Below are 115,343 nucleotides of genomic sequence, written 5' to 3' on the forward strand. Positions count from 1 at the left end.
ATCAAGATATTCAAAGGCCATTTGTCGTAAAGTAAGATTTAAATTAGAAGCCTGACCAATTACTCGTTTACCGATCTTCGATGCAAGTTCTTCCTGAGTATTAGGTTGAAAAGGAGCAAAGCGATCTTGCCCTTTCAATATATAATTAGGATCATAACTCCTAGCTGATCTAGAATCTTTATTTATCTGCTTTTCATAAGCTTTTTGTCTTCTTGCTTCTTGCTCATTGTATCTGGATTCCCATTCTTTTTGAACCTCTTTGTCCTTCATAACTACAATATTATCATAGTCACCATCTGAATCAGCTTTCATTAAATCAGACATCCATGAAGTTGTTCGGAATTCTCCTGATTTAACATCATCACTCATTCTTAATTTTGCTATCTGCATGGCATTGCTGTGGAATGTTGGATAACGTGTGTTCATTACGAATAAGTCACCATCAATCTCCCCGGAAGCACGTTTAGCCAGATCCTCATAAACACCCATTGCTTTTGCATCGTCGGGAGATATAAATGTAAACTCCCCATCTAAATCCATCGAAACTTTAGGATCCATCAATTTAAAAAGTCCATTTCCAGAAGTATTCATCCCAGCACGTAATACTTCTTTTCCTGTTTGTCCTTTAGAAGAAGTAACATCTTTTGTAGCTTGTCTAAAATAATCATCTACCGATGCTTGAAGGCTATCCATAGCTGTGTTTCTTGCTTCTATACTTCCAGCCCGCTGTACATCGTCTGCTCGCTTATAAATATCCCCAATCTTCTTCTGTAAATCACGTAAGAAGACTTTTCCATTCGTTTCTTCTCTATTTGTAAAAGGTATAAATATATTATCAATAGCTACTCGTTCACTTGTATTTCCATTCAAATTCAAGGCTACTTTTCTACTATTCCCATTTGGAGCTTCTACACTTGGCAACTTCAACCAATACCCATGTGCATTATCTCCACCTGTTAATGCATGTATATAATCTTTGTCAAACACCGTTTTCTTGTAGGTGTTCATATCAGCATCAATACTAGGTAAAGAACGAAAGTTTTCAACTTCTAACTCGGGTGCATTGTTAAGTAATTGGTTCTGATTGTCCACCGCCCCAGTTATTGAAGCAATGATATTTTTAGTTTCTTGTAGTCTAGTTTTATTTGAAGCTTGTGACATCATCGTTTCATACACTTTATTATACGTATTATCTAATTTAAGGTCTTTTAGTACTCCCATTTCACGATGACCCCAATTTACTCCACCATGTTCGAAACCAATGTCTGTTCTAGCATATCTTTTTATCACATTGCCATTTTTATCATGCTCTAACCGTAATACTTTTCGGCCCTGCTCATCTGTCATCGTACTATAATTACTTACTTTACTTGCACGTGCTTCTAATATTGCTGTGTCAAATTCCAATTCCGTTTTATCATTAATTCCTAATGAGTTGAAGATTCGATTGAAACGTTGAGCAGGTATCGGTTTATTTCCTTCTTGGATAAACATTTGGGTTTCATCGTCCCATTTTAAGTTAACTTTGGAAGCCATTCGAATAGTTCTATCAAATTGTTTTTGTAGTTCCATTCTTTCCAATGCTCGACTGCTTGCCTTATCATTAGGGTGTGTTTCTGTATTGGCTTTAATAAGCTCGCTACTTATTTCTTGAGCGTGGTTAGCTAATAACTTAGCTTTACCAGATAGATACATACCAAAGTCTCTGTGTTTTTGTATATTAGCATTTAAAACCATACTTACAGAATCATCTCCAGTAATGGCTGACATCAAGTCCCTGCTAATTGAAACATCAGTTGCTTTTTCACCCTCTACGATATATTTAAATACATCCTCTTCCCAAGACACACCGATCCTTCCATTCTGCTGTATGACAGTAGCATCGTGTTTACCGTTGTACGTTATGGGTCTTTCATTTCCTTCTACTATTTCAGTTCCTAATGTCTGACCAGGTTTAACAGTTGCGCCTGGCTGCATATTTCGAAACAAGTTCACATTATCCGTTTCAGATAAGACTTTTTGTTCAGTAGCTCTCATTTTAGACTGAATATCACTAGCTACAAGCCCTTGCTGTTCGTATATCGTTGGGATATTTGTGTGATTCCAAGACCCATCTTCATTGATAACACCTTCTCTTTTTAATAGATCAGGATTTGTTTCCTTTATAGATTCAAGGCGTTCAAGCAGTTGCTGATCATTCATAAAAGCTGTTTTCAGATTCACTCCCATATGATTTCCACCAGCTTGTTTTCTCCACTCATTACTCCATTCTCGCTGTGCTTCTGTAGTTACAAGGTCATCAAAACGAAGAAAAGCATTTGTATCCCTTGTAGCTTCTTGTATATCACTTGCGACTTTTGGAGATATGAGATGTGCATTCATAAATTGAACGGAATTATCTCTTCCCTGGAATGTGAAATGCCCATAAGGAAGATAATCTCTAACATCTAATTTATTAAAGCTGCCTAATGCTACATTATCAGCTTTGTTTGTTCCTGCGTATAAATCTAAATTCTTCTGACTCAGCCATTCACCTGATGCCAGCAACATTTCATAAGATTTCCGAGGCTTAATATTATCAAAAGTTACGTTTTTCTTTAAATAACCATTTTCAAATGCGTTGGAGAATATGTCTTCCTGTCTTAGCTTTCCTGTTTGATACCAGTCCTGAATCATAGCATTTTCTATATCTACATTCCCTTGTTTGAAGAAATCAGATTGATTATTGTTATAATTGAAAGTATCATTATTAGTCAAGTTCCTCTGTATACCAGAAAGTTGATTTACACTCTCATTCAGAACTCTTCTTGAACGAGTATTTGCAAGTTCAGCGTTTCCGTCTAGCATTGGATTCATAATATAGTTTATTTTATCAGTATAGTTATCTGCTAATACTTCAGCCGAAGATTTAATACCGATATTTCCATTATTGTACGTCGCAAAGCTTCGAGCATTCAATCGACGATTTCCTATCGTGTGTATCCCGTTTTGACCTATCAAAGGCATATTAATTGTCACAGCATTTGGATGATTCATTCCTTGCGAAAGATGATCAATGACACTTGTACTTTGACTTGGGTTATATATAGAAATTCTTGCGTTCTTTGTATGTTCATCCATTGAAACAGCAAAATGGTATTTGTTATAAGCATCATTTTCAATTAAATTTGATACAACTTTTTCTAACGCATTTCGGTTATTTGGCTGTAGACCAGACAAATGTGTTTCATCTAACCTTGATAATGCCTTTTCTACTGTTGAACTAAAAGTAACCCGTGTACCAGGAGCATCATTTGGATTAAACCTAGTAGCATTTACCTCTTTTACAGTATTAACTGCTTCACGAAACATTAATTCATTTGTTTCATTATTCAATTGTTGAACAGCCGAGTTATAACCCAATGATGTTTGTTTAACCGATTGATCAAACTTAATATTACTATGCTGAAGAATATCTGATATCTGTACAATAGCGTTATGAACCGTGGAACTTTCATTGTTTATGTCTGTAAGATTTCCAGCAATATTATTATTTATTACCTTATTGTTATTTAAGTTCTTTATAAATCGGTTCATTCGCTCACGATATCGGTCTTCTTTCAAATCTTTATCTAAGTCTGATCCAGAGATGTCTCGTGAATAAACATAGTTTTTAATACTTTGCTCTACTGATTCAGTATTTGTCATATTTAAAGTGTGACTTGTATTAGAGAAATAGTCCGTAAAGGAAATCCTTTTTCTCTCAAAATCTTGAAGACTGATATCTTCTTGCTGCATTGGAAATGCTTCATTTACTTTATTCGAATATAATCTCCATGCCATATCACGTTGAGCTGGATCTTTTAAATTCTCACCAATATATTTTAATGCAGTTTCATATACTGGTCTTTCTGATATTAGTCTCATTCCCATACGGAAGAATTCCTCTTGTTCGACTGGATTATGAACCCAACTCTTTGAGTTTGAATCCCAAAGACTATTAAATTTTCCTTCCATTTGATTCATTAACTCTTCATGAGTTATTCGGTTACGAATAAGTTCCTGATAATTAGAACCAGAAATGTGTTTATGTTTACCTAATAATCTCTTTTCAAGAATTTCTGCGTTACCATAAAGTCTCCTTGCCGCTTCGTAGCCACCTGTTTTTCCGGAACCAGCCTTTTCCAAACTAAACATGCGCTCATATCTTCTTCTAGCACTATCTGTTAGCTTAGCATCATTAATTTCCCTTCTTTGGTTACTCGTTAAACCATCCCAGTTATAAAAACGATTTTGGACAAAGCCGGCCAGCTCATCAAATGCTTCATTTCCCTCACGCACAATAAAGCTGTGCATATCTTTTTCTTTATTATATAGTCTTAGACCATATCTCTTCATTTCATTATCAGATAGGTCCATAAGACCTTCTACTTCATAAAAGCTTTTTGCATTAATAATGGTTGTATTAAATGAGTCATTTATTGGATTATAAGATCCTGTTTCAGGGTCAAATTTAGCAGAAAATGATAGATCCCCATCTCTTTTAGCTCTAACTCCTCCAACAGCAAATAATGTTTGCCCTGTTTCCAATGACTGATTTGACCAGCTGAAACCAGGTTCATGATAATTAAATCCCGCTTGAATATTTGTTTTCGATGCATTTATTTTATTCTTGATTGTACCAATACTATGATTAATTACTCCTCCTAATCCTTCTGTTCCAATATCATGGGAAGCACTATGAGCAGATTCTAGATCAAATCCTAAGGTGCTTCTAAACTCTTGAAGTTTTGTCATACCAGTTTTTAGTGGATTACTAGAAAAATCACGACCTAATGATTTATGAAGATCAATAGGATTGCTATAAGCAGTTTGAACAACTTGATAATAGTCAAGGTGTTTTTTGGGTTGATTAACAGGGCTATTCCCTTTTATTTGACCCCAGGACTGTAAGACAGGTAAATCAAAAGAATCTCCATTGTAAGATACAAAATAATTATCTTTATTCGCATTTATAAAATCATTATAAGAAGATATAGCTTGATTAGCTTTTATACCGTATTTCTCACTTATATTAATTAGTCCTGATTCTGCATGTCTAAGTACAGATTGCATATTATCGATAACCCTAGAATTAATCATTTTCTCATCTTGAAACAGCTTATTTGCTAGTGTGTTATGAGAGAAATCAATAAGGTCATTATTCTCCAATTTAAAATTTGCGGGACTTATTCCTTTTTCTGATAATGTTGAGTATCTTGTTATATCAACCAGTGTTCGTTTTTCTGAATCAGAAAGAAGATTAAATTGATAAGGGTCGATTTTTAATCTATCCATTAACGTTACAATATTATTTTGAACATCAACAGATGGAGCAATTACTTGTGTTAGACTTTTATTAGAAGGAACAAACGTATTACCACTTCTTCTAAACCCTTGAATCGCAATTTCAGAAACACTAAAATTTTTTCTATTCATTGCATCCCCAAGTGTCTCAATATCATAAGTAAAGTATTCATTGGCTTTCGCTAATTCATTAAATTTTTGGACTTGAAGCTGCCCTGTTTTATTATAAGGTGTACTAAAGTGGCGAGATATAGATTGTCCATTTGGCCCAGCTATATCTTGATCAAATTGACTTTTATGGGAGTTATTAACCAATGATGCCATTTTAGTAACATTAGTAGCATAGTTGTCATTATACTGGTAACTCCTTTTATTAACAGGGTTAAATTGAGCCACAAGGTTATAATTGCCTTGTGGCGGAGACATATATTGTATCCCTGCATCTTCCATTTTTTTAATCAGATCTTCATTCACTAGTCTTCACTTCCTCTACAAATAAGCGTCCATGTTATAACGAAATTCATCTTCAATTTCCTTTGATCGGTCTTGTTGATAATTAATTCGTGTATGTGTTTCATTACCATTACTTGGCTTTACAATAACTTGTACATTATGAAGGCCTTGCCCTTGTAACACATCTCTTAAATTCTTTTCAACACTTTGATAACCAAGAAACTCGGGTTCATTGTAATCATTTGGAAGATCTGGAGTTAACGCTGCAGCTTCAATATCATCATTCCAATAATTGAAATCTGTTAAATCAATTCCCTCTTCCATTACAGTTTTTACCTTAATATCATCTAAACTATACTCCGGAGACCAACCTTCCCAATCTGCGTCTGGTATTGCATATTTATTAGCATAGTAAGAAAGAGGTTTCTTCTCTTCTGCTTCCATTCCCCATATTGTTTTATAAATTCTTCTTTGGTTTTCAGGAACCAGTTCTAATATCTTTTTCCTATCCGCTGCATTTGCATCAACAAATTCATTAAAGAACCATTTATCTTTATAAGGAAGTGACTGCATTACCTTCATTCGGTCTTCGTGAGGATCAATTCCATAAAGCGTTGTATCTCGTTGTTCTTTATAATATAACGCTTGAGCAACAGGTGTAGGTAGTTGAATTTCATCCCATTGTTCTTCTATCTTCTTTAACTCAATATTTATCTTTTTCTTTTTTTCTTCCCAATTCCTAGGTTGCTCGATATACAGCTGCTTCTTTTGTTCTTCTAGTTCTCGTCTAGCTTCCTTTGTACGTTGTTCTTTTTCTTCAACATTTCTCAAAAATTCATCAGCGTCATAACCCAAATGATCTAGCTCTTCTTTTGCCTTTTCATATAGACCTGCATATTTCATGTATTTCAAGATATCGAAATACTCATTTATGTCCTGTTCAGTTCTTCTTCTTTCTGGTATCCATCGCTCATCATTTCTATATTGATATAACTTTGCAAAGGCATTAGCGGTTAAACCAGTTATACCACCAATAATAGCTCCGGCCTTTGTTCTATTTCCCCCACCTAGAAAAATACGACCTACTACTCCACCAAACATCGCTCCACTTAAACCTGCAAGCAGTGGGTTGTCTTTACCAGCCATCTTATGAATTGCAGGTATCCCATAATCAGTAATACCAAAGTTTTCCCATGTAGACCAATCTTGACCATAAATCTGATCTCTTTCATATTCTTCTAATGCTGTTCTAACTTGTAAGAATTTCGTATTAAGCGCAGAATCAAAATGAGCAATACTTTCCCACCTTGAACCTTTTGCTATTTCTTCCGGGGAAAATCTAGCCCATACTCCAGGTGATGAAAAATCAGATTCTAATTCTTTCATTTGTCCAGCATCAATGATTTGTTTATTTAGACTGTTAATGCCTTGAAAGACTACTGCTCGCATTGTTCCATACGTATCACTAGAAATTCGCTTATTTTCATCTGCGTCAATACCAATAGTTATTCTATCACCTACATCAATGTACTCCTCAAGCACTCCTTCTGCATTAGCTCTAGAGTCCACACCTGCTAAACGAATTGGTTGATCCCCGTATTCTTCTGTTAAAAATGTGTAGTCATCTAAAAAGCGTGTAACTGTCACTTTCTCTTTTTCAAGCTCAGCGTCTTTATAGAGATATTCTTGAAACTCATATTTTTGTTTTCTTCTAGATACTTGTCTTTTTATTTGGGCTGCTTGCTTTCTCAACTGATCATCTTCAACGTACTCTGTTACGTAGTCTTTCCAAAATTTATATTCATCTGACCAAGGAGCAACATCAGCAAGAATCTTAAACTTATCAAAAGCACCATAAGTTCCTGTTTCATCTGGATGCAATCGATTTAGTTTTTCATATGCTTCTCCTGGTAATCTATACTCTCCATGCGGTATAAGACTATATGGATCACCTGTTTGAAAGTTAATAAAATAGTTCCCACCTGGCAACCAATCAGGCATTGTATTTGGAATAGGATTATACTTATCTAATTGACCACTATCTCTACGAATAAATCGCCTACCAATTTCTGATAAGCTACCACCTAGCGAACCAAGTTCTGATTCCCAAAAAGCATCAGAAGCATTATAAGCCTCGTCTGATTTGGCAACTACTGTTTTTCCTACATATGGATCTCTCCCTAATATTTCATCCATGAAGATCCAGTTATAAACACCATGTGGCTCTAACCAGTTACTAGCAAGCTCTTGTCCCCTCCATTCAAAGCTTCTAGGGTCTTGTAGTTCATTAATTTTATTTTTATCTACTTGTTGTTGATATTCATATGAAGGAGCAAACATGCCTCTAGGTTCTGTCTCAACGCTTCTTTGATCATTTTGTTCTGCAGCAATAAATGCACTATTTAAATCTACATATTTATCATTTAACCGTCGAGGTAGATAAATTGTTTTGCCTGTTGTAGGATCACCAATGATCATATCTCCTGTAGGATCACTGTCTTCATCATATCGCCTTCTTGCAATGTAATAAGATGAACGTGCGCCATAATCTTCTGGTGAAGCATCAACATTATATTCAATTCGACCTGAAGGGGATATCCGTGTTGTAACAGGTTCAACTGGTCTTTCTCCTAATAAATCGAATTCCTCTTGTACTACTTCAGGATCTCCCCAATATTCTTTGTGCATTTCTCTTGTTGGTTTAATTAATTGTCCTATTGTCATATTTCCGATATCACCTAGAAAAGGTGTATTACTATTAAATAAATCACCTGTTAACATATATGGTCGATCATAATAATGCTTTTTCTCCCACCAGTAAGGATCTCTTGTACCTATGAGAAATGATAATGCACCTAATGGATTTTCAAATGTAGGAAACAGGGAATGTGCGTATTTTTCTTCCGCACTTGAAGTTACTTCAGAATACTCCCAATCGCTATGCGCTTTACGATAACTATTAGGAGCAAATTCGATAATACGATCTCCTCGATAAGCTGTTCGAGAACCAATTGCCCACCATCGACCTTTACGGATTTCTTCTGTACCGTGAAGAAGATCATCATAGGTTTCTTCTACGGTCATAGTGTCTTCTTCGCTTAATGGTGCAGCACCAGTCAATCCATTTAACAGATGGCCAGGTCCAACTTCCCCTATTCCTGGTATATGAATTTCCGGCATAGCTTCAAAATGCTCTATTCCTGGCTTTAACATTCTTTCTCTACGCAACTCATCAGTGGATCCAAAAGTCTCTCGTAATTCAGCATCTTCGATTCGTTGATTAGCTTTATAATTTTCCCAACGTTCTTCGATACCAGCCCCAGTGTGTTTATCTAATAAATAATCTGTGTACTGATACCCTTCCGCTGCTCCAACAATTGGAAGCCCTCTTTTCAGCAACAGAGAACTCCAGATTTGTAACGGGCTTCCCATAGAAGCATCTGACAAACCTAAACCTAAACTACCTAAAGCTTCTTGAATACGATATACAGGATAATACGACCCAAATATGGATAGAGTAGTTACATCTTCTGGATTTCTTCTTCCTGTTCGAAAGCTACTTTGTTTTAATAAGTCAGCAATTCCTTCACCGCTACCTAGGTTTTTAAATATATTTGCTTTGTTTACTGCAATATATTCATTTGCAATTTGATTTGTATGTTGAGCATTTGTATTCTTATGAAGAAGTGGATTTATTTTCTTCGCCATTTGACTTAAACTACTTTGAAAGCTTTTACTTGCATCGTCATTTTCAAGCAAAAGTCCATTAACATCCTCAAAGATTCGTTCATAATTCCCATTAACATGTCTACCAGCTTGCTCAAACATTTGCTGGTTAATTAGCCATTCGGCTTCTTGTAGATCCTTTTTTAAAATTGCTCCAGATTTTTGACTATCTTTTAACTTTTTCCTTAATTGATGTTGAACTTCTTTTGACCTCAATAGTCCATTTGGTTTCACTTCGGTTATTTGCCTGATTAATTCTTTACCAACTTCTTGGTTTATTTCATCCATTCCTGTTTTAATTTGTATCGTACCACCCATAATCATACTTGTTTGACCATGAGGAATGGTTTTGCCAAGTACTTCATCTGGGTTTCTTTCAAAGTTCCGATACAATTGATTAAATGCAAAACTTGTATCAATATTTTCGTCTTGGCCTAAATGTTTAAATAGACGAATCATGTCATCGTCTCTGGAGAAATTAATATTCATTTCATTAATTTTATTAAGCAGAGAAGTAGGTAGATCACTTTTAATCTCATTAAAAACTCTTGATGATAAGCCTTTTGAATTTTGATCAAGAAAACGTTGCATGTCATGATATTGACTTGGCGAATCAATACCATGTTGCAGTGCTTTGTTTATTTTTCTTCGATCCCAATCCTTATCCCAAAATTTTGAGAATACACTAAAACCTTCAACAGCTATTGGATCTTTTTCCTGACCACCGATATCTAATAATTTAGCTAACTTGCTATTGGATGCATCCATACCCATAATAGATCTAGATCCATCTGTCATGGTTCCACTCATTTGTCTGGAAATTGTTGATATTGTTCCAAATCGGGCTGATGTCAAATACATATCTCTTTCAGGATTTAGAACTTCAAGTGGTTTATTACTCGTAATAGCCTGGTGATCAAATAAACGCATAAATTTTCCGTTTGAAAAAATAACATCTTCAGTTAGTGGCTCATTTGCTTTCAAACCTAGATGACCATTTAGCATAGGTTGAACGGTACCACGTTTAAAAATCCTAAAGCTAGATTGCTCTCTGGCTGATCGAATATTTATGATATCCCTTAAGTGCATTAATCCACCTGGAAGAGTGTGAGACCACCATTCCATTGCGTCCCGTTTCACTTGATCTAACGGCTTATAATCTGTTAATCCAGTTGCTTTTCCATCTTTCAAATTGACATATAAATTATTATCGAATATAGCGTCCTTGAAATCCTTATTGTATCCTAATACACTATCAATTTGTGATTTTACATCCTCTGGCAAGATTGCTTTTTGACTCTTGTGTAGATCTAATACATCCTGGATGGTTGCCTGTTTAAGGTTAGATCCAATAATCGTTTGTTTTATTGTACCATTAGCTTTAGTAATACTTTCTATGTCTTTGGAAGTAGCAGCTCTTAACTTTTCTTGTATTCCCTCTATCCATTCTTTTCCCTGTTGAGACGTTTTAGAGAAATCTTTACTTTTGTTTTTTAACCGAATATCGTTAACTAAATCAATAACACCTTTATCTTGAATTCCTTCTTGGTTTAATAAATGTCGGATATCAGAGTTACTTCCTTTTCGGAGAACACCATTATATCCACGGCCAATGCCTCTTTCAATTTGATCTGCTGTATCTTTCGTTATATTATTTGATTTTCGTACCTCTTGCATTACCGATTGAAGTCGAAGTCCTTCACTCATATATTCAGGTACATCATTTTCAATCAATTGTTGTCGTTGTCTAAGATAACGAGTCATATCAAATTCTCTACTAGACAGTAGGCTCTTCTCTTGCTTGTCTTTGAGAGACAAAAGATCCTCTTTTTTGTTTTGATATGTATCTCTTGACTTCTTTAAACGATCTAAGCTAAAGTTTTTCGCAAACGACCCTTCTTCATTCATCGTCTCTCTAAAGGCTTGTCGGGAAGCGGATACTTCTCTATTTAAGAATCTAGAAAGTTGGCGCATTGCTCCTGATCTATGCCCAATCGCTAATGCACCAACTGCTGCAACAGCACCTAAACCAGCCTTTTGATATAAAGGCATCTCTTCATTTTCAGAAGTCAAATAACGGCGGTATTCATGATTAGAATTTTGGTAATCTTCTACTCTTAACTCTTCCATAGCATTCCCACCTATTCAAAATCCCCTTTAAGTTCTTCTTCTGCTTTAAACCAAGAAAGTTCAGGAATTATATCTAATTCCTCATTAGGATTATAATTTATATATCTTCCGTTCTTTGCTTCATTTTCTTCTAGCATAGCTATCACTTCAGCTTCACTTAACTCTCCATTTTCTCCCTTCTCCTTTGAAAGTGATTGGCTAGTATCAGTTTCATTAGTGAAGTTATATTGATAATTCTGCTGAGCAGGATTTTGTTCTTCTTGAGTAAACTGAAGTGGTACTCCTTTTAACTCTTTTAAAATGTACTCTGCTCTTGAAAGATAATACATACTCTTATTAATTGGCCAATTCGATATTTCTTCAATAGACAAAGAAGGGAAGGCTTCATGAATAATACAATCTACCTGAAAATCAAAATGAAGCATCTCTTCACGATAGTGTTGCAGAAGCACTTCTGCCTGTCCTTCCATTAAATTAGATGTCTGGATAATATTGTTTGATAAGGATTCAGCTACTCCGGCAGGTCCTGAAGAAAAGTCATATTTAGGATGTAATACACAAAGATTACACACATGCTCTTGAAGTTTAGTAATATCGTCTTGAAAATTTATTAGAGCTTGATTATACTCTTGACGACCTATTTCTCTATATATAAAATTTAAATCCAATTCTTTTTCTTCATCACCGATATTAATCTCATAAATATTAGCGTATTTTTCTTTCCACTCATGTACTAGACTTTCTTTTACTTGCAATCTCATTATTATCATCCCAATTTTTACAATTGTATTGGAGCACTTTGTGCAAAGAAGCCAGATTTACTCATAATCATTTCATTCAAAACTGTAGGTAAACCAGCGTTTCCTTTTGTTAGCTTGGAAACGGAAAAGTTTCTAGGAAATATAACACATTTGTCAGTTATAATCTCTTCTTTATCAAAGGCAGTATAATCTTGGTTTAATGCTACTTCTCGATATTCAGCTCTATTTAATTGTCTAAACATATATATGTCAGAATCAAAAGGAACAAAATAAATATTTCCATACTTATCCTTCCACTCTTCAACTTCTTGTCTGGTAGGCCCTTTTGGAACTACTTCTTGCGCCCACTCTTCTTTTGAAAATTCTTCACCACGCTCGGTGATAATTACATCTTCTTTCTTCTTTTGTACTGCTTCCTCTAAATTTTCTTGTTCTTCTTTATCTTCTGAGAACATCTCTAGTTGTTTATCCTGATTTTCCATTATAATCGCTCCTCATTTTAATATTGTAATGCATTACATAATACTATTATATTAGTTTTTAAAGTGTATTGGAAGACCCATTTAAGTCCTGTGCCATAAAAGAATAAACTTCTTGAATAGGAGCACCTTGATCTGCTGTAGCTACTCTCTTTTGCACTCCAGTTATCTGAACCCCATTGACAGTTTCAACTGTTAAATTAGGCTTTATTGATTGATCTTTAGAAGAATAAAATTGATTATTTCTATAAGACTCTTCAACTGCTCCATAGTTAATTCTTAGATTAAATCCATAGGGATTATTTCGTTGAAAATATGGCGCATAAGCATCTGTCAATAGGTGGTCTTCACCTTCTGTTTCTTCTCCCCAAATTGCACGTTCATATTCTTCTGCAATTTGCTCAAAGCTTTCTTTTCCATATAGACGAAGAATCTCATCTAGTTTATATTTTTCATAATGTTCTATATTAATTCCTTTAGAATTTGACACAGAAGTTAATGTATGTTGAATAGCTTCTGCATGCTGTAATACTTGCTGTAAATAGCTAACAGATTTAAAGTTCATGCTAAAAGCTCCCATAATCTGTCTTCTCCCTCTTACCACTTCATCGTAAGTGTAGCTATTATATCCATAGATAGGCAAAATTTCTTCTTTTAAAGAGAACTCTAGGCTTGTTATTTCGTCTACCCATATATCTCCGAAATAAATGTGCATATCTGCTCCGGAAAAATATTCTTGACTATATAGTTGATATTCAACTCTAGTGTCCTTTCTGTTGTAATTATCACGCTGTGGCATTAAAGTTCTTTTACTCAACCCGCTTCCTTGAATAATCATAATTTAGACTCCTCTATATTTGTTTTGTCATTGGATCAATATCCAATGCATAGAATTCATATACATTTTGTGTCATCATATCATTTATACTCATAACCATTCCTTCGGTATATGTACTAACACCATAAATAGTTAGTGTAGATCTACTTCCGAATTCATTTGCCATGGTTAAATTAATATCGAATAATGGCATTTCATCCATAAGCATTTTGTGTCCTTGTTCTTTTAGCTCCTCTATACATCGATAAACTGCACTTTGATCAAATACAACAAATGTTAGGATTCCAGTAATTGTACGCATTCCTCTTGTGTATCCTTTAGAAGTGACTCTACCTAAACCTCTAACTGGTACCTTTTCTCTTAAAATAGAATATGAAACATTAGACAACTCTCCAAATACAACTGGACTTCTTCCTGGTATTGTTATGCTAGCTACCATGTCAGAACCAGAGTAACTATTGTTTGAATAATTATCTTGAAATTGGCTTCTTTGATTATTTGAATTAGATGGAAACTTGCTTTCTACCGTTCCCTTATTATTATTTTGATGAAGCGGACTATCATCAATTATAATTCCATCTTTATCTAATTCATTTTTTAAATTGTCTAATTGTCTACCATACTCAAAAGACTCATTATCTGTCATTTCATTTCCATAGTTATTCTGAAGGTAATTTAATACTTTATAAGACCTTGCTTTTCCCATTGTATAACTTATAGAAGCAAATACTTCTGATATCGTCCACTTCCAACCTTGTTTCTTCATCTCTCGAAGGATGTAGTTTAATCTAAGTTCTAGTTGATGTTTAGCTATACCACTTTCTATATATATGCTATTTTCTTTTATCAGTTTTAACATAGCTTGGATAAGTAGCTCCATTTGCAATACCCCTTTTAAAAAAAGGAACAGCTGATTATGCTGTTCCTCTTCTGTTTTATTCTTTTATGCTAAAAGATCTCCACCAGATGTTCGAGCACTTGAGCGCCCTTCATATCTTAAGTTATCTTTTCTTTTAATTCCTTTAATCTTCCGAGCAACAAAGGAATAAGCTTTTGCTGTTACGACATCATCAATGGAGAACCCAGACCCTTCATTTAATAACTGAATCCCATGAATTTCCATTCCTGATCTATTACCAAATTCGTTTGCCATTGTAATTGTAATATTGAAAGGCATTAACTGATCTGCATATTCAGGTTCATAAAATCCTGTTAAATTATCTGGATTAAAATCTCCAGCTGAACCATAACCTAAGTTTGTCATTTGTTCATCCCAAGTTGTAATTCCATAGGTATCTGCACCATCAGCACTTCTTGATTTCAAGCCACTTAGAATTTGATCTTGAATACTGCCAGCATTTGCACGAAATGTTTGGTACTTCATAAGTGCTGGTGCATTTCCACCATAGTCTTTTCGCATTTCTTCTAATAAGGCATCTCGGTCAAATGTTACAAATACTAATGATCCAGAAATTCCTCGTTTACCTCTCGAGAAAGATCGAGGGTCTGCGCTACTCATTGTATATATTGGAGCAACTTCTCTAGAAATACTGTAATTAAGTGCTTGAAGTTCTCCAATTACACGTCCATTGAAAGTAGCTGCAATATCTGCTCCACTGTAGGAACTAAATGTTTTAGTATATTCTTCAGTATTCATTTCCACTTCACTCCTCAATTGGATTAAAAATCATATAAATAGGGGAGGGATATCCCTCCTCCTAGCTGTTTACAAGCTTTGGCGTAATGCTACAGAAGTGTGGATTCGTCTAGTTTCAAATTCAGGAACTAATTCTAATGTTATAAATGCATTACCAAGTACTTTTTCTCTTGAGCTAGTATAGATAGAGAATTTAAAGTCTTGTAATACTCCTCTTTCTTTTAGAGTATCTAAACCAGCTTGAATTTCTGTTGCAAGAGAATTTCGCTGTGCTAATCCATTCGGAAGTCCAATAAACGGTTCTGACTTCGTTCTAATTAACTGAACAGTTGCATGTGTAATGTTTACTGTTGAAAGTCTTTCATAATCAGAATTCGGCTGTCCTGCAGTTACACCGTCTTTTACTTTAAATTGTCTAGATCCATTAGGTGTGACTCTTTCTTCAAATGTTACAAATCTAGCACCGGCAAGTTGATTATGCTGCGCTTCTGAGAGGTTGTAACGCATTCCTTGAATAGAGATCTCTTTATTTGTGGTAGACACTTCTGGATTTAGCAATGAGTTCAAGGCTGCATAAATCACTGCTCCACTTGCTACATAACTTCCTAGTTTCTCATTTACCAAACCAACTTCAGGACCAAACACTACGTTAACGTAATGACCGATATCAATAGGTTCATTTTCTTCATTCAAGACAACATCATGTGTTCCTTCGTTGTACATGAAGTGATTATTTATATCAGAAGCCATTAGCTGGTCTATATGGTCTTGAATCCCTAGTAAACTAGCATTTTTCACAGGAGTCATTCCAATAAAACCAATTGTTTCCCAAACTTTTGCTGTTGCAACAGCACAGTGTTGAGCTAATTGAGTTGCAAAGTTTTTATCTGGATCTTCTACCATAATAATAGATCCGTTTGGCTCGTAAGTTTCACGGCCAATTAGAGTATCTGCATTCGCCTCTACTAAAACAATGGAATCTACAGGATAGTTTTCAAGCTTACTATATATGCCTTGAACCACTAGCTTTACTTCATCCAGAGTTCCTGGTACAATCTCATAAATTCCACCTAAAACATCATACAATTCTTTCATGCTCTTCAAATCATCTACATTAAAGAATCCATTAGAGCCCAACCATAGATATCTTGCAGGATCATCAGGAAGTTTATTCTCATCAATGTGTAAGTCATACTCTTCAGTTACTTCATTAAACTTCTGGCCAAGGAATACTTGCCCATCTGTTGGAACTAAACCTTTAACAGAAGCACTTCCTCCTTCAGGTACACTTAACCGAACAATATTATTATTCGCATCATTGTTTACATAATTAGCAAATTCATTAATTGTACGAATACCCTTCAAGTCTCTGGTTCTATATTCAAGAACTTCATCTCTTATAGACAAACGTTTATCAGTTGGTTTTATAATATAAATGATCTTTTCATTACCTGATGGATCATTGGCTGTTACATCACTACGGATATCAATTGAAACGCCTTGCAATGAGTCTGGATCTAGAATGTCTTTAAGACCACCATATGTTTCACCTGCATACAAACCTTCAACTACCAATTTAGGATTAACATCCGTTGATTCTGTCGTTTTATAAGAAGATTTTAATTTAATTCCTACAGGAACTGCACCAGCAGTAATGACTACTTTCGCTTTATCTGAAGGAGATTCTGGGTAAACCATTGAAAAATCCCCATTAGGGTTTTCAGTAGATTTTGGAGTTAATTCGTATTGGTTGTCTCCAATCTCATAAAATACTTTAAAATCCTCTTGTTTAGGCAAATAATTTAAAACATAAGTTTTATCTTCACCTGGTACTGTATGTTCATTTGTTGCAGTTATTGCTGCCTCATCATAGTAGAAATAATCTGCTGATACTTCAGCTGAAGAGTTAAGAGGATCATAAGTACCATTTTCTACTTCTGTTTGATAAGCGTCAGTAAACCGAATACCACCCTGTTCATATTCTAGAGAAGTGTACTCATCCTTTAATGGATCAACTATGGAGTCATCTTCCCTACCTGGTCTCCACAACCATTCACCTTTAGAATTCAACTGAGGAACACCTACTCCATTAACATACACATTAATTGTATGTCCTGCTGCTACATCATCTGAAAAGAATCGATGTTGACTTGAGAAGTAATTCGTTTTTGTAGGATCTTGAGTCAATGAACCACTTGGATCTGAACGTAATACTTCATAATAGGTTCTCTTATTAAAATTGAACGCAACTTCTATTTTATGTCCAGGTCGAAATACATTTGGTTTAAAAAATATAGTTTCTTCACCGATTGTGTCATCAACATTTAAGACTGTATTTCCAATAGCAGTTGCTCCAGTGTATTCTTTAACAAGTGTTCCATCTTGCTTTTTCTCTCTAATATAAGAAACTGGAGTACTGGATAATCTTCCAGCATCCTCTACTTCAATTGCTTTTGAAAAGGCAATATTACCTGCACTAACGCCAAGTACTTGTTCTAATGCTCGCTCAATATCTTGCACGGATAATTCAGTTTTTGCTCGGCTGCCACTAATTCGCATTAAACGAACATCCTCATTACCTGCTGCTAGAGCTTCATACATTGAACGAATTAAGTTTCCTTGATGAGGAACCTTTACAGTTTTAGTGATTTTCTCACCAGTGTTAGGATTTAAATCGCCAGTTTCAATTTCTTCTTTCTTTTGCATCCCACCAAATAATCTTTCAGCGGCTTTCGGACCACCAATAGCTTGCACAGATACAGGCTCACCAACTGGCCCATCAATAGCAGTACCTAAAATCAGCAATGATTTAGTACTTGCATTAATATTTTGCTGACCAGAGTATAAGTTTCCGTTTTCATATTCAACTTTAACTCCAGGCAAATTTTCATACTTGTCAAATTGGCTTGGCATTAGGATTCCTCCTCATTATTTTCATTGTTATATATACCAGCTTGAATAGCTAGTTGTTCAATTTGATTTAGGAAATGATAAGTAATATTCTCGAAATGCATTTCATAAATTAATGGTCGTTTAGCATAAGAAGCATTAAATTCTGTATAATTCTCATCTTCTTCTTGTTTAAAAAAGAATATTTGCTGAATTCCTTTCTTCTTAAAGAAACTACTATATTGAAGAATAAAGGATTCAAATTCTTCCATTATACGATCTGCTTCTTCATCACTCTTAGAGTAAATATCAAAACCTACCATCACTCTCTGTACTTGTCCCTTAGTTTCTATAAATTCATTAGAGCGTAAATCATGTCTAGTCAATGACCTGTGCCTTGGTCCAAACTTTTCTTTAAATTCTTCGAGAGGCATTCTCTCTTTAGTTCTATAAGTAATAATACTTCGACTGTTCTCTGCGTCATCTTTCACAAAGTTGCGCTTAATTACGCTGTCCTTGCCAGCAGCTTCCCAAAGCTTTTTTAACACATCAATAAATCCAAGAAAGTTAATGCCACTTTCTGATCTTAATCGATCCGATTCATAAGGATCTGACTTATTGCTAAAACTAGAATATTCCAAAATACCACCTACCTCATAACTCTTATTTGTGAGTGTGCAGTAATTCGATTTACAGAAAAAATCGGTACGACATCCAAATTGATATAAATTCTTCCCTCAAATCCATTTTCCATGATGGCATACTCACCGTTCTTAAGCCTTCCAAGAGTTATATATTCTTCAATCTTAGCCTCAATTATTTCTTGTATCTTTCTAATTTGGGATTCAGATTGTATGTTTCCAATAAAATATTGAAAGGTATTACTTAACTCCTGTATTAAATATTGAACGATCCTAAAATTTGATATATGCTTATGAACACTTCCAGAAGTACTAACAGCACATGTTGCATTGGAGCAAATGATACCGTTCTTTATACTTTCTCGAAATGTAACTACACCAATATTCTGAAATAAAATCAACTCTTCCTTATTCCAAACTTTTTCTAGTTTAATATTTAAGGTTTTATTCACCGGGCTTACACCTGGTTCAATTGACACAATCAAAGCTGCGTAAATTACTGCTGACGAATGATTTAAAGCCTGATCAGAAACTAACGAAATATATTTCCCCATTTCATGTATGTCAGTTATATCCTCGAAAGTAAGGTGTTGGATTACTTCTCTCAAAAATTGAATATCTTCGGCAGTGTCTATATCTAAGAATCCATGGATTAAATCACCCTGCAATTCTTTATCAGTCGCAAATTCGATAAAGGCGTCAATTTCCGATTGATCTTTATAATTAAATTCGTCTAGATAAATAAGATCAAAGGAATACGACTGCAAACATCTATAAACTGTTGAATAATCATTATCACGCATTCTCACAAAGATAACTGCAATAGAATCATCTACTTTCATTGCATCTTTATATCGCTCTATTAAAGGACCAGAACGGAATATACTCTCGGCTAATTTTAAATTATATATCAAGGTAGGTTCATATAATGGTCCTTCATATGATTCTGCAGCTATAATTAATCGTTTACCAACATCTATCCCATGATAATTATCAATTAATGGTAATCGATTATACTCAATTGTAGGAGATAGCATTTTGATCACTCTCTCTAACAGGTTCAAAATATGAATATATTTGATAGAACTCTGTTCTTCCTTTGTTTCCTCTTTGCGGGTCCGCTATGCTAATTACGTTTTTCTCTAGTATGGATAAAGGTACACCATTTTTCCATTCAGCTTCTATTAGGAGATCGCCTTCTTTTGGATTGATATCATGTTCTAAATAATAAACATAAGCTTTTGCAGATAGGTTGCCAATCTCAAAATTCTTTCTAGCTCTTACCAGAGATTCCGGAACCGATGATATTGTCCGCCTTGTTCTAACTTTTTCAATGTTTGTTACAAACCCCGTTCCAAAGCAATTCGGACAATCAGTTCTGGATTGCCCTCCACTTCGTTCAGAGTAACATTCGCAGCGAAATCGTTTGTCTCTGCGAATATAGATAGCATCATATCCATATTTATCTAATACATTCCTTAAATCTTTACGAATATCCATTAGATGTCCCTACTTTCAGGAGCTTGTACGCCTCCTCTGCTAGTTGCAGAAATAGGGTTACTATAGCCTCTTGCATTACGACCCATCAAAGCATCTTTCCAGAATTTTAATTCTTGCTCATTCTCTTTTATTAATCGTTGTAACACAATTACTTCTGGAGGTTCATCACTACCACTTGAAGAGCCAGTTGATTCTGTGCTTTTCTTCGTTACCTCAAAATCACCTAATACAAAACTGTCATTAGAACCCTCGACTGAGGTAATAGTTGTACTATCATCATCTTCTTCTCTTGTATAAATCATTTTAATAATCAATTGATTTAGAAGTTGATTTGCAGCCTGGTAAACTGAATATTTAGAAGCAGGAAAAAAAGTGTTATCTCTTTCAGTTAATAGTTGAAAACCTGTAAGATTTGCACTGGCTGTCATACGTAAGAGTTGATGAACTTTCTGTCCAGCATTGCGTAATGCTATATAAATGTCTTCCATTTTGAAGTAAAAAAATATATCTTTTAATATCGATTTTACTTCTAATGGACTTGCATATAATGGTGAATAAGAGGAGCTAAAATTTAAAGCGTAATTACCTCCTAGCTTTTCGCCAGTATTTACCGATTGAATTTGATTTGTAACATAAATGATATATGTGTGATTTGGTTTTAATCCCTCGTCTAAAGTTATGTGTACTTTATTTTCTTCTACCTTTAATGTTGTTGATATTTGGAAATCGAAAGGCAATACATATTTTGTGTTTTTAGCATATGGCTCCGTTTGATCCGTTTCAGAACTTTCCATATTAGCACTAGATTCAAATGTATTTACAATAATATTGTTTTTAACTGAAAACATTTCTGTTTCTTCATAAGAATTTCCATTTACCAATACTTTATAAATAATGAAATACACATCTTCTGAAAGGCCATTCAACTTATACTCATATTGATACGAATATCCATTATTCAATGTATTAAGTGTAACACTATCAACTACTACTGCGCTATCTCCGATTCCACGCTGTATGATAGCTGTAACTGGTTGATCTACACTCAGCACATTATCTCCTGTATCTTTTGTTACTATTTCTAATAATATTGTGGAATTGCTCGCTATTTCACCAATATTCTTCAACACCATCACCTACCTTAAATTCATTCCATTTAATTTTTTTCTTCGATGACATAAATACTTTTTGAAGAAACTGTATTTGGGTCGATTGACTGATTAAATTCAACTATAATATCTTCTATTTCTTGAATGTTCCTTGAGTCATTCGCTGGTGTACTGTTTATTATTTCAAGATTATCGATTGAAGCATTTTTAGTTTCGAATGCAAAATGTTGTTGAAGTGCTTCTATAGCGGAAGATTTACTTACCAATTTACTTTTCGTGCTTAATTTAACACCTTGATTATCTTTAGTTATCTTTTCTGTTACTTGTTTTTGACCATTATAATAGTATCGTATAGTAGGGCTATAATGACTTTTTCTACCATCTGCATCTACTGATCTAATACGTGCATAGTATCTTCCTTTATTATAATTTATATGAGGAGTAACACTCGTTTCATATATTGGAGTAGTAGAATTTGGCCAAATTAAGTTTTGAAAGTTGGTTGTATTAGATATTTCTAATTCATAATAAGCAGCATCTATTGAAGGTTTCCAATTAAAAGTTATATCATCACTGATTTCTACTAAATCACTTGGTGCCGTTAATATCGGTGGATTAATCTTTTCAGTCTGATTAGTATAAAATTCACAAATATACGTTTCTGCTAACTTAATTCCAGTAATATCCTCAATTCCATTGGTACCACCTAATAATTGAACTTGATAATGGGAATTTGGTTTCATATTTTGTAATGGTTTGATGGTTAAACGTTTGTTATTATATTTAAATTCAATACCTTCACTAACCTCTTCTGTGGAATTAAAAAGAATAATCTTTTCAGATGTTAGTCTCTTTTTGTTTATATCTAAAAAGAAGAAGATATCAATCTGTTGATCCAATGAAACATTATCGGATAAATGATATGGAAACGTCCTACTAACAAAATTCATTTTTCCACCTCCTCCTTTGCTCAATAATGCTTATAATTAGCACTTATAACAGATTTTTCTTGTGGAATTTGCTCAGACGAAAATATAATGTTTTTGTTAGAGATGTTAAGCGTATAGTCTATATTTTTACGCATGAACATGCCATCTTTAAATATCTGTAAGCTTTCAGGTAATGGTTGATGTAGCAGTGTGAAGACTTTATTAGTTCCATTTAATTCTCCTGCTGGTGTTTCATCGTAAGAAAACTTAGCACCAGAGAAGTCAGGCATTACACCTAACTTCTTTCTAAATGCAGGATAACCAGGATAAGATCGAACGATGGCCATATAGTACTCCCCCTTTATTTGAACAGAACAGCAAAATCATAAACTTCTGGCCGAGTAGTTCCTGAATATCGACAATCTACTTGTAGCTGAAAATATTTTGTTAAAGGCATATAAACTGGTGCATCTACATCTATTTTTATCCAACTATTTGTAGGACTTGTTCTATAATAAAAATCAACATAACTATTGCTATCAGGATTATTTTCATATTCAGACAAGATATAAAATTCTTCTGTAGCAACTGGAAGCTCCATAAAATTCGTTATCCATTGATCTTGATTGATTGAAAATCTTAATGAGTTTAATTCTGCTGTACTCGAAGAATCTCTATGGTTATTGTTAATGAAAGGTTCTGCAAAATAATAATTGTAGGGAGATACAAGCATAAGCATGTCGTATCTCTCTTTAGTTGTTTTTGTTTTTACAAACTCAGCAATGTTTCGTTGCATATTATTTAAATGAAAATCATGAAGTATTTGCCCATCTAAAAAAGTAATGCGTTCCATATGTTTTGGTACATCCATAATAGTAACCCCCTTTTAGAATGTGACCGACCAAGTAATTCGCATACCAGTATTTGCATCTTTTGTAACAGGACCTATACCTGATATGTTAAACATTTTACTAGTTGAAGCCTCTTTCTCATCAAACATGGCTACTTGGTATATTTCATGAGCTTCTTTGTTAAAGAAGTAAGTGATTACAACATTATCGCCACTTACAACACTATCTACATCGACTCTTTTTCCGTCTGCTTGTACATTAAATATTTCAGCATTTCCGTTTCTAGTTACTGAACTAACCTCAAATGATCCTTCTTTCGTTTTTGAAATAGCATTACTCAAAATAAAAGTTGATTCACCAGAAGATGTGAACGTTTCTGTTTTTTCTGTTCTTACAGCTCCTGGAACTCCTTTTGGAAAGTCAGCTATAAATTTTACTACGGTACCAGAATTTACTTTATACTCAATTGTTAATTGCCCTGGCGTATGCACTGGGACACCATTACTTGGGTTTGAACTAAATTGCATAATTCCTGCATTTGCGTTCATCATCCAAACATCACCAGATCCAATTCTCATACCACGATCTTGGATATTATAGGATACCACTTCATTTGTATTAGCATCTTCATGAACAACTCGAACTAACTCAACAATCGGAGCTGTACTCAACTGATAATTAAGATGCAAGTTATTATCTTGAACTTTTACTTCAACCTGATATTCATTACCATCCATAGGAATTTCAGTAAATTCAACTGTTGCAGCATTGGCATCTTTGATTGCAATATCATCCCCTACAACAAGGTCTTGATCTACTTCTTCACCTTCACCAGCTAATTTTTTTGCTGATATGATTTCTAAGAGTTTCTTTCCATTAACATCCAATGGATACACAACATCAATATTTGTGTCTCCATCCTTATCTCCAGATACAAAATTAGCAGTAATATTCTTAGTGGCCATTGGTATTGTAGGCAATACCTCCAATTCTGGCTTACCTTCTTCAATAACAGAAGGATATAATACAGGCATTCTTGCATTTTCAAACTCATTATCCATTCTAATTAAGGCCTTGTCCATTTGAGAGAATGAAACTGGCTGGTGCTCAGGATGGCTCTCCGGTTTACCGCCTAGCCCCATAAATCCAAGACCATACTGCTTCAAGTAGCTATAAGAAACCTCTACATTGGATTTAGATGTTTGAAAGCTAATTTCTCCAGTTGAATAGTTTATTGCATATTGTTTATTAGTATCGTTAGGTACATTTGCTCTAGTCCATTTTTCTCCATTTATAGAGACACTTTCTGTTCCTTCAATTAATTTACTCTGTTTACCCTGGAGTCCTTGATATTTTACCGTAAGAGCAGCTTTTGGAGCTTCTCTAAACTCAATAACCCCAACTTCAGCGTCTTTAATAAATACATCCTCATTTATAACTAAACTATTATCTCCAACTTGAACTGACAGTAATTCTGTAACGTCTTTCATATCAGTTATATTAAATGTTTTTTCCGTATTCGTTGATAATATGTCTTGACTGGCACTTTTTATTGATTCAGGTTGTATCTTCATATTATAAACAAAATAGCCTTCTTCGTTTGAGATACTATTTGTTTCACCTTTTTCAGTTTCTAAAACTCGACTTGTCTTAGCTGGGTTTGACATCATATTTGCAACTATTTCATTAGCACTCGTAACAACCAAATTCTTTTTTTCTTTAGTAAAAAAGATACCTTCTTCATTATATAATTCAAGTTTTACATTTCCTTTGGGATTCATTGCACTGACATCATTTAGCATGTGAACACCTCATAACCTTTTTAATTATTTGCCACCTTGAAATGGATCTCCGTTCTCATTAGTTAGTGTTATTGTCCAAGTAACACGTAAACCAGTTGCAAGATCTTTTCGTGCTTCTCCTACTCGAACTAGAGAAAATGCTTTAACAGGATAACCTGTAAATCCCTTAATATGATCATCCATTCTAGGACCATCAAACAGTCCCATTTCACGAATAGTTACACTACTATTTGGAACATTTTCTTCAAATTCAGCTACAAACTGAACACTACCTTTATCTAAAGCGTACCAAGGATACTCATTCACATCTTTTGGTTTTAATACAACTTGTCTTGAATAATTTGTGGGAACTCCTGGCTTTTCATCAGAGTAATAATATAACTCCAAGTTCGTTAAGATTTCATTGTTCATTAATTCCTGACTTATTAATACTGTTTTATTTGATGTGTCCTCAGGATCTAATACATAAACGTTATTAGTTCGAAGTTCTTGTATGTCTTCTTTAAATTTAAGAATAGATTTATTTTGATCTAACAATAGTAATTCTTTGGAAGGGTTAATAGTATAATCTGTCTCTAGAACATTCACTGTTTTTGTAATGTCATAATCTACAGTGATTACACTTCCCTCAGCTGGGGCAGATCCAAAATAAATGTAAGCATAATCGTCATATGAATTTAATTTATATTCATCACTACGGATTCCTTCGCTAATTACATTTCCGTCTACTTTCACAGTAATTGTTTCAATTCTTCCAAACGAAAGATCAAATCTTCTATTGGAACCATTTAAATCTCCAGATGGTGTCTCTCCTATAACCTGTAGTTCAATATCTTTTGTTATTAGGTTAGACACTTTTTCATCTTGCATAATTTGACCTGTAGTTTCGAATGATACCATCAACCCAGTCAATGCTCGATTGAAATATGCTTTTCCATAACGCTCGTCCATGTAATATTTACCTTCGGCAACTTCATCTAATGTCTCCACTTTTTCTAGTTTTACACTATTATAAGAGATTGCAACTGAACCTGGTTTAACAGGAGCATGTTCCAATTGAATAGTATAAGGGGCAACTGAAGTTGTGTTATAAGCAGTTGGCGTTATAAATTTATTAGTGAAGTTTTCAAATTCATGAATCAGACCATTCATATCTTTACTAAATGCATCCCATTTTAATCCGTTAATCGAAACAACAGGATTTGTTACAGTTGCATCTGCACCAGTGAATTTAATACTCACGTTTGACTGCTCTTCCTGATTTAAATTTTCGATCAAGAGATGATTTTCAGATACTTCTCCATCCGCTAAATCAGTGTCTAATGTCTCTATCGTTGTCTCTAATACATCATTTATAAAAACACCAATTTGTCCTCCATTATTGCTCGTTTGATACAATAATTCGAAATTGCTTATTTTCTGAGTAAATGTAATCTCATCGTTAACCTGAGTAGTTTGTTTTATCTCATCACCAGTGAATGAACCAGTATAAGTTAACCTTTCGTCTGCTAGTGATACATCATAATTTACACCATCACCTAAACCGATAAACAAGTTTGAAAAAGTAGAGTAGATTTCTGCAGATAATGGTGCAGTTGATGCATTAGCAGCAGAGTGCAAACTAAAAGCCTTTTGGTTCGGTTCTACTGATGGCTCCTCTTTCAAATACAATGTATTTGGATAATATGAATATTCAATATTAAATTCTTCATCATCAACTACATTCCATATATCGTTAGGGTGACTTACAATAATATTTGTATCATTTTCAACTTCAGTTATTTTATCAACCGACAAATGATACACCTTGCTTGAATCTGACCTAAGAGTTCTATTCTTATATAAAACTCGTGATGGATCTCCGCTAAATGCACGAAGTAAAATTTCTTCTGCACCATCCACCACCAAGTTAGGCTGATCGGCAAGGACTCCTACAACCTCTCCATTTGAGTTAATTTCTTCTATTTGAATATGACCTTTAGGTTTCATTGAAAATTCATCATGTAAACCTTCACGGCCTTTGTTGTTAGTTCTTTTTTGAAGAAGATTTAACTTATTTACAACACTATTTTTCTTAGGACCATCGGGTAAAGATGCAATTAATTTTTTAATACGTTCAAAATTCAAAACCAACACCTCGCATTATTTTTAAAGGAATCATGTTTATTGCCCTTTTAGGGTATTTGTTCCTAATATAAAATCTCCTAATGTTATATCTCCATTTAAATCACCTAGAAAATAAACTACGGACTCTTCTTCAGTCAGCGTGTATATATCATATGGCATTGGCAGCACTTCAGACTCTAAATGATCTTTTATCTTTCTAATACTTTGATCATAAATATTTGTTTTATAAGTATTTATAAAATCTCCATCAACGGATAACAGCATAGAATGATTAAGTTTAGAATAATCTACAGTTATATCTAAAGTGCTATGATCATATAGCATAATCTTTTGTAATGCTTTTCTTATAAAATCATATCTAGATGATTCTATATCTAAATTTTCTTCCAATTGAAGTTCCTTGATTTCTACTTCATTATTCTTATTTGTTATTGAAGACACTAAAATTGAATCAATCACTTCTAAAAGAAAAGATTCTTGATATTGTTTATAATTATTGGTAGAAATAATTGAAGATCTATCTTTGAAAGAACTAATATATGAACTCTCTAAACTGTTGCAAACGTTATTGTGCTCTAATACAGTAACTTCATAGGTCGTTGTTTCTTTATCCAATTGTACAGCCGTATTGAGTTTTTTTCTTTTAATTGTTAAATTCTCGTGAATATTAGAAAGGACTTCAATAAATTCAGTCGGAGCATAATCTATCCATAGCCCGATTTTACTTTCAATTAATGGCGTAAGGATCAAATCAGAAAAATCGACATGGTATTCAACATCTCTTTTTTTACAGTCATCTAAGAGTAAATCAATAATATCTTTTATTAAAATGTGCCTTTCATTCTCTTTTTCTTTTATAAGTTCGTATTGGCCTATTTGTTCTACAGTATCTACATTGTTTATATCATGCATCTCATGATTTAACTGAAGTTCCTGCTGATCAACAATCAAGAACGGTAAGTAAATGTCACTCAAAACGCTTTTAAACAAGTTATAGAATTGCTCATTTTTTTTGTATACAATTTCCTCATAGACGATAGGCTCTGATATTAATTTTACAGCATCATTTATACAAGACACAAAGCTATCATTAAGCTCAGAGTTATATAAGCTGGTAATTATAGCGTTTTTTATCTCTAGTTCATATATGCCTTGTAAAAGAATAGTTATTTCTTCTTCATTTCTCAAGATTGCTTCATATTCCGTCTCCTGAATAATGCGATCTAACTGATCATCCAGGAAAGACTCTAAAAGGATAGCAACGAAATCCTCTTGGTCCTCATTAAAACGATCTAATAATTTGTAACTTCTAACTAATTCAGCAAAGTAATTAACCGAACCAATTAAATCCTCATGTAAACCTTTTTTAATCGAAGATGATATAAGAGAGTTGACCTCTTCAATTACTGTTGATTTATTATACTTTTTATCATAATTCCTATTTAATAAAGGAGTTTTATCTTTAAATAATACTTGAATAGCATCTTCAACTGTTGAATTAATCGTATACTCTAAATTTGAATCATTTGCTGTTAAAAGCACATCAATGATGTCATGAAGTAACTCAAATAGTATCGTTTCATTATCGATTCCTTTAATGTTTGAATAGACCCAATCGCTTACTTTCGTATTAGATACTCCTCTAATACGAAAATGATTAAAGTCGTTAGCATCAACTTCATTAAAATGTTTATGAGTAACCCAATGGGATTCCTTCACTCCATGTGTGGCCATTGATAATTTGGAGCGAAGGCGGAATATATCCTTGTTTGGGTTATAATTTTCTTCTGAAATGCCTGTATCTATAATCTTCCTGTGTAGTGTAAAAAGTTCTTGATTATTTAAATCGATAGCCTTAAGACGGAGATATTGATTGTTGAACTCAGGTTGAAAAGTGAACGTTTTAAATAATCGATCAATATGTGAGTCCTTTACAGGTTGATTTCTCACCTTGCTCACCTCTGTTCATTACTTAGATTCTTTAGATTCACTTTTCTTTTTGGTTTGCTTTTTCGTATTTTTCTTTGGAGCTTGTTTTTCTTCTGTTTTCTTTTCTTCCTCTTTTTCCTGATTAGTGTCTTCTACTACGATCTCATTATTTTCTTCTACATCTAATGCAGTTGCTTCTACCTGTTGAGCACCTGGTTCTCCGCTACCTTCACCTGTTCCTGGTTCCGGATCTGGTTCCGGATCTGGCTCCGGATCTGGCTCCTGAGGTACTTCTGGAATTGCTACACTATTATTTTGCACAGAGTCAATTCGTTCTTGTGCTTTTCTACGTAAGATATCATACTTGGACATCCATTTATTTAAAGTGGCATCTGGAAATTTACCTTCATACAAAATCAATGCGGGAACATGTGCGCAGCAAGCATTACAAATACCTGTTAAATCTGTTGAGTCGTTATAGAATATTTTTTGTACAGGATTATCTAGAGTAATATATGTGTTTGTTTTTTCATCATAAAACCCACTCTTATTTCGTGCTAAACCAACTTTTAGATATTTCATGTTTTGTAATATCCTCCTTTAAATTAAAAGGACGAGCAACCTCTTATCGCTCGCCCTTCGGGTGTTTGTGGTTTCTATATATTTTTAATTAAACTACTTTAACTCTTTCTGGAATTGGATATGATTTTTCAAAGTTAATGTTTCTTGCAGCTGCTACTGCTTTACCTTCATTTAGGACACCAACACCATAACGTTCTTTAACTTTAATGGTTTGAATATCACGCATTGGATCATCGAATTGTTCTGTCGATAACGGGTCTTTTTCAAGTAAGATTCCGATATTGTTACGATCCACCACATACATATCGAACTTCTTCTGTTCATGATTAAATGGAGCAAACGGTGTAAAGTTTAGATTAATTGCAAATGGTATACGACCTTGTACTTGATCTGGTTTAATTGCAAGGTTAGTTACTTGAGAACCACCTAATGCAGCATGTGTAAGACTGTTCATAATATCATTTTTGAAGAATACAGACCACGTTAATGGATGCATAATAATATCCGTTGGATTGTATCCATTAGCCATGACAGCAATAAACATATCAATTAAATCTTCTGTAGATAATGTATTATTAGGGTTTCCTTCAAAGTCTAGTCCACTTGTACCTGCTTCTTTATAATCCTGGCGGATATCGTTATTAAATACAGTATGTCCATGTGCTGAAAATTGTCTGAAGATCTTCTCTTCTTTCAAACGAGACATAGCTGATCCAGCTTGACGTAACAAAATTCCAATAACATCCCATTGCGAATCACTAATCATTTCATCAGTTACACGAACAACCATACCTGATTTACCAACTTTAACCTCTTGTGTACGGTGTAGTTGGAAATCTGGAGATTCTTCTAGGTAACTTTGAGACTCACCAATATCATGTGCTCTCATAGCTCCAATGGAAGGAAACTCAATAGAACGTCCCTCAGTTAATCGAACTTTCTGAAGCAAGTCTGAACCAATATAGTTTGGTTCAGCAGCTTCTCGCATCATGCCAGTTACTACTCGTGGAAGTAAAATCTTAGCATCTTGTGTACTTAATGCTTCTTTAACAGTAACAAGTTTTTCTTTTGGAATCTGTGTTAAATCTTCTTCTAAGTTAAGTTGAGTCTCCATGCGTTCCAAGATATTTTTAGACTCTTCGCTCAGCTCTAAGTTTTCTGTATTGTACATTCATGTTCCTCCTTAATATCTTTCATTTGCTAGTGCATTACTTTTGAAGTAAAATTCGGACTGCACCGACAGAACCTTTCCAATCCCACCCAGTAGGCACACCAGGAAGTTGGCCAGTAGCTTTAAAGCTTGCTGTAACTTCTTGTGGAGAGTTACCGGTATTATTAACTTCGAGTGTAACTAAACCAGATTCATAGTGAATGTTGGCTGGTTCTACAACTTGACCGCCAACTTTAATCTCAACAGATCCCTCTACAAGAGGAGTTTTTTCAATGCGGTAATATTGTTTTCCGCTAGATCCAGGATTAACACTTCCTAAAAGAACATCTTTGAAAGGAACTTCAATTCTAGAACCATTTGTCAATCCAGGAATACCTTGCGGATAATATTTACTTGATTTTGCATCAAAGTTACGATATGTTTTTTCATAAGGATATCCAGGGAACTTATTGTCTTGAATATCATCTGCTGTCATACCACTAGAGCTATCTATTTCTGCAAGCTGTTCATCTGTTGATCCTACCCACTGTAACCATCCTTGAGGAGGAAGATTAGTTTCAACTGCCCAAACTTGGCCAATCACTTGCTCTTGAAGTCTTGAAATCTCAGCAATTGCAGCAAATTTTTGATCCGCAGTCGCTTCTGTGCTTTTTAATACATCACGTTGAGCCTCAAAATCAGCTACAATTAATCGTCCATTTTCATCTGACATCACATAGTCACCGTGTTTTACCGGCTTATCGATGTCTTTGTCATAAAAACTTCCCCATTCAATCTCTTCTGCATTAGCTCTCGAAGGAATGTAAGGCAATTCAATATAAATTTCATTTTCTACTGTAGGCTGCATACCATTAAATCCATCTACAAATTCCTCATAGAGATTTCCATATGCAACACCAATCGCTTTGTTTGCTGTACGGGTATGATCTTGTCCACTTTTCCCAACTTCAAGTACATCTTTACCGCCATTAGCTAAAGTAAGAACTGGTCGCTGCACATTAGCATCAAAATCATTGATTGTTCCATTTTTGAATTCTCCACCATCATCAGTTGAAATCGCAACTGCACGACCCTTAGGAATTACGACCCATCCATCTCCACCAAAGTGATATCGAAACAATCCTTTTAGGCGTGGATCTACTAAGAATTTTTCCCCAGGTGAATCATGGGTGCCTGCTTGCAATTTAGTATTACTACGAAAATATTGATCTTTTGTATCAAGAACAGGGGTTGCACCTTTAAATAAAGCCATTTGCTTCACTCCTTAATTGAATTAATATTACTTACCTTTGAACATTTTGGTGAATATCTTTACACTATCATCGTAAGTCATAGGATTTTTCTTATTTTGTTCATTTACTACAGATCCAGGATTGGTAACAGTAGTATCTTTTTCAACCCTTTTTTTAGATTCATTTAGTAAATCATTTAATGTATCTTTCAATGAATCCTCTGATCGTTTCTCATGTTCAGAAACTGCTTCCTCACGATCCACCCCTATCACTTCCGATTTGCGTAGAGATAGTTTTAGATCGACTACTTTTTCTGCTAAAGCTTTATGATTGGATTCAATCAATGTTGCTTTTTCTTGTAACAAGCGTTGCACCTCAGCTTCAGCAGTTTCAAGTTTGCTCTCCAGTTTTTGATTCTTCATGACAAACTTAGATAAGCTCTCTTGTAAGGAATTTATTTTGATCTGCGCTTCTTCTAGTTCATTAACTTCCTTGTTATTCTCAGTAATATCTTCAGAAGTTGATGATTTATCATCTGTTTCTATTGTTTCATCAACATCTTTTGTATTTTGAGATGGTTGTGTATTGTTCTCTTCAGATTCATTAGTTACATCTTCATCTGAAGTTGATTTATTTTCTGTTGTAGTGTTATCTTCATTAGTATTACTGGTCTGCAGGGTGTTTTCTTCATCCTCAAGCATATTAGTTTCACTCCCTTCTTTAACATTCGTTAGAAGATCCACCATTTGTTTTACATCCTCATTGAGATGTTCATAAAGATTAACCTCTGGATTCTCAGTGTTTTGATATAAACCTTCTGCCATTTGAATCACTTCCATGTTTACTTGCTCATTGGTATTACTTCCTGATTCGTCTACTACTTCTACAGAGCGATTGCCTGCATTTTCGTCGGCAGGTGTATTTACATAACTCACTTCTCGACCAAATGTGTTTCCGATAATAAAATGGCATTGTTGTTCGTCATATGTGTCTCCTGGAAAATGCCCGCAATATTCTTGTGTGCGGTCAGTTCCACAAATATTACAAGTTACTTTATCGGTGGAGGCACCAATGGAAACGGTTTGATATCGACCATCAAGTACTTTCTCAACAGCATCTGGATCTGTAATTTCTACGGTAAACATAAGTCCACTCTTACCTGATAAGGTTTGTTCTGCATATTCTGCTTTCAAGATTCTACCTATTGCTTCACCGTTGTATTGATTGTGATGTGTTAATACTGGTTTATTATAGGGTTGAGTCCAAGATTTAAGACCACCTTTTAGGCCTTCTTCTGTGTAGTACGTTGAATTTCTTGTTTTCCCTACATGAATAGCTTCCATCTTAACAATAAGCTTTCGGTTCTTTTTATCTTTTGCAGACTCATTCAGCATTTTAACTGTGTCAGGTTGAATCTTACCTACTAACTTCGTGTTTTCTTCTAAAGCGTTTTTTGATACTAATTTTTTGTTTTGATGTTCTTCAATTGTATATAACATCACATCTCACCTCCCTTAAATTTTGTAACCTCACACTCACAATTAGGGTGCCAAGGCGGTATTTTATAAAATATAGCAACTTCATCAAGAGATGAGAGTTGTTTCAAAGGAATAGGTTCTTTATTCTTTCTTTGGCATGCCTTACAATCACCTTCATAGTAAACAGATGCGTATTCTTCATCTTCTTGCATTAATACTAAGGAATATCCATAATTGTAGCTTTTTGCAAGTAATGTTTTAGCATTACTTTTAACACTTGAACGAACAGCTTCAAACGCTGAAGCAACACTAGACATTACATCTTTCTCACTTTCAAATTTATCTAAATTAGATTGAGTTATTGATGAAATGCGTGTTTCTATTCTATCTAGCTGTTCCTCTATTTCGGTTTTAATTGTATTATGAGCTAAAGACTCATTAATTTTTCCGACACCTTTAATCTTGGAATGTGCTTCATCTACGCCTTTATTAAATAAATAAATGGTTTGTTTTTGAAACTCATTTTGGAAACGATCTCTCTCTAATCGATTAAATGAAAATAAATTAGAAGACTCCTCTAAGGGAAATGTTAGCCTTTGTATTTTTGTTTCTATTTGTTCCAGCACACTTGCCTTCATATGATTAAATGCCTGATTTAGTGTTTCTTCTGTTTCCCATAAGGAATCAATCAAAGAACGCTTAAAATTCGTTTCTGATTCATTAGTAATGCCATTCATTGTATCTTTTGTAAACTCTGTTGCTCTTTTAGGGCCATCCTTTTTTCCGTGTTGATTTTGTGGTTGATTTTTATTCTGTGTTGCATTTGCAGCTGGATCAGAATCGGTAGCACCTATCATTTGATAACGTAAACGAGATTCATCAGCTGTAGGTTCCTGTCCCATATTCGCTCTCGTTTCTTCCCAAGTCTGAATATCACTAAGGAATTTGTGAATTTCATGATTTTCTTTTGCAATCAATCTTTCTTGCTCAATTTCATTGAATACGAAATCTACGTTAAAATCTGGATTGACTAAAGGATCATATCCACCCTCAATTAATAATTCATCAATAATAAATTTATCAATGGCTGTCTGAAGTACTTTTTGCCAACCCTTTACTCGGTCTGCTTTTTGTCCAGTCATAGCATCAGCAGTGTTGCGATTTGCCGTGTTACCTCTACCAAAATCAACTTGTGATAATCCCATTCCAGCAAATACACGATTTTCAAAATAATCTAGATACGGCCTTCCGTCAATGGCATCTACATTAACTGCTTCAACATTATGACGCTCAGGTATGACAAATATACTGTCCTCTGTCATTCCGTCAACTGTTGCTTGAACCTGTTCTATTTCTTCATCGGTGGCTTCAAATCCATCTTTATTTTCGCCTACTTTATATTTTAATAAAGGGAAAATGTGTTTATACAACAGTAAAGAAGCATTCTCTTCTACTTTTCGAAGAAGTCGTATATCCTCAATTACTGGAGCTAGCCAAGGATCACCGAAAGCAGATCCTGAACGTACATTAGTAGCAATATGAATGATATCCTCAGGATTAAATTCAATTGCATCTCCACCGCCCTCAACTTCTTGTTGATACTTTGTTACCGTCCCATTCTCATCTCTTGCAATTGAGATTGTTTGAGGTGGGAGAATAAAGTAACCAACTACTGGCTCTTTTGATGGAGGCACGGGAGTTAGGCTAACTCCAGGAGGTAGACCTGCACCATTTTTTGCACGTGCCTTAGCGATAAAACAATTGGATGACCAGACAATATCTCTAGCTATACCATGGAATAAACTTTCTACAGGAGTTCCAGTAGCTACTTCCATCATTTCAAGACGTAGTTTGAGATAATCTAATGCCTGTTCATTCTTTGATTTGAAGTTCCAACCGGATTTAAATATGAGCTCTTCATATTTCATAACCCCTTGAGTAAGATACCCGTCTTTTCTAATGGCATTAGCAATGGTAGTTAGGTCAACATCATGTGTTTCAAAGTTATCCCTACCACCTCCGCCACCAGAACTATTACTAATCTGATAACCCACCCTTTTCGCTTTGGCTGTTTTAGGATCTCGATTAATCGAACTCCTTGAACCAGAAGAACTTGAAGGAGATGTCGCATTATTAAATCTAATGTTATTGAACAAGTTATAAAATAATTTTGACAATCTATCTCCTCCTTCAATAACCTATATTTCCTTATATAAAGCTATAGAGCCTATTTTATTAATTCTTCAATAATTATACATGATACACTGTCATATGAGCTAAACCGCTGATAACGAGTATCCATTGGTACGAGCATACTCAGCAATCCAATTATCCGATACGTCGTTAGTTCCTTCTAAATCCTCAACTATTCTATAAAATAGTCTTATTTCTTCCTTTTTTTGAATTGCAGATAGCTGACGACCATAAAATACACTCTCATTTTTATAAATATTGATCATGTCTGTGACACTTTCATTATAATCTTTTCTTGTCTTTTGAATTGAATTAACAAGAATATCCGCTATGCGATCCGTTGATTTTCCACTTTCTTCGGGCTGTTCATATAGCCAGTCCTTAAGATCGTTATTTGCTTTGTTTACGATTTGTTGATAGAAATAATTTCGTTGTGATGTAAATGCCTCTTTCTTATCATCAATCATCATATACTGCTGCTTAATCGAGTTGTGTACAGATTTCATTTCTTTAAAACTCAGTATTAGATGTGATTTTAATGCTTGAACATTTTTTAAATCTGCTAATTGTCTTATAAGCATTTCTACATTTCCATCTATTAATTCTTGAGGATTATGAATAATCTCCTCTGCTCCTTCAATAATCGTTTCAAATTGAATAGCCCTGTTACGATGCACATATGCTATATCTCCCAACGATGTATGAAATGTATCTAAATTTCTTCTCTGCTTTTCAAGTTCTTCTATTTCCTTCTCAATTTCATCCAATTCACCATGCATCTGATTTTCATAAGCTTCTAATAACTTGTATTCAGATAGAATCCATGTCGATATAGAGTCTTTTTCTGCTTTAATTACTTTTTCAGTTTCCGTTTCAGAAGTGATTTGTGTTCGATAATGATTGTCAATGAATGTAACTTGTTTTTCTAGAGAAGCTTTCATATAAAATAACATTGAGTAAATCTCTAAATCTGCAGTTCCATCAAAACCACAATAAGTGTCTTCTACCTGAAAAGCTTTTTCTAATTCTCGTTCTTCTAACAAGATTAAATAATCATTAAATTGCTCCTTGTTTTGTCTGTTTTTAATAACTTCTAAAAGCGAGTTCATTCGATCAATTAGTTGCTGATAATCAATGATTGCTCTAGTTATTAAAAAATCTTGAGAACGATCTATTTTGTTTACTGTATCCGATCCTAAAGGGAACTTCGATTCTTTATCTGGATATTGCATGTTCGGTCTATAACTAATTAAATGCCTTTCATAATTGGTATCAATTCCAATGTCTCCATACCATGTTTTATGTTTATTCATCTAAAAACCACCCTTTTCAATATGTAACGCAGCTGATGCTGCGCTGGGAGAAGATATCTAGAAATAGATGCAGGGTATTATCTTCCACCTGCTTAAAACAGGGACAACGCATTAGTTCAGATATTCCTAAAACGTAGATCGCTTAAATCCTTTACTTCTACTAGATCCTCTTGCTCCAAATGATGATTTCGTTCTTTTCTTTGAATATCCCATAGGCACTTTTTCCATATACCAGTTTGGATTATCCTTAGGCTCTGGAATGCGTTTCTTTTTTGTTTGGAATACATCATCATTTCTTCCGAACGCTTTCTCACGGAGACGATCTGAATTGCCATGCTCTTTAACAAAAGCCTTTCTTGCTGGATTTATTTTCTCTAAAATTTTTGCGATATCAGGAAACTCAATGGTAAATCCAAGTATAGTTAACATAAATGCATCTAATGCATGCTCATTTTCAGATGTATATTCAGGTTTACCTGTTTTTGAAATACGTAATACTTGATAATCCATCATTTGCTTCCAGACCATATCATCAAAAGGAGAAAGGATTATTTGATCCCTTTCAAGCAATATGCTAGTTTGATTAACCATAAAGTTCTTTGCATCTTTTTTGTCTATCTCTCTGGACCCTGGATCACGTATTTCAATCTTCTCTGAAAAGTGAATTCGTTTTACTTTTTGCAACATACCGCTTTCTGGGTTATCTCTACCATGTTTTCTAAGTGCCTCTATTTGATATTCACCGTGACCGGCATCGATATAAAAGAATTTTGGATTCCAAATTGTGTTTATCTCGATTAGTTTTTGTACTGCATTGTCGTATGTCCATTCTCCTCTGGTTATTTCATAACGTTTTGCTACTCTAAATTTTTTCCTTAATTCATCAAATTCCGTTACAATAATTTGAGTCGCTGCACCAAATTTATCCCAGTCAGTTCCTACGATACGCACAGCAGGAGGAGCTTGATTTTTCATCGTATATTCCGGCATATACGTTATATCATTTAAATCAATACCACTCTTTTTATATTGTGCTTTTTCATAAACATTCAGTTCACGATAAGCATATAAAAATTGAGATTTTGCCCTTTCTACGGCAGCTTTATTAAATACTCCAACAGTTTCTTCACCAAACTCGGCTTCTACTTCGTGAATGTAACCTTGTTCGGTCATGGTAGCACGCATTTCCGCTTCCATGGTTTCATCAAAGTCAGGGTTTACCATAGAAGGAAAATGATAAGCTTTATAACCTGTGTCCGGATTCGTACATACATCGTAAAAAAAGTCACGCTTACCAGTAGGTGTGGAAGATACCCATATACCAATTCGCTTTGGATCTTCCATAGCGATAGCTGTAACGGCATCAATACCATCCCTATTCATATAGTCAATCTCATCCATGAATATAAAATCAGCACGCTGACCACGTACACTAGCGCCGCTTTGTCCTTGTGTAGCTCCAACTGTAAAACCCATGATTTTTGAACCATTATTGAAAGATGTAATAAAAGGATTTTTCGTTGAACTAGAAGAATTAGCAAGTTCATCACAATCATTTATTAACTCTTGCAAACGCATAAATATTAAACGGACTTGATGTTCATAAGGAGTAGTAATTAAAAGTCGTGCATTTTTATGATGAAAGGCGTACCATAAACAGAATACAACCATTGTTTCTGTTTTACCTACACGTCTTCCCATACGAGCTGCAATTCTCCGAGTGCCATTCATGATATCTTTGATCATGTCTTCTTGATACCATCTGGCTTTCCATGGATTTCCTTTAGGATCTTTTAATTTCCAATAAGCCCACTTCACAGGATCGGAGCGAATCTCTCTTTCTACTTCCTGCATTTCTTCTTTATCTAAAATAGCTTCCTCACTCATTAGGTTGAATCACCCTTTTCTATTAGGAATCAACCATAGTATCTGTCATACCACCAATTGCTCCACCAACAGCGGCACCAACTCCATATGTTAATGCCTTTCTCCAACCAGAACCAAAACTTTTATTATATGTTCTAACTGAAGGACTATTATTAAAATTATCACGAAGTTGAGCCCTAGCATCATTTCTTGCTGTATCAGACATTGAATTATTTCTTAGCTGCACTGATTGATTTCTAAACTTGCGCATTTGACGCTTTGCACCTAAACTTACACCTGCATGAACAAATCCTGCAGATGCTGCTGTTGCCGCAGCACCAATTGCCATCCCATTAACAGCACTATCTGGATTTACTTTTTGATAGGATTCATTGCTATTCATATACATGTGTTATTCACCTCTTTTAATAAACTCGTTGAGCTCCTCTAGCATGATTTGCCATATTAGCAGTAACATGTTGGCGTGCTTGTTGAATTTGATTTAACCCTTGATATTGCATAGACTGTTGGGCTTGAGAGGATTGATAGTTGCTTCCAAACCTGTTTCGGTTTGCATGAAATTTTGCTTTTTTCTGTTCTGCGGCGTTGATTAAATCAGGTGCTACCTGTACAGCTGCCGCACCAGCAGAAATTGCCAGACCTCCAAGAAGACCACCAGGGGCCATTGACCATACTGCGTTTGTTAGTAATGCTTTACCAACTGCCACTGGTGCGGACTCGCCCTCTTTCATACGCATATAAGAGTCTAATCCTACGAATCCAACTCCAAGCCCTGTATTTATTTTATCTAACTTATTTATAGAGCCTCTGCCATTCGCAGGCTCTTGTTGAGTTGCCATACATTACCCTCCATGTCTAAGATTGTGCAAGGCAAAAGCCAGATCGCCATTTGCTTCTATTCCTGTATAATTTGGCGTATAGTCTAACCCGTCTCCTCTTGATCCAGGCAGAGATTCAGGTTCTCTCATTTGCGCTTCATTTTCTAATCTTTGATATGGAGCAGAGTATATTTGATGTCCGCCAAATCCTACAGCACTTACTCCCATAGCTATTTTTCCTTTACCACCCACGGTTCGCCCAGTCCATAAATTATTTAGATTCCTTTGATCTACCTTTTTAATAAAAGGCTCTTTGGGATTAAATTCTTTTGCAAGTCCTTTCATAAATCTTTTCATGCCTTATCCCCCTATACCATAGGAATTCCTACAATATCGCTTTGGCCTTTGCTATTTCGATATGCAGAACCGCCACTTGCTGTACGATAAGCAGCATCTCCAGCGATGTAAGCAGAACCAGCTAGTGCCGCCGCACGTTTCTTACTAATTGTTCCCGAGTTAAATTTATGAGATGTTCTTTCACTTGGACTAAGCTTATCGTAGGCTTGTCTAGCTTCTTTGTTTCGAATAGCATACGTCATTGGTCTTCCATCTCCAGTGACCGTATTTTTGACATCTCCATAAAGTGCCTTAAAACCATTTACTGCTTGATTTGAGAATAACTTTGGGTTCAAGAGAATCACTCCTCCTCGTTATAATCTATAGGTTCAACATCAATGATGTCGTCTTCTTCTGGCATTTTCATATTCATCTTCTTGTAATAGGCTTTTTTAGCTTCGTGTTCCGACTGCTTATTTTTTTCCATGTCTTGATTTACTTTAACCATTTCAGCTGCTTGTACAGATGGATCTTGTTTGATGGTTAACTTTTGACCTTCTTTATCTTTTCTTGTTGAGTTCAACAATTGGTAGGATTTATTCTTGCGGTTGATTAGTTTTTCTTTGTAGTCTGTTAGAGGATGAAGTTCTTGCCTCGTAATCGGTTCCCCATCTTCACTCATTCCTACTGTGTTATTAACGATATAATCTGCGTCCCAAGCCATCTTATTATCACAACGAAGCAAGCCAATATCTGCATCTACAAGATCTTTTACGATCATTAAGTCAATTGTGTCACTTGCTTTTCTATTCTCTAGATCTATTTCGAAATGTTCAGCATATCGTTCAAATAGGTCTTCGATTGCAGCAATTTCAATGGGGCACTTCTCGCCATATGGAGCTTTCTCCATCTCTACTAGAGGACAAGAGTGAGAATAAGGACACGCCTCCGCTTTACAAATGATCGGAACTGACGCATATAGACCATGCTTTGTATTTCTGAGTCTTTTAGCTACTTGAATAGCTTCAACAGCATCTGGATTAGAAGTCCATGCTGTATGGTCTAATTCTTTCGCACTTGCAGATATAGCAGCTAATCCAGCTTCTGTTTTAGGTCCTGTCTTGCTCATAGAAATTCCTCCTAAATATAAAAGGGCATACTCACTCGATCCCCCTTAACCTGCTGGTGCTTTGTGAGGCGGTGCAGTTGCCCGTTCTTTAATTTTACAATACCTGTATTTTTTAAGAAATTTTTCTAAGAAGGAATAAAAAAAGCAGGATGCTTCTAATGCATCCTGCTACAGTGACGGTCGTACCCATTGTTAATGTTTTGCTTTGTTATTCTTTTTTTTGCACTTTTACTGCTGTTTTTCCTTTTGCTTTAGTTCCTCAATATACGCCTTCTCTTTTGCTTCTTCAGTTATCGCTTTTTCAAGAAGTCTTCTGATTTCATATGCTCTATCATTTGGCTTGATGTCCTTAAAATGATTTCGTAGCAAGTCGTCATTCTTTCGAATTCGAGCTACAAGCATATTATTGTCTTGCGACATGCGGTTGCATCTCCTTCACAGGACTTACATACTCCTCTAATACTTTCTCTTGACCAAGCTCATCTGATAACTCAAGAACACCATACATATAAAATCCTAGAAGGTTCGTAAATTGGGAATTTTCCATTATAATAAATCCTTGGATATTTTCTTTTTCAAAGTTCTTGCCAACTTCCTTTGCGTAGACATGAGCCCCCCCACCAGTGGCAATAATCAATTGTAACCGGTTAGACTCATTTCCCCATGCTGTTGTAATTGAATCAGCAATAGGTTTAGCTCGATCAGCAATAACAGCTTGAATTTCATCTGATACATCAAAGTCAGTATTTCTATATTTAATATTTCCAGTCTGAATCGCATAGTCTAAATCCTGATCTGACGGGTGGAACATATAACCCATATCAGCGAATTTTAATTCGATAGATCTGCGAAGACGCTTATATACTTCTGTTACTCCAATTGTTGATTTATTTTTTGTGTCATCTTCTAGTACAACCCCATTACGGAATAAAGCATAATCCGTAGATACATGTCCGAAGTCAATGACTCCTAAATATTCTGCACGATGTTCAGACGGTGCTAAGAAGCTTTCTTCATCAAAGCGAAATTGATTGTATGTAACGGTACCTTCTGGTTGTCTTAACACAACTACGCTTTTGACTTTCACGTCTTTTTTAATGCTATTTTTACTGTCTAAATAGAACTCTACGGTAAAGTCTTTACTTAAGAATGATTCTAAGTCTTCTTTAATCTTCATGTCGTAATCTGTATTCGGAAGCCCCGTAACAATAGTAACTTCATATGTTCCACTTTTATCAGGAAGGCTTAACCCAATTCCTGTATGGAAAAGAACCCTACTCTTTTCATCATTGGCACGATTACGTTTTTCAGTACGCACGTTTACATTTTCTTCTACTGGCATACCTAAAGCATTATCTCCAACGAAATATGTTCCTTCTTCCGTTTTCACCACTAATTCTTGTATGTTTATTTCACTAGAGGATAGCAATGGACGGCTTGCTGGTGTCCCACTAACTACGCCACTTGGTATTACATGTGGCTCTGGCTTTGCATTTGACATATACTTTAAACCACCAAAACCTACGTCTACCCCTACTAAATATGGCACCTTCTTCTCTTTCGTCATTCCCTATTTCTCCCTCCAGTATAATATGTTTAAATTGTTAACATTTTGAACATATTCCTAGTTTACCTATAAATGCTGATAGATGCAAGTATTACCAATAAAAAAGCACCGCTTTTTGCGATGCTTTCTTTAGGAAAAGGAAGGATAATGGAATTTTAGAGCTTGCAGCTCTTTTAAAGAGCCTAGGAAAACAGGGAAACCCAAGCTCCTTAAAACAACTGCAAATCGATATGGACAGGAACTAAAGAGACATCAAATATTAATATTAACGATATATGAGATAAAATGAAAGGAGTGTAATATGAATGAAAGATAGTCTCTTTAGCCCTATTCCTATATCAAGGCAAAGGGGGTAATAGTTGTGTTCTTGACTGGACTCTCACCAGTATCTCTTGTGACAAGCGCATTAACTTATACTACAAGAACATATAAGCGCCCTCTTGGGAGTTGAACCCACCCACAACAGCATATGGCCATCTATCTGTTGACTCATCCACCGAAAGGAAAGGGCATATAATCTCGATAGCAGGACTTGAACCTACGACCTCTGCGTCCCAAACGCAGCGCTCTACGCAAACTGAGCTATATCGAGTTGTATCCTTGCAGTTGTAAACCACTCTAACAACTGCTCTGTATTCATGTTTAGCACTAACTCTTGTCAGGTGATACGCCTTAGCTAAATGTAAAATACATTTTTTTGCTCAATTTTATTCTTGCCTGTATCAGAAGGCTGAGCCGTGGAGTTGTTATAAAATAGTGACCTTCATAGGAATTGAACCTATATCCACCTCTTGCTAAGCAATAAACCAGTCATCACCTAGTAAGTGTAGTAGAATTCTCCAGTAAGATCATTATGTATACGGGTCAAGATTAATTGACCCGATTTTATAAAGCAGGCAATGGATGAAGAGTCATACTTTCGTCAGTAACCCATCCTCCTGCAGCAGGATCATCAAAATAATGATAAATATATTGTCCAACTGCTTTTTGATTAACATCTGGTAGAAGAAAACCCACATTAACTACTCTTTTATTTTCCTCATCTGTTATTACTTCTTCATGAATTAGCTCTGCGTCCATTATAGTGAAAGGTTCTCCTGTTCCAGGATAGTTCATAAAGTTATCAACGAACCGTGGTCCATGGTTAGGATACATTTCATCTGGTGGATAAAACTGTATTCTTGTGTTTTGAGTAGGTTCTACAGCAAAATGTAATATTTCTGTAAATACACCATTTTTTCCACCTGCATAGTTACACATATACACTGCTTCTGGTTCTGTGAAATCCATACCATCAGCTCCTATATTTTATTAGTTGACATTCCCTGTTGGAGTTGCACCTTACCATCTACAGTTAACTCACTATAGACTGACTACTAACTAGTAGGGAACATATGGCTGAGTAGGTAGGATTCGAACCTACGACTAACCGGTTAACAGCCGATTGCTCTACCGCTGAGCTACTACTCAATATTGCAAATGCTCTAATGAAGAACATTTGCCTTTAAAAAGAGAAGAATAAATATGCTTCTAACAAACCCTTAAATAGATAATACTACAAAATGTAATGTCTTTCAATATATTTATTATAATATTTTAAACTTTTTTTATATTCAGTTTTTAATCTAGACATCTTGTTATTCTCTTTTTATATTCATCTGTAGATTTGCATTATTGATGAAAGCTTGATAATCGTTCTCTACCCTTCCTCCAACTACATATATTGGTCCTTCAGACTTATGGAGAATTTCACGAGACAGCTTAAGTATTTTCCTGAAATAACTATTATCAATAAACTCTATATCTTCCATAATAACTGCATCTGCAGATAGTCCTGCAACCAGATGGCTATCACCATTAACACCAAAAAAGGTAATCCGTTTTCCATTATCTAAACATAGCGTGTTTGAATTAGAATAAATAACATTAACTCCCTGCTCTTCGAAAACGTCTTTATAGACCCTTGTATTCAAGGTTACAGTGCCTCCTATCAATACTACATGGTTCCATTCGGATTTGTTTATTTTTTTGGCAATATTATAGGATTTTCCACTTCCTCTGTCAGCAGTAACAGCTAATGTTTTACAGTTAGCTTCTTGAAATAAGTCCCATTTATCTTTTTTCTTAAATAGTCTTTTAAATATTTTTTTCATAATTAATTCTCCTTTTTTGTAATGCATTACTTTATTAAGGCAAAGATACTTTCAGTACAAATAACACTCCTTCTATATAAAACAACTAATTGCAATGGCAATAATAAATATCCTTACGATGTGAACAGTCTGATCAATGGAGATAATAACAAATTGGGGTACGTTCTTTATTTCAAAGTTTTTTTGTTTTGCTATTTTCTTTTCTAAGAAATTCTTCCAGACTATTATTGGTTTTCTTGAATCAACAAGATAGTGTTCGATTAATGTTATTAAAAATACGATACTTGCTACCACCCAATTAAATGGTATAAGTAACAGTAATCCAATTGTTAGTGAATATACGAAACAATGCCTGAATCTTGCCAAACGCTTTTTTGTTTTATTCTGTGCTTGCCAGTCAGTTTGAAATAAATAATCTCCTATGTTATGACCTACATACTGAAAAATAAATGCTGTGCAGAAAATAATCATATTCACTATTTTGTTTCCTCCTTTACTCCAAGCCATTCTTTTGGGGACTTACCTAAAGCTCCTTTAAACATGTTGAAACTATTTTCTGCCTTCTGTTTACGAATCCATTCAGGTGTCCTATTTTCTTTTAATAACTCTTCTCTATGTTGACGGTGTTCGATATTAAACATATTTCGATATACCTGTAGTGCATAATAGCACTCGTTATGAGTAGGTTTTCGACCTTCAATCATATCTACTGCAATCTCATACAGTGTCCGCATGTTTTATCTCCTAACTTTTAATTTACACCTATCTTAATCACAGTATCAATAACTGCCTTAAATAAATAATCCTTCGTTTTCTGTTCTACAGGTAATTCATTGTAGGGAACTAAACAAGGATGCGTCTTATCGGGTGCATCTTCCCACTTTGGTTGTGATAAATCTCCAATACTTTCACAGTATGCTTTATTTACGTTATGACATAATTCAGCTATTTGATTTTTGTTCATGTTTATTTCTCCCCTTTTTTAATTCTTTTTTTCCATAGATATTTCGGGGATAGCATAACCCCTTCTTCTATTTTCACTTTATTTTTTCTTTGAAGATACCTAGCTAGAGTAAGTAGAACAGTGTGATAGTTATATTTTAGTTTTTGATGTATATCATAGAAGATCTTCAATAAATTAACTGGTCCTGAAGCTATTAGTAATTCACCTCTAATGTAATCATCGTGCCATACTTTAAAGTCACTTCTATTCTCACATTCCCACCAATACTCAACAGATATTCTTGTTGGCCACCAAGTTCGTTTATTTTTTATTTTTTTATATTCCTGTGATTCGTACTTGTACTCAGATAACTGTAATCTCTTCACCATTTCTCCCCCTTTACTATTTGTAAATCTTACTACGATCTATTGGCACTATTTTAGAATAGCCATAACCTAAATCGATTATCTCTGAATTGTTCCTCAAGTCTACAGAACCATTTTCTACTAAGCGTTCATGCAGTGTTTTCTGTTCTGTTTTCTTTCTTCTGATGTATGTAGGCTTCTTCCCGTTTTCCATATACAAATCCTCCTTTTTATTTTCATTTATTCTTATTTAGACCTAAGTGTAATGCATTACAAATAGTTTATCTTACTCTGAATTTAAAGTCACTACCTAAACCTGGGGAAAAACCCTTATAGGGGAAAATTTCTAAAAAAAATTGCTCGGGGTACTACCTTTTATATAGGGAGTTTTCCAGGGCGTTTGTAGCCCCCACCCCTAACAAACTATTAGAAAAGGATGATGAACAATGCAAACAGTATCATTAGTAAACTTATTCAACCAATTAAAAGGATCAGGCAAATGTATCCGATTCGGTGACTTAATGAAAAGAGGATTTAATGCTGATCTAATCAAGGTAGCTGTAGAGAGATGTGAGATCGAACTAGGATTAGATGGAGAAGGATACACCATTGTTGTATTTAACTAATGAATCGAAACACCTTTCAAGAAAGGAAGGTGTATGCAGGACATGACCACCCTGTACTGATGAGATAGGTCACACTATTGTCCAGCTCATGACATGAAACCGAGCATTAGAAAGGAGTCAATATGACTACAACGAGCATGAATAAGGATGCACTAACTACTGTACTAGCAGGTGCAAAGGAAGGAGTCAATAAGATAAAGAAGTCAAAACGATTTGAATCCATAGTTGAGAAAGCAGGTGTTGCATTAGGTAAAGCATACCGTGCAACAGAAGCTTTTATTAAAGGACATTGGAAGAATGCTGCGCTTGCCACAGCTACAACAGTAGGTGCTGGTGCGATAACCACTGGGCTAGGCAGTGCGTTATGCGCAGGCGCCTTACTATATGGTGGCATAAAGACACTAGCCTACTACCTAAGCCATAAACAGGTGCGATTCAAAGATGCAACTATCAATTTGTTTATTGAAAGTAGTATTGGATTCGTATATGGCATGGGCTTACTACTTGCTTATCTAATAGGTGGCACATTGCTAATCACGCTATCTGCTGAATTGGGACATTTCCTAGCTGCTAACTGGATGTATGTGCTGTATCTACTAGTAGGTTAATAGCCTTGTAGTGTACCTCTGCCCCTCTCTATAGCGACACATCACATAGCTACTATAGAGTGTATGAACAGCTAGGTGATCGATAGGTGTTGTACATGCCCTGCTCTATCGTCAAAGAGATAATCATGTGCCTGTAGTGATTCCTGTAGAGTAACCGCTCGTCATTACAGAAGCTTTATATGTAATACCAATCAATTAGATTTAAAACAAATTAATCATTGGAGGAATTTAAAATGAAAAACTTATTAATCAAATTCGTACAACAGGACGCTACAGATAAGAAGATTCAACTTGTATTCGTTGGAATGTTAGCTTTTCTATTCTTTGCACTAACACACTAAAAAACAATTGGAGGAATGAACGATGGACGTAACTTACAAACAATTAATTCTCGAAGGAAAATATCTTGGCTACTGTGGTCATATGGGATACCTGTATTCCATCTTTGTTAGATATGACGAGAAGGAACAGGAAGTATATCAAATCTATGGTGTTCATGGAAATGCGTTACATTTTCTTATTGAATATCCAATACTACGAAAGGAGCATGATGTAGATGAACTATAATATGCCAACTGGAAGATATGTTGAATTATACGTCAAAGAAATCTTCAAAGAACTGTTTGAAACAACTTATGTTGAAGCAACAAAAGAAGATGATCTATATCGAGGGACAGACTTCTTCATTGGGTCTGTTCCTATTGATGTAACCATTAATGAAAGTAAAGATCACTGCAAGTTAATTAAGAAGTATTTATTGGATGGCGTTACAGTCTCCGTGTCCAAACGTAACCGTAACGCCAGGGTAACATTCGAAAGACCAGTATTAGTCTTTCATTTTGATCTGTACGATTTGCGAGATCGTATGCAGATCTGTGAGTTAATCGATGAATCACTCACACAAGACATTATAACAGAAATCTTAGGCCTTTATAAATAAGGCTAACCACAAAGGAGAAATGATTACTATGAAAAATCAAACTGCGACTGTATCAAATCAATCTAACCAAACTAAAGGAGATGTTATTAAAATGGAAAATCGTACAATGTTAAAAGAAAATGGTTATCTATACACTGTTCAGGACATTCTTGCTGCCCTATCTAAATCAGAAGGTTTCAAATCACGTGATTCAAAGAACTTTGCTCGTGTACTAAGAGCAATGTCAGAAGGAAAGGCATTACTTGATATCTTAGCTAATCCGTCACTAGCAGGAGTACCGAATAATCAAGTTCGGTACTTTACTGAGTTTGTAGAAAACAACAAACTAGCAAAACGTGTATATAAACCAACACGTAAAGGTGTACTTGTTCCAATTGCTGATATTAATCTAATGGAAATGCAAGAAGATAAAGTATACTCAACAATTGATTATTCTGAAGTAAATGTAGACTCTTATAAAGAGATTAGTGAATCGTTCTTGAGTGAAACACTAGCTTCTACACCAGAGATGATTGAGTTTACTCGTAATGGAAAACTTATTAAACAACGCATGATGCTTCCTATGCGTCATGTCTTCTTCGTGAGCTTAGGCTTGGAGCTCCCTGAAGAAGAAGCGGACTATGATCAGGAAGACTTTGATAATATTCATCTTCGTGAACGAGTAATGAAAGATGGATTTTATTTTACAGACGAAAATGGTGAAGAAGGACATGCTTACTTCTTCTTACGCACTCCATCTCAAGCACGTGTGTTACAAGCAGTCTTTATTGATACAGCTTTCATGTCCCCTGTTCAAGCGTTAAAACTATTAGGTCATGAATTAATTGCTTATGGCTCTCAAGATAATGAAGGCAATTATGTTGTTAAAGTAGACAAAATGATTACTCGTCCAGGTCTAGCTGGTACAAATACTGTTGCTTCTAAGACAGTTGATATTGGAAATATCGTGGAGATTAATCATAAAGGTGAACAACGCTTAGTTGGTGGTGTGCATACCCTACGTGTTGTAGAAGATAGACAAGTTGAAATTAAAACAGGTACGTATCGTGCTTGGGACAAAGAGAAACAATGCTTTAAAGAGTTTGATGCAAATGAGCATCCGATCTCACTAACAGCAGCAGATGGTGCGATCTTCTGTGATGAAGAGATTTATCATACACTTGGTGCAGAGTTCGGTCAATTTAACGATGCATGGCAAATTCGCATTACTCCATTTGTTAAAGGTCTTATGGTGTTCGTGCCAAATCTACGTGCTTACTATGATGATCATATTATTGCATTTAAGTCTGCTGTTAAAGGTGACTTTGCTAATCTAATTACAGCTAATCCTGACTTCAAACCACAACTACGTATTGCTATGTTTAACCGTAATCTTAATCAAGAAAAGACGTATACGGATATGCCTTATCAATTTGTACAAGCTTCTTCACTAAACACAAGTGACCTATGGAAAGTTATGAAACCACACTTAGAAAAAGTAGGCAATGCATTACACGATCCAAGTATCATGAAGAAATATGTAGGGCTAGATAAAGTCATTGATGCTGATCTATTCGATCAGGAAACAGAACACTACATGATTGATCAGTCTCGAGTATCAACGTTTACTTCGTTCTTAGATATGTTTGATTGGACTTATGAAGATGTGCATATGAAACGCTATGCATTAGATGTGCTCAAAGAAAAGATTGCTGATTGGAAAACCGGCAATGTGCCTGTAGAAGGACATTATCGCTATTTAATGCAAGATCCATATGCTGTACTAGAAGCTGGTACAAAGTATACCGTTCGCAATGAAAATGGAGATCTAATGATAACAAATCGTGGATCTTATCACATTCAACCAAACGAAGCATTTGTCCCATCTGCTCATGAACATAAATCAAATGTCTATGTAGCAGCTGGACGTAACCCAATGATTGCAAAAGGTGAGTGGCAAGTGGTCCGTCATCGCCCTATCGATATGTATAACCGTGCTTATAAGAAAGGTGCTTTCCGTAACATTACACTTATGAGTGTGCATGACATGAGACTATTTGCTATGGGTGGAGCTGACGTTGATGGAGATACTGCACTAACTGTAACAGATGAAACAATTGTACAAGCATTAAAGCGTAAAGAAACTTCTCCAGTAATGGATATCTCTTTTGTTGAGAAAGATGGCAATATCGAATTCTTAGGAGATGGTGTTCCTTATTCAAAAGAAATGACTGGTGTATATCGTATGCCAGAACACTTAGTAGACAAGCAAAATAATTACAAGATCACATTTACAAAAGAACAAAATACAGATGAACTCTATGAAGAGGTTCATAAGCTAGGTGTTGATTATGTCATACGTACATTAAAGCCAAACAAAATTGGTATTGCTACTAACATTGCATCTATCTTGGCAGATGCTGTTCGTGGCTTAGGCTATGACTTATATTTGAATAATGTATCTCAAGATCAAGTAATGACTACGATTAAACAGTATGAGAACTGGATTGACATCCTACGCTTAGTACAAGGTTGGGAAATTGATGCAGCTAAACATGGTGGTGCCTATCAAGAAGTCATGAAAGAAACATTAGACTTTATGGATAACCCACCTGAATCATTATCATATCTACACAAAGGTCTTGGTCGTCGTGTATGGAATAAGCCTAATTGGTTAGCAGCACGTGTTGGAAAGAAAGGTCATGATCTGGGGTCTGTGTTGTCACGTCTTATGGATCTTGTTCAACAATTCGAAGACAATATGTTAACGAATGAATTGGAAAGAATGCATCTAGAAGCAGATAGCTTTTCTCTGTTAGCTAAACTAAACAGTGCATTCCAATTAGATCCTGCTTACTTTAATGAGCTTGCTAATCATGTAAAACAATTAAAAGCTTCTTATGGTTCAGCTGTTCGTAAGACACATCAAGCAGCTCAAGATAAGAAGCAAGTTATTATTGAATCAAATACACCTGATCATATACGTGATCTCCAATTTGAAGAAATTGAAGTGAAGTTAAACAACTATATTGGAGACATCGCAGATATGGCTCGTGATAAGATTGCAGAGCTTATGAGTATGTATCCAGCTAAAGATATTGGATATGTATCTTACTATGTAACATATGTAGATCGTAAGAAAGAAGCATCTCTCTCTTTCCCATGGACTGTAGCACGTGAAGCATTTATTCAGACACTTTCTTATGTGGAGAATAAAGAGAAGCAAGATCAACTTACTGCGAATGAAGTTGTAGACAATAATATTACACTTGCTGTATGTATTCCTGATGCGATTCAAGAGCAGTTTACAATGGAGAAAGTATTAGAAGGATTGCATAAGCAACCATCATTCATTCAAGCTGTAGGTGATAAGTATAGACTAATCATTGGTCAAACTGAAGTAGGCTTTGTATTTAATTCAGCTAAGAATATTAAGTCACTTCTAGGTCATGATAAGTATGAACTTAATATCAGTACGTCTACACCTGGCCGTGGAACACGTACAGTTAACCTAGAAGTGAATGAACTAATCAAGATAGGAGCCTAACGCCTACAAGCTCCTATGCTGTTAGTATAGCATATCTAAAGTAGTACGACCATTGTTCGTGTATGGAGTCCAACATTGCTAGTTCCTCTTAGGACTAACTAGGATGTTGGTCTTCTATATACGAATGTTATCTTATATTGCAAGGATAATGTTCGGATATAGAAGAAATCCTTCGGATAGGTGTATCAGCATAGCAATGCTCCCCTCTCCTCCCTACCGTTGCATAGCGACACTGCCTTCGGCACAGCAGACCACCTCCGCCCGCTCCTTCTATTTGCCAGTTAAGCTTGCTAGCGCCCACTCTCACAGCACGTTCACCGACTACACTAGTAGTATGCGGGTTATGTTTCAGCACAGCTCACTTGTCCACTATTTGTCAGCCTGTCGGCTAGCTCATTGAGTTATAGCCCCCACTATAGCTCGCTCACGCTTTCCTATTGCCCACTAATGGGTAAACCCTCGGTAACTCTGCATTCTATCTGCACGGCTCTCATTTTGCCTCCTAGAGGGCGGGGTGGGAGCATTGCCGAGGGAAAAGTGTGTGTGCAGATGTAGCAAGCGTACCGATATAGATAGCTCTGCCGAAGAAGAAAGCTCAGCGTAGCTCTGCTTATCTATAGTCTACATACTGCAACTATAAGCTTATTAGCTAGCTCATCCTCTGCTGTATATTTCTGTTCATACCAACATAGTAAGCGTACTGTATCTTTTAGTAGCCTATCCTCTCTGCCCCCTATTTATGTGAGCATAACCCCCCATTGTATCCGATCTTTTCGTTTGCGCTACTTATAAAAGTGCAGAGCTTCCCCACGGCCGACAACTACATAAGAGCTGCGGTACTAGCTTTCTTTATTGTTGGCTTTACTGTTTATTTTGTATGCTTATTGTAGTAGTATGACTGTATCAGTTAGCTTTACTTTTACTAAGTAAGACTTACTGTTTATTTGATGAACTCTTTCTTTTATCTTCAAAACCCCCTATATAGTATGTAGTGCCTTTCATAAGTAAGTAATGCTTAAGAAAAACCCTCTCATATATTATTAACACCTGAAAAACCTTAGGAAATGCTACACTTCGATATAATTGTCACAAATTGTTCACATTATGTTCGTAATATATCGAGGTGAAAATGCGAACAAAGAGGTATCTTTATACTGACTTTATGTTATGATAGGTATTACATTGCCTGTCGGCAAGTTAGGTAGATATCACGTAATAGGGGTGCAAGAAAATGACAGAGAGAGATTTATTAAAGTTTCAGTACCGTCTGGGATACTACGAAGAATTACTACAGAAGAAGTATACTACCTTTGCTCATATAGAGAAGCTAGATCGTTTGGAAAGAAAGATAGATGAATGGTATTTTTATTCTACAGAGTTATATGAAGAACAAGAAGAACTACAGGAATGTGTAGGTTAAACTTCTATAGAGGGAGGTATACTCTTCCCTCTCTGTTATCTTACTAAGGAGGAAGTATGTCATGCATCTATTAGAGAAACTCGATCTAGCTATAAGTAATTGTGTTTCAGGAGAGTCTGTATCGGTGGAATTTACATATGATGAACTACAGACAATACGTAAGATGGTAGTACTGTCTGCTTATGAAGATAGATTATCTAATGATTAATGGAGGTGAATGATATTGTATAAGCTTACTACATATAAAGATGAGAAACTATTGCCTAATAAGCGTAGTTCATCTTATTCCCTATCTAATTATAAAGTATATGGTCTCCCCTCTCGCTATAGTTTTAGACCATTAAGAAGTGGTCCTGATTACATTTCTTCTAGTAAGTCATTTTATGTATAACGTCCCTTTTTAATTGGGGGCGATTGGAAAATTATCTGAATTTTCCGTTACATTATCAGTTCCATATATCAATTCAGACGACCCACTTAGCCCTCCATTTATCTTCTTTAAGGCGGAGGAAGCAAAGTAGATTTATTAAGCTTATTCTTCTAGCTCTATTAAAAGAGTGAGCTTAGTTTTTTTAGGAGGTGACTTTCAATATCGGTAATGACTTTAGAGTAATTATTGCTGGCGGTAGAGATTTTAATAATTATGATGTGCTTTATCAATGTGCTAAGTGGGCTTTATTAAATTATATCCACTCAGATATTCCTATAACCATAGTAAGTGGAACAGCACGTGGTGCAGATTCATTAGGAGAGAGTTTTGCAAAAGATAACTCATTCTCTATACTCCCCATCCCTGCTGATTGGAAACGCTATGGGAAGAAAGCGGGTTATCTTCGTAATGCAGAAATGGCTAAACATGCTAATGCATTAATTGCGTTTTGGGATGGCCACTCACGTGGAACTAGACATATGATTGATCTTGCTTATAAACATAATCTTGAAGTCTTAATATTTGATTATCAAGGAAACTTAAATCGAGGTGATTGATATGTGCACCGAAGGTTATGCATTCGTTAATAAATATGGAGAATATTTAACGCTTCATCATGTTTTGTATGAGAATATTGTTGTATGCTCTACTCCTACGTTAGAATCGGTTAATTTAATCCCTACGCTGCCCGAAGCAAAAAGAGCATATAATTTTATCGTAAACAACTTAGGATATTGGAACCTTATTACATTAGATGACAATGTTCCTGTAAGGATAGTTAAAGTAACTAATCGCACAGTTATTCAAGACACTAATGTAGTTTTATATTAATAGAACTTATATCGGAAGGATGATGTAAATGAAAGTTAAATGCCCTTCATGTCATAAATCAGTTAAGCTTAGATCAAATGGTCATGCTGTCTGTAAATGTGGTGCTCACCATAAAGTTATCTAATAGGAGTGTGTTATTAAATGGGATTTCTCATATTAATCATTGCCGGCATATTCACTGGCTTCGGATTCATTATTGGAATTGAATATTGGAAACGTAAGAGTATCTTAGGCTATCAGAATGGTTATGAAGATGGTATAGAAGATGCTTTTAGATTTAAACAATAGATAGGAGTTGTATTATATGAAACGGATTTTAGCTATTAGCGACATACATGGATGTCTTGATGAATTAAATGCTATATTAGATCAAGTTAATTATTGTCCAGAAAAAGATCGTCTTGTTCTAGTTGGAGACTACGTAGATCGTGGGTTAAAAAGCAGGCAAGTGATTGAACGTGTAATGGACTTACAAGAGCATGGTGCTATTGTTCTTAGAGGAAATCATGACCAAATGTTTATTAACTGGTTGATTAAGCATAACATTATAGATCAAGAACTGTATTTAAGTAATGGTGGTATTCACACAATAGAAAGTTATGTAGGTTATGATTTCTTTGAAGATGGAATCATCAATGATAAATTACAGGAAGCAAAGCAAATTATATATACGCATTACAGAGATCACATTACATTCTTATACCACCTTCCCTATTATTATGAGATAAAAGACCATGTTTTTGTACATGCTGGTATTGATCCTCTACATGTGGATTGGAAATCAACTAGTTTAGAAGATATGCTTTGGATTCGTAAAGACTTTCTAGATCAGCCTCACTTACATGACGTAACATTTGTTCATGGACACACACCTTGTTTTACAGCGCATGATAGCCATGACATATACTTTGATGATAAGAAGATTGGAATTGACGGAGCATGTGCGTATGGTGGTCAGTTAAATTGTCTTGAAATAAATGACAGCTCTTATGAAATGCATTACGTAAAAAGAAATGAAATACCCTCAAAACTTTAGGGAGAATATTTATGAAATTTGCTGGGTAAAAGGAGATTTTTAATATGTCAAATGAAATACGTTTTTATTCTCGGAGTAAAAAATACTTTGAATTTAGTAATTTTAGCAATAATGGATTTACAATTCACAATGAATTTACAGGCAACTTATTTTATCCAACTGTAGAGCATTACTTTCAATCTCTTAAGTTTCTTGATCACTCATACTCTGAAAAAGTACGTACTGCCTCTACTCCAGGAGAAGCTAAAAGACTAGGTAAATCTCGTCAATATCCTATTCGTAATGATTGGGATGATACTCGTTTATATGTAATGATGACGGCAGTTGAAGCTAAATTTTCACAAAACCCTGAGCTAGAGAAAATGTTAGTAGACACAGGCGATGCAGTACTTATTGAGGATTCTCCTTATGATTACTTTTGGGGAGCAGGAAAAAATAATACTGGTCAGAACATGCTCGGAAAATTATTAATGAATTATAGAGATAAACTGAATAGGTTATGAGCTATGAGTAGTATACGTATCAACAGTTCTGATCAATATTATAAAGGCATTTTGCTTAATTGCATTTCACGTCGCTCATATAAAATGAATAAAGCTAAACGTTTTACTATTAATCATACCAATCAAAATGTATGGATACCTAATAAGCATTTACTTAATGATGGAACTATAAAGTATGGTGAAAATATAGACTATGTATTTCGTAAGGCTCAAAGGCAATTAGAAATAGCTGGTTACACTGGACCAATAGTTGGTATTAAAAGAAGCACTTTAACAACACATGGGATTAATAAATAGTTTAAACGAACAGGAAGGATTTTTTTATGTGCTTAGTTTGTAGTGGAGTAATTAATTATTTATGATTACTACTCTAATTCAAGACTGAAATTGACGATAAATAATAAACTATAAAACTTTCATAGGAGGGTTATCCTACATGATGTTCACATCGATTAGAGCAAAAATGTTTGTAAAAGATGAGTATCAACCACTTATTGATAGATTAATGAATAACTCTGAAATTATGCAATGGAGCCAGTTACATTCAACTCTTCCTTTTGTTCAGCAATATGCGAAAGTACCACGTTCTGGACATATTCCGTTTGGAGCTCTGACATATGCCCCTTCTGAATGGGGAGTGTATGATAAGACGCATGGATTTAATGTTCATGTCATGTATGAACCCTCCTTTGAGAGACTTACTGGATTATGGACATTCCAATGCAGTTTAAGAGATAAAGCTAATACAATCGATCAATTTATGGATTTAATTGTTAATAATATTGTTGATCAGATTATTCATTTGGAAACAAAGTATGAAGGTGATAATTATAGCAATATCTATAATTTTGTAAATAATTCCGTTCGTATCACACATCATAAGGCTATTGATCAGTTATGAGAGGAGCTATGATATGTCCGATAATCGTGAGGCTGTTTTCTATGACTTATTAAATAAGTATGAAATACTTCTTGGTGCTCAAGGTTGGTCTGATCCAGAAATACAGGCAGAACTGAACAAGTTGTCTGCTGATTTTAAGGCTAATTTGTCTATGAAGGATGATTCAACATGACCAATATTTCACCTATGAATGATCTTTTAATCGGTCACCTGTATCACTCCCCTATTTGGAAAGAACTATTGGAAAATAAGAAAATTCATTTTGATTTTAGGCTTACACATATGTATGTTTATAAGCGCAGCAATCATAGCTTATATATAGCTGAATTCCATAATGCCTTTACATACTTCGGAGAATATACAAAAGAAACAATCCTGAAATTCCAACAAAGAGATCCGTTAGATCACCTTCCTATCACCTATGAGGAGTTATGTCATAGTCATGGATTCTATAAATTAGCAGAAACAAATGATTATGCAGCATTCTCAAATGATAGCCTTAGTGACTATCCTTCGGATCTCTATATATTTGAGATAGTAGATGTCCGAGAATATAGATTTTATACCAAGGATATCTCCCCTACTTGCATCCAAGAATTTTTGGATTTTGATATCAATCTAAACAAACTATCTAATATTAAATAAAAGGAGCTATACTATGAAATGTGCTGTTTGTAGTAACTATCGTGAGATTCAGTTTGAAAATGAAAACATTACATGCCCTGTGTGTGAAGATTATGTATAGGTAATTAAAGGAGGTATTCATATGCTACATGTAGTTCAAGGAGACCTATTAGAGAGTGATTGTACGGTTATCGCACATCAGTGTAACTGCTTTAATACTATGGGAGCCGGTATAGCTAAACAAATTAAGAATAAATATCCCTTGGCCTATGTCATGGATCAACAAGCCCCCTACTCACCTATGGATAGACTCGGTGAAGTAACTTTTGCTTTTTATGACTCCCCTCCCCTACTTATATTCAATCTCTATGGACAATATTCTTATGGGAAAGGACGTCATACTGATTATAATGCTTTATCTAACTCTATAAGTAAGATGATGCGTACCATACAGTCTATGCCAGAGCATGTCAGACAGGAATTTCCTTTTGTAAAGGTCGGAGTCCCCTATGGTTTAGGCTCTGGTTTAGCTGGTGGATATTGGAATAAAGTAAAACTAATCCTTGATTATTACTCTGAAGAGTTCAAGATAGATATATTTGCTTATAAACTATAGTTTTATTTCATAATTTAATTATTTTTTAAGGAAATATTTTTATATTTATTACTTTTATATGGAAATAAAACAAAATAAAAACAGTAAATTAGGAAATAATCTACTGTTTTTTAATGAAATCATTATTTATTTTTAAATGGATTCTTTGAAAAGATCTTTTTGTAAGCTGGTAGATTCATATATTCGTGCATTAATTTTCTTGTCTCTCGCTGTTCTTCCATGAATTGATCCAGCTTCTTAATACGTCTTTCCTCAATATCATCTATAGTAGCTGCCATTTCTCTAGATACATTCTCTGATATTTCAGCTGATAATTCTTTCGAAATGTCATCGGTTGCTTTATGAATAATCTGTTGCATGAAGGATTGGAATTCGGGGTTCTCTAACATGTGTTGCATATCTATCTCAGATAGCTCCATCTTATGTTTAGGTACTTCTGGAACCTGACCCTTCTGACGACACTCCAGATCTTCATTTTCTAATATTACGTATGCAAGATCCGTTGTTGTTGTCTTTCTGCCATACCTACTTTTAGCATCTCGCATAAACTCAAAGATCTTTAAGTCAGACTCATAGAATATGCGTTCATCCCTATGATTTCGCTCTAAGTAGTGTACATGTAGCTCTTCAAGCTTATCTGACCAGCCTCTTAGCGTTGGAGCTGGTACTTCAATTCGTTTCGCAGCATCGCCCAGCGTGACAAATTCAACGTCCATGGCCATAGCATCACACACTCCTCTCATATAGCTCTATTAAAACACATACCGAGCTTATATGAAAGTCGTTCTACTTCATAATTCATAGATGATTAACATATAACTCATTGTTCACTATTGAACATACTTACAATTTATCTATCAGTTAATTCGCCTTATGTAATATCTAATAGCTCAAATCCTATTTAATAATTCGTTCTATGTAAGATGTCAACCTATGAATTATTCCATAGATTATGAAGTAGTTACCTGATAGATCGAGCTATTTCATAACTAATAATTAATAGTCTATTCAATAGTTAGCTATATATCATATTTAATAACTCGAACTCTGAGATAATCTATTAATAACCTATTCCCCAAGTCGTTCTATGTCATATTTAATAGAATGTAGTCTATGAGTGATATCGCTCTATCTCATAACTGATAGTTCATTGCCTATGAAGTTGGCTGCTCTATCTAATAACTAATAGATGCCTATCGGCTAGTTATGAGAAAACTATTTATAATCTCTTAAAAACAGAGTAGGGGAGGTCAATATTTTGAGTAAAACTGATTTTGATAAATTACGTATTGATATGTGGGTATCCGGAACTGCTGATAAAGAAGGAAATGGGGGTTATAGTGCTTTATTATATTCTCAAATTAACCAAACTCCATTTAAGAAAACAATAGGGGGGTACGCTACTGATACAACGATTACTCGTATGACATTAAAAGCAATTGTAGAAGGTTTAACTTGTATTAAATCTAAATCCTTTATTCATATCTATACGTCATTGCCACAGATATCAGTTGGTTTAAATAAAAATATGTATGTATGGGAGAGAAATGACTGGAGAAGAAAAGACGGTCAATTTCTAAAGCATGCTGATCTATGGCAGCAAGTCTTTGAATTACTAGATGAGAAATCATTAAGTTATAGAGTAAAACTTGAACGTCCATTTCCTAGTCAAGACAATCATCTTTATGTAATACACATGGCAAGTAAATATACCATGCAAGCTAAAAAGCATTTGCATGAAGTTGCTGTTTCATCTTAGTAAAGGAGTGAACCTGTTATGGAATATTTGGAACATAGTAGACAGACATATTCAAAAAAGAAAAGCCTATCGGCTAGCTTTAGGGTAAATTTACTGATCTATGTCATAGCCATATTAGTTGTTCTTACATTTGCTTTATTAATACGTAATGTACTTCCAAGTGATTACAAAGTTGAATATATCGAATACACAATGTCTAAAGGTGACAATATTACACATGCCATTGAATCCATTAATCAGAAGTATGATGGTCCTTATGATATGAGAGATCTCATATATATGGTAGTGGAAAAGAACAATCTTGATTCTCATAAGGTTTATCCAGGTAAAACATACCTTATTCCAAAATTATTAGCTTCTCACTGATAGGGGAGAGTCTATAATGAAAAATGATAAGAACCATCCGTGGGATGATATTCCTTTAATAAAAGTTCTCTCTGGACTTTTCATATGTGGAGTAATATTTGGAGTGTTAATGATACCGTTCTTATAATTGCTAGTTGTAAATAGGATTATCTGTTGATGATCCTATGAAGGAGCTCGCAACTCCATTTCTCATAGTAATGATTTCTTCTTTGTGATGACTCAGTTAGAGTCTTTTTTATTAGAAAAATTTATATACAGAAAGGTGATAGCTATGTCTATAGTTTTTAATTCGAAACAGGAACTTACTAATCATCTAGAAAAATTTACATTAGAAGAACAGAAAACAGAGCTAGAATTTATGATTTCTAAAATTGAAGAAGAGGTAGAAATAGCTTTAATCCAAAACAACAATGAATTAGCAATATGGAAAATGTCAATCGAGCTTCTTATTGAAGACGTGTTGAAGGAAGTAGAAAATAAATTAATCATTAACTACTCGTTGAATGTATGATCTATGCAACATTATTTATTCTTATATGTATGTCAGGGAAATTAATTTTTTTGCCATTCCTTTTAATATTGCATGCGTTAGAAGGATGGTTTAATAAGAGAAAGGGGAGCTAAATTATGTCTAGAACTGTTCAAACAACCTGTAACAACTGTGGTACGGAAATTACATTGGATTTTGGAAATGCAACTTATGAAGAAGCTTTAGTCCTTATAGATAAAATGGATAAGTCTAATCGTGAATGCCCTGGTTGGCATGTAGAAATTGGTGGTTGGAAAAAGCGATGGAACTTAGATGCAGCCGTTAAAAGTGCTTATGCTAATGAAGAGAGAGGTAAATAATTTAAATTAAAAATCAGGAGATGATATATATGTCAGCAATTTTAAATCAAATCAAAGAATCTGTTAAAAAAGGTGTAGAAGTTAATATTCAAGGAATTGTTCAGTATGGAAAATATCCTGTATCTGTGAAAGACATTACAAATAGTGTTACAAGTGGTTGGGAACTTACGTATCGTATAGAAAAATCGCAATTTAATGGAAAAGCATTTAACAAGCATGAACGCTTCTCCGAGCTTAAAATGACTTCATTTAGTAATTTATACACCATGATTCAACAAGTTTATTCTCAATTCAAGCAAGGAGTTAATGTAGAAAAAAGAAATGACGGATCTAATTTCGCAGTTTATCAGCCTAATGATTCGCTTTGGTTTACTGTTAGGGACAAAAAGAACTCTGTAGCAATTACAGTTACTATTACTGATGATAACTCACCGTTTCATATGTTAAGTGTCACTTTTGTTATTACTGCTTCAAATCAAAACGGACAACCATATATGATAGGGTATGACTCTCAATATGACCATAACACAGATACTTATACCGAACTTTTAAATGCATCTATGCTCCCAAATAAACATGCATATGTGCCAGTTACTCGCAAAGATAACATAGGTACAATTAAGGCTGCTGGAGTAGTTAATAATGAAGGTTTAGTAGAAATCGATTATGATCAAACAGAAGTGGTATATTTACAGAAAGTATTAAATGAAAGAAGATTATTAGCTGGTATATATGAAAAAGCTATTTTAGAGATTGTTTTAGATAAATCAAATGAATATTTTACTGCAAACTCTCAAGCACAGCAACCAATGAATGGCTTTAATCAATCATCAATGCCCCATATGCAAAATGCCTTTCATGCACCACAAACAAATCAAGGTCTGAATTCGAATCCCTTTAATCCAGCTTTAAATTTAGATAATACTCCAGTATTCTAGAAAATCTAATTACAGAGGGTTTCAGCGCTCTCTGTAATGCTTTTCATGATAACCTTTAAAATAATCCTCATTTTTTCTTCATTTTTTGATTGTTTTCTATAATTATCTGTTATACTATTGTTATACATAAGTAAAATGAAGGGAGAAATCCTATGATTCAAGTTCGGAAGCAATATGGGAATATATATGTCCGTATTCTTGATACAATGGAAACTTTTGATTTCACCTTAGATAAGATACGTGATATTCCTCAACGCTCCTTTAAGCAAGATACAGGGGAGTGGATGTTTCCCCAAGAAAAAATAGAGGACTTACTTCGGCTCTTTGAAAACCAAATAGTATGGATGCAACCTTTAAAAGATATTGTTAAGGATCTTCCTGTTAAAGATACGCTAGTACAAAAACATCTTAATTGGGAAAATGATGATGATTTTAAACATTGGAAGATGAAGCCTTATGGATATCAAAAGGTAGGTGCACACTTTCTTGCGGATCGTGGTCAAGCAGCTATCTTTGATGGAGTAGGTTTGGGTAAGACATTGCAAGTATTAGGTGCCTCTCAGATTTTATTTAATAAAGGCCTTGCGAAAAGAGCACTTATCATCACACTAAATAGTATTAAACGTCAGTGGGCAAAAGAAGTAGATAAATTTATGGGTGAAGAAGCTATTGCTGTATATGGCACAGAGTCTAAACGGCAAAAGCTAATTAAAGGCTTTGCAAAAAGAGATGATATACGTTTCTTAGTAATTAATTATGAAATGCTGAGAAGTAAAAAGTATCTGAACCTAATAAAATCCATTGATTTTGATATTGTTGCATTAGATGAAGCTCAGAAGATAAAAACTGGTGTAACAGATAAGATGCTCGATATGAAGCCTTCTCAGAATGCATTAGGGACATTCGAGTTAAAAACGATTCCATATCGCTTTATTGCTACTGCAACACCAATACAATCAAAGGCGGAAGAAATATGGAGCTTATACTATTTCTTAAATGAATTTATTTTGGGCCCTTGGGAAGAATTTCGTGAACGATACTGTAAATATCACCCAAGATATGGCATTAGTGATTATTTTAACCAGGGTGAGTTATATTATCGAATTGCACCATACTTTATTAGAAGAACCAAAGAAATGCCTGAGATACAACAGCAACTACCGAAAGTAAAGCATGATCATATTTTCTTGGAGACAACCAAAGAACAAGAACAAATAGAATCTTACTTATTAGATAAGATTGAACAGTTGAAGGAGGAGTCCAAAAAGGTAGGCTTTGATGGGAAAGTTATCAATGGTCAATTGATGAATTCAGAACAGGCAAAAGAATATTATGACGGACTTATTCAAGGTTACACATCTTTCTTATTGATGTCAGCTGATGCACCTGAGCTGTTCCAAATGTCAGAATCCCAACTTGCTGCAGGATTATTAAAAGACTTAAGTATACCCGATAATAAAATAAAACGTTCGCCTAAGTTAGAACATTTAATTGGATTTTATAATCAATTAATGAATGATGAACCTAACTCAAAGATTGTAGTCTTCACTCGCTTTGAACGGATGGCACGATTAATCCACCAGAACATTCCTGGTTCATTGCTTTATACAGGGAAGCTGTCTGAGCGAGACAAAGAATACGCCAAAGAACAATTTGTAAATAATCCAAATAGCAAAGTTATAGTACTTACCGACGCAGGAAGTACAGGAATGAATTTACAAGTAGCCAATTACTTAGTAAATTATGACTTACCTTGGGATCCAACATTGATAGAACAACGGAATGGGCGTATTGATCGTACAGGTAATCCTAATGCGAATATCACAATACAGTATTACGTGATGGGCGATTCATATGAAGAGCATTTACTCGAGCTTCTTAATCGTAAAGCTGACTTAGCCAGTTCGGTATTAGAAGGCGGAAAAATGAAACGAGCCTCACAAGATTTTAACAAGCTCGCAATGGAGCGCATGCTTAAGCGAAAGCAGAAGAGAGTTAAAACTTAAAGGGGAGACAGTATATACTGTTTCCCTATATAAACTTATCATAGGGGAGAAAATAACATGGTTAAATTCGGAATTAAAGACTTTGAAACAACATTACCTAACTGGGCAAAACATCATAAAACAGTGAGTCTTCAAGTGCAAAGAAAATATAAAGACAATGATGAAATAATTAATGCTAATGATTCCGCTATTAATAAAATTATTCAAGATGAACCTTCTATTCTTAAAGAGAAACACGAAAGATTGTTTAACTTTAAAACAGGTAAAGAAAGAGAAGTTATTGATTATTATTTACCCATAGAAAATAAAGAATATATTACGCCTAACTTTGACTATTATTCTACCGGAGCTATTAATTCAAAAGAATTAGCAAAAGTACGATTAACTTTTTTGATAGAAGAACATACACTAAAATTAGAGCATCATATTCATACGGAAGGTCCTCATTCAATGAATTTTGGACAACTTCTAGCAGGTAGCTTTGGAGGAGTTTCCGACTTTATCGAAGACATTGCTGTTAAATCAGAATCATTAAAGGAAAATGGCATTGTTATTAGTGAAGACAAAAGATACTATAATGTTGTGCTTGTATCTGATAATGGCAATTTCTTCAATTCTGATATTGCACATGATGAATTAGTACAATCACTTGTTGGCATAGAAATATTTGAATTTGATCAAGAACATAAAAACAATATGTAATGCACTACATTTGGGGGAACATATAGAATATCTTTATGAAGAAGATGACTACAGTACACTATATGATCTTACTAATGGTAAGATTGTGGCTGTAAAGTAAAATTTATAGGAAGTAGTGATTTTAATGTATTATCCAACGATTGATATAATTCATAGCTTTAATATTGGATATTCCTTTCAACCATTCTTTAATATTGTTCAAGTCGGAGCAGGTGGAAACGGTGGTTATTTAGCACAACGTTTATCTAAGCTGTTATATGCATTAAATAGTAATAGAACCTTAAATTTTAGTTATAAAATTACTGATGGTGATTCAGTAGAAGAAGGGAACTTACAACGGCAACCATTTATTGAGCAGGACTTGGATAGTCCAAAGGCTGAGATACTTGCTAAACGTTATAGTAATGCCTATCAAATACCTATTTATTATAAAAACGACTATATTTTTTCCGTAGATGATGTTCATCAATTATTTGATCAGGAATACTCATTAAATCGTCAGCTTTACATTCTTGTTGGTTGCGTTGATAATAACGCTACTCGTCAGATCATGCATGAATACTTTAATAGGTGTAGAAATATTGTTTATATCGATAGTGGCATTGATGCTGTTGATGTAAATGGATCTAAGGAAAGTGGGTATTCTGGGCAAGTTGTTTGTGGAGTCCGGTTAAAAGATAAAGAATTACTTTCCCCTGTAGGAGGTATTTACCCTGATATATTAGCCGATAAAGAATCTCATCTTCCTACACAAGCATGTGGAGAACAAATGGTTTATTATCCGCAACGGATGCAAACTAATGAGATGGCCGCCATTATTATGAGTGGATATCTTAATACGATTCTATCTGATAATGAAATTGTATCGCATTACACAAACTTTAATGCAAGAAATAATTTAGTTTCTCCCAATTATATTAAGAAGGGGCAGCTTGCTATATGAATTTTAAATTAGATACTTTTATTGATCGATTAGATCAAAAGGAATCATTACCTTTTGATCAAGTAAAAATGCATGAGAGACTAATTTTAATTGATGAGCATATCGATAATCATGAAGTAATCACTGAAGATTTTTTAGATTTCTTCACCGCAGAAGAGTTAGAATGGTACTATAATTTTATTGAATATTGGCCATCTATAGAGGCAGAGATTGAACCAGAAGATTATGATCATGAAATGATGCAGTATTCCCAAACAATTGAATTAATTAATGAGATTTCAGATATGAAAGGCATTCAAAAAGAGGTGACTTTTATATGATTTCAGAAGAATATCGCATGGAATTAATGGATATAACACAAGTTATCCAAATGAGCAAACTTATGAAAGAAAGATCGTTTGAAATACCTTATATCAATTACAGAGAAGCATGTTCACCAATTATATTAGATCATTATCTTGGACAATTTTTAGACAGATATCCTGTATTTTCACTAAGCTCAGAGCAAGATGGATATTTCTATAATATTTACCTTAAACTCAATAATAAATATAAAGATACTGACTTTATTAAATCAGTTACTCATGCCATAGAAGGTGCTATGGCAGAGCATTTATCTGGTAGCTTGGACATTGATTATGACAACATAACTATCTCTTTAGAAGGTTCACTATCTTGCTTTTTCATATTAAATAACATAGTAGAAGAAATAGAAACAATGTTATAAAGGAGGGGAGAATTATAGAAACCACAATTGTTCTAAACGAGCACAAACCTGCTAAGGTAACATTCCAAAAAAATGGTGCAACTTATGAGAAATATTTAAATATGCAAGATCTTCTACAACAAATGATAGCCTCACTAAGTGTAGAAGATGATAAATTTAAGGAGAAATCTACACCAATTACTATTTCACCATCCTTACCAACGAACACAGTGAAATACTCTAAATTAAGTGATGGAACAGATATTATATTCCTTGTTCATCCAGAGTGTAATGTAGATGTTAAATATCATCAATCTACTTTTATAGAAGTTCCAATACCTAATTTGGTTTTTTGTTTCATGGTTAGAAATCACCGCTTGGTAGCTAAACACGTACTTTGCTATAAAGATCGATTCTTACGAGATGATTCTCAATTGTATTATTTTCCATTTTCTAATGTTTTTTCTGATGGGAGTATGTGTTATCACACCAATATAGAAATAAAGGATCTCGTTCAATTACAGACATTCCCTTTAACATGGTTAAGTGAACCATTTAATGATCACTTGTATTATCAAAGCAATAGCAATTTTAATTTGCCCTTACGAGAATTATTAGAAAAGACACAGGGGGGATCTTTTGACTATACAATGTTAAAGAAAAAATCAATTGATTTTAATACATGGAGTTCAAAATTAATTAATTACTAATATATCAAGGAGGAATATAAATATGTCTTCATTAGAGTTTGATAAAGAAAAAGAACAGCAGCCTACATTTGGGACTAACTTAGATCAAGAGGAACCAAAGGAGCCTGAACAAGCAGAAATTCCTGAAGAAGAGCCTGAAAAGAAACCAAAAGAAAATTTAGAAGAGAATGGGCAATTTTCATTATTTGAGGAGCCTAAGCAAGAAAAGAAAGCACCTAAGAAGCCTAGTACTGCACCTAAGAAGAAATCTAAACCATCTCAAAAAGTTGGAATGGAATACACGGTTTATTATGCTGGACATCAAGTTCCAGTACCAGAAGAAGATATGACAATGGATACTGTGCGGAGTTATTTAGAGACAGATTTTCCTGAGTTATCTAAGGATCGCACTGAAATGCTAATTGATGAGAAAAATAAACAAATAGTACCTGTTGTAAAAGGTGCCAAGAAAGGATAAATAATATGTTCGAAATACCAAAAATTCAGTTGCCGACACCAGAAGAAGCAGTTCAAATTCGAAAAGATAAATATAAATCTGCAAGTGAGTGTTTAGAAAACATGTCTTATTGGTTGCCTAAAGTGGAAGCATCATCCGCTAGAGATGTATCTTCTTTACAAATCCCTTTTACTAAGACTATCACCCTTAACTTAGAAACATATGAATGGCTATTAAGTGATAATTATACACAAGAAACTATTCAAGAATTTAATCAATCGATAATTGAAGATCTAGGTGATTTCCTAATTGATCAAAAGCTTTTTATTAAAACAGGAAACTTTAGCAATAAGTTTCAATTCAAAAATACGGTTGTATCAGATCGAGAAAAACTAGGAAAACAGTTTCTTAACATCTATTATGACGCTATGTGTTTTGGTGTTCCTGATTCGAACGAAATTGTCATTAGAGAGTACATCGAAGATAAAGAAGATAGACCTACAATTTATTCTGGTATGCCACTACATACCGAGTTCCGAGTTTTTTATGATTTCGATATTGACGAACCTATTGGTATCTCAAATTACTGGCATCCTGATGAAATGTTAGAATGGTTATCTGAACCTGACTTAACATCTTATAAAAGTATTAAAGATACAATTGTATCTGATTTTAACAAATACAAGAAGAATGTTGTTTTACAAGTATCTATTTTAATGCAAGGCGTTACAAGTCTAAAAGGAAAATGGTCAATAGACGTGATGAAAAATGGAGAAGATTTTTGGATTATTGATATGGCACGTATGGAACGAAGTGCATTAGTCAATAAAATGGAATCATTAACTTAACAGTTGTGGAATATATTTTACTAGATTTAACAGGACGTGATCAGATGGTGAAGGAAATAAAATATACCAAAAATAAGGAAATAATTGAATTAGCAAATCAAGATAGAAAAGCCTTATTAAATCAAGTTTATCAACATTATAAAGGTGCATTATATATTGTAGACAGTGTAGCTCGTCATACAGAAACTGGTGAGCAAATGGTTGTATATAGAAGTTTAGATACAGGACAACAATGGGTGCGGCCTAAGGATATGTTCTTAGATATAATACAAAAAGAAGAAGGATATACATTTAGATTTACTAAATTTCAAATAGGAGATTTTCTAAGATGAATGTTTGCGTTGAATGTCCGTATTGCGGCTATGAAAATGATATGACCGATGATCTAATTGAACTTAATGGCAATGAGTTTGACACTGAATGTGTAGAGTGCAAAGAAGAATTTGAGGTGTATGTTGAGTTTGATCCATCTTTTACAGTCTCGAAGATTGTCTTTGAAAAGTGTCAGCAATGTGGGAGTGAAACACGTGACATATGCAAAAGAGGTAGTATATTTCCTTATCCAAGTCACTTAAAAGATAAAGTATGTAGGCAGTGTTATCGTATTGCGGTTATTGAATATTTCAGAGATTACCATAAAGGAGTGGAAGATTAATAATGGAACTATTACAAGCTCAAGAATGTCCATATTGTGGTTATGAAACTGAAGATGCTTTATCAAATTGGGAGCCAGATTCTGAAGAAGAAGTAGAATGCGATAGTTGTAGAAAAACATATATATCATAACCACAATTTCGATTTGAAGGATGGTTAATAGAGAAACAATGCGATAAGTGTGGAGAATGGACAGATGATGGTATGGAACTATGTGATTGTGATGAGGAGGACTAATATTGGTTCTATCAAATATAAGGTGCGACAATTGCGGAAGGCCATACAGCGAAGCTAAAGATCATATAACTGGTGGCGAACTCTGTGAAACAGAATGGGCTTGTTGCATTGAATGTTATGACGAAATGGTCGAAAAAGGGTGCTGTTTTGAAGAGCTAGGCGATGGGAACTACAGGGAGCAAAAATATTAGGGGAGCCCAATTCACATTTTGGAGGTCTAGGAATGGATAACAGAAAGATAGATCAATTAGTAGCTGAAAAGGTTATGGGATGGAAAGTCTTTGAGTATAAGAATATTAATACTACTGTAATTGATGACGGAGAGTTCCTTGTGGAAATAGAAGAATTCAAACCATCTGAACGAATAGAAGATGCTTGGAATGTTGTTGAGAAAATAGGTAAAGATTTCACGATGAACACAGTTAATGAGTACGACATCCATGTTAAAGCTGGAAAACTAGAATTAATAGGTCAATATCACTGCAATATCAATGGATTTCATGTATACGACAAGTCAGCACCACTAGCAATATGCAAAGCAGCACTAAAAACAGTAGGTGTGGAGGTATAAGGATGGATGAACAGTTAGAAAGACTAAAAGCACAAAATGAGTACACGATAAATCAATTATGCAAAGGGCAAGCAACCATAAGCTCAATTGATCCTTCTGACTTTAAATTGCTTATTCAACAAGCAGAACGTGTGAAAAAAACAGTAAAAAGAAACAAAGAACTGGAGTATGCTTCAAAGTATAACGGAGAACTGAATGAGTTTTTGCAAAAGAGAAAGTTACCTCTAAACACACTGGGTAGGCATGTTGTTGACGTTGTTATGGACTATGTGCAGGAGTTGGAGGAAGAAAGCAAGCAAATGAATAAACATCAGTTTGAATTAAGAAAAGATGCAAAAGAGTGGTGGATCACTGCTTCTAAATTTCAAGAAGAAAATGAAGCATTAGAATCAGAAATCAAACGCTACAAAGAACGTGTAAAAGAATTAGAGCAGGAACTAGAGGACGCTACAACAGATGCACAAATAGCTGATGACAATTATTACTTTGCTAAACGCTACGAAAAGGCTTTAGAGTTTGCAGTAGACGAACTGTACTATGCCCACCTTACTGGAGATGTCGGGCATAAAGATGCTTCTATTAAAAGAGTTATGGATAGATCAGAAGAAGCATTGAAAGGAGAAACCAATGGATAAACGGTTGGAAGAGATAATTGCAGTTGTGAATTCGCAAAGTCGTTCAACAAGAGAGTTATCTCATAACGACATGAATTGGCTTATCCAACGAGCAAAACGTGAGGAGAAATTAGACAAACTATCCGAGGAACTCAATCATGATTTATTCAGTGAACGAATGGAGAAAGACAAATATCAATATAGGTCTGAAATTCAAAAAGAAAGAATTAAAGAGTTAGAACAGGCTATAGAAAAAGCAATAGGCGGATGTAGATATACCAAACCGGAAGTAGCTTACATCTTATCTCAAGCATTGAAAGGAGAAGCCAATGGATAAACGGTTGGAAGAAATAAAAAATAATGCAATTGTAGATAAGGTTCATTTCAAATATATCAATAATTCGGAAGGGTATTGGGGAATAACATACACACTAATTGATGATGATATGCGGTGGCTTGTAGATCAAGCAGAACGTGTGCAGGAATTGGAGAAAGATAATAAAAGATTAAAAGATTTAAATAGTAACAATTTACCTGTTATGAGGTCAATGCATGAGAAAACAGAACGCTACAAACAGGCTTTGGAAAACATATTAGAAATAGAAAATGATGAAGAATTTAATCCATATGCATATATGGCACTTGAAATAATGGAGGAAGTACGTAAGGCATTATACGAATGCTCTGATTGCAACGGAACGGGATATGACCATTCAAGAAATATACCCGATCACATGACACCTTGTTTTAAATGTAGAGGATACGGAACATTGAAAGGAGTAGAGGGATGAGTAAAGACATGTTCATAATCACTGGAATGATCGATGAAATTAACGAAAAAGCAAGGAAGTTAGACAGGGAATTATGGAAGGCAGAAGATGAAGATAACGTAGACTTTGAAAAATTAGAAGAATTGGCAAGTGAGATTGAAGATGCATCAAATAATTTGATTTCTGAACTAGATAGCGAATTAGTATAAACCAATCCTCCCTTAATGGGAGATAAAGGAGGAAATGGACAATGTGTAAACACGGGTCTGAAAAATACGTGTGGGTCAACGATAAGAAGAAGGCTGTCCCTATAGACGCTTGTATAGCTAATGAAATACGTATGATTAATCGTCATGGAGTAGTTACTCTAGCATGCTGTTGCGGTCATGGAAAAGCCGGGCAAATTGTTGAGTATGAAAATGCATTCGGTAAGTGGAAAGAGCATGCACAACCTCCTACAGGACTTATACGAGAGGAAAGTGTAAAAATCGCAAAGGCATTAGGGTACATTCCTTATCCGTACTATTATGCTGATGGTTTTAGTGGCGGAGTTTGGCAAATGCAACTCAAAACAGGATGTATTACAGAAGATGATGTAAATAAATACCATGAATTAACCAAGGAGGAAATGGAATGATTACATCCTCTAGCAGAGGTCATTACATTTACTTTGACGGTCTACATTGGCGCTATATGAATGGCGATCTAGATGATGGTAGTAGAAGTTGCAAGAAATGCGGAAAAATGCCAACTGCAGAAGGATTCGATGCTTGTCTTGGATATATTGAGGAAGCAACAAGCGCATGTTGTGGCCATGGGATAGAAAAGCCTTATGTAGTGTATGGAGACAAAATGAAATAAATAATTTCTATAGGTAGTGTCCCTAAAAATAAATACAAGATCGGAGGTTAAGCTCAATTGATTGATTCTGTTAAAGTAACATGTTGTACCTGTAAGAAAGAACTTATATCAGAATCACCATATGCAGATCAAAGAGAAGATAATTATTGTGATGAATGTCGTGGAGTGCGCTTGAAATTTATTAAAGAAAGAGCATTCACCGTTATACAAAATAAAGAGTACTTACCAAAAGAATATGCAAATATATTAATTGATGAAATTTTTCGTTTAGAAGAAATAAACCTAGCGTTACGAATAAACAGTGGCATTACAAAAGAAGGAGAGATTACGTTATGATAAAAGGGTTAGATACAATTAGCTTTCATGATTTAGTTAAGAGTGACCAAGAACATGTTCTTGAAGTGATAAATGCTTTTGTAAGTCGACTTGAAGATATTTCAGGTATAGATATGTCACATTTATCAAAGCAAATGCTTAATGAATATGAAGAATTTAAAAAATCTAATATTGATAATAAGGAAACAAAAAATAATATAGAACCAATAGAGAAGAAAACTACCAATGAACATCCTTTCACGATATATAATGTCTTTCATGAATTAAAAATTAATGAAACTGCTAAAGGGAAAAATAGCGGAGTTAACATTATTAAAAACTTAGATGGAGAATATGTTGATGTAAATGGCAGTCCAATACGAATGACTTCAGTCGTCATGAATGATGTGTATTATATTAAAAAAGAACCTACATTCAAGCTTGTAGAACTAGAAACAGCAATCGAAGCATTCAATCAAGGAAAAGAAATTATGATTGATTATGAACAATCGTATGTTATATCAAAAGAAGATCCTCACGTCATTATTCCATTTGCGGCATTTGTGGACGGTGCTTGGTATGTAAAGGGGGATATATAATTGAAAGTAAAACTGTTTACTCATACTGATTTGGATGGAGTTAGCTGCGCCTTACTAGCAAAACTTACTTTTGAAGCTATTGATATTGTTTATTGTGATTATCATGATGTAGATGATTCTATACAAGACTTTATCCTATCGGATAATTTACTGCAATTTGATCGAGTTTTCATTACAGATATTAATGTTAATGAAGCAACAGCAGAGATGATCGAGGCTTTAGATCTATCGAATAAATTTCAATTATTGGATCATCATTCCTCTGCAGACTGGCTTAATAAATATGAGTGGGCATTAGTTAACGAATACTATAGTGATATAACTCAAACTTGTGGAACATCTATGTTATATGACTATATTCATAATTCTAATGATTTGTTTTATCAGCTACTTGCTTCTTGTAATCAAAAGATCATTGAACAGTACATTGAACTTGTGCGAAGATATGATACATGGGAATGGCAAACTATCTTTAACGATTATGAAGCTAAATCACTAAATGATTTATTTTATATCTATGGCAGAGATCGATTTATAAGTAAATTCATGGATAAATTAAGGTTAACGAATGTCTTTGATTTTAGTGATAATGAGAAAATGATCCTGGATCTGGAACAAGATAAAATACAAAATTACATTAATAAAATGGAAGATACTATAGCTCCTTTTCCTATCGGAAAATTCAAAGGAGGATTCCTCTTTGCTGAACAATATATTTCTGAGTTAGGAAATGCATTACACCAGAGAAATCCATTTTATGACTTTATTGCAATTATTAATTTGCCTAGTAGAAAAGTGAGTTATCGAACGATCCATAATCACATTGATTTAGGGAAAGATATTGCATCACATTTTGGAGGAGGAGGTAGAGCTAAGACTGCTGGCAGTGAACTGAGTGACTCAATTATGACTCGTTTAATGGAAGCTATCTTACAAACTTCTGATTCAACTAATTAATAAAGGAATGATAATATGAAGAAAGAAAGGCTATATAATATAGAAGAATATCATTGCTTAGATATTATATCTTTATATTCCAATATTAATGCCCATGCTAAAGCAATAAACGGCTTACCACAGAATCATTCGGAAGTATTCAACAAAAGAGGTTGGATGCTTCCTTTTTTATTTTCCTATGATACTCTCCTTTGGAAAAGATGGGATTATTGGTTTGAAATTATTGAAAAGGGTACTATCGATGGTAGTGGTCCAATCCCCCAAATCAAGTGGGCAAATACAGGAAGTAATGAAGTGCAAGAAACTAGTAAAATGTTACAACACTGCTTAAACCATTATGAAGCTAATATAGATAACTTTGCAGATTGGTTGATTTGGGGATTATCAATCAATAAAGAAACAAATATAAATCACATCTCCCAAAACCTGAATGAACATTATTATAGAGCATTTGATTTATTTCTTGTTTTAAAATATCCAACTGATTACCTTAGTCACATACTCACAGAAGAGACCGGAAAAGGTTACAAGAGTGGATTAGGATATTATCCAACACCATTTAGTATTTCTGAAATGATGGTTAAGATGTCCTTTAGTGATGACAAAAGCTACAAAACAGAAACTGTTAATGATCCATGTATAGGTTGTGGTGCCATGCTATTACCTGCCTCAAACTATACATTAAGAGGGTATGGGCAAGATATTAGTAAGATAGCAATTTCTTTAGCTACTATCCAGATGTATTGGTACGCTCCTTGGTATGCATTCCATCCAAATAATTTAAAAGGATTTAATGATTTCAAAGATATCATAATGATCAATTCTAACAATAAAAAACAAAAAGAAGGTCAATATGCTTTCAATCTTTAAAAGAGGTGTTCTTGTGCAATTATTTATGACTGAATTAGATTACCATTATTTCAAATTAGGTTGTTTTTGCATAGGTTATATAAATAAACCATCAAGCGATAATCATGTACGAAAAATAAATATACTAAAAGAAGAAGTTATTCAAGATTTAGGAGAGCGCAGATTGCTACTGAAAAAGTCTTGCTAATAATTGTAATGCATTTCATTTTTATTATTGTAATGCCTTGCATAAACTTAGGGAAAGTGATAACATAAGGTAAGATGCAGGGGGAACACAAAGGAGTTTATTTAATGAAGAAATTCAGAGGAAAAACGATCATTGTATCCGCTATTGCATTCTCATTGCTTTTAGTGACTTCATATCAGTTCTATTCTTATATTTTGAACCATAATCAATTGAAAATAGAACATAAGGATATTCAAAATAAGAATAAAGAACAGAAAAAAATTATTCATCAATTACAAACTGAAAACGAAGAAAAGTCTTCCAAAATCGAACAGCATAAGTCAACGATTGAAGACAAAAATAAAGTAATTGATGAACAGGAACAAAAAATTGAAGAACTAAAAGAGAAAAGAAACAAACTACAAGAAGAGCTTCAAGTAAAGCGAGATTCAGTAGAGCAAACTAGTCAGCTAACTACACTTGTTAAAACTACTTCAACAAATGGTGGTTGGAAAGATTTTAAAGCTACCTATTATGACGCTAATTATCAATCCACTGGAAAATATCCAGGAGATACCGGATATGGTAAAACAGCGAGTGGAAGGACAGTAACTGAAGGAGTAACGATTGCTGTAGATCCTGATGTGATTCCATTAGGTTCTTGGGTTTTAGTTAAGTATCCTGATGGAAGAGTGGAAAAAAGAAGAGCTGATGATACTGGATCTGCTATTAATGGGAATAAAATAGATATCTATGTTCCTAAAGCTACACTTTCTAGTGGAAAGCATAATGTGAAAGTAAAAATATTGTAAGGGGGACGATTCTTTTGCAGGGAGAAGACAATTTTGATTTTATAAGCGAGGTTCTACCAGAAGGTAATCAACAGAAACAATTCGAAAATGAAGAAACAACTACAAAAGTAACAGAAGCCGATTATATTACTACTTCATATCTCCTTACTAATGTAATTATGAACATTCTTATTGAAAGAGGAATCACAACACAGAAAGAAATAAATGGAATATTGAAAGAGGTTCATGCCGATTTTCAAGATAAAAGGAGGGGGTTATCATAAATTTATTTGATGAAATTAGAAATAATTCTACCCATTTCTCGGAACAGATTAAGATGGAGTCTAAACATTTAGATGAGGTGACAATCGCAGGTGAAATTCTCTCTGTTATTTCACCAACTTCCGAAAATATGAAATACCTTTCATCTCATTATATATTAGAAATTGATGATAAAGTGGGATCCATATTTGTTTACGTTTCATCACTCATGAAAAATCATTATCCATTTTTAGAATCAAATCAGTTTGTTTCCTTAAAGGGATATGTAAATGTATTGTATCGGAAAATTGGTGAAGAAAATCATAAAGAATGCTCTATTGTAGCTTATGAAGCTAAAGATATTCGGCTGCAGGAGCTTTCAAGTTGAGAAATGTATTAGTCTTTCCTGATAATTATGAGTTAGACTTCACTTATCCTTCAGACAGAACTCTTGAAGAAGGAACAAGACTTTATGTACGAATGTCAGATAGCACTACCAATTTAGTTGAAATAACTAATATTTCTCAGCAAGAAAGTGCTATTTACTATTATTTAATACTAATCTAAACCGCCTGTCGGCTTATTTAGTAGAAATTATAAAAAATGAAAATTCGAGAGGAGAATGAATAATGAACAACAATTTTAACGGTGGTTTTAACCCTGGACAACAACAAGGATTCCCTCCACAACCTAACGGGAACTTCAATCCTAATCAAAACATGAACGGAGGAAATCAAGGAGGTAATTCTGGATCAAATTCCAATAAGCCTTCATATAATAAATTTGTTGTTTTAGCAAATTTAACAAAAGATCCTGAAGGTAAAACAGTGAATAATAGCAAAGTTGCTTCATCAAGCATCGCAGTTAATCATCCAAACAATCAAACTGATTTCTGGGATATTGAAGTATGGGTAAATCAAGGAAATAGTTCCGGTACACATGATTTCCTATTAGATTATTGTAAGAAAGGTCGTCAGCTGCTAATTGAAGGAGAACCTTACCTCAAACGTCGTAAAAGACAAATAAACGGTCAAGATGTATTAGATCAAAACGGAAAAGGTGTTTATGATTACTATCCAACAATTAAAGTAACTAATCTTACTGGACTTGCTGGTGGTCAGTCAAATAATAATAACAATAGTAATCAAGGTAATCAGCAACAAGGGCAGCAGAACAATTTTAATCAACAAGCACCACAGCCAAATGGTGGTTTTAATCCACAGCAACAGCAAGGAGGATTTGCTCCACAAGGGAACTTTGGTGCCCCACAAGGTGCTCCAGGAATGCAACAAGGGGCTCCAAACGGACAAGGTTTTGGTCCTCCAAGTGGACAATTCATTCAAAGATAGGATGATTAATGATGTCTCGTAAGAAGCCTAAAATTTTATATGCCTTTCATCGTTTTATGGAAGGCATATTCTCTTATTATTTAGATAAAGGTATGGCTAAAAACAATGCAAAGTTGCGCATGTACAAAGAGACATATGAAACATGTCTAGATTTTGCAAAAAAGGAAAAAGACATACCTGACCATGCTTTAATTGCAACCATGCAACACGCATCTCGTCATTTAAATCAACGTGGTATAAGTTTGTCTGAAACTCTTAAAAAAGATCCCTCCAATTCCAATAAAGAAGAGATTAGAATAGCTCTTCATTCAATCAAGAAAGTAAAAGATGCTGCTGACGAATTTATTACTACATACAGAGGTGAAAGTTAATGTCAAAATTCAAACAAACATTAAATAAAAAACTTGGTGATGGTACCGTTTTTTCATTTGGGGATAGTGAAACATTAAGAATTCAACCAGTACCTACCGGAATCCCGAGTTTAGATTATGCATTAGGTATAGGCGGTTTTCCCTTAGGTCGTATTGTAGAAATTTATGGTCCTGAGTCTTCTGGCAAAACAACAGTAGCACTTCAAACTATTGCAAAATATCAAGAGTTAGCAAAGAATCCAGATCATCCTTTCTCTAAAAAGAAAGAGGTTCTCTACATTGATGCTGAAAATGCTCTAGATCCAGTTCATGTTGAGAATATTGGAGTAGATGTTTCTGATGAAACTGGCATGCTTATTAATCAACCTGATTATGGGGAGCAAGCATTCGATACTATGGAGACCGCAATTCACTCTGGTGAAGTAGGTTTGATCGTAGTGGATTCTGTAGCTAACTTAGTCCCTAAAAAGGAATTAGAAGGAAGTAATGAGGATCAACAAATGGGATTACTAGCACGGATTATGTCTAAAGGTCTTCGTAAAATTACAGGACCTGCTAGAGAGAACAACACATTAATTATCTTTATTAATCAAATACGTGAAAAAGTTGGAGTGATGTATGGTAATCCCGAAACGACTCCTGGAGGACGATCTTTACGTTTCTATGCTTCTGTGAGGATGCATATTAATAAAAAGGAAATTAAAAAAGGTGATGTGGTTTTAGGACATACCATGAACTTTAACATTAAGAAAAATAAAGTAGCACGACCATTTACAAAGTCAGAGGTAGATTATTATTATGACACTTTATTTGATATGACCAAGGATATTATGAATGTTGCAATGGGAATGGGTATTATAAACCGAGCAGGGGCTTATTATTATTATGGACAAGATAGTAAAAAACCTTATAAAGATGATATGGGGAATGAACTCAAATGGATGGGAAAAGATTCGGTAGAACTAGCCTTAAAACAAAGCCCAGCTTTATTTAAATATACAAATGATATTGTGCAGGGTAGAATTCCAAAGGATGCACAATTCGTAGATGAAGAACCACAAGAAGAACCTCCTGAAGAATTATTAGTATAATGATGAGGGAGTGAATAGATATGAAAGATGAAATACCTTTTGACATGAATGATGTTGATCCTATTTATTTTAATCCTAAATATTATGATTATGAACCTAGCTATACGACGCTGCATAATGGCACTAGTCACTTTCATTTAAGAACATCTATCTTAACATGTGAAACTTGTGGCATGTATCTTTCAAATGAACCCTTACCATTAAATAATATGAATGCCACTTTAATGATTATTGGAGAATCACCAACTGATGTTCAATTTGAAACAAGTAACGGTGAAATACTAGCCACAGCATTGAAACAAGTACATGTGAATTTTGATGATATCTACTTAACAGCTGCGAGAAAATCAGTTGAGACTCAGAGGGTTTGTGACCATCATTTGTCTAGTGAATTAATTGTTGTTCATCCTCTTATGATCATCGCTTTAGGTTATGAAGTGGGCGCAGCGATTACAGATCATGTACAAGCACCTGGACAGGGTTTTACTCTTTCCAACGGCTCTGATTTATTGGTTACAAATAGCTTATCTGAGATATTGCAAAGTCCTTCACTTTACCAGCCATTCATCAATCATTTACAGATAGCATGCAACCAGTGGGAAATACGTAAACAACAAAGGAGCTTAAGTTATGAAAGAGTATAAGTTATCACAAGTAGCAAAAATGTTAAATGTTCATAGAGACACTATTTTGTATTGGGAAGAAAATAAAATGATTCCTAAACCTAGAAGAAATCCAAAAAATAATTATAGAACTTATAATGAAAAAGAGATAAAATTAATTAGTGACATTCGAGGAGTTAAAATAAGTTAAAATTCAAATGATCTCACGTAAGTTTAAGGCCTCTCCGTATGAATGACTCATTTGAAATTTGATATCCTTTTAACCTCTATATGAAATGCTTTTACAAATGTAAAGATGTAATGTATTATAAAACAAGATATGAGGTATTGTAATGTCATCATATAGAAAGGGGTATTTATATGGCTGAAAAAGAGGCTTTTTTAAAGAATCTAAGTAAGAGTGAATTAAAGGTTCACGATTATATTAAGGAAAAATCTGCTCAATCTGATGGACGCTTTCAACAATCTATGAGTAAAATTGGAGACGCCTTAGGGATTAGTGAAGCTACTGTACATCGTGCGGTTAGACGCTTAAAAAAAGATGGCATTATCGGTATTATTCCTTCTCAAGAAAAGGCAGAGTCTAATCATATTGTTTACTATGGTGTCCCAGATGAAGAGGAGCAAGTAAATACCATCATTTCAATGGCTAGTGATCTTTCAAGCAGTATTAATCGTTTTCAAACTTTAATGGAAGTCAAAGATCAAACGATTCGTACAATGGAAAAAGAGCGTGACAGATTAATTAAACAAGTAGAAGAGCAGCAGACAGAATTAGAAAATTACAAACAAGTTGCTGAAAAGATGACACAAATTGTTGCCTCTTACGAAAAAGGTATGCCTGTTTTTAGTGACTCTAAAATCATTGGCTATACCGAACTTGATGACGGAAGTAGTGCTTTAATTTTCAAGGAAAAATAAGAAAGGTTGTGTCTTTTAAATATGCAACTGATTGATTCAATAAATTTAAACGAGAAAGCAGAAACGATTGCAGACCAGGTTTTTTTCATGATATCAAATATGGAATATCACTCTTCAAAGAATGATATTCCTGAGTTTCTGGATCACCTTAAAGAAGAATTAAGAGAAGACCCTCTTCTTTATCCAATGATATTAACAAGTCTTGAGCGCATTTTTCAAGATAAATTAAACCAGTTGTGTGATAAAGCAATAAAACACTCGTAATGAGTCTAAATTGATTTTTCAGGGGGTGTATTGAATGGTATTACACAGATTGCTTTTAGAAGACATCAATGAATGGGAAAGAATATGCGAGAAACTCAATGAACAAAACAATAACCTTAAAGTTCCCTTAGAAAACAATACCACTACTCTACATCAATTTAATATGGATTTAAGTGATTTATTCACCGAGGTTAATTACTACTTTGGTAAAGCAAGAAGAAATAAAGATGCTATTTCAAGAATAATTGAGAATGTGCTAAAGGATCTATATAAAGGTCAAAATGATTTAGCAAGAAAGGCAGCTGGAATTCAACTAGCACAAAGATATCCTGTTCCAGATACAGCAAAACCTTATTACCCGGAGGATTTTGTGAATTTATTTGAACTTGAAGACCAAATAAATGCTTATTACTATGCATTAGATGCTGCCTTAAAATCTTTAAATCATAAGGCGAGTGCTAAAATCACCAATAACTCAATACTTAATATTGAAAGGTCATTACTCCCAAGTAGTTAAAGGAGTTACATTATGAGTGAATGTAGGTTTATAACCGAATGTGCAAATGCGAATAAATCTTGCTATAAATGCTTTGATTATAATATGTATAGTTCAAAAAAAGAAAGAGTACCTCTACGTGCAAGGTCTCTCACAAATAAACAGAAGAAAAGTGGGATTGACTTTGAAAATAGAGGAACTAAACAATATAATTCTGCAATTAAGCAATCAAAAGATGCAGCTCGTAGACAAATTGCATCTGGTGCTTTGCATTTTGCACTAGGAGATATGATAACTGAAGAAGATCTAACTGCATCTTTAGCGGAATTCAAAGAAAGGGGATCTAAAGATGCTAAGGGATCCAAACAGATTACCATCAAAAAAGAGTGGCTTGATGGTATTAAAGAAGAAGCCCACAATATGGGGAAAGATTATTATTATCTTCCTTTTAGTTTTAAAGGAAGTGATACGGATTATGTTGCAATGGAGTATGAAATGTTACTTTCTTATGTACAAACTATCCAAATGCTTGTTGAGCAAAATAAGATTCTTCAAGAAAGGGGATAGAACTGTCATGAAATCGAAAGGTACGCAAAGACGAATAACAGCCATAAGAAAACGAAAAGGTTTATCACACACTAAAACAAGTTAAAAGCCTGTCGGCTTGTTTATTGATGTATAAATAAGGGGGATTGAGAAAATGAGTGCTGCATTACAAGAAGCTTTAAATTATGAAGCAAAAGAAGCTGTTCATTCCATTCAAGATATGATGGAAGGTATGCTTCAAAACGTAAAAGATAATGATGGCTATGTTAGAGAAGAATTGGATGAAATGACAATTCGAAAAATGATGCTTGCGAAACACTATTTGAAACAAGATATTGAAAAAATGAAAGAGATGAAAAAAGCTATCGTTAAAGAGTGGGACCAACGAATTAATAAGAAGAATGACGACATTGCAGCTATTGATTCTATAATAGATAATTTCGTTAAGCACCAAAATAACGGGAAAAAATTATCGTTCGATATTGGCACAGCTTCTCTAAGAAGAAATAATCATAAGGTCACAATGGAAGACGAAAATAAAGCCAAAGCCTATTTTCAGAATAATGGAGTATTACAGGAAGTATTAAAAGAACCTTCAATTGATGTGACACGTGCTCAAAATTATTTCATGATTCAATTCGAACAGCATGTTAAATCACTTGCAGAAGCAACCATTAATCAGGAAATTCAAATGAGTGAGAAAAAGAAAATCACAAAAAAACGTGAAAAGGAAATCCTTCAGGAAACAATTGATAGAGAACTTCCTAATTTACAGCAAAACTTACCTGAAGGGTTCAAGTTAATTATGCCTGAAGAAAAAGTAACCACAAGATTTAATATTTAGTAGATAATCCCATCAACCTCGTATATAATAGTTGGTGGGATTTTTTTCCTACATATATCATAAAAGGGGGATTATTGTAATGAAATTTTTCAAGAACAAAAAAGTATGGGTGACTTTAGGCGTATTAATCGCAATCATTCTTGTTTATAGTATTGGAAATAATGGTGCTAAAGTAGCTCTGGGAGAGTCTAAGGTTAATCACGAAGAGTTAACAGCTAAAATTGATGATAGCAAGAATCAATTGGCTGATATCAAAGAAGAAATTGAGTCACAAGATGGGAGACTTTCTGAAAAGAAAAAAGAAGTCGATGAAGTACTTGAATTAGTTGAGAATAAAGAAAGGCTGCAAAAAGAGTTTGAAGATCTTGAAAATGATGTCTCCGACAAGAAAATTGAAGTTGAAACATTAGCAACTGATATTGAGAACAAGCAAAATGAATTGGATGATATTTCGAATGTAATTCAGGAGAAAGAGGAAGAGCCAATTGAACTATCTGCTGGTCAGTATTTTGTTGGTACAGATATTCCTGCAGGTCGCTACCGAGCTACAAATGTAGGTCGTGGATCAAATTTCTTTGTTTATGACGTAGATGGGAATGTATTAGTAAACACTATATTAGGAGATGGCCATGGTGATGGAGATTATGTCTTCTTCACAGAAATGACGGATGTAATTGAATCACATGCGAAGGTAAAGCTTATACCTGTTGAATAAACATAATATCTAATCTTTTTAAAGGCGTGCTCTTATTTTTTTAAGAATACGCTTTTTTTCTATTGCTTTTCCCCAAGTTTTACTTTACAATATAAAAAGAAAGGCATTACAAATATAGTAATGCATTACAAAATATTATAACTAGGGTAAAAAGGAGCTAATATAATGAATGATATCTTACGATTCATTGGTGTTACAAAAGATGCTCTGACAGCTGGTCCTGGTAAGCGATTAGAGCTATTTACAAAAGGGTGTATACGAGGAGTGGTTAGCCCATGCGAGGGATGTTTTAACAGCATTACTTGGTCATTTGAAGGGAAATATAAAACATATCGTATTCAAGAATTAGTTGATATGATATCTAAAGATGCATGGAATAGACAAGTTACTTTCTGTGGAGGTGAGCCGATACTTCAAGCTAGAACTCTAACAGAAGTAGCAAAGCAATTAAAGAAGATAGATCCAACATTTCATTTTGTCATGTATACTATGTATAAATTAGATGTCCTCATGAAGTATGGGTTGAACTTCACATGGGTGAAAGAGAAGCATGAGCAAGCAATGCTTAAACAGCTAATGGATTATTCATCTTCTTACGATATACAAGCGTTTGATGAAGATCACAATCCTACAAGAGTAAAATATACAATTTTAACTCCAGAAGATGTAAAAGAGCTTATGCGTTACATTGATATTATCGTAGATGGAGAATATAAGCATGAACTTCGCCTAACTACAGCAGAATATATGCATGATGGTGGTTTTATCGGTTCTTCGAATCAACGTGTTATCTATGGTCCAAATACCATGAGACAATATGATATTTATAAAAATTTAGGAGAAAATTATGATTTAATTTTTCATTACTCTGATGAATACATGAAAATATATGAATCCAATCATCACTGTAAGAGCTGTGGTAAGTCTATAAAAGCTGAAGATAGTTACTGCACTCAACTTTGTGAAGCAAGATATACACAAAGAAAGGAAAACATGAAATTAATTAGTAATGAGGGGGTATGAAGCATGGACATTGAAATAACAAGTTTTGATCCATCTAGAGTAAATTTATTAAATGTTTCATCGGAATATGTTTTTAATCTGCCAGCAAAAGAAGAATTACGTATTGAATTTACTTTAGAATATATTCATGATGCTATGATTCAGTTAAAAGCAGTTCAAAAAGATCTAGATGTAACATCTTGCTACAACTTTCCAGAAAAAGAATTTTATAATATATTATCGGAGTCATTTTATAGCTCCAGAAATAGTAAAAAATCACATTTGTTTTCTGATCATGCTATTTTTAAGTATGCCAAGAATAAATTGATGGATGATATTATTCTATGTATGAATCAAAATAACACTTCTGATTATCTGCTCGGATTTAGTTCCTCTATTCATATGCAAAAGGGGTTAGGATTGGTACAGAATCAAACGAAGGAAGAAATTGCAACCTTTGAGGATCTATTCCTTTCCTTAGAGGATAATGGTCATCCTAAAGTTGAATTCAATCATATTATAACTCTTAATGGATCCATTGAGTGGCTAGTTAATTCTAATCATTCGTTTATATTCTTTGATTTAGAAAGAAATCAGTTGCTAACTTTTAATAATTTTCATGATTCAAATGCTGATAATTCAAATTTAGAAGTTACTGATTTCTCTGTAACAAGAGAACCGTTTCCACAGAATCATAATAGATATCGTTTTATTAAAGAGCAGCAAGAGGAAAAGAGCATGATCCTGGGTCTAGATTTAAATAATCCACTAAACCATAGCAAATACTTAGAATTTAAGAATAAACGTATCAACATAATTTCAAATTTTAAAGACAAAATGCGAAAAGAAGAAATTTACAATGAGTTTGCTGATATTGAATTATAAAAGGGGGAACTAATATGCATACAACAAATGAATTAAGTGGTATAGACGAAATCAATATGCTAATTAGCGCAAGAAGAAAGGCCATTCTAATTGAAACTTATGAAGAGCAACGAGTTCAAAAAGATTTAAAAGAAATCATTACAAATAGACAAATGGGAGCGGTAACTTGGTCCATTACAGGTGGTGGTTTTGACTTAATAGAAGAAACTAAAAGTGAAAAATTTAACTTTTCGGACCCAATTAAGCTTATGAATGCAATTAAAAATTCTGAAGAACAGAATGTATTTATCTTGAAAGACTTTCACGATATTTGGACAAATTATCAAGCTAAGCGTGCTTTAAGGGATGTATTAGAAAAAAATGATGAAGTATATAAGCCAATTATTTTTTTGTCTCCATTCATAAGTATACCTGCAGAGTTGGAAAAATTAATTACAACAGTTCGTTATGAACTTCCAAGCAGAGCACAAGTTATCGAGCAGCTTGAAGGTTTGAATAACTTTTTAATTACTAACGACTTGCCTGTTGCTGAGGGACGAGAACGTGAGGCAATTATTCACTCACTAGTAGGTATGACAAAAACTGAAATTAATAATGTGTTGAAGAAATCTGTATCTAAGCATAAAAAAATTTCGCTCGAAGAAATTACCGCTGAAAAAGAGCAGGTTATTCGTAAAACTGGTTTGTTGGAATACATTACAAAACTAGGAGATATGAAAAATGTTGGTGGAATGGATATCTTTAAAGACTGGATATCTGACGCATACTATGCATTTGCTCCTGAAGCAAGAGAGTATAATATTGATCCTGCCAGAGGGGTTATAATGGCCGGGTTCCCTGGGTCAGGTAAGAGTCTAAGTGCAAAGTCATTAGCAAATTCATGGAACTTACCTTTACTTAAAATGAATATGAGCCAAATTATGGACTCAAAGGTTGGTCAATCTGAAAAGAATATTGATCGTGCCCTTAAACTTGCAGAAGACGTTTCTCCATGTGTTTTATGGATTGATGAGTTAGAAAAAGGCTTAAGTGGAATTAGCTCATCAGATAAAAGTGATTCAGGAACACTTTCAAGAGTGGTACAATCTCTTTTAACTTGGCTTTCAGATAAAGTAGCACCTGTATTTGTTGTAGCAACAGCAAATGACATTACAAATCTCCCTCCCGAGTTAACAAGAGCAGGACGATTTGATGAAATTTTCTTTGTTTCTATTCCTTCTCCAGAAGAGAGGAAAGATATTCTATCCATTCATTTAAAGAAGCGTGGATATGAAATTTCGGAACAAGCTGAACTTGCAATAAATGAATTTCCAGACTACACCCTAGCTGAAATAGCAGAAGAAATGGATGGTTTTACAGGAGCAGAAATTGAGCAAGTTGTTGCTGAAGCAGGAAGACGTGCTTATGCAGAATATAAAAAGGAAATTCGTGATATGCATTACATGACAAAAGATGATTTAATTTCTCAAGCAGCTAAAACAATTCCTATGAGCAGGAGAAATAATGAAGTTCTCTATAATCTTCGAGAATGGGCAAAAGAAGCTGCAAAATGCGCTTCATCTTTTGAACACGACATCATTCATCATAAAAATGGAACAAATAAAAACAAAATCATTGAATTTGATGATATTGAAATTTAAGAGGTGAGTGTCATGTCGTTTAACCCAAAAGAAGAAAAGATGAGAATATACGAAATGCTCTCAGAGGCTTCTGTAGAGAATTATAATTATTCTAAGAATGAACTGTTTTATCAGTCTATAGACTTTGCACTTAGTGAATACAAAGAATTAGCATTAGCGTTCGATAGTTTTTTTAAATCCATTGATCACTTGATCATTTTCAGAGAAATGATGGAATCAAATTTAAAAACAGACACAGCTAATCAACTAAAAAATTTAAAAATGCTCATTGAGAAGAATTACGATCAGCGTGAGTTAGAAAAGATGCCAACTTCTGTATATAATCAAGTCTTAGATGTTCAGAAGCAGCGAGCTGATTTACTTAAAAAAGTAGCTCAAACATATCTAAGTGCAAAGAAATAATTCGAAATAAGTAGCATTAAGCTCTTATTATAAATTTTATTTTAATTAAGGAGGAATACATTTATGAGTCATTTTGCAACTTATGAATGCAAGGTATCTAATTTAGATTTTATTAAGGCAGGGTTACAAGAAATGGGACTTTCTTTTAAAGAAAATACCACAATTAAAGATTGGTATGGTCAAGCACGTCATTCCAAACTAGCCGTAGTAAGTGAAGATGGGAGGTTGCTTCCTCTTGGTTGGGTAGAAAATCAAGAGACAAAAACTCTAGAATTACAAGCAGACTGGTTTAAAGTTCCTTTCTCTGAAAAAGATTTCACTAATAGAATTTCCCAACACCACTCTAAATATCAAGTATTTCAGGCATGTCAAGAAAATCGTTGGGACTATAATATGAGTGATCTTACTATGAATGAAAATGGAGAATTTGAATTAGTTGCAACCCAATTTAATTGATTGAATATTGAGCGGTGTAATGCCGCTCATACATATTCAAAACAGGGAGAGTAATAAAATGCTTTTAACGTTTATTTTATTTACCAGCATTGCATCAATAGCAACTATTGCTCCAGTGTATAAAATTCGTAAACTTTTAGCACGTCTATTTTATATTCCGATTATTGGATGGATTTTCAGTATTAGTTATGGTTTAGCAGTAAGTTGGGTTCTGTTAACAATCTTTTCATTTTCTTCAAGTACTGCTGGATTATCTAACTTAACAGCTACTTTAATTTTTTCAGGTTGGCTGTACTTTGAACATAAAAAACTAACTAATAAGCGTAGTAAATTAGCTTAATTTAAAGGAGAATAATCATGGAAGGAAGTCCGATTTTATACTATGCTTCAAAAGCATATGAGTACAATCACGGAAAAGAACAATTAGTGAAAGATAGAGGAGAAGATATTACAAATTCAAACGGAATTGTAATGCATTTTTCTCAGGAACATTTAAGTATGATCAATAAAGAACTTAAAGAACTTCATAACCTAAGAACTAATACTTTATCCATAAAGGCACCAAATCTTATTATATTTATGGAGGGTGGCGTCATTCAGGATATAAAATCTGATAAATATACAAATGTAGTTGTAGTAGATGCAGATATAGATGACATTCCTACAGAAGAACTTACTTCTATCGATAATGAAGAGTCCTATGTTTACCGTCCTTTGAGTACAGATGACATTAATCCGGAATTTGTTAATCAAATTCTTAGACAAGCAAATATCTAATTTTATGGGAGATACTACATGTTTTACATGAAATTTGAACCAAAAGTGATGTAGAAGCTATCTTAGCTTATGCCAAAGAATGGGACAAAGCTGACCGCCCAACACTATTAGAGGAAACAGACTTTTTCCAAATTAAATAAAAAAGGAGACGATTAGATGTCACAACATAAAGTGAAATTTATAATAGCACCAGGTGGAGAAATTAATATGGAAGTATTGAATGGTGAAGGTGAATCTTGTGTGGAAGCAACAAAAGATTTAGAAGTATCATTAGCTAATGCTGGTAGCAAGACAGATGAAGGTAAGAAGCCTGAGTATTATGAAGGCGGCGGGGGTATATCTGTATTTAATGATTTAAACTAGGAGGAATGAAAATGCAGCTTGATAACTTCGAAAAATCTGTAGAAGAGTTTAGAGAGAAAGTTATTCCTAAAATTTTTAAAGCAGATCTATTGCCTGGGTATACTAGAGCAACATTAACTCAGATTGAAAAACACATTGTGCGTATTTCTAAAAAAGAAGTATCTGAGAATATTACAACCCTTTTATTTGCTTATGGAGTTATTTATGCACAAACCTTATCGAAAACAATTAAAGGAGCTCGATGGGATTATAAGTCAATTAGTCTTGAAACCCTTCGGGTGCGTTTGCCCATAAAAGATAATAACGGTGACTCTATTTCTGTATTGCCTATTAAGAGAGTTATAGAGCTATACAAAACCAAAGATTTAAAATTAAAGGGTCTCGTCAAACAATATGATGAGATAAGTAATGTTAATACCTTGCAAAAATCTAAAAAGTAAAAAAGGGGAAAAGAAATGCAAAACTTAAACACACAAGAAAAAATATATGTAAATTCAGAAATTGAAAAAAGAGGTAAAAGCATCCTACTAAGTTATTTGCTACTAATATTTTTGGGACCCTTAGGTATTCATCGTTTTTACTTAGGTCGAGTAGGAACTGCAATAACATTGTTGTCGCTATTTTTAATTGGTCTAATAACTTCTTGGTTGTTAATAGGTTTTATTCCATTAGCTGTTGTAGGGGTATGGATTCTCGTTGATTTATTCTTAGTGCCTGGTATTGTCCGTACATTAAATGAAAAATTAGAACAACAAATTATAAAAGAACTAAAAGGTTAGTGAATAGGGATCCAGGCTATCTGGAGTTCCCTATTGGGTAAATAAGTTTTCTTGTTTATCCAATAGGGAATGGTTGACTTTTGCTCTTTCAAACTAACCCTACAAATAGTAAGAAAGAGTAGCAGAAACAACTGCTAGAACAAATATAGCAATAGTGACGGAATAAGTAGACGTTAGGCACTCCCTTAATGAGGCTCGCTAAGGTGAAAGGAAGAAGCTTGGGTTGGATGACCTTCACCATGTAAGGTGTAAATCCTTACCTATTGCAATTTAAAAAAGGAGGGAATAGATGGGTGGATCATTCTTTTAGCCATACATTTTATTATTGCTTTAAAAAAGAGTTGAAAATGGCTATTGATCATCAAACAGAACAGCCCTGTGACTGTTTCGGGCAAGTAACCATCAATTGTGATGAGCAAATACCTGAAGATAAGCTACAACTATGGCATAAATTTAAACTGCCACTTCACAGACTTGATTTAACAATGGAAGATCTTAAGCATGTAATACCAATCTCAAAAGAAGAGTATGAAAACAATCAGTTATTTTGACAAATAGCTCTATTTATTTAGAGCGTAGAGCTGAAAAATAATATATAAAAGGATGGTGAAACACCCCTGACACCGGTAGTTTCAGCATATTCAGCTCTACGCTGTAAGTTTAATAAGCTACATAGGAGGATGGAAATGTCTAACACAAAAGAAAAGCAAACAGAAGAAACGTCTGAAGAAGTAAAAACAAATAAGGAGAAAAGTTCAGATGGGAAAAACAAATCATCAAAGCAAACTACTATTAGTGCAAAGAAAAACTCCAAAACGAGCACTAAAGAACAGAAACAACGAGACCTATCACCTTTCATTAGCAACGTGGATGGAAACGTTTATGCCATTACGAACTTACCAGAAGAATTTATTGCAACACTATTCGCATGGGTATCCCGTTCACCTAAATCATTCAAGGAAAATTTAAGCAAGGCATTAGATGAATTTCAAATCGAGGCATCTACTCACGATATTTTTAAAGGGCTAAATAAGAAAGCGAAAGATTTCCATGAAAAATGGACAGTTGGTTATGGACACTCCTCAGTTGCAGAACACGCTGTAGCGCACGTTGGCATTGAAAAAGTATCTCGGTTAATTAGTGCGGAGTTAGAATTAAGTAACACATTCTATAGTATTACGGAATACAGTCAACGCTATCAAAAGCCACAAAGAGGGGATTGGTATAATCCATTTGAAAAAAGTTCAGAACTGCATACTGACTTCGAGGACTATATGAACGAGTCTTACGATGCATTCGAAACTCTCATTAAAGGTGTTTATAACCATTTAAAGAAGAAAGATAAAGACCTGCTATCTCCTCAATCAGGAAAACAATCTGATAATGAAAAATTAAAGTTGGCTTTTGAAGATGCAAGATATGTATTACCACTTGCTATGTATACACAGTTAGGTATGAGTGCAAATGGGAGAGCATGGAGGGATGGTCTGGCCACATTAGAAACCAGCAATTACCCCGAATCATTAAAACTGAAGAATGATCTAAAAACAGAAATTTCTAAAGTGTTGCCAGTTCTTTTAAAATATGCTGATGCATCGCCTTATCAACTTGGAGTTAAAAAACATATACAACAAACTTACCAGGATATTATTACTCCAGTATCTCATGAACCTGAAGTAAGTCTTACTGGTTTAATTGACACAGAGGATTCATTGATTAAGGAAATTCTAACTACTCACTATGTTCAACATTCCTGTGTCCCTTATTCTGTAGCAGTTGGACGTGTTCTGGAAATGACTGGTGAGCAAAGAATAAAAGCCATGAAAGGCATTTTATTTAGAATGACTCACTTTGATAATCCTCCAGAAGCATTTAAAAGAGTCAAATATAACGCTGATTTGTTAGTTTCAGAGGCGAACTGGCATCAATTGCTTCGTCATAATCGTAAATCAAATTTTATTTATAGTGATCCGACACCAATACATGGATTCATAATACCCCCCAGAATTAAGGAAGCAGGGTTATCCTATATTTTAGAGGGTATGCACAAGAAATCAATGGAGATCTTTCATAAGGTTCATGAGTCTGATATCAATAATAAGTCTCTAGCCGACTATGCTGTTTTAAACGCCCATAAAAGGCGAGTATTAGCTAATTTTGATTTATGGGAGGCTTACCACCTTATTAATCTTAGAACCTCTGAGGAAGCACAATGGGATATTAAGCGTACGTTTAATACATTATATAACTTGATTGAACAATACCATCCTACCTTAATTAGTGCTGCAAAAAGAAGAAAATAAAAAAGCCTGATTACCCCTCAGGCTTCTTAGCATAAAGGAGTTTTTTTTATGAAAAAAAGGGAAGTAAAAGTTGGCCAAATATTGTTTGTAGCTTCTAATATCGCTTTTAGCACTTCTAAGCCAAGTTTAAGCAATTATGTAGTTACAAAAGTTAACACTAGAAGTTTTTATGCCCATCCTACTGATGGAGATCACATTGTTAGATTTGATAAAAGGACAATGAGATCAACCTCTCATTCCTTTGAGGTGCATCAAGCATATTTTAGTGAAAAAGAATATAGAGATCTAGTTGATCTGTACGAAAAGAAGAATTCTTTAAGAAAAGAAATCATCGAATCAGTAAAAGACTTAGAACTAAATAAGCTAGAAGAGATTACAGCAATCATTCAAAAATAAAAGGAGCGGATATCTTGAATGAAATGAAGTTAGACCAAGTTAGTACTTATATTGATAATCTAGTCCCTAATTTACCAAGAAAAAATGGTAAGTTAGAAAGTCATATTCATTATCATTCGAATATGCGTGCAATGATTCACGATTTAATAGCAGAATCAAGAAACAACGAATATCAAAAGAAACAAATTGCTTTATATGAACTAACATTTATGAAATTAGATGCATTAGTTGATCATTGTCGGTATTCACCAGATGGGAAAGTTAATTCTGAATGGATAACAGATCAAGTATGCAATTTATTATCTGAGGCAGAACAAAATATTGATATATTAAGGGAGTATAAATATGAGTAGTAGTTCATTATGGACAATAGATAACAATTTTAATGGAAATGAATATGAAGATTTTTCTAATTCATGGTTGGTATCACCAATGGTTTGGGATGTTTTATTTGAAAAATACCTTCCTCATAAGGTTCAAGGTCCATTTGGAAGGCAACGCTATATGACAGCTATTAATTTTGATCCGTCTATATTTGAGGAACTTAATAAACTAGCTTGTAATAGTGACATTAAGGAGGATAAAATCTTATGGATATTAACAAATGAACAGGTATTCCATAGTAAAGATAAACAACTTGTATCCTCATGTTTAAAAAACTTTCTTAATGTTAATTTTGAGTTAACTTCTGATTTTGGCGATCATATTCATGATAGATTCAATGAAGTAGCTGAATCAATTCTTAGCATTGATGAAAATGATCACCCTTATTTTGTTTTCAAAGGAACGTCGGTTGATGACAATGTAGAACGATGGTTTGAGACATATGACGAAGAAAGTGATGAATATATAAATGCATCTTTTGATAAGTTTAATGAAATCGTAACTGGCTTTGTTTTTATAGAAAATGACTCTGAAATCAGGTTTTTAAATAATTTAGATTACTTTAAACAAAAGAAAGAGGAGGCTTGAAATGAATGAATGGCTCTCTTTAGGTGAGATGATAGATTGCTTAAAGTCTAATGATTATGCTGAAGATGAAGAAAAAGAGTGGGTTGTCAGATGGGTTGATGAGAAATTAGTGTTTACATTTCTTAACAATAAAGGAGGACGACAAACACTATATTTAAATGATTTAAAGAAAAAATGGAGAGTCATTAGAACCTATGTAACGTACGAAGAAGCTTTCAAAGCACATATGCAACAAAAGAAAACCATTACTTATCATCATAATGGTAACTTAAAGTACACATTCAAGCATGAGCTTGAACCAGGGCAATTTAAAGAAATCTACTATGACAGTATTAATTTACATGAGATGTTAAGCAAAAAATGGACAATTGATGATTAAAGATTAAATAAAATATTTAGGGAGGTATATAGATGAAGGATCTCACGATTTCTATCTCCGAGGAACAAGAAAAATTTCTTAAACAATTTGCTTCAAAACAGTATTCAGGGGCTGATGATAATCTTATTACTGCTGATCCTTTTCATGCGGTAGAAACGAAGCAATATAAATACATTCCATATAGCTCGGATATTACTGAATTTTATGAAGATTTACCACTTGTATTTACTTCTGATGATGAGTATGACGCATGGTTTGAAGATGAAACTGAATTAATTAGGGATTGGTATGATTCTCGTGGAGAGGATTGCCCAATAGAGATAAAATCATTCTCTGAAGTTGATGGGGAAGAAATACTTACGGCTGATGGACAGGAAAAATTGATTATAGATTATGATGATTATTTTGAAGCTTATGATATAGAACTTCGAGCAATTGCATGGAAAGATTACGAATGGAAATATGTTGCATCCTTCTTTATTTTAGATGAAGCTAAGCGTTATATGAAATACCAATCACATAACTTATGTGAACCAAGAACATATACCTGGCATCCAGGTTATCAAAATCAAGGTGACTTTGTACCTTTCAGAAACCTTCTCATGAAAATAGGAACCCAATTAAACAACGAAGAGGTGACTAATAATGAAAGCAGCAGCTGAAGGCATTAATATTTTTCAAGTGGCAGGGATGTTAGCTGAATTAAATAAAGAGCAAAGAGAAGCTGCCACTACCATTAATGGAAGGATATTAGTAATAGCTGGTGCCGGGTCTGGTAAGACCAAGACACTTACTACAAGAATAGCTAACATGATTGCAAATCAAGTGAAACCTTACAATATATTTTGTGCAACGTTTACTAATAAAGCTGCCAGAGAAATGAAAGAAAGATTAAGTAAAATTATTGGTGAAGACAATACAGATAAGGTATGGATGGGAACATTTCATAGCCTGTGTGTACGTATCCTGCGAAAGCATGCTCACCTTCTTGGTTACGAGCAGAAAGAGAATAGATGTAATTTTGTAATTTATGACTCTTACGATGTATTAAAACTTATAGAACGTATTTATAAAACGATGAATATCGATGGGAAATATAAGCCAGGACTGGCTATGAACTATATCGACAATGCTAAAAATAATTTATGGACTACCGAATATTGTTTGTATAATAATGCTGATTCTGAAACACAAGAAGCTATGGCAAGAGTTTATCATCGGTATCAAGAAATTATGAAAGAATCTAATGCTATGGATTTTGGAGACTTAATCATGAACGTCGTTACTATATTAGAAGAACATCCTGAAGCAGCAGACTATTGGCAATCAAAATTTCATTATGTCATGTCTGATGAATATCAAGACACTAATCCAGCTCAATTCGCTCTATTATGTAAGCTTGCAGAACCTCATATGAATATTTTTGCTGTTGGTGATCCTGATCAATCAATATATCGGTTTCGTGGATCAGATATAAATATTATTATGGATTTTGAAAGGCATTTCTCTCCTTGTGAGATTATTAAATTGGAAGAGAATTATCGTTCTACAAACGTTGTTGTTCAAGCTGGTAATTCACTTATCTCAAATAATCCAGCCCCTTATGACAAAGTTTTACGATCAAATAAAGAAGAAGGAGATAAGATTGAGATCATTGAACTAGCTACAGAGTTTACAGAAGCAGCCTATGTAGCTAGTAAAATTAAACATATGGTTTTAGCGGAGAACTACAATTGGAGCGATTTCGCTATTCTTTATCGGGCAGGATTTCAATCAATGCCATTTGAACAGTTGTTTGTCCATAATTTTATTCCTTTCAAAGTAATAGGTGGCACTTCATTTTTTGAAAGAGAAGAGATAAAAGATGCTTCTTCTTACTTGAGAATTATATTTAATCGTAGAGATGATGCAGCTATGTTAAGAGTTTTAAACAAGCCTACTCGTGGTATTGGAAAAACGTCTCAAGATGCAGTTGAAGATTATGCCAACAATCACTCCATAAGTATTTATAAAGCTTTAAAATCGGTTGATAATATTGATTCAATAAAAAAATCTGCAGCCGGAAAGATTAAAAGTTTCCTGTCTACACTCAATCATTTAGAAGAAAAATCACAATCCAACATGGGGCTTTCTAAATACGTGCGTTACGTACTTGAACAAACTGGAATTTTTATCATGTATCGAAAACGTGCTGAAAAAGAGAAAGATGGTCATGAGCGGTTAGAAAATCTAGAAGAGTTTATTAATCTTATTGATCATTACGAGAAGAAAAACCCAAATAAACCTTTGGATGAGTTCTTACAGGAAATGTCTTTAATTACTGATTATCAAAAAGATGGAGAAGATACAACCAATGTTGTCAAGATGATGACAATGCATGGGTCCAAAGGGTTGGAGTTCCCTGTAGTTTTTAATGTTGGTTGGAATGAAAAGATATTTCCTTCTTGGAGAAGTAGTTCAGAAGTTGAATTGGAGGAAGAAAGAAGATTAGCTTACGTTGGAATTACAAGGGCTGAAGAAAAACTATTTATATCTTATTCTAATCAGCGTTCACGTCCTGATGGTAAAGGGATTCAATCTTATGATGCTTCTCGGTTTATTGATGAAATATCAGAAGATATTAGAACAAAATCAGAAATATTGTAATGTATTAAGTCTCTTTTTGGAACATACTTGACTATATGCACTTATACGTGTGTATAATAAGTAAGAGTTTCTATTATAGAGAGGAGAATATATATGCCTAAGACAACAAACAGGGTGGATCGCTCTCAGGTATATGATGAAGTATATAAAATACTAGAATCTGCACCAGGTAATGAAAAAGAAATCTCAGCCTCTGAATTGGCCGATATCTTTGATGTGCAAGCTGCAACAATGGATTATCATCTAAAAAAACTTGTAGAAAATGGAGAATTATTGTTATCAGATAAAAGAGGGCGTTACAATCGAAAGATTTATAAACTTCCTACAGATAGTTCTAAAAACAAGTCAGATGATAGTACTAACTTTTCAAGTAAAATGGATCAATATAAAAGCATGCTTCAAAACAAGTTAAAAAATAAATCATTTACTTCTAATCTTGATAAAGAGAAGAAAGAAGATAAAACAACTGTTGAAGATGAATCAAATGATATTGAGAACCAAGTAGATTATGGTACAAATAAGGTTGTTCCAATTAGAGAAGAAGATGAAAAGCAAGAAGAATCATTAGATGAAAATTACATCGATTATTATGATAACTCGAATTATAATGATGATGTATCCTTGGATGCTAAAATCGAAAACTTTTTATATCAATCTCGAAATGTACCAACTGCTGAAAAGCTTTTAAATCAACAAGATAGAGAAGTTTTATCAGTAATGAACGAAAGTATTCAACAGCATATTATCTATTTAAAAGATCTCTCTGAACAGTTGTCTACCGTTCAAAACAAAGAGCTTATACAACAGCTTATCGATGAACGTAATGATTATTTAAAAGAAAAAGATCAAATGCAAAATGAAATTGATATACTACGCAATCAACTAGAACATCAAAAAGGAAACTTTGATTTAGATCCAAAACGTATACGTTTAATCCAGCAAAACCTATTTAATGTTTTAGATACGTATTTAGACCAACCAAATCATACACTTGCTCTAGGTAGAAAAGAGTTTAGAAAAGCAATGACTACCCAGATCAATGATGCATTCCGGTATATTCTAAACTTAGAGAAATAAAATTCATAAGCCTATCGGCTTTTTATGGGATAAAAATGGAGGTGTTTATTCTGTGAAACGACATTATCCCACGGAATTTCTAGATCAATTACAACAACAAGCAAATCTTGTAGAGATAATTTCATCTTATACGCAAGTAGAAAAGATGGGAAAAAATTACTTGGCTCAATGTCCATTTCATGATGATCACACACCGAGTCTTCAAATTAACCCAGAGACAAATACATTTTATTGCCATGCTTGTGCTGCCGGCTCAAAAAACCACAGTGAAGTTAAAGCATGTAATGCTATTGGTTTTATTCAACATATAGAAAAGATACCTTTTCCAGAGGCAGTGGAGAAATTAGCGCTTATAGTTGGTTTATCACTGCCCAACTTATCTCCCCAGCAACAAGCTGAATTAGAGAGACGTTCAGAATGGCTTGAATTAATGTCAAAAGTAGGTGAAACTTTTCACCATAACTTAAAAAACAATCAAAATTCTCTTCAGTATCTTGGAAACAGAGGAATAACTCATTTAGATATTGATATATGGAAACTAGGGTATTGCGGAGATGAAACACATCAAAATTTTGCTAATTTAAGGAATCGTATTGTCTTCCCACTTTTTGATTACAATGGTGATATTGTATCTTTTACGGGAAGAGTGCCTTTTTCCACTATATTGCTTAAACAGTTAAATGAAAAAGCAAAAGAGAAAAACCAGAAAACACAACCGAAATATAAGGATACTCATGGCGTAAATAAAGGGGATCATTTATTTGGCATGCATATTGCTAAAGAATATATACGCCAATCAAGAATTGCTATTATTGTTGAAGGTTGGACCGATGTTATTTCCCTGCACCGCCACGGTGCTAAAAATGCTGTTTCTACGATGGGGGTAGCTTTGACTCAGAATCAGATCAATTTATTAAAAAGAGCTGGTGCAAAGCAAGTAATTCTAATGAGAGATGGAGATGCTGCAGGGATACTTGCAACAGAAAGAGATCACAAATTATTACTTGATCATGATATCAAATGTTTTATTTACCCTTTAGAAAATGGAATGGATCCAGACAACTTATGTTTATCCTTTGGTTACTATAATGAGAACTTGTTAAAACAAATCTATCGTTTTATGCAACCAATCGAGCAATATAAAATAGCAAAAATATATAAAGAAACGCAAGATGATATTTTATATCATTATGGAATTATTAATCAGACACAAGAAGATCGTTTAGAAAAAGTATTAGATGTTTTGATAACCATTAATGATCCAGTAGAATTGGATATTTATATTCGTCAATTATCTAATTTACTTTTGATCTCGTATGATGCCATCAAAGATAAGATACGTTATAGAAGAGAAAAGGAATCACAACAGCAAGCAAAAAGTATAAATCCAGCTTTTACGCCTGCTTAAAGAGAGGTCAGAGATATGAGCAATTATTTACATGCAACATTATATTTTCCACTATCTAAATTAGATAAGGAAGTTAATCATTTAATATCTAAACTGAATTCAGGTCTTATTTACAAACAATTGGAACATCTTGATATCGTTAAGGTCCAAGATCCATATGCAATAAATGGTGAATTTCTAGACCTTGAATATTTGCTTGTTAAAAAAGATATTCCGTTTGACCGATACACAGAGGATATTCATCCGGAGGATCCCGAAGCAATAACAAAAATCGTTTTCTATAGATCAGAAAGTTCTTATACCTCATTTGAAGTCCTTACAAATAAAGTACCGTCAGTTTCTACAAAAGAACTGTACGATTTGATGAAATCATATGCAAACAAAAGGATTACAAATGGTGATCTTTTAATAAGAATTTCCGAACTAATTGAAAGTAATGATCCCCTATTGGTTTCAAAAATAAAACCTTTAGTAGACTACAAAAAGGAGGACATTGATCATGGGGAACTGGAATAATAACTTGGATAATTATGAAAGGGTTAAAGAAAGAAAATTACGTTTAATAAAGGATTATCCAAATAGTGTTATTATGCCTATATTTCTTTCTGATACTTCATTTGCTTTTAATTACGCTCTTATTGGTGCATTAATATGGACAGATAAAAAAGTATTTGAAGAGTTATCTGCTGAGTCTCTAAATACTATATCAGAACTTTCTAAGGCTGCTACACCTCAAAATGCTGGTATCATTATGACTAATATAGCAATTGCATCAAAAGCAAGTTCAAGTGGTTATTCTTTATCAATCGCTGGAGGAAAGGGTGCAGATAAAGCTTCATGGGTGGAAAATGCAGAGGAATCAGCCGTTGGTCGTGCCCTAGATAATTTAGGTTATCATTCCAACGCACCATCTAGAGAAGAAATGGAGAAAGTAGCTTACACAGAAGATGCCTTAAATAGTAGACAGGCTGCAGTAATGGAACTTGATAACTTAATGTCACAATTGATTAATAAAGGATACGATCCAGCTTACATTCAACAACAGTGTTCACAAATAGCCGGTCGTCAAATAAACAATTTCTCAGATCTGTCAAATGATCAAATGGCCCATGTTAAGAATATATTTCTAAACTACTTACAACAAAATGCAGGATAAATCCTTAAGAAATATTTCATCATAAAAATTGCAATCCTTCTAGAATCTATGATTAAATGGTAAATAATAAGAGGAGGAGTTAGCATGGGTGCAAAAGATCTATTAAGACAATCTCATATGACTGGTAAGGTACAAGTTCCAGAAAAGAAAGAGCCTAAAGAAGAAAATGTCGAGATGGAACTACCAACAAAAGAAGAAACTGTTGAACCTAAAAAGACAAAGCCTAAAAAACAAACACCTTCTAGTGGAATGTATCAAGTAAAAAGAGATGATGTTGATCTAGCTGAGTATGGTGTCAAACCAGATATCACTAACTTTCAATTATATAATTATGAGTTAAGCGAATTTCTTACGTCTTTTAGTAAGCAAAATAAAAAACATGGTGGTAATCCCATAACTAAATCCCAACTAATGGAGACTATTTTAGGTTTTGCTTTTTATGATATGGAATTAAAGCCAGAGGGGTTTGAAAACCCTCAAGATTTATTAGCACATTTACAAGAAAAGATTAAAAAATAAACAATATAATGCAAAAATAAGAGCGATTTGCTCAATCAATATACGCAAATCGCTTTATTCATGATATAATATGTAATGCATTACATTCAGGAGTGAATACATTATGGAACTAGTCACAGCATATCTGTATATGACTTCCCCCATACCATCTGAAAATATATCTGCAAAAAGCTTTTATAAACTAAAAGAGAACAACTGGTATCAGGACAATAGAGGATCACAGAAGTTTCAAATTTTGAATAAACGTTTCAAGATAGATCAAAACTGGTATAAAGTTGGAATACGCTTTGAAAGGAGTCAAGATAACTATGTATTAAATACACCAATTCCTTTCTTTATTACAGAGGCAGAAACAGATAATGGGCAAGTATTTACAGATAAAGTCGTGCATCATGGAAGAAAAGTAAAACACACACTTGGCTACCTGCATAAAGGTATACCAATTGAATTAATTGATGCTGTTATTCAAGATTTGAAAGAGCATCTAATCTACACTAATTAAAAAGGGGAGGATATCTATGTACAAAAGCTATTATTTGAACGATCCTATAAGTGAATATGCGATGAAAATTTTATCCATGTATCTAAACTTTCCTGAAGATCAACCAATAACAGCTGTTGATTTTAGAGCAAGAGATGGGAAATTAATTGAAAAATTAACAAGCAAACATAAGGGGCCAAAGCATCTATACGCTGTTGAAAAAGACTCTTACTTTACTTCACAAATGAGACAAAGTGAAAAGTATGAAAAAGTATCAACATCACATTATAAATCGGAAGCCCGTATATCAAAAGAAGCATTCTCGTTAGCAATTATTGATCCAATTATATCTAATGTTGTACAAAGTGAATTATTTGATGCAGTTGATACATTTGTAGAGCCTGATTTTGAAAAAGAAGAAAGAGAAAGACTCCAGAAAGCTGAATCTTATAATAATATTGGTTTTGATTTTAATACTGTAGATGTAACTGAAGAAGAACAAGAAAAGGCTAAAGAAGATTTTGAAAAGAAATTAGAAAAATCCATAAAGAATAGGCGTCTTGCTTTTAGAAGAGCACTACGTGAACAAGAGAAAAAGATTTCTCTAGAAAGAAGCGATAATTTCTTATTAGCAAAAGCAACTGAACACCTTATGCCTGGTGGTGTTCTGGTAATGATTACACCTAAAGAAATGATTGATACAGCAGTAACCTTAAGACTTGGGAATCAATTTGAAGATATTCGAATACTTCGTTTAGAAGAAGATGAGTACTTAGATAAACGAAAGTGTATTATTTTAGCTAAGAAAAAGAAAGAAAAAAGTTTACAAGACCGTACCATAGGTTATTCTCTAGCAGAAACAAAGCTAACTCCCTTTTCGCAGCTTAAAGAAATTGCACCACAAGCTGAAGGCATATATTTTGTGCCAACACAGAGCAATGATGCAGTTGAATTATTTAGAGTAGGACCATTAACTTCAGGTGAAGTATTGGAAGCCGTTCAAAAGTCTTCTTTGTTAGATACTTATAAAGAAAGTTATTCACAAGTATTAACGGACCCTAACCCTGTAGCTCCGACTCCACTTCATAAAGGTCACATTATGTTATTACTTACAAGTGGATTCCTAAATGGTTACATTGGAAAAGGCGTAAACCAACACCTTGTAAAAGGGAATGCTATTAAGATGACCAGAGAAAGTCGTGAAACGGATGATGATGGTGTCGAAACAATAAAAGAACGGGAATACTATCACATTTCAGTAAAGTACTTAAATAACAAAGGTGAATTTCACAAGTTAATGTAATCAGGGAGGAGAGGAAATAGTGAAATTAAATAAATTATTCTCAGTTCAAAAAGAATACAATGATCAAGTAAAAAAAGAGCATAGCCTACAAAATCAGAACTTATTGTCACAAGAAATTTTAGCATTACAGGTTAAGGTGGGGCAATCCGCTAATGAATGGCGTGGGTTTAAGTTTTGGAGTGAGGATAGGGCGCCAAGAACGGAATACATTTGTAAGGTATGTGAAGGTAGTGAAGAAATATCAAGAGAAACAGCAATCGGTCACCCCGAAGATGGTTATGATGTTTTCGAAGTGGATGTGAATTGTCCATTATGTGAGGATGTTGAAAAAGATAAAAACCCACTACTAGAAGAATACGTAGACTGCCTAAGTTTTATTTTGAGTATTGGGTTATACGATCCCCGTTATAAAAGAGCAGATATCACACCTAGAAAAATGGATAGTGTATTGGATCAGTTTATATATATAGGCAATAAAATAGGGGATTTTGCTTGTTATAGAACTAGAGGCAACTATCAGCAATTGATTAATTACTTCCTTGGTTTGGGTAGAATGTTACAATTCACAGACGATCAAATTGAAGAAGCTTATTTGTGTAAATTTGATACAAAAAATCATAAAAGCAATGCTGAGTTAAAAAATATATAAGGAGGTAGAGTATGGCTACATTTCATTCAGATGAGATATATAAGCTTGAAGTTTATAATGGAAGAGCTGGCGGAGACAGAGACGTATTTGTTGATCTATTAATAACTTCACAGGCTAGAAGTAAAGAAATTTACTTAGCAAGTATTAGTGGATCTGATAATGATGTGAAGCAAGTCTCTTGGCTGTTCCAAGAAGGCAAGAAAACTGGTCGTTTTAGAAGAGCAGAAGGTAATGTGTTTGAAGATGATCATATAAAAAGGAATATTTTCACACATGCAAAGAAGAATCAGTACACAGAACATAAAACAAAGCTTGGTGATGTATCACAAACACTATTAGTTTCAAAAAGCATCAATCCTAAAACGAAAGAAAGACAAGATTGGCAAATGGATGAGGATAGACGTAATCCTACTATTAATAGAATGATTCCTGATGATTTAGCTGAATTAGTCATAGCCTGGGATGGTGATGTTGAAACACAGATATATAAGGTTTTAAATGATCGTTATGGAACGCCAATGATTGAAGAATGGAAAGACTTTATTGTTGAATCATTGATTGATGAAGGGTATTACAAACCATTGGAAGTTTATACATTTGGTATAGAGAACCCTGTTGAAGCTGGATTAATTAAAGTAACCGAGAGGCAATTAGAGAGTATTATCTCAGAAGGAATTACATCATATGAGTTAGATTTTGCTTTATTAGAAGACCCCACACAGGAAGATGTTTTGTCCGGTTTAAATTCAATTGATGATTATTTAAGTCACTTTGCTGGAGATCTGGCAGAATGCATTCAAGAAAATATTGAATTGCGTTTCGATCCTAAGAAAGATAAGCACCATCCAGCATTCAAAGATGTAAACCTGACTGCTAATGAGCATGGACTGACAGGCTTGTTTCCACCACAAGCTGACACTGTTATGGGAGTAGCAAATACACTTAAAGAAGATAATTATGCTTTTGTCATAGGTGAAATGGGTGCGGGAAAAACTCCAATAGGAATGGTTTCCCCTTATTTAGCACAAGCTGTATCTAGTCGTGACGGGAGCGTTAAACCGTATCGCTCATTAGTCTTTTCTCCTAGCATTATGGTTGAGAAGTGGAAGCGAGAGATTAAAGAACGTATTCCTAATTGTGAAGTACACGAAATCTCCCATTGGCAAGATGTATTACAGCTAAAGAATAAGCCTTATCGACCAACTAAAATTGAATATTATGTAATGAACAGCGATTTACCGAAATACACGTATCCAATGGAACCAGTTAAGGATTGGCGCTACTCAAATGAAGATGCAAAGGCATATTGGTCAAGATATAAAGAAGATATGCACTTAAATGGGCAAACAAAAATGAACCGCCCTAAATTACGTTTTAAGAAAGATATTATTCATAATTATGTAACTGGTCATGATACAGCGACTTATAAATCGACTGAAACAGCCTTTCATTGCCCTAAATGTGGTGGAAAACTAGAAGAAAAGAAGGACACTTCAGCAGGACCTCATTTCTTTGAACAACGTACTGGTCGTAAATGGGCAACAAAGATTAAGAAAGATACTAATTATGTTTGTAAAAACACCGTTCAAACAAAGTACTTACCTAAAGAAGAGATAATTGATCCAAGTAAACGGGAACAAGAATGTGGTTTTGTATTATGGCAGCCAGAAAAGCTAGAGGCCGGTTCAAAGAAAAGAAAGGTTTCTCCAGCTTGGGCAATTAATAAGTTCTTACGTAGAGGCTTCTTTAAATATCTTATTGCGGATGAAGTTCATGAGTATAAATCTGGTGACTCTACAACTGCTCAAGCTTTTGGACAACTCATTAATCATACCGAGAAACAGATATTGCTAACTGGTACATTAATGGGTGGAATGGCTAGCGACATATTCTACTTACTTGCACGTCTAGATCCAAAGCGTTTATTGAAAGAAAGTATCACTTACAAAGACGAAGCTTTATTTACACAACGTTATGGTGTATTTGAAAAGAAATCAAAGAATCGTGAAAATGGCAGAAGACAAACCAGTTCTAATAAGAAGCCAGGGATATCACCACACTTATTTCCTGTTTATCTTATGAGAAACTGTGCCTTCTTAGAATTAAGCGACTTAGGTTATGCATTACCTCCTTATCAGGAGATTCCAGTATTTGTTGAAATGCATCCTCAGCAAGCAAGACATTACAAGAAATTAGAAGAAGAATTAGGAAATCAGATGAGAAGTAATGCGTTCTTGGGTGGAATGAAATATGTTTCAACATACATTAATACCATGAATCAGTATTCAGATCTTCCTTTCAACTTTAATGATATTAATAGCTATGATGAAAATGGAAATTCAGTTACTTTAGCTACACCTTATTCATTTAATCCTGATGAGTTTAACCCACCTAAGTTTGATCGAATGCTAATGGATATAGATGAAGAATTATTTAATCAAGAAAAGAAGAGAAAGTGCCTTATCTATGTAAAATATACTGGCTCTAACTCATATAATCAAGCGGATACGTATCTTTACAATAAGTTAAAACATCTTGGATACAACGTTGGTATACTTCGCTCATCAGGTTCCTATGACGGGATTAAAATGCCAAAGCGATCTAAAGATCGAGAGCAATGGCTAAAAGACCAGATGAAACAACATGATTGGGATATTCTTATTACAAATCCGAAACTAGTTAAGGTTGGTTTAGACTTATTGGATTTCCCTAATATTATGTATTATCAAATGGATTACAGTACCTATGATTACATGCAGTCATCAAGAAGATCTTGGAGGATTAAACAAACGGAAGATGTGAAAGTATTTACGTATTCTTACCGTAATTCTATTCAAGATCAAGTACTTGAGCATGTTGCAACAAAAATAGATGCAGCAATGGCAATGCAAGGGAAGTTCAGTGAAGAAGGTCTACGTTCAATGGCTGATTCTAATGATGGTGTTCATTCTCTAGCTAAGAAATTGTTGGATGAAGGAACGCTAGATAACGTTGAAACTATTCATGAACGATTCCAACGACTTAATCAATCATACGAAGAACTTCAAACTGCAAATTATGAAGATTACGACCATTATGAAGTGAATCCAATTGAAGGCGGTATGGAAACCGTTAAGCAAATTGCTCAAGGTCTGATTAAAGAATTCGAAGAAAAGGTTTCTTCTGGCACTGCTACAGTAGAAGATCTAGCTGCATATATGGAGAAATTCGATGAAATGATGCAAGTTGTAGATGATGCAAAAGCTTATAATAAAGGTAAAAAGAAGAAAGAAAAAGTAGTAGAAGGACAAGTAGCCCTAGCATTGTTCTAGGGTTACTTCCTAAAAACTACTATATAGGAGGTGTGGAAGATGATAAGCATTTCACTAAAAGAAGTTCTTAATATTATTTTTATGGTATTTATTATATATATAGTTATTTGCATTTTATGGCAAAACGCAGAATTATTGATATATGGTGAAAGAACTTATAGAGTTCTTGATGATATAGTTGCTTTAATACTATCTTTTTCATTAACCTTTAATTTTTTTGATTTATAAAGGAGTTTATTATGAAACAAATTACAGAATGTTTGGATCGAGCATTCCAGAATAAACGACCACTAAAAAAGAAATGGGTAGCATTTTTGGAATGGCAGCAAGATGTTCAGCGACCATATTTGTATCTTTATCATTATCATCATTTAATATTAATTTATGACCCAATTAGTTACTACTCGCTGTATGAATGGCATGAAAAGAAATCTGACTATAGAGGTTTATTAGCTGCCAAGAAATATTTGAATGAGAGGCATTACAATGACAAAGTCCCAAGTAAATAAAAATGTAACGAATATGTCTAATTATGAGCTGCTTAATTTTGGCTCTGAAATAAGTTCTTACAATGAGCTTATTCAAAATGAGTGGTTTAAACGACATCAAATGAATTTCCCTTATATGTTGGACGTTGATAATCGTATCGTACACGGTGTTATTAAAGAGGTAATTCCAGATGAAAATTGCGATAGATTGATTTTAGAACAAGCTAATAAAATTAGGAGTGATAAGTATGACAACAGCTGTTGAAGAAATAGTTGAGCTAAACAATGAAGTAGAAGAAAGTTTACAAACTCATGTTGAGGTTCAAATTAAAAAAGATGTAATGCAAAACATCATTAAACGTGTAGAACGCTCTAAAGAAAAGAAAGGTGTAGTGCCTATAAAGCAGGGGATATATCTTCACTTTGGAGAAGATCAAATTACAGCACGTGCTCTAAATAATGATTATTCAACTCAAGTAATTGTTAAAAAAACAAAAGATAACTATACATTTTTAGAGGGAGCTTCTGGTGGTGCCGTATTCATGGATCCCAAACTGTCATCTATGGTAAATAGCATGCCGAGAAAAAACATTAAACTATCGATTCATGCAAGTAATGCTGTAATAAGTGCTGGGCGTACATCCTTTGAACTTAAAACATTGGATTCTCTTGAATTCCCACAATTCATGGACAATATTGAAGGTCCAGAAGTCAAACTACATTCTGATGTATTAAAACGTATGTATGTTAAAACCACTTTTGCTGCATCAACCTTAGAAACTAGACCAGCATTAACAGGTGTGCAACATAAAGTTAAAGATAAACGATTTTCCCTAGCAGCTACCGATTCTTATCGTTTAGCGACAATTACCCAAGAGCTAGACGAAGAAGTTGAAGAAATTAATACCGTTATTCCTGCTCCAGCTTTAAGTGAAATTCAGAAGCAATTAGATGACAGTGTATCTCAAGTTTCCATTCGTTTCTCTAAATCATCAGTAGCTTATTCATTTGATAATGGTACTACAATCATATCTCGTGTGATCGATAGTCCTTATCCGGATATCTCAAAACTAATACCAGATCAATTTACAACTGAAATTCAATTTAGAGTAGATGAAATTCGAGAACTTGTAAAACGTGCAATGCTTGTTGATCAAGAAAATTCTGTGCAGCTTCTTGTTAAGGCAGAAGCTCTACAAGCACGTTTCATCTCTAGAGAGTCAGAGAAAGCTGGTTTTGTAGAGGATATATCACCAACTGAAGGGGAAGGAAAGGATGTAAAGTTAGGTCTTAATATTCGGTATTTGTTAGATACTTTAAATCATCATTCACCTAATTCCCTTATCAAAATGCAATTTGTAAGCAATTCAAGACCAATTATCATACGTCTAGTTGATGGTGATCAAGACAATTTAGATTTAGTACTTCCAGTAAAGTTAGCTGGTAACGATAATCCAGAAGATGTTGTAATTGAGGATTTTCGAGGGGATATTCAAATCAAAATAGAGGATGGAGAATAGTCACATAGTGAAACGTGTGATTTATGCACGTTTCACTATATATTGATGGGAGTGAATTAAGTGAACATTAATCCTGAAATCGACTGGAATTCCGAGGAATTAAAATGTGTTTGTGGAACTATAATTGATGTTTCAAATATAATTGATGAGTGTTCAGAGCGATTAGATACATTTAATCCTATTTCTTCTTTAAATAAAGAAGTGATTTGCAGTTGTGGAAGATCATATAACGTAGATTTAAGACTAAAGATTAACATTGATGTTGAATCATCCGTTAGTTTAACTCATGATATCCAATATTATGATAAAAATGACAAAGTAATAATGCCAGGATTTTTTGAAGAGTTGCAATGTGAAGATGAAGTTAATCTTTGGGACGGAGAATACATCTATGATAATAAAGTGTATCGAGTAGTAGATGGCAAGGTATTTTATATATTGTCTGCTGAAACAGATGAGAACCAAATGAATATATTTCAGTTGGAAGAGGTGCCTGTATAATGGGCATGACAATTGATAAAGCTATCTTTATTACAAACGTGTTTGCTGATTTTCATCCAAAATTACACACAGAACTTTGGCAGCAATTTGAACACGAGGTAAGCAAAAAAGAGAGATCTGGTATCTATGGAGTAGAAAATATGGCATATATTAGCTGGCTTAAAAAGAAAGAAAACCCAGAGTTTTTATCCTTTATGCATAAGCAAATAAATGTAAAATCATTTTAAGCAAGGGTGTGTTCCTACTGAAATCGAAAAAATTATCTTATCTAACTGAAATGGCAATGGAAATGATCATCGAGAGAGTAGAACAAAATATGCATAACAAATATGAAGAACATAACTTTATTATAGACATCCCTTATGAGTTTGAACAAATTAAAGATGAGTTTGTGTCTGTTTATTTGTTCGATCTAAACGTTGAAGAGTTAGGCTATGCAAATCAAGAACTTCTTATAGAGGACATACTTGATAATATTAATGAAGAACATACTAAATTTAAGATGCTTCAAACCTCCATTTATAATTATGCTGAAGAGATGGACCTTTATAGGCGTAAAGGGTATTAATTGCTTTTCGATCATTAAGGTTTTAAAATTTAATTATTAAGGAATACTTATATTGAGATAGAAATAATTCGACTTAATGTTGAAAAATTCCTATCTTAAGCATATAATAAAAGTAACAACATACAATAATAAAAGACGCTAGTGCTGTAACACTAACGTCTAAGTGGTAGCTATACCGCAAGATAGATAGCGGTGGCACATGAGAAAGAAAAGTAATCTACTTCCTACATGGGTGTGCAGGGTGGATTACTTTTTTGTGTTTGCATTGATTATCGCTACAATTAAAGTACCGAACGTGAAAATCACGATTAAATGGTCTGTAGTAATAATCATGTGATCACCCCCTTCCCTAGAGAACATGCTCTAGGAGGCGAGTGCCACATACCACCCTGCATATATAACTACCTATCAATCATTATAGCATAAATTTCCATTGTATAGAAGTTGTTATTTGGATATAATAAGAACAAACGTTCTTATTCGGAGTGATTAAAATGGATTATTCAACTTATCCTCGCAACAATATATTGTGCATTGATATGCGTTCTTTCTATGCATCAGTGGAAGCTGTTAAATTAGGTTTAGACCCAATGACAACTATGCTTGCAGTAGTTGGTGATCCTAATAGGTCCGGGAGTATAGTGTTAGCTGCGTCTCCAGCATTGAAAAAGAAGCATGGTATAAGTAATGTTAGTCGTTATTTTGAATTACCGAATGATCCAGAGATACACATAGTTAAGGCTCATATGGCTGATTATATAAATGTTTCAATGAATATAACACGTTTACTTAATAAATATGCACCACTAGAAGCCATACACCAGTATTCAGTGGATGAAGTATGGGTTACTGTTAATGGTTTAGAAAAGCTATTCGGTACTCCTTTGGAAATTGCAAACATGATTAAAGAGGATATCTTAGATAACTTTGGTATCACATGTTCAATAGGTATAGGCGATAATAAATTTTTAGCTAAAGTTGTAATGGATCTACACGCAAAGAAAGTTGGAATTGCTGAATGTAGGTATGAAGATGTTCAAGACAAATTATGGCCATTCCCGATTGAAGATATCTGGGGGATTGGAAATAGAATGAAACGCAATTTAAATCGAATGGGTATTGTAACATTAGGTCAGATTGCAAGGTATGATTTAAAAAGTTTAAAAAAAAGATTCGGAGTCATGGGAGAACAGTTGTATTGGCACTCATGGGGAATTGATTTAAGTCCTGTTATTGGAAACTTTACGCAATCGGAGCAGAAAAGTTTCGGACACGGTATAACTTTACTAAGAGATTATTCAGCAAATGAAATAGGTACGGTTATCCTAGATTTATGTGAAGAAGCATGTAGAAGAGCAAGAGAATCGAAAGTAGCAGGCAGAACAATACATCTTAGCATTGGATATGCAAGAGAAATTGGTGGAGGTTTTTCAAGATCAATTACTGTTGACTACACAAATGTCACAATAGATATGTATAAAGAGTGTATGAATTTATTCCATAAGTTTTATGATGGTCATAGCAATATAAGAAGGGTTAGTGTATCTATAACCAACTTAATGTCTGTAGACAGTATTCAATTGAATCTATTTGAGGATACTGCTAAGAAAAATGATATCGGTAATGTTATGGATCAGATTCGCAGTAAATATGGATCAACAGCTATATTGAGGGCTAGTAGTTATACAGATGCAGGGATCACTATAGATAGAAGTAAGAAAATAGGTGGTCATTATGCATAAGTAAGAGAACACTCTTTAATTAAGAGTGTTCTTTTTATTAGTCATATTTTTTTTATTACGACATAATATTTAATAAAGCAAACAAATTTCTTTAAATGAGACTTTAATAAACATTTAGAGACATATAAAACATATAAAACATTTCGGATCAGCAAATCCCTTGTCACACAAGGAGTTGATATGTCGAAATATCACAGATTGTGGTTTTAATATCACGGATTGGGTTATTATCATCACAAAAAAGGTTTTAACTATCACAGATTGAATTCCAATAATCACAGATTGGGTTATAAACTATCACAGAAAAGGTAAAAACCATCACAGATTGGGTGCATCCATCACATTTTGTGGGCTTATCTCTTAAATATAGGTAATAAATCCCATTATGAAAGCATTTTATTATCACAGATCGTGGGTAAAGGAGTAAAATCACTTCTCTTTTGTAGCTAACTATCACACATTGGGTGTTTATCTGTTAAAAATAACCCAATCTGTGATAGTTATTTATTTATCCATCACACATTGTGGGTCAAGAGTAACTCAATCTGTGATAGTTTGCCTTAATACATAGAATTTTAACCCAATGTGTGATAGTTAATCTCAAAATTTATCCTCACAAGCACCCGAAGTGTGATATTAACCTATAATTATCCATCACAACCCACAATCTGTGATGGTTTCATGTAATTTATCCCTCACATACACCCAAAGTGTGATAGTTAGAGTTGATTTTATTATCACAACCCACAAAGTGTGATAGATAGGACGAATTACTATCACAGCCCACAATCTGTGATACTTTGCTGAATCTATTGATAAGCAATTTTTATTATGAAATAATAAAAACTAATAAAATAAACGGGAACGTGATTATATGACTGAGCCAATTAAAAAAGATATAGAGAAAAAAATACAAGTCTATCAGTCGAATGATTTAGTAGAGGCAATATATGAGGATGATCTAACGGCAACGGAACACAAAATAATTCGATATGCAGCTGGTAAAATTGTTAAGTCACCGGAACACTTTCCAAATGTCTCCTTTACCGTATCCGAATTTGTTAATGCTGCAGGATTATCAGGAAATAGTTATTACTCAAGGGTAAACAAAATTGCAGGTGAGCTTACAAAGAAACGAATTATGATAAAAACGGAATCAGAAGTTGGGTGGTTCCCCTGGTTTAAAGGTATTGTCTATCGAGGTGGCATGGTACATATTCAGTTTAACGAGGTTATTGAACCCTATCTAATAAATTTAACTGAGCGTGGACGGTATACCAAATATGATTTTCCTACTATTGGAGAGATGCAAAGTCCTTATACTATTCGCTTGTTTGAACTTTTACAACAGTATGCCAAGATTGGAAGGCGAACTTTTAAATTGGACAAGTTAAAGGAGCATTTAGGAGTAGGGGATAAATATAAACAGTATGGCCATTTTAAATCAAGAGTTTTGCTAAAAGCACAGGAAGAACTCAAAGATATAAATGTACTTACATTTGAATTCGAAGAAGTTAAACATGGTCGAAAAGTAGATCAAATAGAATTTGATATAAAAATTACTGATACGATACCTATGGACGAGAATGTGAAAGAAGATGAAATTAAAAATTTCCTTAAAGAAGCTCGACCATTACTAAAAGAATATGGATACGATATTCCTAATCGAGTAATAAAAACTTGGACAATTTATGGAATAGATGAACTAAAATATGTTCTCCAAGATATTTATGCTAAAAATAGGAGTATATCACGGATAGATGCATACATAACTACAATATTAAAATCTCGAAAAAATGAATTTGAGAAATCAACAAGACATCTAAATGCTGATAATTATTTAACCAAAAAGCGTATCATGGAATTTATAGAACAACAAAAAACATCAGAAGTACTCCCTAGTTGGTGGGTTCATAAAAACTTCATTGATCAAATGGAAAGTTATGACTATACGGAAGAAGAAGCGACTACAATATGGGAGAAAAACAGTGATCATATTATGCAAGCTACAAAATTATAGCAGACAGCTTATCGGCTGTCTGCTTTATTAATGGATTGTTCTATCTGCTTGTTTGAAATATAAGTATAGATCATTGTTGTTTCCAGATTCGCATGATTTAGAATTGTTTTTAAAGTTGCTAAATCTTTATTTACTTTATAGTAATTCGTTGCAAAACTATGTCTTAGTTTATGTAAAGTTAATGAAGATTTTCCGAAAGCATCTGCATAGTGATTAATCATAAGTTGTGCAGCTCGAACAGTTAAACGATTTGCTAGACCACCATTTCCGGTTTTTCTAGATAAAAAGAAAGCTTTATTACTTCGGCTAACTTTATAACGATCGTCACGAATTTCTAAATATCTTTTCATATCTTCTGCTGCAACATTACTGAAGGAAACAACATCCCCCGAATCACCTTTACGAGTAATATCTACTTGGTTATTATTCCAGTCTATTGTATCTACATTAACACTTAATGCTTCACTGATTCGTAATCCGGATCCAAGCATAAAACTAATTAACGCTAAATCACGTTCCCTGTTATATAGGTAGGAACTGTGTTTTCTTTTCTGATTCTTTTCCAATAAATAGTTTCCATAATCCTCACGGATAAAGTTTCGAAATGCACTGATTTCATCATCTAAAAGAATTTTGTTTGCAATCTTTTCTGCTTTTTTCTTATTTGAGAGTTTCTCTTTTCTAATATTTACTTTGACCATTACGTTTCGATGTAAATATGGATAACCTTCTTCATCTTCAGCAACTTGTGACAAATAGTGAAAAAGAGAACGCAATGAGTTCAATCTTCTTGCTATAGTATCAACTCGATTATTGTTTCTCATGCAATACCTTTCAAAAGATATTATATTTTGCATTGTTAACTTTTCTAAAGTATAAATATCAATTTCTGTCATTGGGCCTGGATGTATTCCTTCATTAACTATCCAATCAAAAAATTTATAATAATCCCTAACATAATTATATAGTGTGTTCGCACTTGCATCTATTCGATAATCAATATATTCATTAATGAACCAAGGTAAGTCATTTAAATGTTTATCTACACGAGTCATAATATTTTGTTTTTGTTCTGGCGTCATTAGTTAACATCTCCTTGAACAAAATCGTATAGTATATATCTTATCACATTCATCTCTCATAAGTTTAGTGAAAAATCACAGATTGTGTGTCGATTTGAATTTTGCAATGAAATGGAGCAACACCCACAAAAAATAAATTCATTTCAACTGACAGCCCTATTTGAAAAATTCTAATAATTATTTCTTAACCTCGAACACACCTCGGACTATTTTTATAAATTACTTGTTATACATTTCTGTGAAAAATCTACTATATAACAAGTTCAAAGATAGGGAGGGGATAGATATGATGGATATAGCTGTTAACTTTAATGTAAATTTAGATGTCTTAAGTATGTTAGTTCTGTTGTTTATTTATAAGTAACAGATGAAATTAGAGATGAAAGGGGAGATGCAAATATAAAAACTACGTATAACACTAGGAAAATCATAAATTAAGAAAGACTATGCAGCTAAGAAGAGAACACATGTTCACTTAGTTGCTTATTTTTCCTTAAACTACGTATAAGATTAGTTATACGTAGTTTTCATGAGTTATATAGTATATATAAAGTATAATAAGATTTATGCCGATAAAAAAGGGGAGAGGAGAGTGATTACTATGTATTTATTTTCTGCCACTGCTACTAACTTTGTAGATACTTTTACGTGGCGAGAAATTGTAATGTTAACTTCAGTAGTAGTAACATTAATCATTGGAATTTTTAACTTGATTTTGACATCTAGAAATAAAAGAAAAGAACAGTATATAAATGCTGTTACTACTCAACGTGTAAAGTGGATGGCTAAATTGAGGGAATTATCATCCGATTATATTGCACAAACAACTATCCACGATCACAAAATTGTACTTGATTATGATTTAGAGGCAAAAACTGTGTATTTAGATCATGTAAATAAATTAAATTCAGAAATAAAGTTGCATTTAAATTATAAAGGAGAACTTGACCAAAAAATTATCTCTATTATGGATGATATAAGAGATACACTCTTCG

The 115,343-nt window shown here is 34.0% G+C and carries 135 protein-coding genes and 2 tRNA genes (2 of these 137 cut by a window edge); 94 read left to right on the forward strand and 43 right to left on the reverse strand.

Annotation, left to right across the window (positions count from 1 at the left end; genetic code table 11):
- The 41 genes from BN990_RS19830 to BN990_RS23030 form a co-directional block, all read right to left on the reverse strand.
- A protein-coding gene (locus BN990_RS19830) for a hypothetical protein (protein WP_038246642.1) crosses the window boundary here: on the reverse strand, positions 1-5,799 show its 5' portion. It extends 981 nt beyond the left edge of the window; only the first 5,799 of its 6,780 coding nucleotides appear in the window; the start codon lies at positions 5,797-5,799; the stop codon falls past the left edge of the window.
- 15 nt (positions 5,800-5,814) lie between these two features.
- The gene (locus BN990_RS19835) at positions 5,815-11,634 is read right to left on the reverse strand and encodes a glycine zipper 2TM domain-containing protein (RefSeq protein ID WP_038246643.1); all 5,820 of its coding nucleotides are present in this window, start codon (positions 11,632-11,634) and stop codon (positions 5,815-5,817) included.
- Positions 11,635-11,645: 11 nt separating this feature from the next.
- On the reverse strand, positions 11,646-12,395 hold the full coding sequence (locus tag BN990_RS19840) for a hypothetical protein (protein ID WP_038246652.1): 750 nt from the start codon (positions 12,393-12,395) through the stop codon (positions 11,646-11,648).
- Between the two features lie 17 nt (positions 12,396-12,412).
- Positions 12,413-12,877 carry a hypothetical protein gene (locus BN990_RS19845; protein WP_038246658.1) on the reverse strand — a complete coding sequence of 155 codons (465 nt, stop codon included), beginning with the start codon at positions 12,875-12,877 and terminating at the stop codon, positions 12,413-12,415.
- 58 nt (positions 12,878-12,935) lie between these two features.
- Positions 12,936-13,712 carry a hypothetical protein gene (locus tag BN990_RS19850; RefSeq protein WP_051739342.1) on the reverse strand — a complete coding sequence of 259 codons (777 nt, stop codon included), beginning with the start codon at positions 13,710-13,712 and terminating at the stop codon, positions 12,936-12,938.
- Positions 13,713-13,725: 13 nt separating this feature from the next.
- Positions 13,726-14,592 carry a hypothetical protein gene (locus BN990_RS23025; protein ID WP_051739345.1) on the reverse strand — a complete coding sequence of 289 codons (867 nt, stop codon included), beginning with the start codon at positions 14,590-14,592 and terminating at the stop codon, positions 13,726-13,728.
- A gap of 63 nt (positions 14,593-14,655) precedes the next feature.
- The gene (locus BN990_RS19860; RefSeq protein WP_038246663.1) at positions 14,656-15,369 is read right to left on the reverse strand and encodes a hypothetical protein; all 714 of its coding nucleotides are present in this window, start codon (positions 15,367-15,369) and stop codon (positions 14,656-14,658) included.
- A 69-nt stretch (positions 15,370-15,438) separates the two neighbouring features.
- Entirely contained in the window at positions 15,439-18,282 is a 2,844-nt protein-coding gene (locus BN990_RS19865) for a hypothetical protein (protein ID WP_038246665.1), read from the reverse strand.
- The gene (locus BN990_RS19870) at positions 18,282-18,899 is read right to left on the reverse strand and encodes a hypothetical protein (protein WP_051739347.1); all 618 of its coding nucleotides are present in this window, start codon (positions 18,897-18,899) and stop codon (positions 18,282-18,284) included. Before BN990_RS19870 ends, BN990_RS19865 begins: the two co-directional genes overlap by 1 nt.
- An 8-nt stretch (positions 18,900-18,907) precedes the next feature.
- A complete protein-coding gene (locus tag BN990_RS19875) occupies positions 18,908-19,936 on the reverse strand; it encodes a hypothetical protein (protein WP_038246667.1) in 1,029 nt (342 codons plus the stop codon).
- On the reverse strand, positions 19,917-20,399 hold the full coding sequence (locus tag BN990_RS19880) for a hypothetical protein (protein ID WP_038246670.1): 483 nt from the start codon (positions 20,397-20,399) through the stop codon (positions 19,917-19,919). Before BN990_RS19880 ends, BN990_RS19875 begins: the two co-directional genes overlap by 20 nt.
- A complete protein-coding gene (locus BN990_RS19885; protein WP_038246672.1) occupies positions 20,399-21,526 on the reverse strand; it encodes an Ig-like domain-containing domain in 1,128 nt (375 codons plus the stop codon). The genes BN990_RS19880 and BN990_RS19885 overlap by 1 nt, the downstream gene beginning before the upstream one ends.
- Before the next feature lie 29 nt (positions 21,527-21,555).
- Positions 21,556-22,458, reverse strand: coding sequence for an Ig-like domain-containing domain (locus BN990_RS19890; RefSeq protein WP_038246677.1), 903 nt, complete (start codon positions 22,456-22,458; stop codon positions 21,556-21,558).
- Positions 22,459-22,478: 20 nt separating this feature from the next.
- Positions 22,479-22,784 carry a hypothetical protein gene (locus tag BN990_RS19895; RefSeq protein WP_038246682.1) on the reverse strand — a complete coding sequence of 102 codons (306 nt, stop codon included), beginning with the start codon at positions 22,782-22,784 and terminating at the stop codon, positions 22,479-22,481.
- Between the two features lie 14 nt (positions 22,785-22,798).
- Positions 22,799-23,308: a hypothetical protein gene (locus BN990_RS19900; protein WP_038246687.1), complete on the reverse strand. Its 510-nt coding sequence runs from the start codon at positions 23,306-23,308 to the stop codon at positions 22,799-22,801.
- A gap of 15 nt (positions 23,309-23,323) precedes the next feature.
- Entirely contained in the window at positions 23,324-25,090 is a 1,767-nt protein-coding gene (locus BN990_RS19905; protein WP_038246689.1) for a hypothetical protein, read from the reverse strand.
- 24 nt (positions 25,091-25,114) lie between these two features.
- The gene (locus BN990_RS19910; protein ID WP_038246692.1) at positions 25,115-27,217 is read right to left on the reverse strand and encodes a hypothetical protein; all 2,103 of its coding nucleotides are present in this window, start codon (positions 27,215-27,217) and stop codon (positions 25,115-25,117) included.
- A 36-nt stretch (positions 27,218-27,253) separates the two neighbouring features.
- The gene (locus tag BN990_RS19915; protein WP_038246694.1) at positions 27,254-29,167 is read right to left on the reverse strand and encodes a hypothetical protein; all 1,914 of its coding nucleotides are present in this window, start codon (positions 29,165-29,167) and stop codon (positions 27,254-27,256) included.
- A gap of 18 nt (positions 29,168-29,185) precedes the next feature.
- Positions 29,186-29,728: a hypothetical protein gene (locus tag BN990_RS19920; protein ID WP_038246697.1), complete on the reverse strand. Its 543-nt coding sequence runs from the start codon at positions 29,726-29,728 to the stop codon at positions 29,186-29,188.
- Positions 29,729-29,816: 88 nt separating this feature from the next.
- Positions 29,817-30,899, reverse strand: a complete 1,083-nt coding sequence (locus tag BN990_RS19925; RefSeq protein WP_081856193.1) for a phage major capsid protein — start codon at positions 30,897-30,899, stop codon at positions 29,817-29,819.
- 37 nt (positions 30,900-30,936) lie between these two features.
- The gene (locus BN990_RS19930; protein WP_038246699.1) at positions 30,937-32,151 is read right to left on the reverse strand and encodes a hypothetical protein; all 1,215 of its coding nucleotides are present in this window, start codon (positions 32,149-32,151) and stop codon (positions 30,937-30,939) included.
- 27 nt (positions 32,152-32,178) lie between these two features.
- Positions 32,179-33,630, reverse strand: coding sequence for a hypothetical protein (locus tag BN990_RS21665; protein WP_051739349.1), 1,452 nt, complete (start codon positions 33,628-33,630; stop codon positions 32,179-32,181).
- Positions 33,630-35,786 (reverse strand): hypothetical protein, encoded by a 2,157-nt coding sequence (locus BN990_RS19940; protein WP_038246702.1) that lies wholly within the window; start codon positions 35,784-35,786, stop codon positions 33,630-33,632. Before BN990_RS19940 ends, BN990_RS21665 begins: the two co-directional genes overlap by 1 nt.
- A 99-nt stretch (positions 35,787-35,885) precedes the next feature.
- Positions 35,886-37,115: a hypothetical protein gene (locus BN990_RS19945; RefSeq protein ID WP_038246704.1), complete on the reverse strand. Its 1,230-nt coding sequence runs from the start codon at positions 37,113-37,115 to the stop codon at positions 35,886-35,888.
- A 126-nt stretch (positions 37,116-37,241) separates the two neighbouring features.
- On the reverse strand, positions 37,242-39,002 hold the full coding sequence (locus BN990_RS19950; RefSeq protein WP_038246707.1) for a phage terminase large subunit family protein: 1,761 nt from the start codon (positions 39,000-39,002) through the stop codon (positions 37,242-37,244).
- A gap of 22 nt (positions 39,003-39,024) precedes the next feature.
- Positions 39,025-39,390, reverse strand: a complete 366-nt coding sequence (locus BN990_RS19955) for a hypothetical protein (RefSeq protein WP_038246710.1) — start codon at positions 39,388-39,390, stop codon at positions 39,025-39,027.
- 16 nt (positions 39,391-39,406) lie between these two features.
- Positions 39,407-39,841 carry a hypothetical protein gene (locus tag BN990_RS19960; protein WP_038246712.1) on the reverse strand — a complete coding sequence of 145 codons (435 nt, stop codon included), beginning with the start codon at positions 39,839-39,841 and terminating at the stop codon, positions 39,407-39,409.
- 3 nt (positions 39,842-39,844) lie between these two features.
- Positions 39,845-40,177 carry a hypothetical protein gene (locus BN990_RS19965; RefSeq protein ID WP_038246716.1) on the reverse strand — a complete coding sequence of 111 codons (333 nt, stop codon included), beginning with the start codon at positions 40,175-40,177 and terminating at the stop codon, positions 39,845-39,847.
- An 11-nt stretch (positions 40,178-40,188) separates the two neighbouring features.
- Positions 40,189-40,512, reverse strand: a complete 324-nt coding sequence (locus tag BN990_RS19970; protein WP_038246719.1) for a hypothetical protein — start codon at positions 40,510-40,512, stop codon at positions 40,189-40,191.
- Between the two features lie 5 nt (positions 40,513-40,517).
- A complete protein-coding gene (locus tag BN990_RS19975; RefSeq protein ID WP_038246722.1) occupies positions 40,518-41,285 on the reverse strand; it encodes a hypothetical protein in 768 nt (255 codons plus the stop codon).
- A gap of 228 nt (positions 41,286-41,513) precedes the next feature.
- The gene (locus BN990_RS19980) at positions 41,514-41,705 is read right to left on the reverse strand and encodes a hypothetical protein (RefSeq protein WP_038246725.1); all 192 of its coding nucleotides are present in this window, start codon (positions 41,703-41,705) and stop codon (positions 41,514-41,516) included.
- The gene (locus tag BN990_RS19985; RefSeq protein WP_038246728.1) at positions 41,689-42,852 is read right to left on the reverse strand and encodes a ParM/StbA family protein; all 1,164 of its coding nucleotides are present in this window, start codon (positions 42,850-42,852) and stop codon (positions 41,689-41,691) included. The genes BN990_RS19980 and BN990_RS19985 overlap by 17 nt, the downstream gene beginning before the upstream one ends.
- Positions 42,853-43,369: 517 nt before the next feature.
- A tRNA-Pro gene (locus BN990_RS19990) sits at positions 43,370-43,444 on the reverse strand.
- 293 nt (positions 43,445-43,737) lie between these two features.
- A complete protein-coding gene (locus tag BN990_RS19995) occupies positions 43,738-44,142 on the reverse strand; it encodes a hypothetical protein (protein WP_038246731.1) in 405 nt (134 codons plus the stop codon).
- Between the two features lie 105 nt (positions 44,143-44,247).
- Positions 44,248-44,322 (reverse strand) — tRNA-Asn (locus BN990_RS20000).
- A 167-nt stretch (positions 44,323-44,489) separates the two neighbouring features.
- Entirely contained in the window at positions 44,490-45,005 is a 516-nt protein-coding gene (locus tag BN990_RS20005; protein WP_038246736.1) for a hypothetical protein, read from the reverse strand.
- Positions 45,006-45,077: 72 nt separating this feature from the next.
- A complete protein-coding gene (locus BN990_RS21670) occupies positions 45,078-45,512 on the reverse strand; it encodes a DUF3307 domain-containing protein (protein ID WP_081856194.1) in 435 nt (144 codons plus the stop codon).
- Positions 45,482-45,739, reverse strand: a complete 258-nt coding sequence (locus BN990_RS20015) for a hypothetical protein (RefSeq protein WP_038246739.1) — start codon at positions 45,737-45,739, stop codon at positions 45,482-45,484. Before BN990_RS20015 ends, BN990_RS21670 begins: the two co-directional genes overlap by 31 nt.
- A 17-nt stretch (positions 45,740-45,756) precedes the next feature.
- Complete coding sequence (locus BN990_RS20020) at positions 45,757-45,969, reverse strand: hypothetical protein (protein WP_038246742.1); 213 nt, start codon at positions 45,967-45,969, stop codon at positions 45,757-45,759.
- A 2-nt stretch (positions 45,970-45,971) separates the two neighbouring features.
- A complete protein-coding gene (locus tag BN990_RS20025) occupies positions 45,972-46,334 on the reverse strand; it encodes a hypothetical protein (RefSeq protein WP_038246745.1) in 363 nt (120 codons plus the stop codon).
- 16 nt (positions 46,335-46,350) lie between these two features.
- A complete protein-coding gene (locus BN990_RS23030; RefSeq protein WP_187370482.1) occupies positions 46,351-46,527 on the reverse strand; it encodes a hypothetical protein in 177 nt (58 codons plus the stop codon).
- A gap of 232 nt (positions 46,528-46,759) precedes the next feature.
- Here BN990_RS23030 and BN990_RS20030 point away from each other — a divergent pair, with 232 nt between their 5' ends.
- The 17 genes from BN990_RS20030 to BN990_RS21675 all read left to right on the forward strand — a co-directional run bounded on the left by BN990_RS20030 (position 46,760) and on the right by BN990_RS21675 (position 58,374).
- Positions 46,760-46,939, forward strand: a complete 180-nt coding sequence (locus BN990_RS20030; protein ID WP_038246750.1) for a hypothetical protein — start codon at positions 46,760-46,762, stop codon at positions 46,937-46,939.
- A 122-nt stretch (positions 46,940-47,061) separates the two neighbouring features.
- A complete protein-coding gene (locus BN990_RS20035; RefSeq protein WP_038246756.1) occupies positions 47,062-47,547 on the forward strand; it encodes a hypothetical protein in 486 nt (161 codons plus the stop codon).
- A gap of 363 nt (positions 47,548-47,910) precedes the next feature.
- Positions 47,911-48,114 carry a hypothetical protein gene (locus BN990_RS20040; RefSeq protein ID WP_038246773.1) on the forward strand — a complete coding sequence of 68 codons (204 nt, stop codon included), beginning with the start codon at positions 47,911-47,913 and terminating at the stop codon, positions 48,112-48,114.
- Positions 48,104-48,487 carry a hypothetical protein gene (locus BN990_RS20045; RefSeq protein ID WP_038246776.1) on the forward strand — a complete coding sequence of 128 codons (384 nt, stop codon included), beginning with the start codon at positions 48,104-48,106 and terminating at the stop codon, positions 48,485-48,487. Before BN990_RS20040 ends, BN990_RS20045 begins: the two co-directional genes overlap by 11 nt.
- A gap of 28 nt (positions 48,488-48,515) precedes the next feature.
- Positions 48,516-52,013, forward strand: a complete 3,498-nt coding sequence (locus BN990_RS20050; protein ID WP_038246779.1) for an RNA dependent RNA polymerase — start codon at positions 48,516-48,518, stop codon at positions 52,011-52,013.
- A 1,231-nt stretch (positions 52,014-53,244) separates the two neighbouring features.
- Positions 53,245-53,433 carry a hypothetical protein gene (locus tag BN990_RS20055; RefSeq protein ID WP_038246782.1) on the forward strand — a complete coding sequence of 63 codons (189 nt, stop codon included), beginning with the start codon at positions 53,245-53,247 and terminating at the stop codon, positions 53,431-53,433.
- A gap of 61 nt (positions 53,434-53,494) precedes the next feature.
- Positions 53,495-53,641: a hypothetical protein gene (locus tag BN990_RS22760; protein WP_158295264.1), complete on the forward strand. Its 147-nt coding sequence runs from the start codon at positions 53,495-53,497 to the stop codon at positions 53,639-53,641.
- A gap of 371 nt (positions 53,642-54,012) precedes the next feature.
- Positions 54,013-54,420 carry a DUF2493 domain-containing protein gene (locus tag BN990_RS20060; RefSeq protein ID WP_232620926.1) on the forward strand — a complete coding sequence of 136 codons (408 nt, stop codon included), beginning with the start codon at positions 54,013-54,015 and terminating at the stop codon, positions 54,418-54,420.
- 1 nt (position 54,421) lies between these two features.
- Positions 54,422-54,694 carry a hypothetical protein gene (locus BN990_RS23290; protein WP_038246785.1) on the forward strand — a complete coding sequence of 91 codons (273 nt, stop codon included), beginning with the start codon at positions 54,422-54,424 and terminating at the stop codon, positions 54,692-54,694.
- Between the two features lie 141 nt (positions 54,695-54,835).
- Positions 54,836-54,982: a hypothetical protein gene (locus BN990_RS22765; protein WP_158295265.1), complete on the forward strand. Its 147-nt coding sequence runs from the start codon at positions 54,836-54,838 to the stop codon at positions 54,980-54,982.
- Between the two features lie 16 nt (positions 54,983-54,998).
- On the forward strand, positions 54,999-55,730 hold the full coding sequence (locus BN990_RS20070; RefSeq protein WP_038246790.1) for a metallophosphoesterase family protein: 732 nt from the start codon (positions 54,999-55,001) through the stop codon (positions 55,728-55,730).
- A gap of 44 nt (positions 55,731-55,774) precedes the next feature.
- Positions 55,775-56,233, forward strand: coding sequence for an NADAR family protein (locus tag BN990_RS20075; protein ID WP_038246793.1), 459 nt, complete (start codon positions 55,775-55,777; stop codon positions 56,231-56,233).
- Positions 56,234-56,317: 84 nt separating this feature from the next.
- Positions 56,318-56,530 (forward strand): hypothetical protein, encoded by a 213-nt coding sequence (locus BN990_RS20080; protein WP_238323689.1) that lies wholly within the window; start codon positions 56,318-56,320, stop codon positions 56,528-56,530.
- 139 nt (positions 56,531-56,669) lie between these two features.
- Positions 56,670-57,134 (forward strand): hypothetical protein, encoded by a 465-nt coding sequence (locus BN990_RS20085; RefSeq protein WP_038246798.1) that lies wholly within the window; start codon positions 56,670-56,672, stop codon positions 57,132-57,134.
- A gap of 13 nt (positions 57,135-57,147) precedes the next feature.
- The gene (locus BN990_RS22770) at positions 57,148-57,306 is read left to right on the forward strand and encodes a hypothetical protein (protein WP_158295266.1); all 159 of its coding nucleotides are present in this window, start codon (positions 57,148-57,150) and stop codon (positions 57,304-57,306) included.
- Complete coding sequence (locus BN990_RS20090; protein ID WP_038246801.1) at positions 57,303-57,779, forward strand: hypothetical protein; 477 nt, start codon at positions 57,303-57,305, stop codon at positions 57,777-57,779. The genes BN990_RS22770 and BN990_RS20090 overlap by 4 nt, the downstream gene beginning before the upstream one ends.
- Before the next feature lie 121 nt (positions 57,780-57,900).
- On the forward strand, positions 57,901-58,374 hold the full coding sequence (locus BN990_RS21675) for a macro domain-containing protein (RefSeq protein WP_051739353.1): 474 nt from the start codon (positions 57,901-57,903) through the stop codon (positions 58,372-58,374).
- Between the two features lie 122 nt (positions 58,375-58,496).
- Here the strand turns inward: BN990_RS21675 and BN990_RS20100 are convergent, their stop codons facing one another.
- The gene (locus BN990_RS20100; protein WP_038246804.1) at positions 58,497-59,096 is read right to left on the reverse strand and encodes a hypothetical protein; all 600 of its coding nucleotides are present in this window, start codon (positions 59,094-59,096) and stop codon (positions 58,497-58,499) included.
- Positions 59,097-59,632: 536 nt separating this feature from the next.
- Between BN990_RS20100 and BN990_RS20105 the strand changes: the two genes are divergently transcribed.
- From BN990_RS20105 to BN990_RS20500, 76 genes are all read left to right on the forward strand, one after another.
- On the forward strand, positions 59,633-60,133 hold the full coding sequence (locus BN990_RS20105; RefSeq protein ID WP_038246807.1) for an RNase H family protein: 501 nt from the start codon (positions 59,633-59,635) through the stop codon (positions 60,131-60,133).
- A gap of 18 nt (positions 60,134-60,151) precedes the next feature.
- The gene (locus BN990_RS20110) at positions 60,152-60,499 is read left to right on the forward strand and encodes a hypothetical protein (RefSeq protein ID WP_038246810.1); all 348 of its coding nucleotides are present in this window, start codon (positions 60,152-60,154) and stop codon (positions 60,497-60,499) included.
- Between the two features lie 271 nt (positions 60,500-60,770).
- On the forward strand, positions 60,771-61,010 hold the full coding sequence (locus BN990_RS20115) for a hypothetical protein (RefSeq protein WP_038246813.1): 240 nt from the start codon (positions 60,771-60,773) through the stop codon (positions 61,008-61,010).
- Between the two features lie 116 nt (positions 61,011-61,126).
- Positions 61,127-61,348 (forward strand): hypothetical protein, encoded by a 222-nt coding sequence (locus BN990_RS20120; RefSeq protein ID WP_038246815.1) that lies wholly within the window; start codon positions 61,127-61,129, stop codon positions 61,346-61,348.
- A 29-nt stretch (positions 61,349-61,377) separates the two neighbouring features.
- A complete protein-coding gene (locus BN990_RS20125; protein WP_038246818.1) occupies positions 61,378-62,286 on the forward strand; it encodes a hypothetical protein in 909 nt (302 codons plus the stop codon).
- A gap of 152 nt (positions 62,287-62,438) precedes the next feature.
- Positions 62,439-64,292, forward strand: a complete 1,854-nt coding sequence (locus BN990_RS20130; protein WP_038246821.1) for a DEAD/DEAH box helicase — start codon at positions 62,439-62,441, stop codon at positions 64,290-64,292.
- Positions 64,293-64,349: 57 nt separating this feature from the next.
- Positions 64,350-64,994: a hypothetical protein gene (locus BN990_RS20135; RefSeq protein WP_038246824.1), complete on the forward strand. Its 645-nt coding sequence runs from the start codon at positions 64,350-64,352 to the stop codon at positions 64,992-64,994.
- Positions 64,995-65,118: 124 nt separating this feature from the next.
- On the forward strand, positions 65,119-65,937 hold the full coding sequence (locus BN990_RS20140; RefSeq protein WP_051739355.1) for a ThiF family adenylyltransferase: 819 nt from the start codon (positions 65,119-65,121) through the stop codon (positions 65,935-65,937).
- The gene (locus BN990_RS20145; RefSeq protein ID WP_038246827.1) at positions 65,934-66,257 is read left to right on the forward strand and encodes a hypothetical protein; all 324 of its coding nucleotides are present in this window, start codon (positions 65,934-65,936) and stop codon (positions 66,255-66,257) included. The genes BN990_RS20140 and BN990_RS20145 overlap by 4 nt, the downstream gene beginning before the upstream one ends.
- Complete coding sequence (locus tag BN990_RS20150) at positions 66,254-66,664, forward strand: hypothetical protein (RefSeq protein ID WP_038246830.1); 411 nt, start codon at positions 66,254-66,256, stop codon at positions 66,662-66,664. Before BN990_RS20145 ends, BN990_RS20150 begins: the two co-directional genes overlap by 4 nt.
- 101 nt (positions 66,665-66,765) lie before the next feature.
- The gene (locus tag BN990_RS20155) at positions 66,766-67,353 is read left to right on the forward strand and encodes a hypothetical protein (RefSeq protein WP_038246833.1); all 588 of its coding nucleotides are present in this window, start codon (positions 66,766-66,768) and stop codon (positions 67,351-67,353) included.
- Between the two features lie 22 nt (positions 67,354-67,375).
- Positions 67,376-67,810, forward strand: coding sequence for a hypothetical protein (locus BN990_RS21680; protein WP_051739357.1), 435 nt, complete (start codon positions 67,376-67,378; stop codon positions 67,808-67,810).
- Between the two features lie 5 nt (positions 67,811-67,815).
- Entirely contained in the window at positions 67,816-68,637 is an 822-nt protein-coding gene (locus BN990_RS20165; RefSeq protein ID WP_038246836.1) for a hypothetical protein, read from the forward strand.
- A gap of 44 nt (positions 68,638-68,681) precedes the next feature.
- Positions 68,682-68,969 carry a DUF1653 domain-containing protein gene (locus BN990_RS20170; protein WP_081856195.1) on the forward strand — a complete coding sequence of 96 codons (288 nt, stop codon included), beginning with the start codon at positions 68,682-68,684 and terminating at the stop codon, positions 68,967-68,969.
- Complete coding sequence (locus tag BN990_RS20175; protein ID WP_038246840.1) at positions 68,966-69,292, forward strand: hypothetical protein; 327 nt, start codon at positions 68,966-68,968, stop codon at positions 69,290-69,292. Before BN990_RS20170 ends, BN990_RS20175 begins: the two co-directional genes overlap by 4 nt.
- 2 nt (positions 69,293-69,294) lie before the next feature.
- Entirely contained in the window at positions 69,295-69,423 is a 129-nt protein-coding gene (locus BN990_RS23440; protein WP_269778089.1) for a hypothetical protein, read from the forward strand.
- Between the two features lie 328 nt (positions 69,424-69,751).
- A complete protein-coding gene (locus BN990_RS20190) occupies positions 69,752-70,099 on the forward strand; it encodes a BC1872 family protein (protein WP_038246849.1) in 348 nt (115 codons plus the stop codon).
- Between the two features lie 2 nt (positions 70,100-70,101).
- On the forward strand, positions 70,102-70,734 hold the full coding sequence (locus BN990_RS20195; protein WP_038246853.1) for a hypothetical protein: 633 nt from the start codon (positions 70,102-70,104) through the stop codon (positions 70,732-70,734).
- Positions 70,727-71,050, forward strand: a complete 324-nt coding sequence (locus tag BN990_RS20200; protein ID WP_038246858.1) for a hypothetical protein — start codon at positions 70,727-70,729, stop codon at positions 71,048-71,050. The genes BN990_RS20195 and BN990_RS20200 overlap by 8 nt, the downstream gene beginning before the upstream one ends.
- Positions 71,043-71,504, forward strand: coding sequence for a DnaJ-like cysteine-rich domain-containing protein (locus BN990_RS20205; RefSeq protein WP_038246862.1), 462 nt, complete (start codon positions 71,043-71,045; stop codon positions 71,502-71,504). Before BN990_RS20200 ends, BN990_RS20205 begins: the two co-directional genes overlap by 8 nt.
- Entirely contained in the window at positions 71,501-71,692 is a 192-nt protein-coding gene (locus BN990_RS20210; RefSeq protein WP_038246867.1) for a hypothetical protein, read from the forward strand. Before BN990_RS20205 ends, BN990_RS20210 begins: the two co-directional genes overlap by 4 nt.
- A gap of 41 nt (positions 71,693-71,733) precedes the next feature.
- Positions 71,734-72,120 carry a hypothetical protein gene (locus BN990_RS20215; RefSeq protein ID WP_038246872.1) on the forward strand — a complete coding sequence of 129 codons (387 nt, stop codon included), beginning with the start codon at positions 71,734-71,736 and terminating at the stop codon, positions 72,118-72,120.
- Positions 72,117-72,344, forward strand: coding sequence for a hypothetical protein (locus tag BN990_RS20220; protein WP_051739361.1), 228 nt, complete (start codon positions 72,117-72,119; stop codon positions 72,342-72,344). The genes BN990_RS20215 and BN990_RS20220 overlap by 4 nt, the downstream gene beginning before the upstream one ends.
- A gap of 57 nt (positions 72,345-72,401) precedes the next feature.
- Positions 72,402-72,680: a hypothetical protein gene (locus BN990_RS20225; protein WP_038246875.1), complete on the forward strand. Its 279-nt coding sequence runs from the start codon at positions 72,402-72,404 to the stop codon at positions 72,678-72,680.
- Positions 72,677-73,258 carry a hypothetical protein gene (locus BN990_RS20230; protein ID WP_038246878.1) on the forward strand — a complete coding sequence of 194 codons (582 nt, stop codon included), beginning with the start codon at positions 72,677-72,679 and terminating at the stop codon, positions 73,256-73,258. The genes BN990_RS20225 and BN990_RS20230 overlap by 4 nt, the downstream gene beginning before the upstream one ends.
- The gene (locus BN990_RS20235; protein WP_038246881.1) at positions 73,259-74,215 is read left to right on the forward strand and encodes a DHH family phosphoesterase; all 957 of its coding nucleotides are present in this window, start codon (positions 73,259-73,261) and stop codon (positions 74,213-74,215) included.
- A gap of 15 nt (positions 74,216-74,230) precedes the next feature.
- Positions 74,231-75,085: an N-6 DNA methylase gene (locus BN990_RS20240; RefSeq protein ID WP_038246884.1), complete on the forward strand. Its 855-nt coding sequence runs from the start codon at positions 74,231-74,233 to the stop codon at positions 75,083-75,085.
- Between the two features lie 291 nt (positions 75,086-75,376).
- Positions 75,377-76,063, forward strand: coding sequence for a 3D domain-containing protein (locus BN990_RS21685; protein WP_051739363.1), 687 nt, complete (start codon positions 75,377-75,379; stop codon positions 76,061-76,063).
- A gap of 14 nt (positions 76,064-76,077) precedes the next feature.
- Positions 76,078-76,326, forward strand: a complete 249-nt coding sequence (locus BN990_RS20255) for a hypothetical protein (RefSeq protein WP_038246890.1) — start codon at positions 76,078-76,080, stop codon at positions 76,324-76,326.
- A gap of 53 nt (positions 76,327-76,379) precedes the next feature.
- Positions 76,380-76,691 (forward strand): hypothetical protein, encoded by a 312-nt coding sequence (locus BN990_RS20260; RefSeq protein WP_038246892.1) that lies wholly within the window; start codon positions 76,380-76,382, stop codon positions 76,689-76,691.
- A 241-nt stretch (positions 76,692-76,932) separates the two neighbouring features.
- A complete protein-coding gene (locus BN990_RS20270; RefSeq protein ID WP_051739365.1) occupies positions 76,933-77,652 on the forward strand; it encodes a single-stranded DNA-binding protein in 720 nt (239 codons plus the stop codon).
- Between the two features lie 11 nt (positions 77,653-77,663).
- Entirely contained in the window at positions 77,664-78,023 is a 360-nt protein-coding gene (locus tag BN990_RS20275) for a hypothetical protein (protein ID WP_038246897.1), read from the forward strand.
- Entirely contained in the window at positions 78,023-79,114 is a 1,092-nt protein-coding gene (gene recA / locus BN990_RS20280; protein WP_051739367.1) for a recombinase RecA, read from the forward strand. The genes BN990_RS20275 and recA overlap by 1 nt, the downstream gene beginning before the upstream one ends.
- Positions 79,115-79,134: 20 nt before the next feature.
- Positions 79,135-79,758, forward strand: coding sequence for a uracil-DNA glycosylase family protein (locus BN990_RS20285; RefSeq protein WP_038246900.1), 624 nt, complete (start codon positions 79,135-79,137; stop codon positions 79,756-79,758).
- Entirely contained in the window at positions 79,745-79,927 is a 183-nt protein-coding gene (locus BN990_RS20290) for a MerR family transcriptional regulator (RefSeq protein ID WP_038246903.1), read from the forward strand. The genes BN990_RS20285 and BN990_RS20290 overlap by 14 nt, the downstream gene beginning before the upstream one ends.
- Before the next feature lie 170 nt (positions 79,928-80,097).
- A complete protein-coding gene (locus tag BN990_RS20295) occupies positions 80,098-80,658 on the forward strand; it encodes an Lrp/AsnC family transcriptional regulator (protein WP_038246906.1) in 561 nt (186 codons plus the stop codon).
- Between the two features lie 21 nt (positions 80,659-80,679).
- Positions 80,680-80,922: a hypothetical protein gene (locus BN990_RS20300; protein WP_038246909.1), complete on the forward strand. Its 243-nt coding sequence runs from the start codon at positions 80,680-80,682 to the stop codon at positions 80,920-80,922.
- Between the two features lie 34 nt (positions 80,923-80,956).
- Positions 80,957-81,439: a hypothetical protein gene (locus tag BN990_RS20305; protein WP_038246912.1), complete on the forward strand. Its 483-nt coding sequence runs from the start codon at positions 80,957-80,959 to the stop codon at positions 81,437-81,439.
- A gap of 12 nt (positions 81,440-81,451) precedes the next feature.
- The gene (locus tag BN990_RS20310) at positions 81,452-81,985 is read left to right on the forward strand and encodes a hypothetical protein (protein ID WP_038246915.1); all 534 of its coding nucleotides are present in this window, start codon (positions 81,452-81,454) and stop codon (positions 81,983-81,985) included.
- A gap of 133 nt (positions 81,986-82,118) precedes the next feature.
- Complete coding sequence (locus BN990_RS20315; RefSeq protein WP_038246918.1) at positions 82,119-82,808, forward strand: hypothetical protein; 690 nt, start codon at positions 82,119-82,121, stop codon at positions 82,806-82,808.
- A 79-nt stretch (positions 82,809-82,887) separates the two neighbouring features.
- A complete protein-coding gene (locus BN990_RS20320; protein WP_038246923.1) occupies positions 82,888-83,523 on the forward strand; it encodes a hypothetical protein in 636 nt (211 codons plus the stop codon).
- A gap of 165 nt (positions 83,524-83,688) precedes the next feature.
- Positions 83,689-84,546 carry a 4Fe-4S cluster-binding domain-containing protein gene (locus BN990_RS21690; RefSeq protein WP_051739368.1) on the forward strand — a complete coding sequence of 286 codons (858 nt, stop codon included), beginning with the start codon at positions 83,689-83,691 and terminating at the stop codon, positions 84,544-84,546.
- 3 nt (positions 84,547-84,549) lie between these two features.
- Positions 84,550-85,410 (forward strand): hypothetical protein, encoded by an 861-nt coding sequence (locus BN990_RS20330; RefSeq protein WP_038246929.1) that lies wholly within the window; start codon positions 84,550-84,552, stop codon positions 85,408-85,410.
- Between the two features lie 14 nt (positions 85,411-85,424).
- A complete protein-coding gene (locus tag BN990_RS20335) occupies positions 85,425-87,050 on the forward strand; it encodes an AAA family ATPase (RefSeq protein WP_038246934.1) in 1,626 nt (541 codons plus the stop codon).
- Between the two features lie 12 nt (positions 87,051-87,062).
- On the forward strand, positions 87,063-87,452 hold the full coding sequence (locus BN990_RS20340; RefSeq protein ID WP_038246945.1) for a hypothetical protein: 390 nt from the start codon (positions 87,063-87,065) through the stop codon (positions 87,450-87,452).
- A 63-nt stretch (positions 87,453-87,515) separates the two neighbouring features.
- On the forward strand, positions 87,516-87,908 hold the full coding sequence (locus BN990_RS20345) for a DUF1257 domain-containing protein (protein ID WP_038246949.1): 393 nt from the start codon (positions 87,516-87,518) through the stop codon (positions 87,906-87,908).
- 19 nt (positions 87,909-87,927) lie between these two features.
- On the forward strand, positions 87,928-88,248 hold the full coding sequence (locus BN990_RS20350; RefSeq protein ID WP_148530745.1) for a hypothetical protein: 321 nt from the start codon (positions 87,928-87,930) through the stop codon (positions 88,246-88,248).
- Between the two features lie 17 nt (positions 88,249-88,265).
- A complete protein-coding gene (locus BN990_RS20355) occupies positions 88,266-88,685 on the forward strand; it encodes a hypothetical protein (protein WP_038246955.1) in 420 nt (139 codons plus the stop codon).
- A gap of 156 nt (positions 88,686-88,841) precedes the next feature.
- Positions 88,842-89,048 (forward strand): DUF2997 domain-containing protein, encoded by a 207-nt coding sequence (locus BN990_RS20360; RefSeq protein WP_038246957.1) that lies wholly within the window; start codon positions 88,842-88,844, stop codon positions 89,046-89,048.
- A gap of 11 nt (positions 89,049-89,059) precedes the next feature.
- Positions 89,060-89,488: a hypothetical protein gene (locus tag BN990_RS20365; protein ID WP_038246959.1), complete on the forward strand. Its 429-nt coding sequence runs from the start codon at positions 89,060-89,062 to the stop codon at positions 89,486-89,488.
- Between the two features lie 15 nt (positions 89,489-89,503).
- Positions 89,504-89,827, forward strand: coding sequence for an NINE protein (locus tag BN990_RS20370; RefSeq protein WP_051739370.1), 324 nt, complete (start codon positions 89,504-89,506; stop codon positions 89,825-89,827).
- A gap of 293 nt (positions 89,828-90,120) precedes the next feature.
- Positions 90,121-90,378, forward strand: coding sequence for a hypothetical protein (locus BN990_RS20375; protein WP_038246962.1), 258 nt, complete (start codon positions 90,121-90,123; stop codon positions 90,376-90,378).
- A gap of 135 nt (positions 90,379-90,513) precedes the next feature.
- Entirely contained in the window at positions 90,514-92,130 is a 1,617-nt protein-coding gene (locus BN990_RS20380; RefSeq protein ID WP_038246964.1) for an FAD-dependent thymidylate synthase, read from the forward strand.
- Positions 92,131-92,178: 48 nt separating this feature from the next.
- A complete protein-coding gene (locus BN990_RS20385) occupies positions 92,179-92,526 on the forward strand; it encodes a beta barrel domain-containing protein (protein ID WP_038246966.1) in 348 nt (115 codons plus the stop codon).
- 14 nt (positions 92,527-92,540) lie between these two features.
- Complete coding sequence (locus BN990_RS20390) at positions 92,541-92,879, forward strand: hypothetical protein (RefSeq protein WP_038246968.1); 339 nt, start codon at positions 92,541-92,543, stop codon at positions 92,877-92,879.
- Positions 92,872-93,498, forward strand: coding sequence for a hypothetical protein (locus BN990_RS20395; RefSeq protein ID WP_038246970.1), 627 nt, complete (start codon positions 92,872-92,874; stop codon positions 93,496-93,498). Before BN990_RS20390 ends, BN990_RS20395 begins: the two co-directional genes overlap by 8 nt.
- Before the next feature lies 1 nt (position 93,499).
- On the forward strand, positions 93,500-93,877 hold the full coding sequence (locus tag BN990_RS20400; RefSeq protein ID WP_038246972.1) for a hypothetical protein: 378 nt from the start codon (positions 93,500-93,502) through the stop codon (positions 93,875-93,877).
- A 32-nt stretch (positions 93,878-93,909) separates the two neighbouring features.
- Positions 93,910-94,539 carry a hypothetical protein gene (locus tag BN990_RS20405; RefSeq protein ID WP_038246973.1) on the forward strand — a complete coding sequence of 210 codons (630 nt, stop codon included), beginning with the start codon at positions 93,910-93,912 and terminating at the stop codon, positions 94,537-94,539.
- Positions 94,523-96,523, forward strand: coding sequence for an ATP-dependent helicase (locus BN990_RS20410; RefSeq protein ID WP_051739372.1), 2,001 nt, complete (start codon positions 94,523-94,525; stop codon positions 96,521-96,523). The genes BN990_RS20405 and BN990_RS20410 overlap by 17 nt, the downstream gene beginning before the upstream one ends.
- A gap of 93 nt (positions 96,524-96,616) precedes the next feature.
- Positions 96,617-97,600, forward strand: a complete 984-nt coding sequence (locus tag BN990_RS20415; RefSeq protein ID WP_038246975.1) for a winged helix-turn-helix domain-containing protein — start codon at positions 96,617-96,619, stop codon at positions 97,598-97,600.
- Positions 97,601-97,652: 52 nt separating this feature from the next.
- Complete coding sequence (locus BN990_RS20420; RefSeq protein ID WP_038246977.1) at positions 97,653-99,008, forward strand: DNA primase; 1,356 nt, start codon at positions 97,653-97,655, stop codon at positions 99,006-99,008.
- A gap of 15 nt (positions 99,009-99,023) precedes the next feature.
- A complete protein-coding gene (locus BN990_RS20425) occupies positions 99,024-99,524 on the forward strand; it encodes a hypothetical protein (protein WP_038246980.1) in 501 nt (166 codons plus the stop codon).
- Positions 99,508-100,164 (forward strand): hypothetical protein, encoded by a 657-nt coding sequence (locus BN990_RS20430; RefSeq protein ID WP_038246983.1) that lies wholly within the window; start codon positions 99,508-99,510, stop codon positions 100,162-100,164. Before BN990_RS20425 ends, BN990_RS20430 begins: the two co-directional genes overlap by 17 nt.
- 84 nt (positions 100,165-100,248) lie before the next feature.
- Entirely contained in the window at positions 100,249-100,683 is a 435-nt protein-coding gene (locus BN990_RS20435) for a hypothetical protein (RefSeq protein WP_038246985.1), read from the forward strand.
- 103 nt (positions 100,684-100,786) lie between these two features.
- Positions 100,787-101,185, forward strand: coding sequence for a hypothetical protein (locus BN990_RS20440; protein ID WP_038246987.1), 399 nt, complete (start codon positions 100,787-100,789; stop codon positions 101,183-101,185).
- A gap of 16 nt (positions 101,186-101,201) precedes the next feature.
- Positions 101,202-102,467: a hypothetical protein gene (locus tag BN990_RS20445; protein ID WP_038246997.1), complete on the forward strand. Its 1,266-nt coding sequence runs from the start codon at positions 101,202-101,204 to the stop codon at positions 102,465-102,467.
- A 19-nt stretch (positions 102,468-102,486) separates the two neighbouring features.
- Positions 102,487-103,116, forward strand: a complete 630-nt coding sequence (locus tag BN990_RS20450; protein WP_038246999.1) for a dUTP diphosphatase — start codon at positions 102,487-102,489, stop codon at positions 103,114-103,116.
- Positions 103,117-103,127: 11 nt separating this feature from the next.
- The gene (locus BN990_RS20455; RefSeq protein WP_038247002.1) at positions 103,128-106,427 is read left to right on the forward strand and encodes an SNF2-related protein; all 3,300 of its coding nucleotides are present in this window, start codon (positions 103,128-103,130) and stop codon (positions 106,425-106,427) included.
- Positions 106,428-106,666: 239 nt separating this feature from the next.
- A complete protein-coding gene (locus tag BN990_RS20465) occupies positions 106,667-106,936 on the forward strand; it encodes a hypothetical protein (RefSeq protein WP_038247008.1) in 270 nt (89 codons plus the stop codon).
- Entirely contained in the window at positions 106,914-107,180 is a 267-nt protein-coding gene (locus BN990_RS20470) for a hypothetical protein (RefSeq protein WP_038247011.1), read from the forward strand. Before BN990_RS20465 ends, BN990_RS20470 begins: the two co-directional genes overlap by 23 nt.
- Positions 107,164-108,435, forward strand: a complete 1,272-nt coding sequence (gene dnaN, locus BN990_RS20475; RefSeq protein ID WP_038247017.1) for a DNA polymerase III subunit beta — start codon at positions 107,164-107,166, stop codon at positions 108,433-108,435. The genes BN990_RS20470 and dnaN overlap by 17 nt, the downstream gene beginning before the upstream one ends.
- A gap of 60 nt (positions 108,436-108,495) precedes the next feature.
- A complete protein-coding gene (locus tag BN990_RS20480; RefSeq protein WP_038247021.1) occupies positions 108,496-108,936 on the forward strand; it encodes a hypothetical protein in 441 nt (146 codons plus the stop codon).
- Positions 108,936-109,163, forward strand: coding sequence for a hypothetical protein (locus BN990_RS20485; protein ID WP_038247024.1), 228 nt, complete (start codon positions 108,936-108,938; stop codon positions 109,161-109,163). The genes BN990_RS20480 and BN990_RS20485 overlap by 1 nt, the downstream gene beginning before the upstream one ends.
- A gap of 56 nt (positions 109,164-109,219) precedes the next feature.
- On the forward strand, positions 109,220-109,504 hold the full coding sequence (locus BN990_RS20490) for a hypothetical protein (RefSeq protein WP_148530746.1): 285 nt from the start codon (positions 109,220-109,222) through the stop codon (positions 109,502-109,504).
- A gap of 494 nt (positions 109,505-109,998) precedes the next feature.
- Positions 109,999-111,246 (forward strand): DNA polymerase IV, encoded by a 1,248-nt coding sequence (locus BN990_RS20495; RefSeq protein WP_038247029.1) that lies wholly within the window; start codon positions 109,999-110,001, stop codon positions 111,244-111,246.
- An 874-nt stretch (positions 111,247-112,120) separates the two neighbouring features.
- Positions 112,121-113,266, forward strand: a complete 1,146-nt coding sequence (locus BN990_RS20500; RefSeq protein ID WP_038247032.1) for a replication initiation protein — start codon at positions 112,121-112,123, stop codon at positions 113,264-113,266.
- A gap of 8 nt (positions 113,267-113,274) precedes the next feature.
- Here BN990_RS20500 and xerS read toward each other — a convergent pair whose 3' ends face one another.
- Positions 113,275-114,348, reverse strand: a complete 1,074-nt coding sequence (gene xerS / locus BN990_RS20505) for a tyrosine recombinase XerS (protein WP_038247036.1) — start codon at positions 114,346-114,348, stop codon at positions 113,275-113,277.
- A gap of 529 nt (positions 114,349-114,877) precedes the next feature.
- Between xerS and BN990_RS20510 the strand changes: the two genes are divergently transcribed.
- Positions 114,878-115,343: the 5' portion of a hypothetical protein gene (locus BN990_RS20510; RefSeq protein ID WP_148530747.1), read on the forward strand. It continues 350 nt past the right edge of the window; the window shows 466 of its 816 coding nt (coding positions 1-466); the start codon lies at positions 114,878-114,880; the stop codon falls past the right edge of the window.

Source organism: Virgibacillus salexigens, assembly GCF_000723585.1.
In the GTDB taxonomy this organism is placed as follows: domain Bacteria; phylum Bacillota; class Bacilli; order Bacillales; family Amphibacillaceae; genus Virgibacillus; species Virgibacillus salexigens.

What these genes read in the sequence shown, in the direction of transcription:
- BN990_RS19835 (WP_038246643.1), bottom strand. Translation starts at nt 11,634, where the DNA reads ATGGAAGAGTTAAGAGTAGAAGATTACCAAAATTCTAATCATGAATAC.
- BN990_RS19840 (WP_038246652.1), bottom strand. Translation starts at nt 12,395, where the DNA reads ATGAGATTGCAAGTAAAAGAAAGTCTAGTACATGAGTGGAAAGAAAAA.
- BN990_RS19845 (WP_038246658.1), bottom strand. Translation starts at nt 12,877, where the DNA reads ATGGAAAATCAGGATAAACAACTAGAGATGTTCTCAGAAGATAAAGAA.
- BN990_RS19850 (WP_051739342.1), bottom strand. Translation starts at nt 13,712, where the DNA reads ATGATTATTCAAGGAAGCGGGTTGAGTAAAAGAACTTTAATGCCACAG.
- BN990_RS23025 (WP_051739345.1), bottom strand. Translation starts at nt 14,592, where the DNA reads ATGGAGCTACTTATCCAAGCTATGTTAAAACTGATAAAAGAAAATAGC.
- BN990_RS19860 (WP_038246663.1), bottom strand. Translation starts at nt 15,369, where the DNA reads ATGAATACTGAAGAATATACTAAAACATTTAGTTCCTACAGTGGAGCA.
- BN990_RS19865 (WP_038246665.1), bottom strand. Translation starts at nt 18,282, where the DNA reads ATGCCAAGCCAATTTGACAAGTATGAAAATTTGCCTGGAGTTAAAGTT.
- BN990_RS19875 (WP_038246667.1), bottom strand. Translation starts at nt 19,936, where the DNA reads ATGCTATCTCCTACAATTGAGTATAATCGATTACCATTAATTGATAAT.
- BN990_RS19880 (WP_038246670.1), bottom strand. Translation starts at nt 20,399, where the DNA reads ATGGATATTCGTAAAGATTTAAGGAATGTATTAGATAAATATGGATAT.
- BN990_RS19890 (WP_038246677.1), bottom strand. Translation starts at nt 22,458, where the DNA reads ATGAATTTTGTTAGTAGGACGTTTCCATATCATTTATCCGATAATGTT.
- BN990_RS19895 (WP_038246682.1), bottom strand. Translation starts at nt 22,784, where the DNA reads ATGGCCATCGTTCGATCTTATCCTGGTTATCCTGCATTTAGAAAGAAG.
- BN990_RS19900 (WP_038246687.1), bottom strand. Translation starts at nt 23,308, where the DNA reads ATGGATGTACCAAAACATATGGAACGCATTACTTTTTTAGATGGGCAA.
- BN990_RS19905 (WP_038246689.1), bottom strand. Translation starts at nt 25,090, where the DNA reads ATGCTAAATGATGTCAGTGCAATGAATCCCAAAGGAAATGTAAAACTT.
- BN990_RS19920 (WP_038246697.1), bottom strand. Translation starts at nt 29,728, where the DNA reads ATGAAATATCTAAAAGTTGGTTTAGCACGAAATAAGAGTGGGTTTTAT.
- BN990_RS19925 (WP_081856193.1), bottom strand. Translation starts at nt 30,899, where the DNA reads ATGTACAATACAGAAAACTTAGAGCTGAGCGAAGAGTCTAAAAATATC.
- BN990_RS19930 (WP_038246699.1), bottom strand. Translation starts at nt 32,151, where the DNA reads ATGGCTTTATTTAAAGGTGCAACCCCTGTTCTTGATACAAAAGATCAA.
- BN990_RS21665 (WP_051739349.1), bottom strand. Translation starts at nt 33,630, where the DNA reads ATGTTATATACAATTGAAGAACATCAAAACAAAAAATTAGTATCAAAA.
- BN990_RS19945 (WP_038246704.1), bottom strand. Translation starts at nt 37,115, where the DNA reads ATGAATAAACATAAAACATGGTATGGAGACATTGGAATTGATACCAAT.
- BN990_RS19950 (WP_038246707.1), bottom strand. Translation starts at nt 39,002, where the DNA reads ATGAGTGAGGAAGCTATTTTAGATAAAGAAGAAATGCAGGAAGTAGAA.
- BN990_RS19955 (WP_038246710.1), bottom strand. Translation starts at nt 39,390, where the DNA reads ATGTATATGAATAGCAATGAATCCTATCAAAAAGTAAATCCAGATAGT.
- BN990_RS19960 (WP_038246712.1), bottom strand. Translation starts at nt 39,841, where the DNA reads ATGGCAACTCAACAAGAGCCTGCGAATGGCAGAGGCTCTATAAATAAG.
- BN990_RS19965 (WP_038246716.1), bottom strand. Translation starts at nt 40,177, where the DNA reads ATGAAAAGATTTATGAAAGGACTTGCAAAAGAATTTAATCCCAAAGAG.
- BN990_RS19975 (WP_038246722.1), bottom strand. Translation starts at nt 41,285, where the DNA reads ATGAGCAAGACAGGACCTAAAACAGAAGCTGGATTAGCTGCTATATCT.
- BN990_RS19980 (WP_038246725.1), bottom strand. Translation starts at nt 41,705, where the DNA reads ATGTCGCAAGACAATAATATGCTTGTAGCTCGAATTCGAAAGAATGAC.
- BN990_RS19985 (WP_038246728.1), bottom strand. Translation starts at nt 42,852, where the DNA reads ATGACGAAAGAGAAGAAGGTGCCATATTTAGTAGGGGTAGACGTAGGT.
- BN990_RS19995 (WP_038246731.1), bottom strand. Translation starts at nt 44,142, where the DNA reads ATGGATTTCACAGAACCAGAAGCAGTGTATATGTGTAACTATGCAGGT.
- BN990_RS20005 (WP_038246736.1), bottom strand. Translation starts at nt 45,005, where the DNA reads ATGAAAAAAATATTTAAAAGACTATTTAAGAAAAAAGATAAATGGGAC.
- BN990_RS21670 (WP_081856194.1), bottom strand. Translation starts at nt 45,512, where the DNA reads ATGGCTTGGAGTAAAGGAGGAAACAAAATAGTGAATATGATTATTTTC.
- BN990_RS20015 (WP_038246739.1), bottom strand. Translation starts at nt 45,739, where the DNA reads ATGCGGACACTGTATGAGATTGCAGTAGATATGATTGAAGGTCGAAAA.
- BN990_RS20020 (WP_038246742.1), bottom strand. Translation starts at nt 45,969, where the DNA reads ATGAACAAAAATCAAATAGCTGAATTATGTCATAACGTAAATAAAGCA.
- BN990_RS23030 (WP_187370482.1), bottom strand. Translation starts at nt 46,527, where the DNA reads ATGGAAAACGGGAAGAAGCCTACATACATCAGAAGAAAGAAAACAGAA.
- BN990_RS20030 (WP_038246750.1), top strand. Translation starts at nt 46,760, where the DNA reads ATGCAAACAGTATCATTAGTAAACTTATTCAACCAATTAAAAGGATCA.
- BN990_RS20035 (WP_038246756.1), top strand. Translation starts at nt 47,062, where the DNA reads ATGACTACAACGAGCATGAATAAGGATGCACTAACTACTGTACTAGCA.
- BN990_RS20040 (WP_038246773.1), top strand. Translation starts at nt 47,911, where the DNA reads ATGGACGTAACTTACAAACAATTAATTCTCGAAGGAAAATATCTTGGC.
- BN990_RS20045 (WP_038246776.1), top strand. Translation starts at nt 48,104, where the DNA reads ATGAACTATAATATGCCAACTGGAAGATATGTTGAATTATACGTCAAA.
- BN990_RS20050 (WP_038246779.1), top strand. Translation starts at nt 48,516, where the DNA reads ATGAAAAATCAAACTGCGACTGTATCAAATCAATCTAACCAAACTAAA.
- BN990_RS20055 (WP_038246782.1), top strand. Translation starts at nt 53,245, where the DNA reads ATGACAGAGAGAGATTTATTAAAGTTTCAGTACCGTCTGGGATACTAC.
- BN990_RS22760 (WP_158295264.1), top strand. Translation starts at nt 53,495, where the DNA reads ATGCATCTATTAGAGAAACTCGATCTAGCTATAAGTAATTGTGTTTCA.
- BN990_RS23290 (WP_038246785.1), top strand. Translation starts at nt 54,422, where the DNA reads ATGTGCACCGAAGGTTATGCATTCGTTAATAAATATGGAGAATATTTA.
- BN990_RS22765 (WP_158295265.1), top strand. Translation starts at nt 54,836, where the DNA reads ATGGGATTTCTCATATTAATCATTGCCGGCATATTCACTGGCTTCGGA.
- BN990_RS20070 (WP_038246790.1), top strand. Translation starts at nt 54,999, where the DNA reads ATGAAACGGATTTTAGCTATTAGCGACATACATGGATGTCTTGATGAA.
- BN990_RS20075 (WP_038246793.1), top strand. Translation starts at nt 55,775, where the DNA reads ATGTCAAATGAAATACGTTTTTATTCTCGGAGTAAAAAATACTTTGAA.
- BN990_RS20080 (WP_238323689.1), top strand. Translation starts at nt 56,318, where the DNA reads ATGAATAAAGCTAAACGTTTTACTATTAATCATACCAATCAAAATGTA.
- BN990_RS20085 (WP_038246798.1), top strand. Translation starts at nt 56,670, where the DNA reads ATGATGTTCACATCGATTAGAGCAAAAATGTTTGTAAAAGATGAGTAT.
- BN990_RS22770 (WP_158295266.1), top strand. Translation starts at nt 57,148, where the DNA reads ATGTCCGATAATCGTGAGGCTGTTTTCTATGACTTATTAAATAAGTAT.
- BN990_RS20090 (WP_038246801.1), top strand. Translation starts at nt 57,303, where the DNA reads ATGACCAATATTTCACCTATGAATGATCTTTTAATCGGTCACCTGTAT.
- BN990_RS21675 (WP_051739353.1), top strand. Translation starts at nt 57,901, where the DNA reads ATGCTACATGTAGTTCAAGGAGACCTATTAGAGAGTGATTGTACGGTT.
- BN990_RS20100 (WP_038246804.1), bottom strand. Translation starts at nt 59,096, where the DNA reads ATGGCCATGGACGTTGAATTTGTCACGCTGGGCGATGCTGCGAAACGA.
- BN990_RS20110 (WP_038246810.1), top strand. Translation starts at nt 60,152, where the DNA reads ATGGAATATTTGGAACATAGTAGACAGACATATTCAAAAAAGAAAAGC.
- BN990_RS20115 (WP_038246813.1), top strand. Translation starts at nt 60,771, where the DNA reads ATGTCTATAGTTTTTAATTCGAAACAGGAACTTACTAATCATCTAGAA.
- BN990_RS20120 (WP_038246815.1), top strand. Translation starts at nt 61,127, where the DNA reads ATGTCTAGAACTGTTCAAACAACCTGTAACAACTGTGGTACGGAAATT.
- BN990_RS20125 (WP_038246818.1), top strand. Translation starts at nt 61,378, where the DNA reads ATGTCAGCAATTTTAAATCAAATCAAAGAATCTGTTAAAAAAGGTGTA.
- BN990_RS20130 (WP_038246821.1), top strand. Translation starts at nt 62,439, where the DNA reads ATGATTCAAGTTCGGAAGCAATATGGGAATATATATGTCCGTATTCTT.
- BN990_RS20135 (WP_038246824.1), top strand. Translation starts at nt 64,350, where the DNA reads ATGGTTAAATTCGGAATTAAAGACTTTGAAACAACATTACCTAACTGG.
- BN990_RS20140 (WP_051739355.1), top strand. Translation starts at nt 65,119, where the DNA reads ATGTATTATCCAACGATTGATATAATTCATAGCTTTAATATTGGATAT.
- BN990_RS20145 (WP_038246827.1), top strand. Translation starts at nt 65,934, where the DNA reads ATGAATTTTAAATTAGATACTTTTATTGATCGATTAGATCAAAAGGAA.
- BN990_RS20150 (WP_038246830.1), top strand. Translation starts at nt 66,254, where the DNA reads ATGATTTCAGAAGAATATCGCATGGAATTAATGGATATAACACAAGTT.
- BN990_RS20155 (WP_038246833.1), top strand. Translation starts at nt 66,766, where the DNA reads ATGCAAGATCTTCTACAACAAATGATAGCCTCACTAAGTGTAGAAGAT.
- BN990_RS21680 (WP_051739357.1), top strand. Translation starts at nt 67,376, where the DNA reads ATGTCTTCATTAGAGTTTGATAAAGAAAAAGAACAGCAGCCTACATTT.
- BN990_RS20165 (WP_038246836.1), top strand. Translation starts at nt 67,816, where the DNA reads ATGTTCGAAATACCAAAAATTCAGTTGCCGACACCAGAAGAAGCAGTT.
- BN990_RS20170 (WP_081856195.1), top strand. Translation starts at nt 68,682, where the DNA reads ATGGTGAAGGAAATAAAATATACCAAAAATAAGGAAATAATTGAATTA.
- BN990_RS20175 (WP_038246840.1), top strand. Translation starts at nt 68,966, where the DNA reads ATGAATGTTTGCGTTGAATGTCCGTATTGCGGCTATGAAAATGATATG.
- BN990_RS23440 (WP_269778089.1), top strand. Translation starts at nt 69,295, where the DNA reads ATGGAACTATTACAAGCTCAAGAATGTCCATATTGTGGTTATGAAACT.
- BN990_RS20190 (WP_038246849.1), top strand. Translation starts at nt 69,752, where the DNA reads ATGGATAACAGAAAGATAGATCAATTAGTAGCTGAAAAGGTTATGGGA.
- BN990_RS20195 (WP_038246853.1), top strand. Translation starts at nt 70,102, where the DNA reads ATGGATGAACAGTTAGAAAGACTAAAAGCACAAAATGAGTACACGATA.
- BN990_RS20200 (WP_038246858.1), top strand. Translation starts at nt 70,727, where the DNA reads ATGGATAAACGGTTGGAAGAGATAATTGCAGTTGTGAATTCGCAAAGT.
- BN990_RS20205 (WP_038246862.1), top strand. Translation starts at nt 71,043, where the DNA reads ATGGATAAACGGTTGGAAGAAATAAAAAATAATGCAATTGTAGATAAG.
- BN990_RS20210 (WP_038246867.1), top strand. Translation starts at nt 71,501, where the DNA reads ATGAGTAAAGACATGTTCATAATCACTGGAATGATCGATGAAATTAAC.
- BN990_RS20215 (WP_038246872.1), top strand. Translation starts at nt 71,734, where the DNA reads ATGTGTAAACACGGGTCTGAAAAATACGTGTGGGTCAACGATAAGAAG.
- BN990_RS20220 (WP_051739361.1), top strand. Translation starts at nt 72,117, where the DNA reads ATGATTACATCCTCTAGCAGAGGTCATTACATTTACTTTGACGGTCTA.
- BN990_RS20230 (WP_038246878.1), top strand. Translation starts at nt 72,677, where the DNA reads ATGATAAAAGGGTTAGATACAATTAGCTTTCATGATTTAGTTAAGAGT.
- BN990_RS20240 (WP_038246884.1), top strand. Translation starts at nt 74,231, where the DNA reads ATGAAGAAAGAAAGGCTATATAATATAGAAGAATATCATTGCTTAGAT.
- BN990_RS21685 (WP_051739363.1), top strand. Translation starts at nt 75,377, where the DNA reads ATGAAGAAATTCAGAGGAAAAACGATCATTGTATCCGCTATTGCATTC.
- BN990_RS20260 (WP_038246892.1), top strand. Translation starts at nt 76,380, where the DNA reads ATGGAGTCTAAACATTTAGATGAGGTGACAATCGCAGGTGAAATTCTC.
- BN990_RS20270 (WP_051739365.1), top strand. Translation starts at nt 76,933, where the DNA reads ATGAACAACAATTTTAACGGTGGTTTTAACCCTGGACAACAACAAGGA.
- BN990_RS20275 (WP_038246897.1), top strand. Translation starts at nt 77,664, where the DNA reads ATGTCTCGTAAGAAGCCTAAAATTTTATATGCCTTTCATCGTTTTATG.
- recA (WP_051739367.1), top strand. Translation starts at nt 78,023, where the DNA reads ATGTCAAAATTCAAACAAACATTAAATAAAAAACTTGGTGATGGTACC.
- BN990_RS20285 (WP_038246900.1), top strand. Translation starts at nt 79,135, where the DNA reads ATGAAAGATGAAATACCTTTTGACATGAATGATGTTGATCCTATTTAT.
- BN990_RS20290 (WP_038246903.1), top strand. Translation starts at nt 79,745, where the DNA reads ATGAAAGAGTATAAGTTATCACAAGTAGCAAAAATGTTAAATGTTCAT.
- BN990_RS20295 (WP_038246906.1), top strand. Translation starts at nt 80,098, where the DNA reads ATGGCTGAAAAAGAGGCTTTTTTAAAGAATCTAAGTAAGAGTGAATTA.
- BN990_RS20300 (WP_038246909.1), top strand. Translation starts at nt 80,680, where the DNA reads ATGCAACTGATTGATTCAATAAATTTAAACGAGAAAGCAGAAACGATT.
- BN990_RS20305 (WP_038246912.1), top strand. Translation starts at nt 80,957, where the DNA reads ATGGTATTACACAGATTGCTTTTAGAAGACATCAATGAATGGGAAAGA.
- BN990_RS20310 (WP_038246915.1), top strand. Translation starts at nt 81,452, where the DNA reads ATGAGTGAATGTAGGTTTATAACCGAATGTGCAAATGCGAATAAATCT.
- BN990_RS20315 (WP_038246918.1), top strand. Translation starts at nt 82,119, where the DNA reads ATGAGTGCTGCATTACAAGAAGCTTTAAATTATGAAGCAAAAGAAGCT.
- BN990_RS20320 (WP_038246923.1), top strand. Translation starts at nt 82,888, where the DNA reads ATGAAATTTTTCAAGAACAAAAAAGTATGGGTGACTTTAGGCGTATTA.
- BN990_RS21690 (WP_051739368.1), top strand. Translation starts at nt 83,689, where the DNA reads ATGAATGATATCTTACGATTCATTGGTGTTACAAAAGATGCTCTGACA.
- BN990_RS20330 (WP_038246929.1), top strand. Translation starts at nt 84,550, where the DNA reads ATGGACATTGAAATAACAAGTTTTGATCCATCTAGAGTAAATTTATTA.
- BN990_RS20335 (WP_038246934.1), top strand. Translation starts at nt 85,425, where the DNA reads ATGCATACAACAAATGAATTAAGTGGTATAGACGAAATCAATATGCTA.
- BN990_RS20340 (WP_038246945.1), top strand. Translation starts at nt 87,063, where the DNA reads ATGTCGTTTAACCCAAAAGAAGAAAAGATGAGAATATACGAAATGCTC.
- BN990_RS20345 (WP_038246949.1), top strand. Translation starts at nt 87,516, where the DNA reads ATGAGTCATTTTGCAACTTATGAATGCAAGGTATCTAATTTAGATTTT.
- BN990_RS20350 (WP_148530745.1), top strand. Translation starts at nt 87,928, where the DNA reads ATGCCGCTCATACATATTCAAAACAGGGAGAGTAATAAAATGCTTTTA.
- BN990_RS20355 (WP_038246955.1), top strand. Translation starts at nt 88,266, where the DNA reads ATGGAAGGAAGTCCGATTTTATACTATGCTTCAAAAGCATATGAGTAC.
- BN990_RS20360 (WP_038246957.1), top strand. Translation starts at nt 88,842, where the DNA reads ATGTCACAACATAAAGTGAAATTTATAATAGCACCAGGTGGAGAAATT.
- BN990_RS20365 (WP_038246959.1), top strand. Translation starts at nt 89,060, where the DNA reads ATGCAGCTTGATAACTTCGAAAAATCTGTAGAAGAGTTTAGAGAGAAA.
- BN990_RS20370 (WP_051739370.1), top strand. Translation starts at nt 89,504, where the DNA reads ATGCAAAACTTAAACACACAAGAAAAAATATATGTAAATTCAGAAATT.
- BN990_RS20380 (WP_038246964.1), top strand. Translation starts at nt 90,514, where the DNA reads ATGTCTAACACAAAAGAAAAGCAAACAGAAGAAACGTCTGAAGAAGTA.
- BN990_RS20385 (WP_038246966.1), top strand. Translation starts at nt 92,179, where the DNA reads ATGAAAAAAAGGGAAGTAAAAGTTGGCCAAATATTGTTTGTAGCTTCT.
- BN990_RS20395 (WP_038246970.1), top strand. Translation starts at nt 92,872, where the DNA reads ATGAGTAGTAGTTCATTATGGACAATAGATAACAATTTTAATGGAAAT.
- BN990_RS20400 (WP_038246972.1), top strand. Translation starts at nt 93,500, where the DNA reads ATGAATGAATGGCTCTCTTTAGGTGAGATGATAGATTGCTTAAAGTCT.
- BN990_RS20405 (WP_038246973.1), top strand. Translation starts at nt 93,910, where the DNA reads ATGAAGGATCTCACGATTTCTATCTCCGAGGAACAAGAAAAATTTCTT.
- BN990_RS20410 (WP_051739372.1), top strand. Translation starts at nt 94,523, where the DNA reads ATGAAAGCAGCAGCTGAAGGCATTAATATTTTTCAAGTGGCAGGGATG.
- BN990_RS20415 (WP_038246975.1), top strand. Translation starts at nt 96,617, where the DNA reads ATGCCTAAGACAACAAACAGGGTGGATCGCTCTCAGGTATATGATGAA.
- BN990_RS20425 (WP_038246980.1), top strand. Translation starts at nt 99,024, where the DNA reads ATGAGCAATTATTTACATGCAACATTATATTTTCCACTATCTAAATTA.
- BN990_RS20430 (WP_038246983.1), top strand. Translation starts at nt 99,508, where the DNA reads ATGGGGAACTGGAATAATAACTTGGATAATTATGAAAGGGTTAAAGAA.
- BN990_RS20435 (WP_038246985.1), top strand. Translation starts at nt 100,249, where the DNA reads ATGGGTGCAAAAGATCTATTAAGACAATCTCATATGACTGGTAAGGTA.
- BN990_RS20440 (WP_038246987.1), top strand. Translation starts at nt 100,787, where the DNA reads ATGGAACTAGTCACAGCATATCTGTATATGACTTCCCCCATACCATCT.
- BN990_RS20445 (WP_038246997.1), top strand. Translation starts at nt 101,202, where the DNA reads ATGTACAAAAGCTATTATTTGAACGATCCTATAAGTGAATATGCGATG.
- BN990_RS20455 (WP_038247002.1), top strand. Translation starts at nt 103,128, where the DNA reads ATGGCTACATTTCATTCAGATGAGATATATAAGCTTGAAGTTTATAAT.
- BN990_RS20465 (WP_038247008.1), top strand. Translation starts at nt 106,667, where the DNA reads ATGAAACAAATTACAGAATGTTTGGATCGAGCATTCCAGAATAAACGA.
- BN990_RS20470 (WP_038247011.1), top strand. Translation starts at nt 106,914, where the DNA reads ATGACAAAGTCCCAAGTAAATAAAAATGTAACGAATATGTCTAATTAT.
- dnaN (WP_038247017.1), top strand. Translation starts at nt 107,164, where the DNA reads ATGACAACAGCTGTTGAAGAAATAGTTGAGCTAAACAATGAAGTAGAA.
- BN990_RS20485 (WP_038247024.1), top strand. Translation starts at nt 108,936, where the DNA reads ATGGGCATGACAATTGATAAAGCTATCTTTATTACAAACGTGTTTGCT.
- BN990_RS20490 (WP_148530746.1), top strand. Translation starts at nt 109,220, where the DNA reads ATGGAAATGATCATCGAGAGAGTAGAACAAAATATGCATAACAAATAT.
- BN990_RS20495 (WP_038247029.1), top strand. Translation starts at nt 109,999, where the DNA reads ATGGATTATTCAACTTATCCTCGCAACAATATATTGTGCATTGATATG.
- BN990_RS20500 (WP_038247032.1), top strand. Translation starts at nt 112,121, where the DNA reads ATGACTGAGCCAATTAAAAAAGATATAGAGAAAAAAATACAAGTCTAT.
- xerS (WP_038247036.1), bottom strand. Translation starts at nt 114,348, where the DNA reads ATGACGCCAGAACAAAAACAAAATATTATGACTCGTGTAGATAAACAT.